We start from the raw sequence: 115,343 nt of genomic DNA, 5'->3' as shown, positions 1-115,343 counted from the left end.
CTCCCTCGACGCGGGCACCGGCTACGGCCGCGTCAGCAACACCCTCAAGAACGACGGCACGACCGAGCTGAGCATCCACGCCACCACCTCGTACGGCGACATCACCGCCCGCAGCCTGTGACCACCGCACCCGAAGGAGCACCTCTCATGCGAACGCTGGCCATCGCGGCGAACGGGCTGCGCAAGTCCTACGGCGACAAGGTCGTGCTCGACGGCATCGACCTGGCCGTGCCGGAAGGCACGATCTTCTCCCTGCTCGGCCCGAACGGCGCCGGCAAGACCACCGCCGTCAAGATCCTCTCCACCCTCATCACCGCCGACGCCGGCGACCTGCGCGTCGCCGGCCACGACCTCGCCACCGACGCCCAGGCCGTGCGCGCCGCGATCGGCGTCACCGGGCAGTTCTCCGCCGTCGACGGGCTGATCACCGGAGAGGAGAACATGCTCCTCATGGCCGACCTGCACCACCTGCCCAAGGCCGAGGGCCGGCGGGTCGCCGCCGAACTGCTGGAGCGCTTCGACCTGGTGGAGGCCGCGAAGAAGCCCGCCTCCACCTACTCCGGCGGCATGAAGCGCCGCCTGGACATCGCCATGACCCTGGTGGGCGACCCGCGGATCATCTTCCTGGACGAGCCGACCACCGGCCTCGACCCGCGCTCCCGCCACACCATGTGGGGCATCATCCGCGAGCTGGTCTCCGGCGGCACCACCGTCTTCCTCACCACCCAGTACCTGGAGGAGGCCGACCAGCTCGCCGACCGCATCGCCGTCCTGCACGACGGGAAGATCGCCGCGGAGGGCACCGCCGAGGAGCTGAAGCGGCTGGTCCCGGGCGGACACGTCCGGCTCCGCTTCACCGACCCGGCCGCCTACCGGTCCGCCGCCTCCGCCCTGCGCGAGGTCACCCGGGACGACGAGGCGCTGGCCCTGCAGATCCCCAGCGGCGGCACCCAGCGCGAGCTGCGCTCCCTCCTCGACTGGCTGGACTCGGCCGGCATCGAGGCCGACGAACTGACCGTGCACACCCCCGACCTCGACGACGTGTTCTTCGCGCTGACCGACAGCGCCGTCGTGCCCAGCCAGCCGAACCAGCCCAAGGAGACCCTGCGATGAGCGCTCCCCTGGCCCCCGCCCGCCCGGCCCGGTTCTCCCTCGCCGTGCGCGACTCCTCCACCATGCTGCGCCGCAACCTGCTGCACGCCCGGCGCTACCCCTCCCTCACGCTGAACCTGCTGCTCACGCCGGTCATGCTGCTGCTGCTGTTCGTCTACATCTTCGGCGACGCGATGAGCGGCGGCGCAGGCCGCTCGGCCTACATCGCCTACCTCGTGCCCGGCATCCTGCTGATGACCGTCGGCTCCACCACCATCGGCACCGCGGTGTCCGTCTCCACCGACATGAGCGAGGGCATCATCGCCCGCTTCCGCACCATGGCCATCCACCGCGGCTCCATCCTCATCGGACATGTCGTCGGCAGCGTCCTGCAGTCGGTGCTGAGCGTGGTCCTCGTCGGCGCCGTCGGCGTCGCCATCGGCTTCCGCTCCCACGACGCCACCGTCCTGGACTGGCTCGCGGCGCTCGGCCTGATCGTCCTGTTCGCCCTGGCGCTCACCTGGATCGCGGTCGGCATGGGCCTGGTCAGCCCCAACGCCGAGGCCGCCAGCAACAACGCCATGCCCCTGATCCTGCTCCCCCTGCTGTCCAGCGCGTTCGTCCCGCTGCACTCCATGCCCGGCTGGTTCCAGCCCATCGCCCACTACCAGCCCTTCACCCCCACCATCGAGACCCTGCGCGGGCTGCTGCTCGGCACCCACATCGGCGACAACTGGTGGATCGCCCTCGCCTGGTGCCTCGGCCTCGCGGTGCTCGGCTACCGCTGGTCGACGGCGAAGTTCCACCAGGACGCGAAGTAACGCGATGACGCGGCGGGCCACTTCCCGCACCCCGTTCCACCCAGGGCGGCGTACACCGGCACCACGCCGGAGTACGCCGCCCCTGTTGTGTACAGGATCGGCGTGCATCGGCAGAAAGGATTGGCGTGCGCGAGGAGTTGGCGGGCAACCGCGGCAGCTGCGTGACCTGACGGGACGGAGCCTGCGCGAGCTCTGCCGGCCGGGCCGAGCGACGTGGTCCGTCACAGGCTGCGGGCGGTGATGTCGCCGCGGGAGGTGGTGGCGCGGATGTCGAGTCCGGCGGTGCCGTCGTTCTTGAGGGAGTTGCTGATGCGGCCGTGGCCGGTGCCGGCGTCCAGCACGGCAGAGACGCCGACGGCGGCGACGAACCGGATGCCTCCTCTTGGCTGACAGCCCAGCGTTTCCCAAAGTCGGAAACGCTACGTTGCATTCTGGATATGGGCAAGGAATTATTTGCACTGGACTTGCATTCCTCCAGGCAAAAGCGCAGCAATCGTTGCAATGGCATCTCACTTAATGCAACAACCACGTTCCCGATCATTGCAACGTGGTGAAGATGAACGCTATGGTGGAGGCGTCAGGGAAAACCGGGCAGCACCGTGGGCGCCCGTGGCGCGTGAAGGAGTGCACCGATGCCGGGAGGCAGGCTCACCCAGGCCGAACGCCAGCAGATCGCGCTGGGGCTGGCCGACAGCCTCCCCTATGCCGAGATCGCCCGGCGTCTGGGCCGCCCGACCTCGACGATCACGCGTGAGGTGATGCGCAACGGCGGCCCCACCGCCTACCGCGCCGACCTGGCGCAACGCGCTACCCAGCAGCGCACCCGCCGGCGCAGGCAGGCCACGCCCCAGGGTAAGCAGGCGCCCGAGCAGCCCTACGGACGCGACGCCGAAGCCGTGGCGGCGTACCAGGAGACCCTCACGACCGTCTTCATGGCCTCGGGTCTGCCCAAGATGATGGCCCGGGTGCTGGGCTGTCTCTACACCACCGACTCCGGCAGCCTCACCGCTTCGGAACTCGCCCAGCGCCTCCAGGTGAGCCCGGCGTCCATCTCCAAAGCGATCACGTTCCTGGCGAGCCTGGACCTCGTCCGCCGGGAACGCGACGAACGCCGCCGCGAGCGCTACGTCGTCGACGACAACCTGTGGTACCAGTCGATGATCCAGAGCATACGGGCCAACGACCAGTTCATCGAAACCGCACGCGAAGGCGTCGCCGTCCTCGGCCGCGGCACCCCGGCCGCCACCCGCCTCGAAAACGCCGCCCGCTTCCTCGACTTCGTCGGCGAAGCACTCATCCGCGCCGCCGAACAGGCCCGCGCCGTCCTTCACACCAGCACCGAAACGACTCCGGACGACACCACCAGCCCGAAGCCGGACGACGGACACACGACCGCACCGACCGCCTCCGCGTGAGCCGGCCGCCGAAGCGGACGGAGACGGGGGAGACAGGGCCCGAGCAGTGCACAGGCAGCGCAGGTCGGCGACGCTGTCGTCGATGGCATTGGCGGTGCGTACACAGTCCGGCGTGCGGTGGGCGGCCTCGCAGCCGCCGGTGGTGAGTGCGGTGGCGAGGGCGATGGCGGCCGACGCGGCGGGGCCGCGGCACGGCCTCGGCGCAAGCGACCGCTGGGTGTGGGTGTCATGACGGCGTGTCCCTTCCCCCGGCCAAGGCCGGCGGAGCGCACGGTTCGTCGGACGGGGCGCCCGAGCCCATGGTGCCGTGGGCGGAGGCAGCGGGGTTGTCCGGTCCACACGGTCTCGACCGGGGGTCCCTGAAGGGCCGGCTGGGCCGGTGCTCCGGCGGCCGGTGGGCCCGGCTTCGGGGCCTCACACCACTCCTTGCGCCAGCATCGCCTCCGCCACCCGTTCGAAGCCCGCGATGTTCGCGCCGGCCACATAGTCACCGGGCACGCCGTAGCGCTCGGCGGTGTGCCAGCACAGGTCGTGGATCTCGCGCATGACCGTGGCCAGTTCGCTCTCCACGCGCTGCCGGGACCAGGACTCGCGGCCGCTGTTCTGCCGCATCTCCAGCGCGCTGACGGCGACACCGCCGGCGTTTGCCGCCTTGCCCGGCCCGAACGCCACCCCGGCGTCCCGCAGCACGCCGGCCGCCGCCGGAGTCACCGGCATGTTGGCGCCCTCCGACACCGCCTTCACCCCGCCCCGCACCAGCGCCAGCGCACCGTCGGCGTCCAACTCGTTCTGCGTCGCCGACGGCAGCGCCACATCGGCCGGGACCTCCCACACCGAGCCGCCCGGCACGAACACCGCCGAGCTGCCACGGCGTTCGGCGTAGTCCCGCACCCGGCCCCGCTCGACCTCCTTGACCTGCTTGAGGAGGTCGAGGTCGATGCCCTTGTCGTCCACGACGTAACCGCCGGAGTCCGACACCGTGATCGCCCGCGCACCCAGCTCGTGCAGCTTCTCGACGGTGTACAGGGCGACGTTGCCGGAACCGGACACCAGCACCTGCTGTCCCGGCAGGTCCTCGCCTCGCCGGCGCAGCATCTCGGCTGCGAACAGCACATTGCCGTATCCGGTGGCCTCCACCCGTCCCGCCGAGCCGCCCCAGCCCACGCCCTTGCCGGTCAGGACGCCCGCCTCCCACCGGTTGGTGATCCGCCGGTACTGCCCGAACAGGTAGCCGATCTCCCGGCCGCCCACGCCGATGTCCCCAGCGGGCACGTCCGTACGGTCGCCGATGTGCCGGTACAGCTCCGTCATGAAGGACTGGCAGAACCGCATCACCTCGGCGTCCGAGCGGCCGCGCGGGTCGAAGTCGCTGCCGCCCTTTCCGCCGCCGATGCCGAGGCCGGTCAGCGCGTTCTTGAAGATCTGCTCGAAGCCCAGGAACTTCACGATGCCGAGGTTCACCGAGGGGTGGAAGCGCAGGCCGCCCTTGTAGGGGCCGAGGGCGCTGTTGAACTCCACCCGGAAGCCCCGGTTCACGCGCACCCGGCCCGTGTCGTCCACCCATGGGACCCGGAACAGCACCTGCCGCTCCGGCTCACAGATCCGTTCGACGACGGCTGCCTCCGCCAGCTCGGGTCGTGCCGCCACCACTGGTGCCAGGGACTCCAGGACCTCCCGCGCGGCCTGATGGAACTCCGGCTCCGCGGGGTTGCGGCGGACGACCTCGGCGTAAACGGCGTCGAGCCTTTCGCGTGCGGATGCTGCTGTCATGGCAACCTCTTTCAGCCGGGTCGAGCGGGCGGGTGCGCGGGGCCGGGCGCAGGCGGCGGCTCGTCGGGGCCGGCCGTCGCCCTCCGGCGCACCCGGTTCGTTGGACGGTCCGTTGTACGGCTCGAGGGCGGTCCTGACTCACTTCGGGCTGCCAGCTGCCGCGTCCCGTGCCGCGCGGTTCCCCCACCCTGGCGCCGTCGGCTAAGGCGTCGCCGGAGTGGGAGACGACCGGTGTCGTGCGGGCCGTGCCGCGCTGTGAGATGGGCACGGCTGGATGATCTGGCGGCCTCGATGTGCAGCTCCGTCACGCGCCATGCGCTCCGGCGGCGCGGTCGTCGTCCGCGGGCCGCGCCGCCGCGGACCGCCGGCGTCGTCCCGCACGGGCGAGGCGATGCAGTCGCCCGGGCTCGGACCCCGGCCCTTGGCGAGGTCGGTCCACGGCCCCGTCAGAGCAGTGCGCCTCTTCAACTACAGGAATCACCGCACCTCGCGAGGCGGTCGCCCGGGACTGATCAGGGCGTCGACGCCGTCGAGGATGCGGGCGAGGCCGAATTCCAGGAGGTCTGTGCCATCGGGGTCGAAGGCGCCCTCGGCGACCGCCTTGGTCAGGGCGGGGTAGCGGTCGGCATGCCGCGCGAGCAGTTCGGCGGTGAGTTGGTTCCACTCCCGGTCGTGTTCCTCGTCGTAGTCGCCCTGCTGCTGGGCCAGGTTGCGGACGAGGCCGATCAGCAGCAGGAAGATCTGGTGGCGCTGGGCGCCTCCGAGGCCGGTGGGTTCCAGGGCGGCGAGTGCCGCGTCGAGCCAGCGCAGCTGGTGGGGGCCCATCTTCTGGCGGCGCATCGCGGTGGCGGAAAGCAGCCAGGGGTGGGCGGTGTAGACGCGGGCGCACTGCCGGGTCCACTCGCGTACGGCGGCCCGCCAGTCGGCGTCCGGCACCCCGGACAGGTCGGGGGCCTCGGCCAGCACCGACTCCACCATCAGCTCGACGAGTTCGGTCTTGCCCGGGACGTACCGGTACAGGGCCATGGCCGACAGGCCGAATCCGGCGGCGACCTTGTTCATGGAGAGCGCATCCAGCCCTTCGGCGTCCGCGAGCGCGACGGCGGCGGCGGCGATCCGCTGCGGGGTGAGGCTCGGCTTGGGGCCCCGGGTGGGTGGTTCCTTCTCCCCCCACAGCAGCGCGAGGCTCACCCGGGGGTCGCGCGATTTGTGCTGTTCCTTGGCCTTACGGCTGGCCATGGGACCTCCTCTTCGACGTCCGCTGGGGCGACGCCTGTTGACTCCACCCAACAACTGTATATACCGTAAACACATCTGCTGACGACGTAAACAGTTTTTGGGGGAACACCATGCTGCTGACCTACCGGGCGCTGAAGCGCCGCGCGCTCGCCAAGAAGCTCGCGATCACCACTGCGAACGGCATCGACGAGTCCTCCTACGTGCGCATCGGCGGCATCGACCAGTGGATCTCGATCCGGGGAGAGGACCTGTCGAACCCGGTGATCCTGGAGGTACACGGCGGCCCCGGCGCCTCCAACCTCGTCTTCGCCCCGCGCACCCGCGCCTGGGAGCGGCACTTCACGATCGTCCGATGGGACATGCGGGGAGCCGGCAAGACCTACGCGGCGGGCGGCGCCGAAGGCCAGGGCGAGATGACCCTCGACCGCGTCTACCAGGACGCTCTGGAGGTCACCCAGCACATCCGCGCCCGCCTCGGCGTGGACCGCCTCCTCCTCGTCGCCAACAGCTTCGGTACGGTCACCGGGTTGCGTCTGGCCCGCAACCACCCCGAGCTGTACTCGGCGTACGTCGGCACCGACCAGAACATCATGGAAGGCGGCCGCAACACCTCGGGGTACGAGGCGCTGCTGGCCCGGCTGGAGAAGGCGGGCAAGCGCAAGGAACTGGCGCGGATGGTGTCGATCGGCCCGGACCGCTCGGCCTGGTCGCCGCAGGAGTGGTCGGAGTACGCGAAGACCGTGGTCACCACCGACCCGCTGACCTACGAAACCATGAAGACGGTCGTCATCCGCTCCCTGTGGTTCTCCCCGTTCCACACCCTGCGCGGCCTGCGCGCCTATCTGAAGGGGATGAACTTCTCCGAGCAGCTCGGCCCGCAGGGGACGACGATCGACGAATACGCCGACGGGACCGCCTTCCGCATCCCCTTCTTCCTCTTCCAGGGCGACTGCGACGTCCTCACCCCGCCGGAGCCGGCCCGCCGCTACTGGGCGGAAGTCACCGCGCCGGTCAAGGACTTCGCCCTCATCCGGGACGCGAGCCATTTCGCGTCCTTCCGCCACCCCGACCAGTTCCTGGAGCTGATGCTGGACAAGGTGCGGCCGGTGGTGACCGGAGAGGCAGGACGGCGGTCCGCGGGGCGACCTGCGGCACGGTGATCCGGGAGGTCGCCGCGGCACTCGCGGCCGTGCGTGGGGCACGCCGCTGATCGGCCGCGGGGTCGTCAGGGCTCCTCTCCCCGAATGTGGGCGAAGCGGCGGCGGCCCAGCGGGCGCTGCCCGGAAGGCCGACAGGCCCGAAGTCGCCTGCCAGGACGAGGAGTTCGGGTCGGCGCCAGTGCCGTCGTGGTGCTGGGTACACCTCCGCAGACGGGCGCTGGGCCCCGCACGTGGCTCGCGGTGGTGGCGGTGTCCGCCGCGGTCACGCTCGGCACCAGCCTGCTCACGGCCCACCGCGTGATGCGGACACCGGCGGCGCAGGCCGTGGCGGCCGCCTGAGGAGGCGACGCCTCCGTCGTCAGCCGATGACGGTCCAGGTGTCGCCGCCGGCGAGGAGGGCGGCGAGGTCGCCCTTGCCCTTCTGCTCGATCGCGGTGTCGAGCTGGTCGGCCATGGCGGTGTCGTAGACGGGCCGGTCGACCGAGCGGAACACACCGATGGGGGTGTGGTGCAGGGTGTCGGGGTCGGCGAGCCGGGACAGGGCGAAGGCGGTGGTCGGGGACGCGGAGTGCGCGTCGTGGACGACGATGTCCGCCTCGTTGTCCGCGGTCACGGTGACGACCTCCAGGTCACCGGTCTGACGGTTGCGGACGACCCCGCGCCCTCCGTCGGTGCCGAAGCGGATCGGCTGCCCGTGCTCGAGGCGGACCACGGCCTCCTCGGCCTGCTGCTTGTCCTTGAGGACCTCGAAGGCGCCGTCGTTGAAGATGTTGCAGTTCTGGTAGATCTCCACCAGGGCGGTCCCCGGATGCGCGGCGGCGGCGCGCAGCACCTCGGTGAGGTGTTTGCGGTCGGAGTCGATGGTGCGGGCCACGAAGGAGGCACCTGCGCCGATTGCCAGGGAGACGGGGTTGAACGGGGCGTCCAGGGAGCCCATCGGCGTCGATTTGGTGATCTTGCCGAGTTCGGAGGTCGGGGAGTACTGGCCTTTGGTGAGGCCGTAGATGCGGTTGTTGAACAGCAGGATCTTGAGGTTGACGTTGCGGCGCAGGGCGTGGATGAGGTGGTTGCCGCCGATGGACAGGGCGTCGCCGTCGCCGGTGACCACCCACACGGACAGGTCGCGGCGGGATGTGGCCAGGCCGGTGGCGATGGCGGGGGCGCGGCCGTGGATGGAGTGCATCCCGTAGGTGTTCATGTAGTACGGGAAGCGGGAGGAGCAGCCGATGCCGGAGACGAAGACGATGTTCTCCTTCGCCAGCCCGAGTTCGGGCATGAAGCCCTGCACGGCGGCCAGGATGGCGTAGTCACCGCAGCCCGGGCACCAGCGCACCTCCTGGTCGGACTTGAAGTCCTTCATCGACTGCTTGGCCTCGGCCTTGGGGACCAGCTGCAGCAGTCCGTTGCCGGCGTCAGTCATCGATGGCCTCCTTCAGCGCCTTGGCGAGCTGTTCCGCCTTGAACGGCATGCCGTTGACCTGGTTGTAGGAGCGGGCGTCGATGAGGTACCTCGCCCGGATCAGGGTGGCCAGCTGCCCGAGGTTCATCTCCGGGATCACCACCGTGTCGTACCGGCCCAGGACCTCGCCCAGATTCCGCGGGAAGGGGTTGAGGTGACGCAGGTGCGCCTGCGCGATGGAGGCTCCGGCCGCGCGCAGCCTGCGTACCGCCGCCGTGATCGGCCCATACGTCGAGCCCCAGCCCAGCACCAGCGTGGCCGCGCCGTGCGGGTCGTCGACCTCCACGTCCGGGACGGCGATGCCGTCGACCTTGGCCTGCCGGGTGCGGACCATGAAGTCGTGGTTGGCCGGGTCGTAGGAGATGTTCCCGGTGCCGTCCTGCTTCTCGATCCCGCCGATACGGTGCTCCAGCCCCGGCGTGCCCGGGACCGCCCACGGCCGCGCCAGCGTCTGCGGATCACGCTTGTACGGCCAGAACACCTCGGTGCCGTCGTCCAGGGTGTGGTTGGGGCCGGAGGCGAACTGCACCCGCAGGTCGGGCAGCTCCTGAAGGTCCGGGATCCGCCACGGCTCCGACCCGTTGGCCAGATACCCGTCCGAGAGCAGCATGACCGGGGTGCGGTAGGTCAGCGCGATCCGCGCCGCCTCCAGGGCCGCATCGAAGCAGTCCGCCGGAGTCTTCGGCGCCACGATCGGCACCGGCGCCTCACCGTTGCGGCCGAACATCGCCTGCAACAGGTCCGCCTGCTCGGTCTTGGTCGGCAGCCCCGTCGACGGCCCGCCCCGCTGGATGTCCACCACCAGCAGCGGCAACTCCAAAGACACCGCCAGCCCGATCGTCTCGCTCTTGAGCGCGATGCCGGGGCCGGAGGTGGTGGTCACCGCCAGGGAGCCGCCGAAGGCCGCGCCCAGCGCCGCGCCGATCCCGGCGATCTCGTCCTCCGCCTGGAAGGTGCGCACCCCGAAGTTCTTGTGCTTGGACAGTTCGTGCAGGATGTCCGAGGCCGGGGTGATCGGATACGAGCCCAGGAACAACGGCAGATCGGCCTGCTGCGAGGCGGTGATCAGGCCGTAGGCCAGGGCCAGGTTGCCGGAGATGTTGCGGTAGGTACCGGTCGGGAACGCGGCGGCCGCCGGGGCGACCTCGTAGGAGACCGCGAAGTCCTCCGTCGTCTCCCCGAAGTTCCAGCCCGCCCGGAACGCGGCGATGTTCGCCGCCATGATCTCGGGCTTCTTCGCGAACTTGGCCTTCAGGAACTTCTCCGTGCCCTCCGTGGGCCGGTGGTACATCCACGACAGCAGACCGAGGGCGAACATGTTCTTGCTGCGCTCGGCCTCCTTGCGGGACAGGTCGAAGTCCTTCAGCGCCTGCACCGTCAGCGTGGTCAGCGGCACCGGGTGCAGGCTGTAGCCGTCGAGTGTGCCGTCCTCCAGCGGGGAGACGTCGTAGCCGACCTTCTGCAGGGCGCGCTTGGTGAACTCGTCGGTGTTGACGATGATCTCCGCACCCCGCGGGAGATCGCCGATGTTCGCCTTCAGCGCGGCCGGGTTCATCGCGACCAGCACGTTCGGCGCGTCACCCGGGGTGAGGATGTCGTGGTCGGCGAAATGCAGCTGGAACGACGACACACCGGGCAGAGTGCCGGCCGGAGCACGGATCTCGGCGGGAAAGTTCGGCAGCGTCGAAAGGTCGTTGCCGAACGACGCGGTCTCCGAGGTGAACCGGTCACCCGTGAGCTGCATACCGTCACCCGAGTCCCCCGCAAACCGGATGACGACCTGGCCCACACGGCGGGTCTCCTTGGTGGGCGGCCTCCCCGTCACGGGTGCCGCGGTGGTTTCCACAGACATACGCGTATCGGCTCCTGTCGGTACGGAGGACAGCCCTGGGCGGCGCCGGATGAGTCGTGCACCTGGCCGGACGCTAGCCAGACTCGTTAGAGGGGCGCTCGTGCCCGCGTACGGCACGCCCTTACTCGCCGTCGACCGCCGGCCGGACCTTCTCGGCAGGCCCCTCACGTCCGTCGAGGTCGGGGGTGAGCTGCGCGAACAGACGGTCCACCGCGTTCTGTTCGCCGAATCGGGCCCGCACGGGAAAGGCCCGGCCGCCCGCCTTCTCGGTCTGCTCCACGGTGTCGGCGGCGGCCTGCTCATCGCTGCCGTAGTGCACGGCGACGTGTGCGCCCTCGGCGGCCAGCCGCAGTGCGATGGCCCGGCCGATGCCGCGCGACGCGCCCGTCACCAGTGCCGTCCTGCCGGTCAGCTCACCATGGTTCCGCTCCTGCCGGCCGTGTCCGGTACCCCGGTGCATTCAGTGCGGGCCGCACCGGAGAACCCGGTGCGGCCCGCGAGTCGTACGTTGCCTGCGGTGGTCAGTTGGCGGCCGCGTCCGCCTTGAGGGGCTGGGCCACCGCCTGCTTGGCAGCGGCGACGCGCTCACGGCCGGGGATGGCGAGGACGACCAGCGCGGCCAGGACCGCCACACCGGCGCTGACCAGCAGGACGGTGCGGAAGCCGTTCTCGGACGGCAGGGCCACCGGGCCGAGCTTGGTGGTCATGTGGGCCAGGATCACGCCGACCACGGCGGACGACGTGGAGGTGCCGATGGCCCGCATCAGACTGTTGAGGCCGTTGGCGGCGGCGGTCTCGGTGAGCGGCACCGAGCTCATGATGAGGGCCGGCATGGAGGCGAAGGCGAAGCCGACGCCGACCGTGACGACGCAGCTGAAGACGAGGACACCCCAGACGTTCTCCATCAGCGGCAGCGCCAGCGCGTAGCCGCCGGCGATCACCAGGGAGCCGGCGAGCAGCGCCACCTTCGGGCCGCGGGCCGCGGAGATCTTCGCCGCGTAGGACGAGGCGACCATCATGACGATGCCGGAGGGCGCCATCCACAGGCCGGAGGCGAGCATCGACTGGCCGAGGCCGAAGCCGGTGGCCTTGGGCAGCTGCAGCAGCTGAGGAATGATCAGCTGGCTGGAGTACATGGCGAAGCCGACCACGATCGAGGCCAGGTTGGTCATCAGCACCGGCCGACGCGCGGACGTGCGCAGGTCGATGAGCGGGGAGGAGATCCGCAGCTCCCATGCCGACCAGGCCAGCAGCAGCACGGCGGAGGCGGCGAACAGGCCGAGCGTGGTGTGCGAGGCCCAGCCCCAGTCGCCGCCCTTGGAGATGGCCAGCATCAGGCAGACCAGGCCGGCGGAGAGGACGACGGCGCCGATGCCGTCGAAGGTACCGGTACCGCGGGCCTCGACGGCGGGCACGATCAGCAGGGTCAGGAGGAGAACGACGACGCCGAGCGCCGCCGAGCCCCAGAACAGCACGTGCCAGTTGGTCTTCTCGGCCACGACCGCCGCGATCGGCAGGCCCAGGGCGCCGCCGATGCCGAGCGACGAGCTCATGATGGCCATCGCGTGGCCGAGCTTCTCCTTCGGCAGGACGTCACGCATCACGCTGATGCCGAGCGGGATGACGCCCATGCTGAAGCCCTGCAGCGCTCGACCGACCACCATCGGCGTCAGGGAGTGGGACACGGCGCAGACCAGGCAGCCCACGCTCATCACGACGAGGCTGATGTTGAGGATGAGGCGCTTTCCGTAGAGGTCGCCGAGCCTGCCGGCCACCGGAGTCGCCACGGCGCCGACGAGCAGCGTCGCGGTGATGGACCACGAGGCGTTGGATGCCGTGGTGTGCAGGAGCTCGGGCAGCTTGGGGATCAGAGGAACGATCAGGGTCTGCATCAGCGAGACCATGATTCCGGCCGCAGCGAGTACGCCGACGATAGCTCCGCTGGCGGGAGCTGACCGGGTGGAAGTAGTGCTCATGGCGACTCCGCTCAGGACTCTGGCATGTCATGGGACAGCGCACGATGCGCATTCGAAGGGAGGGTTCCACCGCGCGACTGAGCGCCACTGGAGTCCTGGTGGAGCGGCGGGCCGTGCGGGGCCGCGCTGCCTGCGAGCCTCGCCGGGCGCGGTCGATCATGGCTCGGGGCCGTCCGGGTCCCCGCTCGAGGCGGCCCCTAAATCCGGCCGAAAACGCAGGGGCTGAGGCGCGTGACCCTTAAACCGAGGAGCGGGGTCCGCGCGCGTAGCCCGCCCGCCGCCGCGCTCCGCAGAATGCGAGGCAGAGCCGCCGTACGCGGCTCATCACGGACGACAAGAGATGAGGGACGCCATGTCCGCACACGGTCCGATCGACGAACTGCTCGCGGCGGAGCACAGGCTGCAGGCGGCGCACCGCGGCTGCGATGTGGTGGAGATGGACGCGATACTCGACGACCGGTCCATCCGGGTCGATCCCGAGGGCACCCTGGTCCCCAAGGCCCAGGATCTGGAGTCCTTCCGAGACGGCACGCTGGTCATCAACAAGCTGGAGGAGGTGGAACCGGCACAGGTGATCGTGGAGGGGAGCACGGGCATCACCCGGGCCCTGCTGACCGTCGCCGGTTCCTACGCCGGCTACGAGTACGTCACGCAGCTGCGCTACACCCGCACATGGGTGCACACCGAGCAGGGGTGGCGCGTCCTCGCCATTCACGCGAGCCAGATCACCGACTGACGCACGGGCGGAGTCACCGGCCGGCCTGGGGGCAGGGCCGCCGGCTGACGTGCGGGCCACGGCACCGGCGGGGACCGGGCCGGCCGGTCAGCCCGTGGCCGCCCGGCCCGTTCCCATCGGGCCGGCTGCGGCGGGAACCCCGTAGGCGTTGGTCTTCGGATCGGAGTCGCCCGCGAGGTAGATGATCAGCACGATCGCTCCAGCGACGGGAATCAGGGCGAGAAGCAGCCACCAGCCGGTGCGGCCGGTGTCGTGCAGCCGGCGCACGGCCACGGCCATGGACGGCAGGAGCACCGCCAGTGAGTAGGCGGCGGTGAGCACCGGCCTGATCCCGATGGCGGTCTCGACGCCGGCCAGGGTGAACGCGAGCATCACGCTGATCAGCGTGAACGCCCAGTACTCCTCGCGGGCCGCCCTGCCCTCGAAGAGGGTGTACTTGCGTAGCACGTCGGTGTACCAGTGCATGCGGGGCTCCTCACTGCTCGGGAGACGTCAGCGGGCTCGCGTGGAGACTGTCTCAGCCACCGCTCGTTTTCCGCTCGAGCGAAGAGGTCGCCCGTGGGACGGGAGCCGACCGCGCGTCGAGCGGGGCTCGATCCGTTGTGGAGAATCGCGGTTCACGGTGGCCGGGGTCAGGGGTGACCCCGGCCACCGTCGGCTGTCCGGGACGAGGCGGAATGGTGCTGCCTGTCTCTTGTGCGGCGGCATTCCTCCGCGCAACCCCTGTCGTGGCCCCCAGACGCTCGCCGGTTCCGGGGCGCCTTGCCCCGCGCATTGCCGAGTGTTTGCCTTCGAGGGGGCAGTCCACCCCTGGGCCGGGTCGTTGCCCCCATGGGACGAACACGAACGGAGAACCCCCCACAATGCGTGAACTGACCGGAAAAGTGGCACTGGTGACCGGCGGCAGCCGTGGGATCGGCGCCGCCGTTTCCAAACGGCTGGCGGCCGAGGGCGCATCGGTGGCTCTGACCTACCACCGGGACGCGGAAGGTGCCGAGAAGATCGCCAAGGAGATCGCGGCCGAGGGCGGGCACGCCGTCACCGTCCATGCCGACAGTGCGGATCCGGCCGCGGTGCGGGCCGCCGTGGACCACACGGCCGAGGTCTTCGGCGGCCTCGACATCCTTGTCAACAACGCGGGCGTGCTGCCCTGGGGGCCGCTGGAGGCGGTGACGACGGAGGAGCTGGACCGAGCCATGGCGGTCAACGCGCGCGGGCCCTTCCTCGCCGCGCAGGCGGCGTCGGCGTACATGGGCCCGGGCGGCCGCATCATCAGCATCGGCACATGTGTCACCGAGCGGGTGTCCTCCTCCGGCATGACGCTGTACGCCATGAGCAAGGCCGCGCTCACCGGCATGACCAAGGGCCTGGCCCGCGATCTGGGCGGGCGGGGGATCACGGCTGTGCTGGTGCAGCCCGGTCCCACGGACACGGAGATGAATCCGGCCGGGGGGCCCGGCGGGGAGTTGCAGGCCCGGATGACCGCGGTGGGCCGTTACGGCACCCCGGAGGAGATCGCCACCACCGTCGTCCATCTCGCCGGGGAGGGCGGACGGTTCATCACGGGCACGGCGATCGCCGTGGACGGCGGGTTCATGATCTGATCCGCCGGGTGCGGGCGTTCGGCCGCTCAGGTGGTGGGCCTCGGCGCCTGCCCGCCCCGGCCGGGGCGGGTCCCGGGTCAGCCCGCGGACCCCGGCGTCGCGGTGGCCGCGGGGCGCCTGGCGGGGCGGTCGAGGAGGGCTGTGGACCGCCGGGTGAGTTCCTTGCGGTCCACCTTGCGGTTGGAGTTGAGGGGGAACTCGGCCAGGTGCTCGTAGTGGCGCGGCTGCATGCCCTTGGGCAGCAGTTCGCGCAGGGCGCGGGCGAACCGGGAGGCGGGGCGGGGCTCTCCGGTGTAGTAGACGACGAGTTCGGTGCCGGAGGGGGTGGGGGCGCCGACGGCCACCACGTCCTCCACGCCTTCGCAGGAGCGCAGCACGTGCTCGATCTCGGCGAGTTCCACCCGCCAACCCTGTATCTGCACCTGGGAGTCGAGCCGTCCGAGGTAGACCAGCTCGCCGTCGGGGAGCCGGCGCACCCGGTCGCCCGTGCGGTACCAGCGGCGGCCGTCGCGTGCCACGAAGCGGCCGGCGTCGTCGGCGGGGTCGAGGTAGCCGGCCGTCAGCTGGGGGCCGGTGATCAGCAGCTCGCCCTCGACGGCGACCTCCTGGTCGGCCTCGTCGACGAGGACGTGGTCGTGCCCCTCGTGCACCGTGCCGATGGGAACCAGTCCGTTGACGCAGCGCTCGGGGGAGGTCGCCGGGTTCCAGCGGTGCCCGGTGATCGTGACGGTCAGCTCGGTCGGCCCGTAGATGTTCTCCAGGGTGGAGGCGGGCGCGGCGGCCTGCCAGTCGGTGGCGTCGTGCGCCCGCAGTGCCTCCCCGGCGAAGAAGCTCCAGCGCAGGCCGGGCAGCGAGCCGGGGGCCAGGCCGCCCAGACGCCGGACGAGGGAGATGGCGCTGGGCGTGGCGAACCACACGGTGACGCCGTGTCCGGCGAGGTACGCCGGCAGGTCGAGGTAGGCGGTCTGCGGGGTGACGTCGACGGTGGCCCCGGCGCCCCAGGCGCAGAACAGGTCGAACATCGCGCAGTCGAAGTTCAGGTCGAAGGTCTGCGAGAAGACGTCGTCAGCGGTGAAGTCGTAACGGCGGTCGAGCAGTTCGAAGTAGTGACGGGTGCTGCCGTGGCTGATCGGCACGCCCTTGGGACGGCCGGTGGAACCGGAGGTGAACAGCATGTAGGCGGTGTCGGAGGGCGCGGTGCCGGTGCGCGGCTCGGTGAGGGCGCGGGCGGGCACGGGGTCGACGACCGTCAGGGCGGGCAGGTCGTCGCCGAGGCCGTCCAGGACGGCCCGGCCGCGCTCGTCGGCGATCACGGCGCCGGCGCCGGAGAGTTCGAGCATGTGCCGGGTGCGGAGCACGGGGAAGTCGGGGTGCAGCGGGACCACGGTGGCACCCGCGTACAGGGCGCCGAGAATGCCCGCGTACGCCGTGACCGTCTTGCCCGCCAGGATGCCGACGACATCGGCGTCACCGACGGATCCCGCCCAGGTGAGGGCCTGGCGGTGGAGGTCGCGGTAGGTGATCGTCTCGGCGCCGATGCGCAGGGCCGGGCGGTCGGCGGACCGGGCCAGCCCGCGCAGGAAACGTTCGTGCAGGCCACCGTGCTGGTGCTGCTGGGTCATGGTTCCTCCGTAGGGGACGCGGCCGGGCCGGTCAGGCCGCGATCGGGCGGCGGCGCTTGGGGCGCAGGGCCAGGCGAGGGTTGGCCGAGACGACCCGGAAGTTCTTCGTGGCGGCGCCGACCCGGCCGAACAGGGCGTCCTGGCCGGCGACATAGAGGGTGCCGACGCCCCGGTCGCGCAGGGAGCCGAGGGCGGTGGGCCAGTTGACCGCACGGACGCAGCAGTCGAGCAGCATGTCCCTGATCTGCTCGCCGGTGGTCAGCAGAGTGCCGTCCTGGTCGGAGATGACGGCCAGGGTGGGATCGCGGAACTCCAGGCCGTCCATGACCTCGACGGCGGCGCGGCGGCGCAGCGCGGCGAAGGCGGCGGAGTGCATCGGCGGCCGCATGACGTACAGCGGGAGGCCGCCCGCGGCGCGCAGCCGCTGCTGGAGCCACTCCAGCCGGGAGGCACGCAGGGTGACCATGGCGAAGTCCTCGTCGACCACGCAGGTGACGTCGTGCCACTCTTCCTCGGCGGTGAGTTCGGCGAGGATCTCGTCGAGCACGGCGGGCGGGGTGCGGGCGAAGGACTGGGTGGCGACCTGCTCCGGGTACTCCTCGGCGAAGAACGCGTCGAGGCAGTGGGCGAACCGCTCGGTGAGCCGGACTCCGTCGGCGAAGGACAGGGCGCCCGAGCGGACGGCGGTGGCCTTGCCGCCGAAGCTGGGCCCGGTGACGAAGGAGGGCTCGACGCCGAATTCGTTCTCGGCCCACTCGGCGAGCGCGAGACAGTTCACGAAGAAGGCGATCTGGGCGTGGACGGAATAGTCGCCCTCCGCTTCCCGGAAACCGTCGAAGAGCGAGCGGCCGAGTGTTTCGTCGGCCGCCGCGACCAGTTTCCGGGCGAACGGATTGACAAGCATGAACTTGCCGACTTCAGCGAACGGGGAGGGCCCCATTCCCGGGAACACGAGGGCGCTTTTCGTCCGGATGTCAGTCATGCGGCCCAGTGTGCTGGGGTGACGGGCGGTCAATAACCCCTACCGGCCCCTAACTACGGCCGTCACAGCCCGGCCTTGACCAGGGCGCCCGCGTCGATCTTCAGGTGCAGGCCGGTGACGTAGCGGGACTCGTCGGACGCGAGGTAGACCACGGCGTGGGAGACGTCGGACGGGTCGACATAGGGAACGGCGATGGAGTGCATCGAGGTGAAGCCCTGTTCCGCGTCCTCGCGGGTGGGGCTCTCCAGGTCGGGGCGGATGGCCCGGTACATGACCTCGTTCTGCACCATCGCCGTGTCCACGTTGGTCGGGTGCACGGCATTGATGCGGCGGCCCGTCGGGCCGAGCTGAACGGCCAGGGTGTTGACGAAGTCGACCAGGGAACGCTTGGCGTACTTGTAGGCGGCGAAGCCGGAGCCCGCCTGGGCGACGTCGCCATGGCCCGGCATGAGGCCGGCGGCGGAGCCGGTGACGATGACGGAGCCGCCCTCGCCGAGGTGGGGCAGCGCCGCGTGCACGGTGTTGAGGACGCCGGTGAGGTTGGTGTCGACGGTCTCGGTGAAGGCGTCGATCGGACGGTGGGCGCCGATCGGCAGGATGCCCGCGTTGGCGACGACGGCGTCGAGGCGGCCGAGTTCGGCGACCGACTCGTCGATGGCCGCGCGCAGCGCCGCCCGGTCGCGGACGTCGGCCTGGCGGACGACGGCCCTGCGGCCGGCCTTCTCCACCAGGCGGGCGGTTTCGGCCAGTTCCTCGGCGGTGGCCAGCGGGTACTCGGTGACGCCGGGATCGAAGGGGATGTCGATGGCGATGATGTCGGCGCCCTCCTGCGCCAGCCGCACCGCGTGGCTGCGGCCCTGGCCGCGCGCCGCGCCGGTGATGACCACTGCCTTGCCCGAAACCCGGCCCATGCCTGGCTCCTTCGCTCGTCCGGTTCCAAGGGGTCCCGCCGACGGGAACGTGCCGTACGCGGGTCGATCCGTCGTCCTTCTTACTGCGCGCCGGAGCCCGCCGGGCCGCTTCGGGGCCCCCTAACCGGCGCGGACGGGAGGCATTTAGGGGTGTGCGGAGCTCCGGACACCGGGTGGGATGCCTGGAGCGGCGGGCGCGGCACGGGGAGCGCTCCGGTCGTGCAGGGGCGACGACCGGAGCGCTCGTCCGCCGGGGCGCCGGATCAGGCGGCAGCGGGGGTGTGTTCGGCTTCCGTGCTCGTGTCCCCGCCCGGCTCGCCGGGTGCGGTCTGGGCCGGGGCGGCGGGGACCAGGTGCCGCAGCGAGAGGAGCACGAAGACGGACATCAGCGCCAGCACGCCGATGGCCGTGAACCCGGCCGGGGTCAGTGACTTGACGAAGGCCGCCTGGGCGGTGTGGAACAGCTCGCCGGCCTGTGGCTCCTTCAGCGTCATGGAGTAGTTGTGCGCACCGCCCAGCGTCTGCCGGGAGGCTTCGAGAGCCCCCGCGGGCAGTCCGGAGGGGATGGTGCGGTCCATGGTGCTGCCGAAGACCGAGGCGCCGATGCTGCCGAGGACGGCGACCCCGAGGGCGCCGCCGAGTTCCTGGCAGGTCTGCAGCATGGCGGAGACCCGGCCGGACTGGGCCTCGGAGGTGAAGCCCATGATCTGGTCGGTGACGATGGTGTTGGAGATGACGACGCCCACGCCCATGCACACCGTGCCGCTGATGATCAGCGGGATGTCACGGGTGGTGCCGAGCCGGGTGACCAGGAAGCAGCCGGTCGCCGCGATGAGGAAGCCGGCGACGATCACATAGGCCGGACGCACCACGGTGGCGGTCTTGACCGCCAGGGGCGCGAAGAGCATGATCGCCACCGGACTGGCCAGGGTCCACAGCGCCGCTTCGAGGGGGCTCATCCGCAGCACCTCCATGAGGTACTGGGTGGTGAAGATCCCGAAGCCGACCATGGTGAAGTAGGCCACCACGTTGCAGCTCATCGACGGGCCGAAGCCGCGCTTGCGGAACAGGGTCAGGTCGATCATCGGGTGCGGGTGCGAGCGCTGCCGCAGGACGAAGACCACGCCCAGGACCGCGCCGGTCACCAGCGCGACGACCGGCTGCACCGAGTAGCCGTCGGCGGCGAACTTCTTCAGCGCCCACACGGTGGGCAGCACGGCGCCCATGGACAGCAGCGCCGAGGGCAGGTCCAGGCGGGTGGCCCGGTCACGGTACTCGGGCACGAGCAACGGCAGGGCGAGCAGCAGCAGCGCGATGAACGGCAGGTTCACCAGGAAGATCGAGCCCCACCAGAACTGGGTGAGCAGCAGGCCGGACAGGACGGGGCCGATGGCCGAGCCCATGCCCATGCCGACGGTCCACACGGCGATCGCGTTCCGGCGCTGGCCCGCGTCGTGGAACATGTTGCGGATCAGGCCGAGCGTGGAGGGCATGAGGGTGGCGCCGCCGACGCCCTGCAGCGCGCGGGCCATGATCAGCACAGCGGGCGAGCCGGCGAAGGCGGCCGTGGCGGAGGCGCCGCCGAAGACGATGCTGCCGAGGACGAGCAGGCGTCGGCGGCCGATGCGATCGCCGACGCCGCCCATGGTGATCAGCAGCCCGGACAGCACGAAGCCGTAGATGTCGATCATCCACAGCTGCTGGGTGCCCGAGGGGTGCAGGCTCGCCGAGATCGACGGGAGCGCGAAGTACAGGACGGTGATGTCCATGGAGACCAGCAGCACCGGAAGGATCAGAACGGCGAGCCCGATCCATTCGCGGCGTCCGGCCCTTGCCGTCCCGAGGGGTGTGGGGGGCGAATCTAGACGCACGTCTAAGACTCCTGTATAGTACGGTTGTATAGAAGCTCGGTGGACGAAAGAGTGATCTGCCCAGCGCCAGGTCGAGAACGGAGAGAACCGATGAACCTGCAGGGCAAGACTGTGGTCGTGACCGGTGCCAGCTCGGGCCTCGGCGAGGTGGCCGCCCGCCGCCTGCACGCCGCGGGAGCGCACGTCGTACCGGTCGGACGCTCGGCGGAGAAGACCGCGGCCATCGCCGCCGAACTGGGAACGGAACCGCTGACCGCCGACTTCTCGGAGCTGACCGAGGTGCGCCGGCTGGCCAAGGTGCTGCTGGACCGCTGCCCGCGCATCGACGTGCTCGTCAACAACGCCGGCTGCATCCTGTCCAAGCACACGGTCACCAAGGACGGCTTCGAGCAGACCTTCCAGGTCAACGCCGTGGCCCCGTACATGCTGACCAGGCTGCTGACCGAGCGGCTGCGCGACAGCCAGGGACGGGTGCTCGTCACCTCCTCACAGGTCATCGAGGGTCGCCGCCAGCTGAACCCGAAGAACATCAACGGCGCCTCCGGATACGAGCCCTACGAGGCCTACGCCGACAGCAAGCTCGCCCTCGCACTGCTGACCCGCGAATACGCCCGCCGCCACCCGGACATCGGGGTCGCCGACTTCCACCCGGGTGTCTTCCTGGGGGGACTCGCGCGGGAGCTGTGGCGGGAGCGGCTGCTGGCCTCCGGCCCGCTGCGCGGCACCGTCCAGCGGTTCGTCGGCACCCCCGAGAAGGGCGCGGAGACGCTGCTGATGCTGGCCGGCACCGACGCTCCGCTGCACGGCGAGTACTACAAGGACTGCCGCCGCACGGACCCGGGCGCCACCGCGGAGGACCCGGACGTCGCCGGCGCCCTGTGGGACGTCTGCGCCCATGGCACCGGCCTTCCGCTCTGATCTCGTCGCCGGGCGGGCCCTCCGCGGCGGGGGTCAGTCCGGCGACGCCTGCAGCTCGATGAGGTGGCCGGCCGGATCACGGACATAGGCCACGACGGTCTCCGGACCCCACTCCGGGCGGGGGGCGGCCGCGGAGACCACCGAGCCGCCGTACTCCTCGCACAGCCGCTGCGCCGCCGGTACGTCGTCGAGGCGGAAACAGAGCAGCGCGGTGTCGGCGTCGCCCTCCCGCACCTCGAGCATGGTCTTCATGGCCGCGCGGTCGATCACCGCGAGCACCGGCTCGTCGTCGGCGTTCCACCGCGCGTACGGCCCCTGGGCGTTGCCCTCGGCGACCTTCGCGCCGCACAGGCCGTCGAGGACGGCGTCGTAGAACCGGAAGCAGGCGGCGAAGTCGTCGACCAGCAGCCGTGGATGCAGGGTGCCCACGAGAATGGGCGGTCGAGGGCTCATCTTCACTCCGTTTTCTGAGTCGGTCGCATGCGGTGCGCCGGACCCGCCGACCGTAGCCAGCACCGGCCGCCCCAGTGCACCCCTACCGCGGTCGGGCCGGAAGTTCAGGGGGGTTTTCAGGGGGCGCCACCGGTGGAGTTCTCCAAGCTCACGTCGCTTGAATGTGGCGAGAAGTCCGCGCCTTCCGCCGCGGCCGATGCCCTCACCGATCGAGCCTTGGAGCCACGTCCGTGATCGAACTTCCCGAGTACGACGGCACCCTGACGGCCTATCAGCCGCGGACCGCACCCCGGCCCCTCACCCCGAGCGGCGCGCCCATCCGCAGCCGGGCGGTGTTCTCCACCGCCCATGTGGTGGCCGACCCGCTCGCCGCCAACTCGCCTCTGCTGCTGGGCTGGGAGCCCTTCTCGCCGCCGGCCCTCGACTGGGATGCCACCCTCGCCTTCCGCCGGCACCTGTGGTCGCACGGCTTCGCGCTGGCGGAGGCGCTGGACACGCAGAACCGTGCGCTGGGCCTGGACTGGGCCACCTCCGCGGAGCTGATCCGCCGCTCCGCCGCCGAGGCCAAGGCGGTCGGCGGCCGGATCGGCGGCGGGGTGTGGACCGACCAGCTCGACCCGATGCGCCCGCACACCGTCGAGGAGATCGTCGCCGCCTACGAGGAGCAGATCGAGGCCGTCGAGGACGCCGGCGCCGAGCTGATCATCATGGCCAGCCCCGCGCTGCCCGCGGTCGCGCAGGGCCCCGACGACTACGCCCGGGTCTACCAGCGGCTGCTCGGGCAGGCCCGCGAGAAGGTGATCCTGCACTGGGTGCTGCCGGAGTCCGACCCCCGGCTGACCGGCTACTGGGGCTACACCGAGTGGGACAAGGCGCTCGAGGCGTTCCTCGCCGTGGTCGACGACAACGTGGACAAGATCGACGGCGTCAAGGTCTGGCCGCTGGGCCGGGACCAGGAGATCGAGCTGCGCCGCCGGGTGCCCGCCGGCGTCCACGTCTACAACGGCGACATCACCGACTTCCCCGAGCTGATAGCCGGTGACGAGCAGGGTCACAGCGACGCCCTCGCCTCTGTCTTCGACCCGCTCGCGCCGATCGTCGCCGAGGGCTTCAGGGCCCTGGACGAGGGCGACACCGCGCGCTTCCGCGCCGAGCTGGAGTCCACGCTCCCGCTGGCCCAGCAGCTCTTCGAGGGCAATGCCCTGACGATGCGTTTCTTCAAGACCGGGTTCGTCTTCCTCGCCTGGCTCTCCGGCCACCAGGACCACTTCCGGATGGTCTGGGGCGAGCAGTCCGCCCGTTCGGTCCCGCACCTGTCCAAGGTGTACCGGCTCGCCGACCAGCTGGGTCTGTTCCCCGACCCGGAACTGGCGGAGCGCCGGATGCGGGTGGTGCTGGCCACCGCCGGCCTGGACTGAGCACGCCTGCCCCCGCCCGCCCGGAGATTGGTGATCACCGATGTCGAACGACCAGAAGCTGCTCGATTACCTGAAGGCGGTCACCGCCGACCTGGCCCAGACCCGCAAGCGGCTGCAGGAGGTGGAGGCGGCCGGCCAGGAGCCCATCGCCATCATCGGCATGAGCTGCCGTTACCCCGGAGGCGTGCGCAGCCCCGAGGAGCTGTGGCAGCTGGTGGCCGAAGGCCGCGACGCCATCGGCGAGTTCCCCTCCGACCGGGGCTGGGACCTGGACGCGCTCTTCGCCGACGACGGCGCCGGCCGCAGCGTCGTGCGGGTGGGCGGATTCGTGGACGAGGCCGCCGACTTCGACGCGGCCTTCTTCGGTATCTCGCCCCGCGAGGCGGTGGCGATGGACCCGCAGCAGCGGATGCTGCTCGAACTGGCCTGGGAGGCCTGCGAACGCGCCGGGATCGACCCGCATTCACTCGGCGGGGAACGCGTCGGCGTGTACGCGGGCACGGGCGCCCAGGACTACGAGTACGTCCACGCGCAGAACCCGGACGCCGTCGCCGACTATGGAGCCACCGCCACCGCCGCGGCGGTGCTCGCCGGACGGGTCTCCTACACCCTCGGGCTGGAGGGGCCGGCCGTCACCGTCGACACCGCCTGCTCGTCCTCTCTGGTCACCCTGCATCTCGCCGCCCAGGCGCTGCGTGCCGGAGAGTGCTCGCTGGCACTGGCCGGCGGTGCCGCGGTCATCTCCACGCCGGGGGTCTTCGTCGCGTTCAGCCGGCAGGGCGCGCTCTCCTTCGACGGCCGCTGCAAGGCCTTCTCCGACGACGCCAACGGCACCGGCTGGGGCGAGGGTGCCGGAATGCTCCTGCTGGAACGGCTGTCCGACGCCCGCCGCAACGGCCACCCCGTGCTGGCGGTGGTCCGCGGTTCGGCCGTCAACCAGGACGGTGCGAGCAACGGGCTGACCGCGCCCAACGGCCCCGCGCAGCAGCGGGTGATCCGGCAGGCACTGGCCAACGCCGGGCTGACGACGTCCGACATCGACCTCGTCGAGGCGCACGGCACCGGCACGACCCTCGGCGACCCCATCGAGGCCCAGGCCCTGCTCGCGACCTACGGGCAGAACCGCACCGCCGACCGTCCGCTGTGGCTGGGCTCGCTGAAGTCCAACATCGGGCACACCCAGGCCGCCGCGGGCGTGGCCGGGATCATCAAGACCGTCATGGCCATCCGCAACGGCGTGATGCCGAGGACGCTGCACGTCACCCGGCCCTCCACGCACGTCGACTGGGACGCCGGCGACGTCCGGCTGCTGACCGAGCCCCGTGCGTGGCAGGCCGAGGGCGACCGGCCGCGCCGGGGCGGGGTGTCCTCGTTCGGCGTGTCCGGTACCAACGCGCACGTCATCGTCGAGCAGGCTCCCGAGGAGCCCGGCGACGAGCCCGCCGGTCCGGCGGACGCGGCGCCGGCGGGTGCCGTCGTTCCGTGGGTGGTCTCCGCGCGCAGCGGCTCCGGGCTCGCCGCGCAGGCCGAGCGCCTGCACACCGCTCTCGTCGGCGGTGCGGAGGACGTACGGGACGTGGCGCACGCCCTGGCCACCGGCCGGGCCGCGCTGGAGCACCGGGCGGTCGCCCTGGGCACGGACCGCCAGGAGCTGCTGGACACCCTGGCCGCGCTCGCCGAGGGCCGCGAGGCGGCGGGGCTGGTGCAGGGCACCGTCGCCGGTGACGCCCCGCCGGTGTTCGTCTTCCCCGGGCAGGGCTCGCAGTGGGCGGGCATGGCCGTGGAACTCCTGGAGACGGCCCCGGCGTTCGCCCGGTCCATGACCGAGTGCGCCGAGGCGCTGCGGCTGTTCACCGACTGGGACCTGTTCGAGGTGCTGCGCGAGCGGCCCGGCGCGCCCACCCTGGACGAGGTGGACGTGGTGCAGCCGGTGCTGTGGGCGGTGATGGTGTCGCTGGCCCGGCTGTGGGAGTCCTTCGGCGTCCGGCCCGGGGCCGTGGTCGGCCACTCCCAGGGCGAGATCGCCGCGGCCACGGTGGCGGGCGCGCTCTCCGTCGAGGACGGCGCCCGCGTGGTGGCCCTGCGCAGCAAGGTCATCCGGGAGGAACTCGCCGGGCTGGGCGGAATGATGTCGGTCGGGCTGCCGGCGCGGGAGGCCGCCCGGCGCATCGAGGCCTGGCCGGGCAAGCTGTCCCTGGCCGCGGTCAACGGGCCGGGCTCCACGGTGGTGTGCGGGCACGTCGACGCGCTCGAGGAGCTGCGGGACACCCTGGAGGGCGAGGGCACACGGGCCCGGATGATCCCCGTCGACTACGCCTCGCACTCGGTGTTCGTCGAGAACGTCCGGGAGCGCATCCTGGAGGTGCTCGCCCCCGTGCGGCCGCGCTCCTGCGAGGTCGCGTTCTACTCCACCGTCACCGGTGACCTCATCGACACCACGGTGATGGGCGCCGAGTACTGGTACACCAACCTGCGCCAGACGGTGCTGTTCGAGGATGCCACCCGCGCCCTGCTGGCCGCCGGGTTCGGGCTGTTCGTCGAGGCCAGCCCGCACCCGGTGCTGAAGCTCGGGGTGGAGGAGACCTTCGCCGACGCGGGCACGGCTGCGGTGGCCGTCGGCTCGCTGCGGCGCAGGGAGGGCGGCCTTGACCGGTTCGCCGCCTCGCTGGCCGAAGCGTACGTGCGCGGCGCGGCCGTGGACTTCTCCCCCCTGCTGGCCGGACGTCCCGGCCGGCACGTGCCGCTGCCGACGTTCGCCTTCCAGCACCGCCGTTACTGGCTTCAGGCGGCGCCCGGCGCGGCCGGTGACGTCGTCTCGGCCGGCCTGGCGGCCGCCGGGCACTCGCTGCTGAGCGCGGTGGTGGTGGCCCCGGAGGACGGCGGTGTGACCCTCACCGGCCGGCTGTCGGCGCACACCCAGCCCTGGGTCGCCGACCACGTGGTGCGGGACGCGGTGTTCTTCCCCGGCACCGGTTTCGTCGAACTCGCCGTACGCGCCGGCGACCAGGTGGGCTGCGACCAGGTCGCCGAACTCACCCTGAACGCGCCGCTGGTCCTGGCCCCCGGCGAGGCGGTGCAGCTGCAGGTCGTGGTGGGCGGCCCGGACGAGGCCGGCCGCCGCGAGCTGCGGATCCACTCCCGCCCCGAGCAGGCCGGGCCGGACGTGCCCTGGACGCGGCATGCGACCGGCGTGCTCGCCGCGGGCACGGGTGCGGCCGCGGCGTTCGACGTGGCCGTGTGGCCGCCGCGCGACGCGGTCCCGCTGGACGTCACCACGCTCTACGACGACCTCGCGGAGACCGGCCTGCGCTACGGACCGCAGTTCCAGGGTCTGACCGCCGCCTGGCGGGTCGGCGAGGACGTCTACGCGGAGGTCGTGCTCGCCGAGGCCACCTCCACCGAGCGCTTCGGGCTGCACCCGGCGCTGCTCGACTCCGCCCTGCACGCGGTCGCCCTCACCGACGCGGTCGGCGACGAGGCGGCGCTGCCCTTCGCCTGGTCCGGGGTACGGCTGCACGCGACCGGCGCCCGCACGCTGCGGGTGCGGCTGACCCCGGTGCGCGCCGGTGAGGTCTGCCTGGTCGCCGTGGACGCCTCGGGCGCACCCGTCGTCTCGGTCGACTCCCTGGTGCTGCGCCCGGTCGCCGGTGCCGCGGTGCCCCGCCGCGTGGACTCGCTGTACCGGTTGCGCTGGCAGCCCGTCCCCGCCGCCCAGGCCGCGCCGGTCTCCTGGACCGACTGGGAGCGGCTGGACCGTGACGGCGAGCCGGATGCCGTGCCCGAGGTGGTGGTGCTCGCCACCGAGCCGGGCACCGACGCCGCCGCCGTGCACGCCCGGACCCAGCACGTCCTCGGGGTGCTCCAGCGCTGGATCACCGACGAGCGGCTCGAGGACGCGCGCCTGGTGGTGGTCACCCGCGGCGCGGTCGCCACCGAGGGGGAACCGGTCGACGACCTGGCGGGCGGTGCCGTATGGGGTCTGGTGCGTTCGGCGCAGTCGGAGCATCCGGACCGGTTCGTGCTGGCCGACCTCGAGGCGGGCACCGACCCGGCCGAGGTGCTGGACGCGATCGTGGCCTCCGGAGAGCCGCAGGTCGCGGTGCGCGGCTCAGTGGTGCGGGCCGCCCGGCTGGTGCGGGCCGTGCCCGGCGAGCCCGAGTCCCGCTTCGGGCCGGACGGCACGGTCCTGATCACCGGCGGCACCGGCATGCTGGGCCGGCTCGTCGCCCGGCACCTGGTGCGCGAGCACGGCGTACGGCACCTGCTGCTGCTCGGCCGCCGCGGCCCGGACGCCCCCGGCGCGGCGGAACTGGTCGCGGAACTGGCCGAGTCGGGGGCCGAGACCACCGTGGCCGCCTGCGACGCCGGTGACCGCGAGGCGCTGGCCGCCGTTCTGGCCGCCGTCCCGGCCGGTCGCCCGCTGACCGGCGTGGTGCACGCCGCGGGCGTCCTCGACGACGGAACGCTCTCCTCGCTCACCCCGGAGCGGGTGGACCGGGTCCTCGCCGCCAAGGCGGACGCCGCACTCCACCTGCACGAACTCACCGAGGGCCAGGACCTGTCCGCCTTCGTGCTCTTCTCCTCCGCCGCGGGTGTCATCGGCGCGCCCGGCCAGGGCAACTATGCCGCGGCCAACGCCTTCCTGGACTGCCTCGCCGCCCACCGCAGGGCGGCCGGCCTCGCCGGGCAGTCGCTCGCCTGGGGCTTCTGGGCCGAGGCGAGCGGCATGACCGGCGACCTCGACGAGACGGACCGCGGCCGCATGTCCCGCAACGGGCTGCTCGGGCTCGCCGACGACGAGGGCCTGGCGCTGTTCGACGCCGCCGTCACCAGTGACGCGGCGCTGCTGGTGCCGGCCCGGTTCGACCTGGCGGGGATCCGCGCGGACGACGCCTCCCCGCAGCCGGTCTTCACCGCGCTGGTGCCGGCCGTGCGCCGGGGCACCGCCCAGTCGGTCGCGTCCGCGGGTTCCTTCGGCGAGCGGCTGCTGCGGCTGCCCGAGGCCGAGCGGGTGGCAGCGGCCCTGGACCTGGTGCGCGAGAAGGTCGCCGCGGTCCTCGGCTACGGCTCCCCCGAGGAGGTCGAGGCCGAACGGGCCTTCCGCGAGCTGGGCTTCGACTCCCTGAGCGCGGTCGAGCTGCGCAACCGGCTCGGCGAGGCCGCGGGCGTACGGCTGCCCGTCACCGTGGTGTTCGACCATCCCAACCCGACCGCGCTGGCCCGCCATCTGGTGGCGGAGGCCTGCGGCGACCAGGCCGCCGCCGCGGCGCCGGTCACCGCGGTCCGCGCCGCCGACGACGAGCCGGTCGCGATCGTCGCCATGGCCTGCCGCTACCCCGGCGGGGTGCGCTCCCCGGAGGACCTGTGGCGGCTGGTCGCCGACGGCACGGACGCCATCGGCGCGTTCCCGGCCGACCGGGGCTGGGACCTGGAACGGCTGTACGACCCGGAGGGCGAGCGGCCGCACACGAGCTATGTCCGCGAGGGCGGGTTCGTCTATGACGCGGGCGACTTCGACGCGGACTTCTTCGGCATCAGCCCTGTCGAGGCGGAGGCCATCGACCCGCAGCAGCGACTCCTGCTGGAGGCGTCCTGGGAGGTGTTCGAGCGGGCGGGCATCGACCCGGCGACGCTGAAGGGCAGCGCCACCGGCGTCTACGCGGGCGTCATGTCGCACGACTACGCCGCCAACAGCGGAACCGGCGCGATCGCCTCCGGCCGGGTGTCGTACACGTACGGCTTCGAAGGTCCGGCGGTGACGGTGGACACCGCCTGCTCCTCCTCCCTCGTGGGGATGCACCTGGCCGCGCAGGCGCTGCGTGCCGGTGAGGTGGATCTCGCGCTGGCCGGCGGCGTCACCGTGATGGCGAGCCCCGAGCTGTTCGTGGAGTTCAGCCGACAGCGGGGCCTGTCCAAGGACGGCCGCTGCCGCTCCTTCGCCGGCGCCACCGACGGCACCGGCTGGGGTGAGGGCGTCGGTCTGCTGCTGCTGGAGCGGCTGTCCGACGCGCGCCGCAACGGCCACCCCGTGCTCGCGCTGCTGCGCTCCTCCGCCATCAACCAGGACGGCGCCAGCAACGGACTGTCGGCACCGAGCGGCCCCGCCCAGCAGCGGGTGATCCGGCAGGCGCTGACCACGGCCGGGCTCACCGCCGAGGACGTGGACGCGGTGGAGGCGCACGGCACCGGCACCACGCTGGGCGATCCGATCGAGGCGCAGGCGCTGCTGGCCACCTACGGGCAGAACCGGCCCGAGGACCGGCCGCTGTGGCTGGGCTCGCTGAAGTCCAACATCGGCCACGCCCAGGCCGCCGCCGGCGTCGGCGGTGTCATCAAGATGGTCATGGCGATCCGTGAGGGCGTCCTGCCCAGGACCCTGCACGTGGACGAGCCCACCCCGCACGTGGACTGGGAGTCGGGTGCCGTCCGGCTGCTGACCGAGGCCCGCGACTGGCCCGGGACGGACCGCCCCCGCCGGGCCGGCGTGTCCTCCTTCGGCATGAGCGGCACCAACGCCCACGTCATCATCGAGCAGGCACCCGTCCAGCCGGACGAGCCCCGCCCGGGTGACGGAGCCGACGGTACGGCCGGACCGGTCTCCCTGCTGCTGTCGGCCAAGTCGGCCGAGGCGCTGCCCGCGCAGGCCCGGCAGCTGCACGACTGGCTGACCGCCCGCCCGGACGTCTCCACCACCGACGTCGCCCACACCCTGGCCACCACGCGAGCGGCGCTGGACCACCGCGCCGCCGTCACCGGCCACGGCCTGGAGAGCCTGCTGGAGGGCCTGGAGGCGCTGGCCGAGGGCCGCACCGCTCCCGGTGTGCTGCGCGGCCGCGCCCAGGACGGCAAGCTCGCCTTCCTGTTCACCGGGCAGGGCGCGCAGCGCCTCGGCATGGGCCGGGAGCTGGCCGAGACCTACCCCGTCTTCGCCGAGGCCCTCGAGGCGGTGCTCGCCGCCGTCGACACACACCTGGACCGGCCACTGCGCGAGGTCATCTGGGGCGACGACGCCGACCTGCTCAACCAGACCCAGTACACCCAGCCCGCCCTGTTCGCCTTCGAAGTCGCCCTCTACCGGCTCATCGAGTCCTTCGGCGTCATCCCCGACCACCTCGCCGGACACTCCATCGGCGAGATCGCCGCCGCCCACGTCGCCGGCGTGTTCTCCCTCGACGACGCCGCCCGCCTGGTCACCGCCCGCGGACGCCTCATGCAGGCCCTCCCCACCGGCGGCACCATGATCGCCGTACAGGCCACCGAGGACGAAGTCCTGCCGCTGCTGACCGACCAGACCGGCATCGCCGCCCTCAACGCGCCTTCGTCCACGGTGATCTCGGGCAGCGAGGACGCGGTGGCGGCGATCGCGGAGCAGTTCGCCGCACAGGGCCGCAAGACCAAACAGCTCGCCGTCAGCCACGCCTTCCACTCCCCCCTCATGGACCCCGTCCTGGACGACTTCCGGGCCGTGGCCGAATCCCTGACCTACCAGCGGCCGCGCATCCCGTTCGTCTCCACCGTCACCGGACAGCCGGTCACCGACGAACTCACCACCCCCGACTACTGGACCGAACACATCCGCAAGCCCGTCCGCTTCACCGAAGCCCTCACCCGCATACCCGCCACCACCCACCTGGAGATCGGCCCCGACGCCGTCCTCACCGCCCTCGGACCCGCCACCACCGACGACGCCACCTTCATCCCCACCCAACGCCGCGACCGCGACGAAACCCACGAACTCGCCGCCGCACTCGGCCACCTGCACACCACCGGCACCCGCGTGGACTGGACCGCCTACTACGCCACCACCGGCGCCCGCCGCACCGACCTGCCCACCTACGCCTTCCAGCGCACCCGCTACTGGCTCGACGCCAAGGACTACCTCGCCGAGCTGTGGCACGGCGAGGCCGCGGGCGCGAACGTGGCCGGGGCCGGGCTGGAGACGGCGGAGCATCCGCTGCTGGGTGCCGCGGTGTGGTCACCGGAGTCGGACGCGGTGGTGTTCACCGGGAGGTTGTCGCTGGAGTCGCAGCCCTGGCTGGCCGGGCACGCGGTGCAGGGCACCGTCATCCTTCCGGGTACGGCGTTCGTGGAGCTGGCGCTGGCAGCCGGGGAGCAGGTCGGCTGCGAGGTGCTCGACGACCTCGCCCTCGAGGCGCCACTGATACTGCCCGAGCGCGGGGGCGTCGCCTTCCAGATCACGGTCGGCGAGGACTCCGGTGGTGGCCGTACCCTGGCTCTGCACTCGCGGGACGAGGGCCGCGGCGGTGTCTGGACGCGGCATGCCACGGGTCTGCTGACGTCCGTCGCACCGGCCGGCTCGGACACCCTCGCCGCGTGGCCGCCGCCGGACGCCGAGCCGCTTGCCGTGGACGGCCTGTACGACGCTCTCGCCGAAGCCGGGTTCGCCTACGGTCCGGACTTCCAGGGTCTGACCGCCGCCTGGCGGCACGGGGACGACCTGTACGCCGAGGTGGGGCTGCCCGCGGAGACCGCCGCCGAGGCGACGGGCTTCGGGCTGCATCCGGCCCTGTTCGACGCCTGCCTGCACGTGCTGGGGCTGGCCGGGGACGACTCCGCCGCGCGGCTGCCGTTCGCCTGGTCGGGTGTGGCCCTGCACGCCTCGGGCGCCACGCGGGTCAGGGTGCGACTGCGGCCGCGGGCCGAGGGTGCCGTGTCGGTGCTGGTCGCCGACGGACTGGGGGCGCCGGTGCTGACTGCGGAGTCGCTGACGCTGCGTGAGCTGACCGAGATGCCCAGGGCCCGGCAGGACGACCTGTACCGCGTCGAGTGGTCGGAGGCCGTGGCGCGGCCCGGTGGGGCGTCGGCGGACGGGTTCACCGTGCTGCGCACCGAGCCGGGCACGGGTCCCGAGGCGGTGCACGCGGTTGTCACCCAGGTGCTGGCCGAGGTGCGGGAGCACCTGGCCAAGGGCTCGAAGCTCGCCGTCGTCACCAGCGGCGCGGCCGCACTGCCCGGCGAGGACATCACCGACCTCGCCGGCGCCGCCGCCTGGGGCCTCATACGCTCCGCACAAGCCGAGAACCCCGGCCAGTTCCTCCTCATCGACACCGACACCCCCGACCACCCCGACCTCCCCACCGCCCTCGCCACCGGCGAACCCCAGATCCTCATCCGCGACGGACGCCCCCACAGCGCCCGGCTCACCCGCCTCACCCCCACCGGCACCGGCGCCGAGCAGCCCCCCACCGCCTTCGGCCCCGACAGCACCGTCCTGGTCACCGGAGCCACCGGCGCCCTCGGCCGCATCCTCACCCGACACCTCGTCACCCAACACGGCGTACGCCACCTCCTGCTCACCAGCCGACGCGGACCCGACGCACCCGGCGCCACCCAACAACGCGACGAACTCACCGCACTCGGCGCCGAGGTGACCCTCGCCGCATGCGACGCCTCCGACCGCCAAGCCATGGCAGCGCTGCTCACCGACCACCCCGTCACCGCCGTCATCCACACCGCCGGCGTCCTCGACGACGGACTCGTCACCTCCCTCACCCCCGACCGGGTCGCAGCCGTACTACGACCCAAAGCCGACGCCGCCTGGAACCTCCACGAACTCACCCAGAACCACCCCCTGACCGCCTTCGTCCTGTTCTCCTCCGCAGCCGGCGTCTTCGGCAACGCAGGCCAGGCCTCCTACGCCGCCGCCAACGCCTACCTCGACGCCCTCGCCACCCACCGCCGCACCCGCGGACTACCCGCCCACTCCCTGGCCTGGGGCCTGTGGGAAAGCGACACCGGCATGACCGGCGAACTGAGCGAGGCCGACCGGGAACGCCTGAACCGCTCCGGCGTGCGGGAGATGTCCGCCAAGGAGGGGCTCGCTCTCTTCGACGCCGCGTGCGCGCAGGAACTGCCCGCGGTGGTTCCCGTCCGTCTCGCCCTGGGTTCGTACGACGCCGATGTGCCGGCGCTGCTGCGCGGGTTGGTGCGCTCCGCCGCGCGGCGTACGGCGGCCGCCGCGAACGCACCGGTCACCGGGCTGCGCGAGCGGGTCCGCGCCCTGCCCGCCGCCGAACGCACCGCTGTCCTGCTGGACCTGGTCCTCGGCCAGGCCGCGGCGATCCTCGGGCACGCGTCGGCGGCCGCGATCGACCCGGACCGGTCCTTCAAGGACCTGGGATTCGATTCCCTCGGCGCGGTGGAATTCCGCAACGGCATCAACGCGCAGACGGATTTGCGCCTTCCGGCCACGCTCGTCTTCGAATTCCCGAATGCACGGGCCCTGGCCGACCACCTGTCCGCCGAATTGGCACCCGCCACGGAAACCCAGGCCGGCACCGATCCGGAGGAGGAGCGGATCCGGGAAATCCTGCGGGTGATTCCGGTGGAGCGGCTGCGGGCCAGCGGCCTGGCCGACGCCCTGCTGTCGCTGGCCGAGGACCAGGACGCCCTCACCACCGGTCCGACGGATGCTCAGGATCTGTCCGGGAAAAGCGGGTCCATCGACGATCTGGACACGGACGCCCTGATCAACCTGGCTCTCGGCGACGCCTGACCGGCTGCTCGGCGGCCGTCTCCCACGGGAGGCGGCCGCCGTCGGCCGCCCGGCTTCCCTAGGGGGCTGTTAGGGGTGGGCCTGCGTGGGGCGACTGGATAGCGTCAAAGGAAGGATCGTTTCTCTTCGGTCCGGACGACCGAATTCGCGCCCACGATCGAGAAGGTAACTGTCACATGGCAGACCTCGTCAACGACGAACGAACGGAAACCGAGACCCCCTCCTTTCCGTTGGCCGAGAAATGCCCGTTCCGCCACACTCCGGAATACGCGCGACTGCGGGCCGAAGAGCCGGTCTCCAAGGTCAAGGTGGAGGTGTCGGGCAAGGAGGCGTGGGTGGTGGCCACCCATGACCTCGTCAAGCAGGTGCTGACCTCGCCGGCGATGAGCTCCAACTGGCGCAATCCGGGGTACCCGCACCAGGTCGCGCTGTCCCAGGAGATCCTCAACACCCTCGAACTGCCGCTGCTGGCCCTGGACGCACCCGAGCACACCGTACGCCGGCGCCTGCTGATCCCCGAGTTCACCGTCAAGCGCGTCACGGCGCTGCGGCCCCGCATCCAGCGGTTCGTGGACGACTGCATCGACCGGATGCTCGCCAAGGGCGGCCCCGTCGACCTCGTGCAGGAACTCGCCGTGCCGGTGCCCACGCTGCTGTTCGCCGAGCTGATGGGCGCCCCCGCCGAGGACGCCACGTCGTTCCGGGAGCACGCCGAGGGCACCATGACCCGGGGGCTGGAGGCCGACGAACTCGACCGGCGCCAGCTGGAGATGGAGCAGCACCTGGCCGCGCTGGTCACGGAGAAGGAGAAGAACCCGACCGACGACCTGCTCAGCCGCATCATCGCCAAGAACAAGGAGGACGGGGCGCTCGAGCACCACGACCTGGTGGCCATCGCCCGCATGCTCATGTTCGGCGGTTTCGACACCGCGGCCAACATGATCTCGCTGGGGACGGTGACCCTGCTGCAGCACCCCGAGCAGCTCGAGCAGATCAAGGCCGACCCGTCGCTGACCCCGAAGGCGATCGGGGAGCTGCTGCGCTACCTGTCGATCAACGACTCGGCGAGCGCCCGTGTCGCCACGGAGGACGTGCGGCTCGGCGACGTGACGGTCCGTGAGGGCGAGGGCGTCATCCTGCTGTACGGCTCCGCCAACCGCGACGAGGCCGTCTTCGACGATCCCGACGTCTTCGACATCCACCGCGACACCCGCGGCCATGTGGCCTTCGGTGGCGGCGTCCACCAGTGCCCCGGGGCGAGCCTGGTGAAGGTCGAGCTGGAGATCGTCTTCAACACGCTGTTCCGCCGCATCCCCGAGCTGCGGCTCGCCGTGCCGTTCGAGGAGCTGTCGTTCAAGAACGACACGCTCATCTACGGCATGTACGAGTGCCCCGTCACATGGTGAGCGCCGTGCGGGTCAGCGTCGACCGGGAGCTGTGCACGGGCACCGGTTCGTGTGTGTTCGCCGCTCCCGGCGTGTTCGAGCAGGACGACACCGACGGCCGCGTCGTCCTGCTGAGGGAACACCCCGAGCCGGGCGAGTCGGACGACGTGCAGGAGGCGGCCGACGTCTGCCCCGTGGCCGCCATCAAGCTGCACCGACGATGACGTATCGGAGATCACCATGACCAAGGCAGTAGTGCTCGGCGGCGGGATGGCGGGGATGCTCGCGGCCTCTGCCCTGGCCCGTCACGCCGACGAGGTCACCATCGTGGAGGGCGACCGGCTGCCCGACGTACCCGCGCCGCGGCGCGGGCTGCCGCAGGGTTACCACAGCCACATGTTCATGGGCGGCGGGGCCCTCGCCCTGGAGGACCTGCTGCCCGGCGTACTCGACCGGCTCCACGCCGCGGGTGCTTCCCGCCGCGGCATGCCGTGGAACACGCTGACGCTGTCGGCCGGCGGCTGGTTCCCGCGTCACCACGGCGACGCCTTCATCGTCGTGTGCAGCCGGGAGCTGACCGACCACGTGGTGCGCGGGCGGGTCCTGGAGGCCGACGACATCGAGGTCGTGCAGTCGGCGAAGGTCGTCGGGCTGACCGGCGACGCGGCCCGGGTCACCGGGGTGCGGCTGCAGGACGAGGACGGCGAGCGGGTGCTCGCCGCGGACTTCGTGGTGGACGCCACCGGTCGCCGTTCCAAGGCGCCCGAGTGGCTGGTGGAGATAGGCGTCCCGGAGGTCGAGGAGGAGTTCGTCGACCCGGGTCTGGCGTACTCGACGCGGCTGTACCGGGCGCCGCAGGGCGTGCACCCGGACTTCCCCGCGGTGCTGATCCAGCCGCAGGCGGGCACCGGGCAGCCGGGCCGTGGCGCGACGCTGTTCCCGATCGAGGGCGGCCGCTGGATCGCCACGATGACCGGCACGCGCGGGGCGCAGCCGCCCTCGGACGCGGCCGGGTTCGACGCGTTCGCCCGCGGACAGCGGCACTCGGTGATCGCCGACCTGCTCGCGCAGGCGGAGCCGATCAGCGAGGTCCGCCCTTACAAGGGCACGGTCAACCGGCGCCGTTACTACGAGCGGCTGCCGCTGCCCGAGGGCTTCGCCCTGGTGGGCGATGCCGTGGCAGCTCTGAACCCGGTGTACGCGCACGGCATGTCGGCCTCCGCCTTCGGTGCGCTCGCGCTGCGTGCGGCGCTGGAGGAGGTCGGTCTCAAGCCGGGGCTCGCCGCCCGGGCGCAGGCCGGGGTGGCGGCCGCCGTCGAGACGCCGTGGTCGATGGCCGTACAGCAGGACGTCGCCTTCCCCGACGTGCGCACCAACCGGACGGCCGTGGCCGGGCCGGGCCCCGAGGAGCAGGAGTTCATGGGACGGCTCGCGGCGACGTCGCTCAGCGAACCGGTCGTCGCGAACGCCCTGTTCGGTGTCTACACGCTGATGACACCGGCGGCCGAGATGGTCACGCCGGAGGTCCAGGAGCTGGTTCGGCGCGGCCCGAGCCGGCCGCAGCTGACCGCCGAGGAGGCCATCGCGCAGTTCCCGGAGCTGGGCGGTCTGCTCACCCCCGCCGCTGTGCACTAGTCGTCTCACGGGGCGGTCACCGCGCGCCACGGGGCGCGCGGCGGCCGTCCCGCAGTCGGTTCGTCATGGGCCGTCATGGTCCGTTGTCCGCCGGGGCGGTGAGCCGCAAGGCTCCGCCGCCCGCCGGCGGTGGTCGCCCGGACCGCCGCCGAAATCGTCCGCCGCTGAATAAGAGGGATGGCGTTGGCAAGGAATCTGGTGGCTTGGCCGGTCTCGGGCAAGAGCGCCGCCGCACTGCGTGCCCAGGCCCGGCGACTGCGCGATCATCTCGTGGCGACGCCCGGCACCAGGCCGGTCGACGTGGCCCTGACCCTGACCACACGGGCCGTTCTGGAGCACCGGGCCGTCGTCCTCGGCGCGGACGAGGCGACGCTGCTGGCCGGTCTGGAGGCGGTGGCCGAGGACCGCGGCGGCGAGCAGGCGGTGGTGGGTGCCGCGCACGGTGATCCGCGCCCGGTCTTCGTCCTGCCCGGCGACGGCGTGCCCGAGGCGGCCGGACTCCTGGACGCCGCCCCGGCGTTCGCCGACCGGATGGCCGAGTGTGCGCGGGCCCTGCGTCCGCTGACGGGCTGGGAGCTGCTGGAGGTGGCCCGCGGGACGCGGACCGCACCCGACGCGGCGGCGCCGCTGCGCTGGGCGGTGTCGGTGTCCCTGTGCGCCTTGTGGGAGTCGCTCGGGGTACGGCCGGCCGCCGTGACGGGCGTCGGCGACGGCGAGACGGCGGCGGCCTGCGTCACCGGGGCACTGTCCCTGGAGGACGGGGCACGGCTGGTCGTCTCCGGTGGGCGGCCCGACGCCGGGGCGCTGCGCACCGGTGGCGCGCTGCGGCTGGGCGCCCCGCTGGAGGAGACCGTACGGGCGCTGAGGACGAAACGGCACGAGGTGTTCGTCGTACCGGACGCGGCTCTCGCCGGGCGGGTGACGGCCGCCGCCGGTGAGGGGGCGACCGTGCTGGCGCCCGGCCCCGACGGGTTCCTCGGCCAGCTGGCCCGGGCCCACGTGCGGGGCGTGACCGTGCGCTGGGCTGGGCTGCTCGAGAAGACCGGCGCGGTCGGCGTCGACCTGCCCACCTACGCCTTCCAGCGCCGCCGGTACTGGTCGGTGCCGGTGGTGGCGGCGGACGCCGGCGAGCTGGGTCTGTCGGCCGTCGCCCATCCCCTGCTGGGCGCCGCGGTGGAACTGGGCGAGCAGGGCGCCCTGGTCTTCACGGGGCGGCTGTCCGCCCGTACCCATCCCTGGATCGCCGACCACGCGGCGCTGGGCAGCACCTTGCTGCCGGGCACGGCGTTCGTCGAGCTGGCCGTCCACGCGGGCGGCACCGTGGGCCTTGACCTGCTGGAAGAACTGACCCTGCACGAGCCCTTGGTGCTGCCCGAGGACGATGCCGTGCAGCTCCGGGTGCTGCTCGGCGACGCCGACGCCACCGGCCGCCGTACCGTCACCGTGCACGGCCGGGCGGAGGGCCGGGGGACGGCGTGGGTGCGGCACGCGACCGGTGTGCTGGCCGCGGGCGCGCCCGAGGGCACCGGGCTCACCGAGTGGCCGCCGGCCGGCGCGCGGCCGGTCGCGCTGGACGGCCTGTACGAGCGGCTGCGGGCCCGCGGATACGACTACGGGCCGGTGTTCCAGGGCCTGCGCGCGGTGTGGCGCGGCGGCGACGACGTCTTCGCCGAGGTGGTGCTGCCCGGCCAGACCCGCGACGAGGCCGGGCGCTTCGGTGTGCATCCGGCCCTGCTGGACGCGGCCCTGCACGCCGCGCTCGCCGTGGAGGACGCCGACGGCGGTCAGGGCGGCGAGACGGTACTGCCGTTCGCCTGGACCGGGGTGTCGCTGCACGCGTCCGGCGCCACCGAACTGCGGGTGCGGCTCAGCCCGGCCGGCCACGACGGTACGGCGATCAGCGCCGCCGACCCCGCCGGCCGTCCCGTTCTGTCCGTGGCCTCGCTGGTGGCGCGGCCCGTCGCCGCGCAGAGCCTGGGCGAGCAGCCCTGGCGGCTGGAGTGGGCCACGCGGCCGCTGCCCGCCGGACCGGACGAGGCGGGCGCGCCGGTGGTGGCGGTGCTGGGCGAGGCCGGGGTACCGGGGCACTTCGCGTACCCGGACCTGGCGGCACTGGGCGCGGCCGTGGACGGCGGACTGACCGTGCCGGAGTGGGTGCTGTGCCCGGTGGCACGGCCGGACGGCGAGGTGCCGGCGGCCGTGCGCGCCGTCAGCCACCGCGCGCTGGACCTGGTCCAGCAGTGGCTGGGCGACGCCCGGTTCGCCTCCTCCAGGCTGGTGTTCGTCACCGAGGGCGCCGCCGGAGAGGGCGCCACGGACGTCGTCCTGGCTCCCGTGTGGGGTCTGGTGCGGGCGGCCGAGGCGGAGAACCCGGGCCGGTTCGTGCTGGCCGATGTCGACGGCAGCGCGGCCGCGTACGCCGCCCTGCCCGGCGTGCTGGAAAGCGGCGAAACGGAGGTCGCGCTGCACGGCGGCGAGCTGCGGGTGCCGCGGCTGGTACGCGGGGCCGGCCCGGAAGCCCAGGCCTCCCTCGACCCCGACGGCACGGTGCTGATCACCGGTGGCACCGGCGGCCTGGGCGCGCTGGTCGCGCGCCGGCTGGTGACCGGGCACGGGATGCGCAGGCTGCTGCTGACCAGCCGGCGCGGCCCTGCCGCTCCCGGGGCGGCGGAGCTGGTGGCCGAACTGGAGGCCCTCGGCGCCGAGGTGACCGTCGCGGCGTGCGACGTCGGAGACCGCGACTCGCTCGCCCGGGTCCTGGACTCGGTGCCCGCCGCCCACCCGCTGACGGGTGTGGTGCACGCGGCCGGCGTCCTCGACGACGGGGTGGTGGAGTCCCTGACCGCCGACCGCCTGGACACCGTCCTGGCCGCGAAGGCGGACGGTGCCTGGCATCTGCACCAGCTCACCGCCGGTCAGGAGCTCGCGTTCTTCCAGCTGTTCTCATCCGCCGCCGGCACCCTGGGCGCCGCGGGCCAGGCCAACTACGCCACGGCCAACACCTTCGTCGACGCCCTGGCCCGTCACCGGCGGGCGGCCGGGCTGCCGGCCACCTCCCTGGCCTGGGGCCTGTGGGCGACCGGGGGCATGGCCGAGCAGCTGACCGACGCCGACGTGGAGCGGCTGCGCCGCCAGGGCTTCCCGCCGCTGTCGGCGGAGGAGGGGCTGGCCCTGTTCGACGCGGCGCTGGGCAGCGCGGAACCGCTGTTGCTGCTGCTGCGCCTGGACGTCGCCGCGCTTCGCGCGCAGGCCGACGCGGGATCGGCCCAGACCGTGCTGCGCGACCTGGTGCCGCCTGCCGTACGACGGCCTGCGGGTGCAGCGGCGCGGCCGGTGGACGGCACGCTCGCGGACCGGCTGGCGGCCCTGTCCGAGGCGGACCGCGAGCGGGAGCTGCTGCACCTGGTGCGGACCCAGGTCGCCACCGTGCTCGGCCACGACTCCGCCGAGGCCGTCGAACCCGACCGGGCCTTCCAGGAGCTGGGATTCGACTCGCTCGCCGCCGTCGAACTGCGCAACACCCTGCGCACCGTGGTGGGCCACAGTCTGCCCGCCACCCTGGTCTTCGACTATCCGAGCGCCCGCGCCGTCGCCGGACACCTGGCGACGCTGCTGTCGGGCACTCGGGACCGGGCGGCCGGCGCCACCGCCGCGACGGCCGTCGCGGCGGACGACGACCCGATCGTCATCGTCTCCATGGCCTGCCGCTATCCCGGCGGGGTCGGCTCTCCGGAGGACCTGTGGCGGCTGGTCGCCGACGGGGTGGACGCCGTCACCGAGTTCCCCGCCGACCGCGGCTGGGACGTCGAGGGGACGTACGACCCCGAGCCGGGCACACCCGGCAGGACGTACACCCGCTCGGGCGCCTTCCTGCACGGCGCGGGCGACTTCGACAACCGCTTCTTCGGCATCAGCCCGAACGAATCACTCGGCATGGATCCCCAGCAGCGGCTGCTGCTGGAGGTGTCCTGGGAACTGTTCGAGCGGGCCGGGATCGACCCGGCGGCGCTCAAGGGCAGCTCCACGGGCGTGTTCACCGGCGTGATGTACCACGACTACCCGTTCGCCTCGGCCACCGGTTCGATCGTCTCCGGACGGCTGGCGTACCACTACGGCCTGGAAGGGCCGGCCGTCTCCCTGGACACGGCCTGCTCCTCCTCGCTGGTCGCCCTGCACCTGGCGGTCCGCGCGCTGCGGGCCGGCGAGTGCTCCCTGGCGCTGGCGGGCGGGGTGACGGTGATGTCGACGATGGAGACGTTCATCGAGTTCAGCAGCCAGCGCGGGCTGTCCGCCGACGGTCGCTGCCGTTCCTTCGACGCTGCCGCGGACGGCACCGGCTGGGGCGAGGGCGCGGGTCTGCTGCTGGTGGAGCGGCTGTCGGACGCGCGCCGTAACCGCCACCCCGTGCTGGCGGTGGTCCGCGGCTCGGCGGTCAACCAGGACGGTGCGAGCAACGGGCTGACCGCGCCCAACGGCCCCGCCCAGCAGCGGGTGATCCGCCAGGCGCTCGCGGACGCCGGTCTCGGCACGGACGACGTCGACGCCGTGGAGGCGCACGGCACGGCCACCGTGCTCGGCGACCCGATCGAGGCGCAGTCGCTGCTGGCGACGTACGGGCAGGACCGGCCGGCGGAGCACCCGTTGTGGCTCGGCTCCCTGAAGTCCAACATCGGCCACACCCAGGCCGCCGCCGGCGTGGGCGGCATCATCAAGATGGTGCAGGCCATGCACCACGGGCTGCTGCCGAGGACGCTGCACCTGAACGAGCCGTCGCCGAAGGTCGACTGGTCGGCGGGACAGGTACGGCTGCTGACGGAGGCGACCCCGTGGCCGCAGCGCGGGCGTCCCCGCCGGGCCGGTGTGTCCTCGTTCGGCATCAGCGGCACCAACGCGCATGTCGTGCTGGAACAGTCGCCCGACGACGGTGGCCGGGCGTTCCTGTTCACGGGGCAGGGCGCGCAGCGCCTCGGCATGGGCCGGGAGCTGGCCGAGACCTACCCCGTCTTCGCCCAGGCCCTCGAGGCGGTGCTCGCCGCCGTCGACACACACCTGGACCGGCCACTGCGCGAGGTGATGTGGGGCGACGACGCCGACCTGCTCAACCAGACCCAGTACACCCAGCCCGCCCTGTTCGCCTTCGAAGTCGCCCTCTACCGGCTCATCGAGTCCTTCGGCGTCATCCCCGACCATCTCGCCGGACACTCCATCGGCGAGATCGCCGCCGCCCACGTCGCCGGCGTGTTCTCCCTCGACGACGCCGCCCGCCTGGTCACCGCCCGCGGACGCCTCATGCAGGCCCTCCCCACCGGCGGCACCATGATCGCCGTACAGGCCACCGAGGACGAAGTCCTGCCGCTGCTGACCGACCAGACCGGCATCGCCGCCCTCAACGCCCCCGACTCCACCGTGATCTCGGGCAGCGAGGACGCCGTCCTCACGATCAAGGCCCACTTCGACAGCCTGCGCCGCAAGACCAAGCAGCTCGCCGTCAGCCACGCCTTCCACTCCCCCCTCATGGACCCCGTCCTCGACGACTTCCGCACCGTCGCCGAATCCCTGACCTACCAGCAGCCGCGCATCCCGTTCGTCTCCACCGTCACCGGCGACACCGTCACCGACGAACTCACCACCCCCGACTACTGGACCGAACACATCCGCAAGCCCGTCCGCTTCACCGAAGCCCTCACCCGCATACCCGCCACCACCCACCTGGAGATCGGCCCCGACGCCGTCCTCACCGCCCTCGGACCCGCCTCGGTCGACGACGCCACGTTCACGGCGACGCAGCGCCGGGGCCACGGAGAGCAGGCCGAGTTCACCTCCGCGATGGAGCGGCTCGGCGGCGCCGAATGCCGCACCGTCCCCCGCCTGGTGCCGCTGCTGCTGTCGGCGAAGACCGCCGAGGCCCTGCCCGCGCAGGCAGAGCGCCTGCACCGATTGCTGGCCACGGATCCCGCTCCGCGGCTGACCGATGTCGGATATTCCACCGCCGCCTCCCGGGTCCCGCTGGAACACCGTGCCGTGGTCTGGGCCACCGACCGGGACGACGCCCTGGAGGGACTGCTCGCCCTGGCAGAGGACCGTGAGCTGCCCGGGATCATCCGAGGTCGTGTGCGGAACGCCGAGGGCCTTGCCTTCCTGTTCACGGGGCAGGGCGCGCAGCGGCTCGGCATGGGCCGGGAGCTGGCCGACACCTACCCCGCCTTCGCCCAGGCCCTCGAGGCGGTGCTCGCCGCCGTCGACACACACCTGGACCGGCCACTGCGCGAGGTCATCTGGGGCGACGACGCCGACCTGCTCAACCAGACCCAGTACACCCAGCCCGCCCTCTTCGCCTTCGAAGTCGCCCTCTACCGGCTCATCGAGTCCCTCGGCATCACCCCCGACCACCTCGCCGGACACTCCATCGGCGAGATCGCCGCCGCCCACGTCGCCGGCGTGTTCACCCTCGACGACGCCGCCCGCCTGGTCACGGCCCGCGGACGGCTCATGCAGGCCCTCCCCACCGGCGGCACCATGATCGCCGTACAGGCCACCGAGGAGGAAGTCCTGCCGCTGCTGACCGACCAGACCGGCATCGCCGCCCTCAACGCCCCCGACTCCACGGTGATCTCGGGCAGCGAGGACGCGGTGGCGGCGATCGCGGAGCAGTTCGCCGCACAGGGCCGCAAGACCAAGCAGCTCGCCGTCAGCCACGCCTTCCACTCCCCCCTCATGGACCCCGTCCTCGACGACTTCCGCACCGTCGCCGAATCCCTGACCTACCAGCAGCCGCGCATCCCGTTCGTCTCCACCGTCACCGGACAGCCGGTCACCGACGAACTCACCACCCCCGACTACTGGACCGAACACATCCGCAAGCCCGTCCGCTTCACCGAAGCCCTCACCCGCATACCCGCCACCACCCACCTGGAGATCGGCCCCGACACCGTCCTCACCGCCCTCGGACCCGCCACCACCGACGACGCCACCTTCATCCCCACCCAACGCCGCGACCGCGACGAAACCCACGAACTCGCCGCCGCACTCGGCCACCTGCACACCACCGGCACCCGCGTGGACTGGACCGCCTACTACGCCACCACCGGCGCCCGCCGCACCGACCTGCCCACCTACGCCTTCCAGCGCACCCGCTACTGGTTGGCCCCGCGGTCGTCGGGCGACGCCGCAGTGGGCGTCGGGCAGGAGTCGAGCGGGCATCCGCTGCTGGGGGCCGAGGTGGCCCTGCCGGACGGCGGGCTGGTGCTGACCGGGGCCGTGGCCCCGGGCACCGCGCCCTGGCTGGCCGACCACAGCCTGCTGGGCACGCCGGTGCTGCCGGCGTCGGCCCTGGTGGAGCTGGCGTTGCACGCGGGCGACCGGCTGGGACACGGGACGCTGACCGAGTTCGGCGTCGAACGGCCGCTGGTGCTGTCGGCGGAAGCGACCGTGGCGCTGCGGGTCGTGGTCGAGGCGCCGCAGGAGCAGGGCGGCCGTACCGTGACCGTGCACTCCCGGCGGCAGGGCGCGGACTGGATCCGGCACGCGATCGGCGTGCTGCGTCCGGAGGAGCCCGGCGCACCGGCCGGCCCGGGAGCCTGGCCGCCGGCCGGTGCGACGCGTGAGGCGTTCGACGACGGCTACGACGTCCTGGCCGGGCGCGGTCACCACTACGGCCCCGCGCTGGAGTCGGTGCGTGCGGTCTGGCGGCGCGGTGAGGAGCTGTTCGCCGAGGTGGCGCTGCCGGAAGGTACGGCGGCCGACGGCTTCGGTCTGCATCCCGCGCTGCTGGAGGCCGTGTTCCATCCCGTGTGGGCCGCCGCCGGCGGCGGCCAGGAGCCCGGGCCACTGCTGCCCGCCGACTGGCGGGACGTGACGCTGCACGCCGCCGGTGCCTCGGAGCTGTGCGTGCGGATCGCTCCGGCCGATGGCGAGGGCGTGCTGCTGAGCGCCGTCGACTCCTCGGGGGCACCGGTGTTCTCGGCGCGTTCGGTGGGCTTCCGGACGGTGACGGCCGAGCAGTTGGGCGTCGAGGAAGGCGCCGTGGCGCCGGTGCGACGCCGTGCGACGACCCGCCGGGCCGTGGGCGAGGAGGGCGGCGCGCGGCTGCGCCGGCGGCTGGCCGCGCTGCCCGAGGGCGAGCGTGACCGGGAGCTGCTGGACCTGGTCCGCACGCAGGTCGCGGAGGTACTGGGGCATCCGTCCGGCTCCCTGGTGGAACCGGACGAGGCGTTCCAGGAGCTCGGTTTCGACTCGATGGCCGCGACGGAGCTGCGCCGCCGGCTGGGCGGTGCCACGGGTCTGGAACTGCCGGCGACGCTCGCCTTCGACCAGCCCAGCGCCCGTGCCGTGGCCGGTTATCTGCGGGCCGAGCTGGCGCCGCCGCCCGTGGATCCCGTGGCGTCCGTGCTGGCGGAGGTCGACCGGCTGGCGGAGGCACTGGCCATGGTGCCCGTCGGCGACGACGGCGGGCGGACCCGGGTCGGCGCCCGGCTGGAGGCGCTGGCGCGCCGCTGGCAGGACCTCGCGGGGCGCGAGGTCGAGGCCGTCGAGGAGGACCTCGGCTCGGCCACTGACGACGAACTGTTCGAGGCGCTCGACCGCGAACTCGGCTTGTCCTGACCGGAGAGTGTGGAAACCGATGGCGAACGACGACAGGCTCAGGGACTACCTCAAGCGTGCGACCACCGAGCTCCAGCAGGCCAAGCGGCGGCTGCGGGATCTGGAGGTGCAGAAGACGGAACCCGTCGCGATCGTCGCGATGGCGTGCCGCTATCCGGGGGGTGTGCACTCCCCGGAGCAGTTGTGGGACCTGGTCGCGGCCGGGGGCGACGGCATCACGTCCTTCCCGGAGAACCGGGGCTGGGACGCCGAGGCCCTGTACGACCCGGAGCCGGCGACGCCGGGACGGACGTACTCCACGCGGGGCGGCTTCCTGCACGACATGGGGGAGTTCGATGCCGACCTGTTCCGGATGAGCCCGCGTGAGGCGAAGGAGACCGACCCGCAGCAGCGGCTGCTGCTGGAGATCTCCTGGGAGGCGCTGGAGCGGGCGGGCCTGGACCCGACCGGTCTCAAGGGCAGTCGTACCGGGGTGTTCGCGGGGGTCGCCTACCACGACTACGCCGGGCGGAGCGGGCTGGGTGAGCGCGGCATCGGCACGCTCGGCAGTGTCGTGTCGGGCCGGGTCGCCTACAGTTTCGGCTTCGAGGGACCCGCCGTCACCGTGGACACGGCCTGCTCGTCGTCGCTGGTGGCGCTGCACTGGGCCGTGCGTTCGCTGCGCGCCGGGGAGTGCTCGCTCGCCCTGGCGGGCGGAGTGACGGTGATGAGCACGCCGGACGCGTTCGTCGGCTTCAGCCAGGACCGGGGGCTCGCGCCGGACGGCCGCTGCAAGTCCTTCGCGGCGTCCGCCGACGGCACCGGGTGGGGCGAGGGAGCCGGTGTGCTGCTGCTGGAGCGGCTGTCGGACGCGCGCCGCAACGGTCATCCGGTGCTCGCGGTGGTGCGTGGCAGCGCGATCAACTCCGATGGCGCGAGCAACGGTCTGACCGCGCCCAACGGACCCTCCCAGCAGCGGGTCATCCAGCAGGCCCTCGACGACGCGCTGCTGACGGCCGCCGACGTGGACGCGGTCGAGGGCCATGGCACCGGCACGGTGCTGGGCGACCCGATCGAGGCCCAGGCGCTGCTGGCCACCTACGGGCAGAACCGTCCCGAGGGACGGCCGCTGCTGCTGGGCTCGCTGAAGTCGAACATCGGCCACACCCAGGCCGCTGCCGGGGTGGGTGGCGTCATCAAGATGGTGCAGGCGATGCGGCACGGAACGCTGCCGAAGCTGCTGCACCTGGACGAGCCGACCCCGAAGGTCGACTGGTCGGGCGGATCGGTGCGGTTGCTGGCCGAGGACACGCCCTGGCCGGACGGCGGGCACCCGCGGCGCGCGGGCGTCTCCTCGTTCGGTCTCAGCGGCACCAACGCGCACGTGATCATCGAGCAGGCGCCCGAGGCGGAGGCCGAGGAGGAGCCGGCCGGGCGTACGGCGCACGACGGCGGAAGCCTGCCGCTGTTGGTCTCCGGCAAGACCGAGGAGGCGCTGCGGGCGCAGGCCGCGCGGCTCGCCGCCCATCTCGGGGAGATACCCGGGGCGGACCTGCGGGACCTCGGCTTCTCCCTGGCCACCACCCGGGCGGCGCTGGAGCACCGGGCGGTGGTGACCGGTGCCGACCGGGAGCAGGTGCTGCGCGGCCTGGCCGCGGTGGCCGCGGGAGACCCTGCCGCGAACGTCGTGCGGGGGGTGGCGCGTGGCGACGCCGTCGGCGCGTTCCTGTTCACCGGGCAGGGGGCGCAGCGCCTGGGCATGGGCCGGGAACTGCACGCCGCCCACCCGGTGTTCGCCCAGGCTCTGGACGCGGCGGTGGCCGAGCTGGACCGGCATCTCGACCGGCCGCTGCGCGAGGTGATGTGGGGCGAGGACACCGAGCCGCTGAACCGCACCGAGTACACCCAGCCCGCCTTGTTCGCCGTGGAGGTGGCGCTCTACCGGCTGCTGGAGTCCTGGGGCGTGCGGCCCGGCTATCTCGCCGGGCACTCCATCGGCGAGATAGCCGCCGCACACGTCGCCGGGGTGTTCTCGCTCGCCGACGCGGCCGCGCTGGTGGCGGCGCGCGGCCGGCTGATGCAGGCGCTGCCCGCGGGCGGTGCGATGATCGCCGTCGAGGCCTCCGAGGAGGAGGTGCTGCCGCTGCTCACCGGCGAGGTGGGCATCGCCGCGGTGAACGGGCCCGCCTCTGTGGTGGTCTCCGGCACCGAGGAGGCCGCCCTGGCGACCGCCGAACAGCTGCGCGCGCTGGGCCGCCGCACCAAGCGCCTGAGCGTCTCCCACGCCTTCCACTCCCCGCTGATGGAGCCGATGCTGGCCGGCTTCGCCGAGGTCGCCCGCGGTCTGTCGTACGCGCCGCCCACGCTCGCCGTGGTCTCGAACGTCACGGGCGAACTGGCCACCGCCGAGCAGCTGTGCTCGCCGGAGTACTGGGTGCGGCACGTGCGGGAACCGGTGCGCTTCCTGGACGGGGTGCGGTGGCTGGAGTCCCGGGGCGTGACCACCTTCCTCGAGCTGGGTCCGGACGCGGCGCTGTCGGCGACGGGACCGGAGTGCCTCCGGGACGGCCGGGAGGGGGCGTTCGTGCCGCTGCTGCGCCGCGGTCGTCCGGAGCCGCAGGAGACGGTGAGCGCGCTCGCCGCCGCGCATGTGCGCGGGATTCCGGTGGGCTGGGCGGCGTTCTTCGCCGGCGCCCGGCGGGTGGAGCTGCCGACGTACGCGTTCCAGCACCGCTGGTACCTGTGGCAGCCGACCGCCAGGGGCGGCGCCGGGGCGGATCCGCTGGACGCGGGCTTCTGGGAGGCCCTTGACCGGGACGCCGATCCGGAGGTGCTCGCCGAACGGCTGGGTGTGTCCGCCGAGTCCCTGGGCGAGGTGCTGCCCGCGCTGGGCGAGCTGCGCCGGGCCCACCGCGACCGGGTACTGACCGACTCGTGGCGTTACCGGGTCACCTGGCATCCCGTCGCCGCCCCGCAGGCTCCGGCCGGGGCCGCCGCGACCTGGCTGCTCGTCGTGCCGGCCGCGCGGTCGGGCGACGCGACGGTGAACGCGGTCGTCGAGGGCGTCCGGGAGCGTGCCGGGCACGTCACCGTGATCGAGACGGACGGCACGGAGGACCGCGCCGTCCTGGCCGAACGGCTCGGCAGGGAGGCGTCCGGCGCCACCGGGGTCCTGTCGCTGCTCGGCCTGGACCGCGCGCCGCACGCGGGGTACCCGGAGCTGTCCCGCGGCACCGCGGCGACCGTGCTGCTGGTGCAGGCGCTGGGCGACGCGGGCGTCATCGCCCCCTTGTGGTGCGCGACGGCCGGTGCCGTGGCCGTGGACGACTCCGAGACGGTGGACGAACCGCTCGCCGCCTCGCTGTGGGGGCTGGGCATCGGGCTGTCGCTCGACCACCCGGACACCTGGGGCGGCCTGGTGGACCTCCCGGACCGGGTGGACGCCACGGTCCTCGACGCGCTGTACGCGGTCGTGTCCGCCGTCGGCGGCGAGGACCAGGTCGCCCTGCGCCCGCAGGGCGCCTACGGCCGCCGTATGGAGCGGGCCCCTCTGGGCGACCGCGAACCCGCCCGGCCCTGGCGGCCGCACGGCACCACGCTGATCACGGGCGGCACCGGCGGCCTCGGCGCCCATGTGGCCCGGATGCTGGCTGCGGACGGCGCCGAGCATCTCGTGCTCACCAGCCGGCGGGGCGCCGACGCGCCCGGGGTGCCCGAGCTGACGGCCGAACTGACCGCGCTCGGCGCCCGGGTGACCGTGGCCGCCTGTGACGTCGCCGACCGAGCGGAACTGGCCGCGCTGCTGGACGGGCTGGAGGACCTGACCGCCGTCGTGCACGCGGCCGGTGCCGCGCAGCGCCCGGTGCCGCTGGCCGAGCTGTCGCTGGAGGAGTTCGCCCGGGTCGGTACCGCGAAGGTCGCGGGCGCGGCGCACCTGGACGAACTGCTCGGCGACCGGCCGCTGGAGAGGTTCCTGCTGTTCTCCTCCGGCGCTGCGGTGTGGGGCGGCGCCGGACAGACGGCGTACGCGAGCGCCAACGCCTACCTGGACGCGCTGGCCCGGCGCCGGCGTGCGCGCGGCCGCGCGGCCACCTCGATCGCCTGGGGCTCCTGGGAGGGTGGCATGGTCACCCCGGAGATCGCGGCCGCGTCGCGGCGCATCGGCGCACCGGCGATGCCGCCGCGGCCGGCGCTGGCCGCGCTGCACCGGATCCTGGAGCACGGCGAGTCCCATGTCGTGGTCGCCGACCTCGACTGGGCGAAGTTCGCGCCCACCTACACCCTGGCCCGGCCGCGGCCCCTGCTGAACGCGCTGCCGGAAGCGGCGGAGAGCGCGCCGGACGAGCCGACCGCAGGTGACGGCGGGCAGGAACTGGCCACGTGGCTGGCGGGGATGACGGCCCCCGAGCAGGCCGCGGCCGTGCTCTACGTGGTACGCACGCACGTGGCCGCGATCCTGGGCCACGAGGACGGCTCGGCGGTCGAGCCGAGCCGGTCCTTCCAGGATCTGGGCTTCGACTCGGTGTCCGCCGTGGACCTGCGTTCCCGGCTGAGCACGGCCGCCGGCCGCAAGCTGCCCACGACACTGGTCTTCGACTACACCACCCCGCGTGCCCTCGCCGACTACCTGCTCTCGCAGCTGTGCCCGCAGGACGGCGGCGGTGCTTCGGTCGACGAGGAACTGGACCGGTTCGGCGAGTACCTCGCCGGGCTGACGGCCGAGCAGATCGAGGGCTCACGTGTCGTCGCCCGGCTGCACGCCCTGGCCGGCCGGCTGACGAAGGGCGATGACGAGGGCGCCGGGTCCGCTCAGGCCACGCTCGAGTCCGCCAGTGCCGACGACGTGTTCGAATTCATCAACACCACGCTCGGACTCGATGTCGACTCGATCCGTGAATAGGACAGCAGCGATGACCAACCCTCAGACGGGCACCGACGAGAAGCTGGTGGCGGCGCTGCGCGCGTCACTCAAGGAGAACGAGCGGCTGCGCGCGCAGAACCGCAAGTTCGGCGAGGCCGCGCGGGAGCCGGTCGCGATCGTCGCGATGGCCTGCCGCTTCCCGGGCGGGGTGCGCTCCCCGGAGGACCTGTGGCGGCTGGTCGCCGACGGGCGGGACGCCGTCGCCGGCTTCCCCGCGGACCGGGGCTGGGACGTGGAGCGGCTGTACGACCCGGACGGGGAGCGGCCCGACACCAGCTACGCGTGCGAGGGCGGGTTCGTCCACGACGCGGGCGACTTCGACGCGGACTTCTTCGGCATCAGTCCGCGCGAGGCCCAGTACATCGACCCGCAGCAGCGGCTGCTGCTCGAGGTGTCCTGGGAGGTGTTCGAGCGGGCGGGCATCGACCCGGCGACGCTGAAGGGCAGCGCCACCGGCGTCTACGCCGGGATGATGTACCACGACTATCCGGCCAACTCGAACACGGGCTCCGTGCTGGCCGGCCGGGTGTCGTACACGTACGGCTTCGAAGGTCCGGCGGTGACGGTGGACACCGCCTGCTCCTCCTCCCTCGTGGGGATGCACCTGGCCGCGCAGGCGCTGCGTGCCGGTGAGGTGGATCTCGCGCTGGCCGGCGGCGTCACCGTGATGGCCTCCCCGGAGACGTTCGTGGAGTTCAGCCGGCAGCGCGGGCTGGCCTCCGACGGGCGTTGCAAGTCCTTCGCCGCCGCCGCGGACGGCACCGGCTGGGCGGAGGGTGCCGGTCTGCTGCTGCTGGAGCGGCTGTCCGACGCGCGCCGCAACGGCCACCCCGTGCTCGCGCTGCTGCGCTCCTCCGCCATCAACCAGGACGGCGCCAGCAACGGACTGACCGCACCGAGCGGCCCCGCCCAGCGCCGTGTCATCCAGCAGGCGCTGGCGTCGGCCGGGCTCACGACGGCCGACGTGGACGCGGTGGAGGCGCACGGCACCGGCACCACGCTGGGCGATCCGATCGAGGCGCAGGCGCTGCTGGCCACCTACGGGCAGAACCGGCCCGAGGACCGGCCGCTGTGGCTGGGCTCGCTGAAGTCCAACATCGGCCACGCCCAGGCCGCCGCCGGCGTCGGCGGTGTCATCAAGATGGTCATGGCGATCCGTGAGGGCGTCCTGCCCAGGACCCTGCACGTGGACGAGCCCACCCCGCACGTGGACTGGGAGTCGGGTGCCGTCCGGCTGCTGACCGAGGCCCGCGACTGGCCCGGGACGGACCGCCCCCGCCGGGCCGGCGTGTCCTCCTTCGGTCTCAGTGGCACCAACGCCCACCTCATCATCGAGCAGGCGTCCGAAGAGCCCGCACCGTCCGCCGGTGACTGCGGCAGCCCCGACGCGGTGCCGCTCCTGCTGTCGGCCAAGTCGGCCGAGGCGCTGCCCGCGCAGGCCCGGCAGCTGCACGACTGGCTGACCGCCCGCCCGGACGTCTCCACCACCGACGTCGCCCACACCCTGGCCACCGCTCGCGGAGCCCTACGGCACCGGGCGGCCGTCGTCGCCGGGAGCCACGCGGACGCGCTACGAGGCCTGGAGGCGCTGGCCGAGGGCCGCACCGCTCCCGGTGTGCTGCGCGGCCGTGCCCAGGAGGGCAAGCTCGCCTTCCTGTTCACGGGGCAGGGCGCGCAGCGGCTCGGCATGGGCCGGGAGCTGGCCGAGACCTACCCGGTCTTCGCCGAGGCCCTCGAGGCGGTGCTCGCCGCCGTCGACACACACCTGGACCGGCCACTGCGCGAGGTCATCTGGGGCGAGGACGCCGACCTGCTGAGCCAGACCCAGTACACCCAGCCCGCCCTCTTCGCCTTCGAAGTCGCCCTCTACCGGCTCATCGAGTCCCTCGGCATCACCCCCGACCACCTCGCCGGACACTCCATCGGCGAGATCGCCGCCGCCCACGTCGCCGGCGTGTTCACCCTCGACGACGCCGCCCGCCTGGTCACCGCCCGCGGACGCCTCATGCAGGCCCTCCCCACCGGCGGCACCATGATCGCCGTACAGGCCACCGAGGACGAAGTCCTGCCGCTGCTGACCGACCAGACCGGCATCGCCGCCCTCAACGCCCCCGACTCCACGGTGATCTCGGGCAGCGAGGACGCGGTGGCGGCGATCGCGGAGCAGTTCGCCGCACAAGGCCGCAAGACCAAACAGCTCGCCGTCAGCCACGCCTTCCACTCCCCCCTCATGGACCCCGTCCTCGACGACTTCCGCACCGTCGCCGAATCCCTGACCTACCAGCAGCCGCGCATCCCGTTCGTCTCCACCGTCACCGGACAGCCGGTCACCGACGAACTCACCACCCCCGACTACTGGACCGAACACATCCGCAAGCCCGTCCGCTTCACCGAAGCCCTCACCCGCATACCCGCCACCACCCACCTGGAGATCGGCCCCGACACCGTCCTCACCGCCCTCGGACCCGCCACCACCGACGACGCCACCTTCATCCCCACCCAACGCCGCGACCGCGACGAAACCCACGAACTCGCCGCCGCACTCGGCCACCTGCACACCACCGGCACCCGCGTGGACTGGACCGCCTACTACGCCACCACCGGCGCCCGCCGCACCGACCTGCCCACCTACGCCTTCCAGCGCACCCGCTACTGGCTCGACGCCAAGGACTACCTCGCCGACTCATGGCTGGGATCCGGCGGTGACGTGCTGGAGGCGGGGCTCCAGGTGCCGGAGCATCCGCTGCTGGGTGCCGCGGTGTGGTCACCGGAGTCGGACGCGGTGGTGTTCACCGGACGGCTGTCGCCGAAGTCGCAGCCCTGGCTGGCCGACCACCAGGTCGGGGGCAGCACGCTGTACCCGGGGACCGGTTTCGTCGAACTGGCGCTGGCGGCCGGCGAGCAGGTCGGCTGCGAGGTGCTGGAGGAGCTGACGCTGGAGGCGCCGCTGGTGGTGCCGGAGCGCGGCGGAGTGGCCTTCCAGGTCGTCGTGGGCGAGGGCACCGGGTCGCGTCCCGTCGCCGTCTACGCCCGGGAGGAGGACACGGGCGGCTCCTGGACGCGGCACGCCACCGGGCGGCTCGCCGCCGCGGATTCCGCCGCCGCGGCCGTACCCGGCTCCCTGGCCGCGTGGCCGCCGCCGGGCGCCGAGCCGCTTGCCGTGGAGGGCCTGTACGAGGCCCTCGCGGAGGCCGGGTTCGCCTACGGGCCCGTCTTCCAGGGCCTGACCGCCGCCTGGCGGCACGGGGACGACCTGTACGCGGAGGTCTCCGTGGCGGAGGACGCGGTGTCCGGGGCCGAGCGGTTCGGGCTGCACCCGGCCCTTTTCGACGCCTGTCTGCACGTGTTCGGCCTGGTGTCGGACGGGGATTCCGCGCGGGTGCCGTTCGCCTGGTCGAAGGTGGCGCTGCATGCCTGGGGCGCTTCGTCGCTGCGAGTGCGGCTGACGCCGTCGGCGGCTGCGGACGGCATGTCGCTGGAGGTCGCGGACGCCCAGGGTGCCCCCGTGCTGTCGGTGGGCTCGCTGGTGCTGCGTGAGATCGCCGCGGCCCGGCCGGCAGGTGCCGACAGCCTGTTCCGTGTCGAATGGACTCCGGCGGCGGACTCCGGCGGCTCGGTGGACGTGTCCGACGTGACCGTCGTACGGGTGCAGCCGGGTCTGAGCGCGGCCGGGGCGCGTGAGGAAGTGCTGCGGGTGCTGGCCGAGGTGCGGGAGCACCTGGCCAAGGGCTCGAAGCTCGCCGTCGTCACCAGCGGCGCGGCCGCACTGCCCGGCGAGGACATCACCGACCTCGCCGGCGCCGCCGCCTGGGGCCTCATACGCTCCGCACAAGCCGAGAACCCCGGCCAGTTCCTCCTCATCGACACCGACACCCCCGACCACCCCGACCTCCCCACCGCCCTCGCCACCGGCGAACCCCAGATCCTCATCCGCGACGGACGCCCCCACAGCGCCCGGCTCACCCGCCTCACCCCCACCCCCACCAGCACCAGCACCAGCACCGGCACCGAGCAGCCCCCCACCGCCTTCGGCCCCGACAGCACCGTCCTGGTCACCGGAGCCACCGGCGCCCTCGGCCGCATCCTCACCCGACACCTCGTCACCCAACACGGCGTACGCCACCTCCTGCTCACCAGCCGCCGCGGACCCGACGCACCCGGCGCCACCGAACAACGCGACGAACTCACCGCACTCGGCGCCGAGGTGACCCTCGCCGCATGCGACGCCTCCGACCGCCAAGCCATGGCAGCGCTGCTCGCCGACCACCCCGTCACCGCCGTCATCCACACCGCCGGCGTCCTCGACGACGGACTCGTCACCTCCCTCACCCCCGACCGGGTCGCAGCCGTACTACGACCCAAAGCCGACGCCGCCTGGAACCTCCACGAACTCACCCAGAACCACCCCCTGACCGCCTTCGTCCTGTTCTCCTCCGCAGCCGGCGTCTTCGGCAACGCAGGCCAGGCCTCCTACGCCGCCGCCAACGCCTACCTCGACGCCCTCGCCACCCACCGCCGCACCCGCGGACTACCCGCCCACTCCCTGGCCTGGGGCCTGTGGGAAAGCGACACCGGCATGACCGGCGAACTGAGCGAGGCCGACCGGGAACGCCTGAACCGCTCCGGCGTGCGGGAGATGTCCGCCGAGGAGGGGCTCGCGTTGTTCGACGCCGCGTGCGCCCTCGACGTACCGGCCCTGGTGCCGATCCGGTTCGACTTCAAGGCACTCGCTGCCGCCGGCGAACCGCCCGCGCTGTTCCGCGCGCTCGTCAGGCCTGCCGCCGCGCGGCGGCGGGCCGCGGGCGCCGACCCGGCCGCGCTGCGGGCCCGGCTCGCCCGGCTGGACGCCGACGAGCGCGAGCGCGAGGTGCTGGCACTCGTGCTGCGGCACTCGGCGACCGTGCTCGGGCACGGCGGCCCCGAGGCGGTGGACCCGGAACTCGGCTTCCTGGAGGCGGGGTTCGACTCGCTGAGCGTGATGGAACTGCGTTCCGCGCTCCACGACGACCTGGGGGTGACGCTGCCGTCGACGGCCGTCTTCGACAGCCGCACCCCGGCAGGGCTGGCGCGCAGGCTGCGGGACGAGGTCACCGCCGAGCCCGACGGGCAGCGGCCCACGGGCGGCCAGGAGACGGTCGCCGAGCTGTTCCGGGCCGCCGTGCGCGCCGGCGACTCCGACGCGGGGTTCGCGCTGCTGCGGTCGGTGGCCGACCTGCGGCCGCATTTCTCCTCGTCGCGGGACTTCCCCGGGGAGCTGGCACCGGTCCGGCTGGCCGACGGCCCGGGCCGGCCGCGCCTGGTCTGCCTGAGCACTCCGATGGCGACCGGTGGTACCCACCAGCACGCCCGGCTGGCCTCCTACTTCCGGGGTGTCCGGCCGGTGAGCACACTGCCGACGCCGGGGTTCACGCCCGGCGACAGTCTGCCCGGCTCGCTCCAGGCGCTCACCGGGCTCCTCGGGGACGCCGTGGTGGCCGCCGCCGAGGGCGAGCCGTACGTGCTGTTCGGCTATTCCTCCGGCGGTCTGATCGCCTATGCCACCGCGGCCCGCCTGGAACAGCAGGGTGCCGGTCCGGCGGGGGTGGTCCTGGTGGACTCCTACCAGGTGTCCGGGGGTGGGGTCAGTGCCCAGGTCTCCCACGGGCTGGCCGCGACCCTCGTCGAACAGGACGCCGAGTTCGGGCTGTTCGACAGCACGGGGCTGTCCGCCATGACCCGCTACTTCGACCTGCTGCCGCAGTGCCCCCTGGACGCCATCTCCGCGCCCGTGCTGTTCCTCGGCGCCGACCGGTCGTTCCTGACCGGGTCGTCGCCGGCCGCTGAGGAGGAGTGGCGGACCCGGCCCTGGCGTGCCGAGCACGTCTACCGGCCGGTGCCGGCCTCGCACTTCACCATCATCGAGAGCGACGCCGAACCGACCGCGCGCATGGTGGAGGAGTTCCTCGGCACCCTCGCTCCCACTCCGGCCCGCATCTGACGAGGTGTCCGACATGTCTGTGGCTTCCATTGTCAAGGGAACCGTTCCCTTCGGCGACTTCAAGACCTGGTACCGCATCAGCGGGGATCCCGGTTCGCCGCTGCCCGCGCTCGTGGTGGTGCACGGGGGGCCGGGCAGCACTCACGACTACCTGCGCGGGATGGAGGTCTTCGCGGCAGTGGGCTGGCCGGTGGTGCTCTACGACCAGCTGGGCAACGGCGGCTCCACCCACCTGCCGGACAAGGGCGAGGACTTCTGGACCCCGCAGCTGTTCCTGGACGAGCTGGACAACCTGCTGCACCGGCTCGGCGTCGCCGACAACTACGTGCTGTTCGGGCAGTCCTGGGGCGGGCTGCTCGTCGCCCGGCACGCCGCCGCACGGCCGGCGGGGCTGCGGGGACTGGTGATCGCCAACGCCCCCGCCTCGTATCCGCTGTGGCTGCGGGAGATGGCCGTGCTGCGGGCCCAGCTGCCCCCCGGTGTCAACGAGGTCCTGCTGCGTCACGAGGCCGCGGGGACGACGGACAGCGAGGAGTACCACGAGGCGATGCGCGTCTTCTACGAGAAGCACGTGTGCCGTCTCAAGCCCTGGCCGCGCGACTACCAGGCGTCGTTCTACGAGATCACCAACGATCCGACCGTGTACCGGACGATGAACGGGCCCAGCGAGTTCCATGTGATCGGCACGCTCAGGGACTGGGGGGTGGAGGACTGTCTGCCGGACATCGAGGTGCCCACGCTGGTCCTGTCCGGCCGGTACGACGAGGCGACCCCGGAGACGGTGCGGCCGTACGCGGAACTGATCCCGGACGCGCGGTGGGAGATCTTCGAGGAGTCGAGTCACCTGCCGCACCTGGAGGAACCGGAGCGGTTCATCGCGACGATGATCGAGTACCTGAGGGGCCTGCCCCGCTGATCCGATTTGTACAGGCGTCTAATACGCTTGAATTATACAATCGTATGAGAAATGTGGTAAGGTCTTGGAATGGGACATCGCGACGCTCTACTCGAAGGTGCGAAGCAGTGCCTGACCGAGAAAGGCTATGCCCGCACGACAGCCCGTGACATCGTCGCCGCGTCAGGCGCGAACCTCGCCTCCATCGGCTACCACTACGGCTCGAAGGAAGCACTTCTCAACGAGGCCCTGATCCGCGCCAACGCCGAATGGGGCGAGGCGCTGGAAAAGTCCATGGCCTACGACGACGAGTCACCGGCATCCCCGCGCGAGCAGTTCGAGGCGGTCTGGACCAAGGTGATCGAGCTGTTCTCCGGACACCGCCGGCTCTGGTCCGTCAATTTCGAGGCACTCACCCAGATCGAGCATTCCCCCGAAATCCGGGAGGCGCTCGCCGATGGTCTCCAGGAGGCCCGGGTCGGCATGGGCGAGGCTCTCCTGGCGCAGCTGGAGGAAGAGAGCGACGAGCGGACCGTGCGCGCGGTCGGCTCCTTTTTCCAGGCGCTGCTCACCGGAGTCATGGCCCAGTGGCTGATCGACCCGGAATCCGCTCCCACCGGCCCGGACCTTTCCTATGCGCTGCTCGCGATCATGACGGGAACGCGGGACAGGGAACTTTCCGACTGAGAAAAGGCAGAACCCTCCGCGATGGGCTCACCGGACCACCCCTAATTTGTTAGGGGTGGTCCTTTTCGTCGGTGTCCGAGAGCATCTTCCAGGACGGATGCGCACGGCATCGTTCGAAGGAGGGACCGCCATGGACGCCGAGGAGACGCCCCGGACCGAGGAGGCACCCGGGATCGCGGCGGACGCCGAGTACGCCGAGGAACTGCTCGTCGAAGAGGTCTCCATCGACGGCATGTGCGGCGTCTACTGACCGGAGGCCGCCCCCGTGTTCACCCCCGAGCGCCCCTACCGGTGCTCACCGAGCGTGGCGCTGCGCCCCGAGCCCTTCGGGGCGCTCGCCTACCACTTCGGCACCCGCCGGCTGTGCTTCCTGAAGACACCCCGGCTGGTGGCGGTCGTACGGTCGCTGGCCGGCCACCCGGACGTCCACACGGCGCTCGACGCGGCCGGGGTGCCCGCCGCCGAACGCGCCGCCCACCTCGGCGCTCTCGCCTCCCTCGCCGCGGGCGGCGTGATCGAGCCCCGGCCCGAGGAGCCGGCCTGCGACCTGCTGGAGGAAGCAGCATGAAGCTCGTCGACCACTTCGAGAGCGGCCTGGACGCCCCCATCTGCCTGACCTGGGAGCTGACCTACGCCTGCAACCTGGCGTGTGTGCACTGCCTGTCCTCCTCGGGCCGGCGCGACCCCGGGGAGCTGACCACGGCCGAGTGCAAGGCCGTGATCGACGAGCTGGAGCGCATGCAGGTCTTCTACGTCAACATCGGCGGCGGCGAGCCGACCGTGCGCCCCGACTTCTGGGAGCTGGTCGAGTACGCCACCGACCACCACGTCGGGGTGAAGTTCTCCACCAACGGCGTGCGCATCACGCCCGAGCGGGCCCGCCGGCTTGCCGCCAGCGACTACGTCGACGTGCAGATCTCCCTGGACGGGGCGACGGCCGAGGTCAACGACGCGGTGCGCGGGCCGGGTTCGTACGACACCGCGATGGCCGCGATGCGCCACCTCGCCGACGCCGGCATGCGCGACTTCAAGCTGAGCGTGGTGGTGACCCGGCACAACGCCGGCCAGCTCGACGACTTCAAGGCCATCGCCGACGCCCACGGCGCCCAGCTGCGCATCACCCGGCTGCGGCCCTCCGGGCGCGGCGCCGACGTGTGGGACGAGCTGCACCCGACGGCCGGCCAGCAGCGCGCGCTGTACGAGTGGCTGCTGGCGCACGGGGAGGACGTGCTCACCGGCGACTCCTTCTTCCACCTCAACGCCCTCGGCGCACAGCCGCTGCCGGGTCTGAACCTGTGCGGGGCGGGCCGGGTGGTCTGCCTGATCGACCCCGTCGGCGACGTGTACGCCTGCCCGTTCGCCATCCACGACACCTTCCTCGCCGGCAACGTCCGCTCCCCGGGCGGCTTTTCCGCCGTGTGGCGCGAGTCGGAGCTGTTCGCCGAGCTGCGCTCCCCGCAGACCGGCGGCGCGTGCACGGCCTGCCCGGCGTACGACGCCTGCCGCGGCGGCTGCATGGCCGCGAAGTTCTTCACCGGGCTGCCGCTGGACGGCCCGGACCCGGAGTGCGTGAAGGGCAACGGGGAGCGGGCGCTGGCCGTGGTCGGCGCGGGGACGGCACCGCGCCCGAGCGGCGACCACTCGCACCGCTCCCGTCCGCGGTCCGGCCCGGTCCCGGTGACCATCGGGCGCCGCCCGGCCGCCGCCGGGGTGCCGGACCGGGCCTGTGACACCAGCCCGCTGGCCGGGTTCGCGCCCGGGAGCCCGGGGGCCGCGTGACCATGCGTCTGACCGAGCCCGTCACCCTGGGCCCGTACACCGCCCCGAGCCGGGTGGTGTTCGGGCCGCACGAGACCAATCTGGCCCGCCGCCGGGCGTTGTCGGACCGGCACGCCGCCTACTACGCGCGGCGCGCGGCCGGCGGTGCAGGTGTCGTCGTCACCGAGACGGCGAGCGTGCACGTCTCCGACTGGCCGTACGAGCGGGCCCCGCTGGCCGCGGACTGCGGCCCCGGCTGGGCGGCCACCGCGGCCGCGTGCGCACCGTACGGAACGCTGGTGGTGGCCTCCCTCGGCCACGCCGGCTCCCAGGGCTCCTCCGCCTACCACCAGTCGGCGCTGTGGGCGCCGTCCCGGGTCGCCGACGTGGTGAGCCGGGAACTGCCGATGGAGGTGGAGGAGGCCGAACTGGACGGGCTGCGCGCCGGGTTCGCGTCGGCGGCACGGCTGGCGGTGGAATCGGGGCTGCACGGGGTGGAGGTCGACGCCGGCCAGTACAGCCTGCTGCGCCAGTTCCTGTCCGGCCTGACCAACCAGCGCCAGGACGCCTACGGCACCGACCGGCTGCTGCTGGTCCGCCAGGTGCTCGGGGCCGTGCGCGAGGCGGTGGGCGCAGGACGGCTGGTGGGGCTGCGGCTGTCCTGCGACGAGCTGGCACCGTGGGCCGGTATCACGCCCGAGCACGCCGAGGGCTTCGCCCGTGAGCTGGCGCCGCTGCTCGACTACCTGGTGGTGGTGCGGGGTTCGGCGATGTCCACCGCCGCCACCCGCCCCGACTTCCACACCCCGCCGGGTTTCAACAGCGCGCTGTGCGCCGGCGTGCGCTCGACGGTCGCCGGGGCGGTCCCCGTGGTGCTGCAGGGTTCGGTCACCGGCCCGGACCTGGCCCAGCGCGCGCTGGACGACGGGATCGCCGACCTGGTGGAGATGACCCGCGCCCAGATCGCCGATCCGCAGCTGGTCGCGCTGGTGCGCGCGGGACGCCCCGAGCGGGTGCGGCCGTGTGTGCTGTGCAACCAGAAGTGCCGCGTACGGGACAACCGCAACCCGGTGGTCTCGTGCGCCGTGGACCCCCGCAGCGGCCATGAGACCGAGGACCCGCCGGACACCCCCCTGAGGCGGGAGCCGGGGTCCGTGGCCGCCGCGGCGCGGGAGACGGACGCCCCCGGGAGGCCCGACGGTGCGCCTCCCGGGGCGTCCGGCCATGCCGTCCTCGTGGTCGGCGGCGGCCCCGCCGGCCTGGAGGCCGCGCGGGTGCTGGCCGCCCACGGGCACCCCGTGGAACTGGTGGAGCGCACCGAGCGGCTCGGCGGGATGCTGCGGGTGGCGGGCGGGCGCTGGGCGCCGCTGCTGGACTGGCTGGAGTCGGAGGTACGGCGGCTCGGCGTCGTCGTGCGGACCGGCACCGAGGCGGCGGCACGGGACCTGACCGGGCGCCGGGTGGTGCTGGCCACCGGCTCGCGTCCCGGTCCGCGCCGCTACGACGTCGACGGCGGCACCGTGCTGGAGGCGGCCGACCTCCTCGCGGGCCGTGCGGCGCTGCCCGACGGACCGGTGCTCGTCCACGATCCCGTGGGCGACGCGACCGGCGTCGCCCTCGCCGACCGGCTGGCCGCCGAGGGCCGTGAGACCGCGCTGGTCACCCCGGACCAGGTGGCCGGGACACAGCTCGCCCTGACCGGTGACCTCGCCGACGCGCACGCGCGGCTGGCACGCGCCGGGGTGAGCCTGCTGCGGCGGGCCGTGCTGCGGGCGGTGCTCGCGGACGCCGCGCTGGTGGAGGACTCCGTCACCGGCGAGCAGCACAAGGTGGCGTGCGCGGCCGTGGTGCACTGCGGCCACCGGCTGCCCGACACCTCGCTCACCGCCCCGGCCGGCGCCGTGCCGGCGGGCGACCGGGTGGCACCGCGCACGGTGCACGAGGCCCTGCTGGAGGGCCGCCGCGCGGCGCTGGCGCTGCACGGCGGCGAAGGAGGTGCGTCGCGGTGAGCGCCGTGAAGCTGCTGTTCTCCCCGCTCCGGCTGGGCCCTCTGACGCTCGCCAACCGGATCGTGTTCTCCGCGCATCTGACGAACTACGCCGAGGACGGCCTGCCCAGTGAGCAGCACGCGGCGTACTACGCGGCGCGGGCGGCCGGCGGGGCCGGGCTGATCATCACCGAGGAGCACTCCACCCACGCCACCGACTGGCCGTACGAGAAGCTCATCCACGGCTTCCGGCCGGAGGCGGTGGCCGGGTACCGGCGCATCACCGAGGCCGTCCACGCGCACGGCACCCCGATCCTCGCCCAGCTGAACCACAACGGCGGCCAGGCGTCCTCGATGTACTCGCGGCTGCCGGTGTGGGCACCGTCGCCGGTGCCCGACCCGCTGTTCCGGGAGGTGCCCAAGGAGGTCACCACCGCGGAGATCGCCGAGATCGTCGCCGGGTACGGCACGGTCGCCGGGCACTGCGCGGAGGGCGGCTTCGACGGCGTCGAACTGCAGTGCTCGCACTCCTCGATCGTGCGCGGCTTCCTCTCCCCCGCCACCAACCTGCGCACCGACGCCTACGGCGGCCCGCTGGAGCACCGGGTGCGGATCCTGACGGAGATCGTCGACGCGGTGCGCGAGGCCATCGGGCCCGACCGGGTGCTGGGGGTGCGGCTGTGCGGCGACGAGCTGCTGGACGGCGGCACCACCATCGAGGAGGCCGTCGCCACGGCCCGGCTGGTGGAGGCCACCGGCAAGGTCGACTACATCAACACCTCGATCGGCGTGGCCACCTCGACCCTGTACATGATCGAGGCGTCGATGTCGGTGCCGCCCGGCTACGCCCTGTTCGTCTCCAACGCCATCCGCTCGGCCGTGCGACTGCCGGTGATCGGCGTGGGCCGGATCAAGGACCCGGTGCAGGCCGAACGGGCCCTCGCCGAGGGCCACTGCGACCTGGTCGGCGTGGTGCGCGGCCAGATCGCCGACCCGGACTTCGCCGCCAAGGCCCGCGCCGGGCACACCCCGCACATCCGCACCTGTCTGTCCTGCAACCAGGAGTGCGTGGGCCGCATGGGCCTGAACCGCTGGCTGGGCTGCATCGAGAACCCCCGGGCGGGCCGCGAGGCGGTGCCGCTGCCCGCGCCGGGCCCGAGGCCGCGCCGGGTGCTGGTGGTCGGCGGCGGCCCGGCCGGGCTGCAGGCGGCGGCGACCGCCGCGCAGCGCGGGCACCGGGTGACGCTGTACGAGCGGGCGCCGGCCACCGGCGGCCAGGTCGCCACGGCGGCGACCGCGCCGAGCCGGGCGGAGTTCCTGGACGTGGTGCGCAACCTGCTCGCCGAGTGCCTGCGCCATGGCGTGGACATCCGCACGGGGGTGGAGGCCACGGCCGAATCACTGCGCGCCGAGGCGCCGGACGCGGTCGTCCTCGCCACCGGTGCGCGGCCCCAACCCCCCTACTGGGCGGGCGGCCTGGAGCGGATCGTGGATGTGCGGGACGTGCTGGAGGGCCGGGCGGCGCCGCAGGCCGGACAGCGGGTCCTGGTCGTCGACGAACTCGGCTTCCACCAGGCCACCTCCACGGCCGAGCTGCTGGCCGACCGGGGTTGCAGGGTGCGGATCAGCACGCCCGGGATGGTCGTGGGGCAGGACCTGGGCGTCACGCTCGACCTGGAGACGTACGGCGTGCGCGCCCACGCCAAGGGCATCGCACACGCCACCGACCAGGTGGTGACGGGAGCCCGGCCGGGCGGGCAGGGGGACGGGGAAGTGGAGCTGGACATCCTCACGCACACCACGAACACCACGGCGCGGGAACGCTACGACTGGGTGGTGTGCGCCGTGCACCAGGCGCCGGAGGACGCCCTGTGGCACGCGCTGACGGACGCGCCGTTCCCGGTCCACCGGGCCGGTGACTGCCTGACCCCGCGCCGCGCACACGCCGCGGTCGTCGAGGGGCACCGGGTGGGGGCGGCCCTGTGAGCGCCCGCCTGCCCGAGCGGGTCGCCGTGCTCGTCGTACGGGACGGGGTGCTTCCGCTGGGCGCGGACGAGGCCGTGGCCGAGGCGGACGGACACGCGCTGGTGGCCGGTTCGCGGGCCGCCGCCGGGGCCCGGGAGCTGGTCGCGGCCCGGCGGGTGTGGACGGCCGACAGCGGGACCTCGCCCGCCGCCCTGTCCGTCGCACTCGCGCCGCTGCTCGCCGCCGTGCGCATCGTGATCCTGCCTGCCTCCCCGGACGGCCGGGACCTCGCGCCGCGCCTCGCCGCCGAGCTGGGGCGGCCGCTCCTCGCCAGCGCCCTCGAGGTGCTTCCGCACGGCGCCGACGTGCTGCGCCTGGGCGGCAGCGCACTGGTCGAACTGACCGTGGACGGCCCCTTCGTGGCCACCCTGGAGCCCGGGGTGCGCGGCGCGGTGCCCGTGCCGGGCCCTGTGGAGACCGGCGAACTCACCCTGTCCGCCCCCGCGCCCGCCGTCCCCGACGCGGTGCACGTGGCCGACCTCGACACCTCGGCCGACGCCGGTGATCTGGCCGCCGCCCGCCGGGTGCTCGGTGCGGGCGGCGGGCTGGGCGGTCCCGAGGCCGTGGCGCTGCTCGCCGAGGCCGGTGCCGCCCTGGACATGGCGGTGGGCGGCACCCGCGTGGTCACCGACGCGGGCTGGCTGGAGTACGCCCGGCAGATCGGCACCACCGGCGTCACCGTCGACCCCGACCTGTACGTCGCGTTCGGTGTCTCCGGCGCCCCGCACCACACCGGCGGGCTCGGCGCGCCGCGCCATGTGGTGAGCGTGAACACCGACCCGTACTGCCCGATGACCGCCATGGCCGACCTGGGCATCGTGGCCGACGCGCCCGCCGTGCTCGCCGCGCTGACCCGCAGGCTGAGGGAGGTGGGCGATGCCGCCTGAGACGAATCCGGCGCCCGCCTTCGACGTCGTCGTGGTCGGCGCGGGCCCCGCCGGGTCGGCGGCCGCGCTGGAGGCGGCGCGCGCCGGGCTGTCGGTGGCGCTGCTGGAGCGCGGTCCCTACCCGGGCGCCAAGAACGTGTACGGCGGCGTGGTCTACGGCCGGATCCTGGACGAGCTGGTGCCGGGCTGGTGGGAGCACATGCCGGTGCAGCGCTGGGTCACCCGGCGCTCCACCATGCTGCTCACCGGCAGCCAGGCGCTCACCGTCGACTTCCGCGCCGAGGACTGGGGCCGCCCCCCGTACAACGGGGCCACCGCCTTCCGTGCCGAGCTGGACGGCTGGCTCGCCCGGCTCGCCGAGGAGGCGGGCGCCGTGCTGGTGCCGTCCACCACGGCCACCGGGCTGCTGCGCGACACCGCGGGGAAGGTCACCGGAGTGCGCACCGACCGGCCGGGCGGCGACCTGACCGGCCGGGTCGTCATCGCCTGCGACGGCGTCAACTCCTTCCTCGCCAAGGAGGCGGGGCTTTTCGCGAAGGTGTCCGGCAAGCAGGCCGAGCACACCTCGCTGGGCGTGAAGGAGACCCTCGCCCTGCCGCGCGAGGTCGTCGAGGAACGGTTCGGGCTGAGCGGGCGGCACGGCCAGGACATCGAGATCCTCGGCGGCACCGGCGGCATCCCCGGCGGTGGCTTCCTCTACACGAACCTGGAGTCGGTCAGCGTCGGCGTGGTGCTGTCGCTCACCGGGCTCACCGCGTCCGGCGTACGGCCGGAGGCGGTGCTGGCCGGGCTGAAGGAGCACCCGGCGATCGCCCCGCTGCTGCGCGGCGCCGAGCTGAAGGAGTACTCCGCGCACCTGATCCCGGAGGGCGGCTACGACACCATGCCCGAACTCGTCACCGACGGCATGCTCGTGGCCGGGGACGCGGGGGCCATGTGCCTGGCCGCGGGTGTCTGGCTGGAGGGCGTCAACTACGCGCTCGGCGCGGGCATGTACGCCGGCCGGGCCGCCGCCGAGGCGATCGCGGCGGGCGACACCTCCCGTACCGGGCTGGCCGGTTACCGCCGTCTGCTGGAGGAGTCCTTCGTGCTGGCCGACCACCGCAGGCTGCGCCGGGTGCCGGGACTGGTCTTCTCCGACCGGGTGCAGCGGTCGTACCCGGGGCTGCTGTGCGACGTGGCCCAGGGGTTCTTCACCGTGGACAACCCGCGCCCCAAACCGGGTCTGCGCCGGCTGGTGTCGGACGCGGCCCGCCGGCGCGGTGTGCGCCTGCGGCATCTGCTGTCCGACGCGTTCACCTCAGCGAGGTCCTTCCGATGACCCAGACCAGCCCCCAAGGCCAGCGGCCCGCAGTGTCCTTCGAGGACCGCATGGCCACGGTGGACTTCCGTGTCGCCGAGCGGGCGCACATCACGGTGGACACCGACGTGTGCCGCTCCTGCGAGGTCCGCGCCTGTGTGCACGCCTGCCCCGCCGCGCTGTTCGTGCCGACGGACGACGGCGGCATCCTCTTCAACTACGAGCAGTGCTTCGAGTGCGGCACCTGCTACCAGGTGTGCGACGCGCCCGGCGCGCTCACCTGGTCCTATCCCGAGGGCGGCCACGGGGTCGCCTTCCGGCAGGGGTGAGCGACGTGCTGGTGGCCGCGGCCCTGCGCTGGACGGATTCGCGCGCCTTCGCGCATCCACTGACCGGCACCGCGCCGAGCGCCCCGTACGCGGCCGGGGCCTCCCCCGCCGACCGGTGTGCGCTGGAACACGCGCTGCGGCTCGCCGAGCGGCTCGGCGGCCGCTGCCTGGCCGTGACCGTGGGACCCGTGGGCGCCGAGGAGATGCTGCGGGAGGCCCTGGCCGCCGGTGCCGACGAGGCGCTGCGCGTCGACGGCCCGGACGGCGACGAGGCGGCGACCGCGCACAGCCTGCTGGCCGGGCTCACCGCGCGGGGCCCGCTGCCGCAGGTGGTGGTGTGCGGGGACCGCTCACTGGACCGCGGCACCGGCGCCACCCCGGCACTGCTGGCCCACCTGTCGGGTGCCGCTCAGGCATTGGGGCTCACGGAGCTGACGGTCGGTGAGCAGGGTGCCGCCGGGGCGTCGCTGCGCGCGGTGCGCCGCCTGGACGGGGGCCGCGCCGAGGAGTTGCGGGTTCCGCTGCCGGCGGTGTGCTCGGTGGAGCCCGGGACCGTACGGCCGCGTCGCGCGCCCCTCGCCACGGCCCTCGCCGCACGCCGGGCGGAGATCGCCGTGGTGCGGGCGGGCGCGCGGGAGGGCGCCGCGGTGCGGGCGGGCCGGCCTCGCCCCTACCGTCCCCGTCCCAGGGCGCTGTCCGCCCCCGAGGGCGGCACCCGGCAACGGCTCCTGGCGCTCACCGGTGCCCTGGCCCCGCCCCGGACCCCGCCCCGCGTGGTGATCCCAGGCTCTCCCGAGGAGGCCGCCGAGCTGCTGCTCGCCGAGCTGCGGGAGCACGGCGTGCACGCCCCGGTGCGAGAGGCCTGAAGCCCACGAAGGGAGGACCGCGATGGAGGGCACACCCGGGTCCGCCGGGCGGCGCACGGCCGTCGTGACCGGCGCCGCCCGCGGGATCGGCGCGGCCGTGGTGGAACGGCTGGCCGCGGACGGCTGGCTGGTCGTGGCCGTGGACGTGTGCCGCGACCTGCCCGGCGTCGGCTATCGGCTGGGCACCGAGACGGAGTTGTCGGCGCTGGCGGACCGGTGGCCGGACGCGGTGCTGCCGGTGGTCGCCGACGTACGCGACCAGGCGGCCCTCGACGCGGCGGTCGAGCTGGCGTACCGGCACTCCGGGCAGCTGCACGCGGCCGTGGCCGCGGCGGCGGTGATGGCCGGGGGCCGGCCGCTGTGGGAGACCACCGACGCCGAGTGGGACGCCCTGTTCGACATCGGGGTGCGCGGGGTGGCCAACCTGGCCCGCGCCGCCGTACCCCGGCTGCTGGCCGCGCCCGGGCCGCGCTCGGGCCGGTTCGTGGCGCTCGCCTCGGCGGCCGCCCACCACGGGCTGTGGCATCTGGCCGGGTACAACGCGGCCAAGCACGCGGTGGTGGGCCTGATCCGGGGTCTGGCCGCCGACCTGCGCGGCACCGGCGTGACCGCCACCGCCGTCTCCCCCGGCTCCACCCGCACCCCCATGCTCCAGGCCAGCGCCGACCTGTACGGGCTGCCGGACACCGCCGAGTTCGCCGGGCACCAGCTGCTTCAGCGGCTGCTGGAGCCGGCGGAGGTCGCGGCGGCGGTCTGCTGGCTGTGCGGCGCGCAGGCGTCCGCCATCACGGGCACGGTCGTCCACGCCGACGGAGGTTTCCTGCCATGAGCACACCGAGCGCGGCTGCGACGACGCCGGAGACGGCCCTGCTGCGTCTGGACCCGGATGTCTCCCTCAGCCGGCTGGACGGCGGCCGTACGCTGCTCGGCGGTTCGCCCTACCGGGTACTGCGGCTGAGCGCGGCCGGCGCCCGGCTGGTCGACGGCTGGCTCGACGGTCAGGCGGTGTCCGGTGCGCCCGGACTCCGGCGGCTGGCTCAGCAGCTGGTGTCCGCCGGACTGGTCCATCCCCGTTACACCGCGGGCCCGTTCACCGAGGCCGACGTCACCGCCGTGATCCCGGTCCGCGACCGGCCCGGGGTGACGGCGACACTGGCACGGCTGACGGAACTCGCCGCCACCGTGGTGGTGGACGACGGCAGCGCGGTGCCGCTGCCCGGCGCCACCGTGCGGCATCCGGCCGCGCGCGGTCCGGCCGCCGCGCGCAACAGCGGCTGGCGGCTGGCGGACACGGAGCTGGTCGCCTTCCTGGATGCGGACGTGGTGCCCGAACCGGGCTGGCTGGCGGCCCTGTTGCCGCACTTCGCCGATCCGCGGGTGGCCGCGGTGGCACCGCGCGTGCGCAGCCGGCCGGGTGACAGCGCGCTGGACCGGTACGAGCAGGACCGCTCCCCCATCGACCTCGGGCCGCTGCCGTCCCTCGTGCGGCCCGGCAGCCGGGTGAGTTACGTGCCGACCGCCGCCCTCGTCGTCCGGGTCGCGGCGCTGCGCGCGCTCGGCGGGTTCGACGAGACCCTGCGCTTCGGCGAGGACGTCGACCTGGTGTGGCGGCTGGCCGGCCAGGGGCAGCTCGTGCGCTACGAGCCGGCCGCCCAGGTGTGGCACGCGCCGCGGTCCCGGTGGTCGGCGTGGGCGCGGCAGCGCTTCGACTACGGGACGTCGGCCGCGCCGCTCGCGCTGCGGCACGGTGCCGCGGCGGCGCCGGTGCGGGTGTCGCCCTGGACGCTGGCGTGCTGGGGCGCCGTGGCCGCGGGCCGGCCGGCCGCCGCCTCCGCCACGGCCTTGATCACCGCGTCGCTGCTGCCGCGCAGACTGCGCGGGGTGGGCGTACCGGCCGAGGAGTCGGTGGCGCTGGCGCTGCGCGGCCACTGGGGTGCGGGCCGGATGTTCGCGGACGCGGTCACCCGCTCGTGGTGGCCGGTGGCGGTGCCGGCCCTGGCCGCCTCCCGGCACGGGCGGCTGCTGCTGGCCGCCGCCTGGGGCCGCCATGTGGCCGACTGGCGCGCAGGGCGCCCCGCGCTGCCGCTGCACCAGTGGCTCCCGGCCCGTATCGCCGACGACCTCGCCTACGGCGCCGGTGTCTGGTGGGGCGCCCTGCGGCACCGCACCCTGGCCCCACTGCTTCCGGACGCACAGGAGTGGCCGGGGCGGGACGGGGTGCGACGGGCCTGATCCGGGTGGGCCGGATGCCCGCGGCCCGGCACCTCGCACGGGTCACGCGGCTGGCGACGGGGCCGGGCACGGGCCATGCCGGCACGGCGTCAAACGGAACGCCGGAGCCGGACCCGCGGAGGGGGCAGGCCGATGCCAGGCCCACGCGAACAGGACGACGTGCAGGCCGTGCCAAGCCCCGCGCGACACAACGACATACGGACTTCGCAAACGGAAGGTGGGGGGCGGATGCCGAAGCCGCGCAGGCTGGCGGAGGCGACGTGGCCGGAGATCGCCGCCACGGCGGACCGGAGCGTCCTGGTCGTGCCGGTGGGGTCCACCGAGCAGCACGGGCCGCACCTGCCCTTCACGGTGGACACGGACATCGCGCTCGCGCTGGCGGAGCGGCTGGCGGCGGCCCGGCCCTGGGTGGTGCTGGCACCGCCGGTGTCCTACGGCTCCAGCGGGGAACACGCCGGGTTCCCCGGCACCTTGTCGATCGGGCGGCAGGCCACCGAACTGCTGCTGACCGAACTGGGCCGCTCCGCCGACGCGTTCGCGGCCGTCGCGTTCGTCTCGGCGCACGGAGGCAATGCCGTACCTGTGCGCCGGGCGGTGGCGCGGCTGCGCGCGGAGGGACGCCGGGCGTACTTCTGGGAACCGGAAGGGGATCCGGCCGACAGTCACGCCGGGCGGGCCGAGACCTCGGCCATGCTGGTCCTTCGGCCCGGCACGGTACGCCGCGAACGGGCCGAAGAAGGCGACAGGCGGCCGCTGCCGGCCCTGCTGCCCGCGCTGCTGCGCGTGGGGTTGCGCGGGGTCACCCCGAACGGGGTGCTCGGCGACCCCAGGGGGGCACGGGCGGATCTCGGGCGCCGCCGCCTGGACGGCTGGGCCGCCGATCTCCTGACGGCCAGCACCCGCTGGCATCCCGTCTGCTCCTCCGCGTCCCGCACCGCCCGGCAGGACGGCGGCGAGTCCGGAGACAGAATTCGGCCGGACCGGTGAACCGGGCGTTCCACGGGTCTCACACGGGCGTCCTCCCCGCAGTCCCGTTCCCGCAACACGGGCGGGGCGCCGGGAGCGGGGGAGCCGCCGGGACCGAGGAGCCGTATCCGGCCGTCCCCGGCGCAGCGTGACGGTTGCCCCGCCGGTACTGGGACACAATCGGCAGGAGGTGTTCCGGGCCGCACCCGTTCACGGAGGAAGCAGCATGCGCGAAGAAGCCGCCACCGACGCCCTGCGCGGCCGGAGTGTCCTGATCTCCGGTACCAGCGTCGCCGGTCCGGCCCTCGCGTACTGGCTGACCGCGTACGGCTGTTCCGTGACGCTCGTGGAGAAGGCCCCGGCGTTGCGCCGGGGCGGTTTCGCCGTCGACCTGCGGGGCTCCGCGCACCGCACGGTGCTGCGGCGGATGGGCCTGTGGGAGGAGGTGCGGGCCCGGCAGACGCACATGGGCGCCCAGTGCTTCCTCGGCCCCGACGGGCGGGAACAGGCCAGGCTGTCGTCGGAGTTCATGAGCGGCGACGTGGAGATCTTCCGCGGCGACCTCTCCGAGATCCTCTACGAGCACACCCGGGACCGTGCCGAGTACGTCTTCGGGGACTCCATCGCCGTCCTGGAACAGACCCCGGACGCGGTGCACGTCACCTTCGAACACGGCGCGCCCCGCACCTTCGACCTGGTGGTGGGCGCGGACGGGCTGCACTCGAACGTGCGCCGCCTGGTGTTCGGCGACGAGCCGCACCACCTGCGTTTCCTCGGCCACTACGTCGCTGTCTACGACGCCCCGAACCACCTCGGTCTGGACCGCTGCGCGCAGTGGTTCAACGCCCCCGGCCGCGCCCTGTGCCTGGGTCACTACGGCGGGGACCCGGCCACGTGCCTGGTCACCATGGTGTTCGCCGAGCCGGACCCCGGGCACGCGCGGCTCGGCGGCGACCGGCAGCGCGCGCTCCTCGCCGAGCGCTACGCCGGGCTGGGCTGGGAGGTGCCGCGGGCCCTGAAGGCGCTTCAGGAGGCCGACGACGTGTACTTCGACGCCATGGCCCAGGTCCGCGTCGACCGGTTCTCCGAGGGCCGGGTCGTGCTGCTCGGCGACGCGGGCTACGGGGCGACCATGGGTGGTCTGGGCACCGGCCTCGCCCTCGTGTGCGCGTACGTGCTCGCCGGGGAACTGGCGATGCGTGCCGGCCACCACCGCGGTGCCCTTGCCGCGTACGAGGAGCGGATCCGCGCCTACGCCCTGGGCTGCCAGAAGAACGCCGACAGCGCGGGCCGCATGCTCGCCCCCGCCACCGCGCGCGGGATCCGCGGCCGGAACCTGGCCTACCGGGTCCTGCAACTGCCCGTGCTGGCCGGATACTTCTCGCGGCTGTCCGTGCGGGCCGCGGAGAACATCGATCTCGAGGATTATTCGGCGGCTTTGCACGACGCCCGTTCGAGCCGCTCTCGAGAATGATTCGAGGCGCGCCACGAGGCGTTCCTGAAACAGTGCGGCAGGTCTGCCGGAATTCCCCTCGAATTCTGTTCCGTCCGGGGCCGGGCGGACCGGATAGGGGGAGCTAGGGGTTTGACCGCCGACGCACCCCCCATACCGTGGCCAACGAGGTTCTCGACGAAAGCGGATTTCGGCGAACCGAGCCACAACTCAAAGCGGGGTGCGACGTTGGTCAGCCACTCGTATTCGTCACTGGAAGAATCCGGAACGCATTCCGGGCCGGCGGCCCGGAGCACACTCGTGCACGGCCTCCTCGACGAGGCCGCCGCCGAGGCACCGCACGCCCCCGCGATCCGGGACGCCACCGGAAGCTGGACCTACCGTGAACTGGCCGAGTACGGCGTGGCGTTCGCGGCCTGGCTGCGTGAGCGGGGAGTCGGCCGCGGCGACCGGGTCGTGCTGCAGCTGCCCACCACCCGCGAACTGGCGGCCATGTTCTACGGCGCCTCCCGGGCGGGCGCGGTCTTCGTGCCGCTGAACCCGGCGATGAAGAGCTACCACCTGCGCCATGTCGTCGCCAACGCCGAGCCGGAGCTGGTCATCGGCGACGCCGCGAGCGGTGACAACCTCGCGGAGATCACCGGCTCCGTTCATCTCCTGGCCGACCTGTGGCCGCAGGTGGAGGAGCTGCGGGCCCGGGGCGCCGGCGCGGACGCCGAGGAGGTGGGCCCCGAGGACGTGGCCACGCTGATCTACACCTCCGGCTCCACGGCCGCGCCCAAGGCGGTCGTCTGCCCGCACGCCCAGGTGACCTTCGCCTCCCGGGCGCTGGTCGAGGCCCTCGGCTACCGCCCCGACGACGTGGTCTTCTGCCGCTTCCCGATGTCCTGGGACTACGGCCTGTACAAGGTCCTGATGACCTGCATCGCGCGCTGCGAGATCGTCCTCGCCGACCGCGACTCCGACCTGGTGCTGCTGCGCCGGATGCGGGAGACCGGTGCCACCGTCGTCCCGCTGGTGCCCTCGCTGGCCTCGATGATCGTCACCCTGGCCGGACGCAGCGACGAACCGCAGGCGCCGGTGCGGCTGTTCACCAACACCGGGGCCGCGCTGCCGCAGGCCACCATCGACGCGCTGCGCCGGCACTTCCCCGGGGTCCGGGTGGTGCGCCAGTACGGCCAGACGGAGGCCAAGCGCATCACCGTGATGCCGCCGGAGGAGGACACCGAACGCCCCGGCGCGGTCGGCCTCCCGCTGCCCGGCACCCGGGTGCTGATCCTGGACGCGGACGGCCGGCCTGTGCCCACCGGTGAGACGGGCGAGATCGTCGCCGTGGGCCCGCACGTCATGCCGGGCTACTGGAAGAGCCCCGAACTCACCGCCAAGGCGTTCCGCAGGGACCCGGGGACCGGTGAGCTGCGGCTGCACACCGGCGACTACGGCAGCCTCGACGCCGACGGCTACCTGTACTTCGAGGGGCGCCGCGACGACATGTTCAAGCGCAAGGGCTTCCGCATGAGCACCCTCGAGATCGAGGGCGCCGCCATGGACATCCCCGGGGTGCGGGCGGCCGCCGCGCTTCCGCCGAACGACAAGCACGACCTGGCGCTGTTCGTGGAGAGCGACCTGCCGCCGCGCACCGTCCTGAAGGAACTGACCCGTCGCCTGGAACCCGCCAAGGTGCCGGCGATCTGCCGCGTCCTCAGCGACTTCCCGCTCACCCAGCACGGCAAGAACGCGCGCAAGGAGCTGGCCCTGATGCTCGACGGGAGCGGAGAATGACCGACCAGTCCACAGACCCCACCAAGCTGGCCCGCCGGTTCGGCACCCCGCTGTACGTGTACGACCTGGACCGGGCCCGGGCTGCCCGCCGCGACCTGTTCGCCTGGCTGCCCGAGGGCTTCGAGGTGTTCTACGCCTTCAAGGCCAACCCGCACGTCGACCTGGTCCGCGCCCTGCGCACCGGCGAGGGGCCGACGTGCAGGGCCGAGATCAGCTCGACCGGTGAGCTGGCGGCGGCCCTGGAGGCCGGATACCGCGGCCACGACATCCTCTACACAGGCCCCGGGAAGACCCCCGGCGAGCTGTCCGAGGCCGTCGGCCAGGGCGTCGGCACCTTCTCCGCGGAGTCCCTGAGCGACCTGCAGCACATCGGGGAGGCGGCCCTCGCGCACCGCACGGTCGTCGACTGCCTGCTGCGCATCAACAGCGCCACGGCGAGTGCCACCACCAGCATCCGGATGACCGGGGCGCCCACCCAGTTCGGCATCGACAGTGAGACCGTCGCCGGACTGGCGCCGCAGCTGCGCTCGGTCCCGGGCACCCGGCTGGCCGGACTGCACCTGTTCTCGCAGTCCAACGCCCGCGACGAGGACGCCCTGATCGGTGAGCTGACGCACACCATCGCAGTGGCCGCGGCGATCCAGGAGGACCTGGGAGTGGAGCTGCGGCTGCTGGACATCGGCGGCGGCTTCTCCGTGCCGTACGCCCAGCAGGGCGGCCGGGACGCCTATCCCAAGCTGCGGGACGAGCTGGCGGCGGCGCTGGACGTGCACTTCCCGCGCTGGAGGGAGGGCACCCCTCGTCTGGCGGTGGAGTCCGGCCGCTACCTGGCCGGCGACAGCGGCACCCTGGTCACCCGGGTCACCAACGTCAAGGTCAGCCGCGGCAAGAAGTTCGTGATCGCCGACGCGGGCATCAACACCTTCGGCGGCATGTCCGGGCTCGGCCGGCTCATGCCGGTCACCGTGCACGTCCCGACGGACGCCGAGACGGAGAAGGCGAGCCTGGTCGGGCCGCTGTGCACACCGGGCGACGTGCTGGGCCGGCAGATCGAGCTGCCCGCGAACCTGCGCCCCGGCGACCTGCTGGCCATCCCCAACACCGGCGCCTACGGCCCCACGTCGAGCCTGCTGATGTTCCTGGGCCGCCCGGCGCCCGTGGAGGTCGCGGTGTCCGGCGGCCGGGTCGTCTCGGCCACCCGGATCGAGCACGCGCGCACTCCGGTGGAGAGGGGCCCGCGGTGAGCGCGGTGCGCCTGCCCGAGGAGGGCCGGGAGGCCGGTCCCGCCGAGCCGAAGGGCACCGTCATCGTCACGTCGGTCTCCTCCGACTCGCACACCTGGAACCTGGTGTTCCTGCAACTGCTCATCGAGGAGTGCGGATACACCGTGGTCAACCTCGGCCCGTGCGTGCCCGACGAGCTCCTGGTCAGCGAGTGCCACGCGCTCGAACCGGACATGGTCGTCATCAGCAGTGTCAACGGGCACGGCTACCAGGACGGCCTCAGGGTGATCGGCCGGCTCCGGGCGCTCACGCCCCTGGCCGCCACCCCGATCGTGATCGGCGGCAAACTCGGCACCGACGACGCCGAGGCGTCCGCCCGGGCGGACGAGCTGGTGGCGGCCGGCTTCGACGCCGTCTTCGAGGACGGCCAGGACCCGGTCGGCGCGTTCCGCGGCTTCCTCGCCGCCCTGCCGCCGCACGACCGCAGCCTCGACGACGCCGGCCGGGTGGCCCTGTGAGCGGCCTGCATCCGTTCCCCCGCCGCCGGGCGGCCGAGCAGCGGCCCGTGGACTTCGGCGCGTTCGTGCGCGCGGCGGGCGCCGAGGGGCGCCTGGTGGTGCAGCCCCGCATGGGGTTCGGCGATCCCGCGCTGATGCGCGAGGGGCTGCTGGCCACCAAGGCGGCGGACGCCACCACGGTGGGCACCCTGACGCTGGACAGTTACACCCGGGTCGGCGAGCTGAACGCGGTCGAGGAGGCGCTGCGCGAGGGCATCAAGCTCAACGGCTACCCGGTAGTGAACCATCCGCCGGCCACCACCGAGGCGGTGCTCGCGGGCGTGCGGGACGCGGGTTTCCCGGTGCAGGTCCGGCACGGCTCCGCGACGCCGATCGACATCTTCTGGGCGCTGCTGCGGCTCCGGCTCAATGCGACGGAGGGCGGCCCCGTCTCCTACTGCCTGCCCTACGGCCGTACCCCTCTCACCGACGGCGTGCGCAACTGGGAGGCCTGCTGCGAGCTGTACACGCGGCTGCGCGAGTCGGGCATCGAGCCGCACCTGGAGACGTTCGGCGGCTGCATGATGGGACAGCTGTGCCCGCCTTCCCAACTGGTGGCCATCAGCTTCCTGGAGGCGATGTTCTTCGCCCAGCACGGCATCCGCTCGCTGTCGCTGAGCTACGCCCAGCAGACCGACATGGGCCAGGACCGGGAGGCCGTGGGAGCGCTGCGCCGGCTGTGCCGCGAGCTGCTGCCCACGGACAACTGGCACATCGTCATCTACGCCTACATGGGCGTGTATCCGGAGACCTACCGCGGTGCGCACCACCTGCTGGGCCAGGCCGCGCGGCTGGCCGTGACCACCGGAGCGCACCGGCTGATCGTGAAGACGGTCGCCGAGGCGCGCCGCATCCCGACCGTCGCCGAGAACGTGCTGGCGCTGGAGTACGCCGAGGCGGTGGCCCGCCGGGCCCAGCCCCTGCCGTACGGCGCCGCCGGCGCGGAGGGCGACTCGCCGACGTACGCCGAGGCCCGCGCGCTGGTCGACGCGGTGCTGGACCTGGACGACGACATCGGGCGGGCGCTGCTCACCGCGTTCCGGCGCGGCTACCTCGACGTGCCGTACTGCGTGCATCCCGACAACGCGGGCCGGGCGCGCAGCTATATCGGCTCCGACGGCCGATTGCGGTGGGCCGACATCGGCCGGCTCCCGCTGCACGGAATAGCGGAACAAGGAACGGCGAAGAAGATCGGTTCGGCCGATCTGCTCAAGGATCTCTTCCATGTCCGGCGGATCTACGACGAGGCGGCACTGGAAATCGGCGACAAGGCCGGGCCGCAGCTCCTGCCGGGTTAGTGGGTCCGGTAGGGGTGGATAGGGGTGTGGCCGTCCCGCGCCCCGACCTAGAGTCACAAATCCGGGACCTTTCCCGGGTTATTCCCAATTTCTGGCTGTGGCAACAGTGATCAGGTGGAGTGTGCAGATGAGCGGGTCCGGAACCCATGTTTCTGATGCCCAGCACGGACCGGACGACGCACTGGCAACCCGGTCCGCCCTGGTGAGCCGGCTGGAGCAGCTACCGGCCGCCGAACAGAGGCGCGTGCTGCAGGACCTGGTGAGTGCTCAGGCCCTTCAGGTGCTGCGCGCGGTCCACCCCGAGCCGCCCGCCGCGGTGCGTCCGGACGTGCCGTTCAAGGAGCAGGGCCTGGACTCGCTGGGGCTGTCCACACTGCAACTGCGGGTGAACACCGTCACCGGGCTGAGCCTGCCGCCCACTGTCGCCTTCGACCACCCCACCCCGGCCGCGCTCGCCGCGTTCCTGCGCGGCGAGCTGCTCGGCGTCGAGCCGGACGTGTTCGTGCCCGAGCCGGTCGCCGCGGCCGTCGACGACAGCGACCCGATCGTGATCGTCGGAATGGCCTGCCGCTTCCCGGGCGGTGTGGAGAGCCCCGAGGACCTGTGGCGGCTGGTCGACGAGGGCCGCGACGTGCTCGGCGACTTCCCCACCGACCGCGGCTGGGACGTGGAGAACCTCTACGACCCCGATCCGTCGGCGCCCCGCAAGAGCTATGTGAACAAGGGCGGGTTCCTTCAGGACGCCACCCGGTTCGACGCGGACTTCTTCGGCATCAGCCCGCGCGAGGCGCTGGCGATGGACCCGCAGCAGCGGCTGATGCTGGAGACCGCCTGGCAGGCGCTGGAGCACACCGGCATCGCCCCGGACTCCCTGCGCGGCAGCCGCACCGGCGTGTTCATCGGCGCCGAGGTGCACGAGTACGGCGTCAAGGCGCACGAGGCGCCCGAGGGCCTCGACGGGTACCTGATGATCGGCAACGCGCCCAGCGTCGCCTCCGGCCGGGTGTCCTACACCCTCGGTCTCGAGGGCCCCGCGATGACCCTGGACACCGCGTGCTCGGGCGCCGTGGTCTCGCTGCACCTGGCGGCGCAGGCGCTGCGCAGCGGTGAGTGCTCGCTGGCCCTCATCGGCGGTGTCACCGTGATGGGCTCCCCGGGCATCTTCACCTCTTTCAGCCGCCAGCAGGGCCTGGCCGCCGACGGACGGGTCAAGGCGTTCGCCGCGGCCGCCGACGGCACCGGCTTCTCCGAGGGCATCGGTCTGCTGGTGGTGGAGCGGCTGTCCGACGCCCGGCGGCTCGGGCACACGGTGTACGCCGTGGTCCGGGGCACCTCGGTCAACCAGGACGGTGCGAGCAACGGCCTGACCGCCCCGAGCGGCATCTCCCAGCAGCGGCTGATCCGCCAGGCCCTGGCGAACGCGGGGCTCGCCGCCGCCGACGTGGACGCGGTCGACGCGCACGGAACCGGCACCCGGCTGGGCGACCCGATCGAGGCGCAGGCGATCATCGCCACGTACGGTCAGGACCGGCCGGACGACCAGCCGCTGTGGCTGGGCTCGGTGAAGTCCAACCTGGGCCACACCCAGGCGGCGGGCGGCGCGGCCAGCATGATCAAGATGATCATGGCGATGCGGTACGGCGTGCTGCCCCGCACCCTGAACGTGGACGCCCCGTCCCCGCACATCCGCTGGTCGGCCGGGAACGTCAAGCTGCTGACCGAGGCCCGCCCCTGGGCGGCCGGCCACGACCGGCCGCGCCGCGCGGGCGTCTCCGCGTTCGGCATCAGCGGTACCAACGCCCACGTCATCCTGGAGGAGCCGCCCGCCGAGGACGCCGCTCGGGACGCCGCGGAGAACTCCACGGAGCCCGCCGCCGAGCGCACCAGCGGGACCGTCGAGGCACTGCCCCTGGTCGTCTCCGCCCGCGGTGGCGGGGCGCTGCGGGCACAGGCGGAGCGGCTGCTGGGCTTCCTCGCCGAGCGCCCCGAGGTGTCCCTGACGGACATCGGGTACTCGCTGGCGACCACGCGGGCCTCGCTGTCGCACCGGGCCGTGGTGCTGGCCGACGACCGGGCCGGTTTCGAACGCGGTCTGCGCGCCCTGGTCGAGGAGCACTCGGCACCCGGGCTGTTCGCCGACCCGCAGGGCGTGAGCGGCACCGCCGGCCGGCTGGCGTTCCTGTTCACCGGGCAGGGCAGCCAGCGGCTGGGCATGGGACGCGAGCTGTACCGCGCGTACCCGATCTTCGCCAAGACCCTCGAGGACGCCATCGGCCACCTCGACCTGCAACTGGACGTCTCGTTGTGGGACGTGCTGTTCGCCGCGGAGGGCACGCCCGAGGCGGAACTGCTGCACCGGACCCGGTACGCGCAGTGCGCGCTGTTCGCCGTGGAGGTCGCCCTGTACCGGCTGGTGGAGTCGTGGGGCATCACCCCCGACTATCTCGCCGGGCACTCCATCGGCGAGATCGCCGCCGCGCACGCGGCCGGGGTGCTGAGCCTGGAGGACGCCGCGACCCTGGTGGCCGCGCGCGGCCGGCTGATGCAGGAGCTGCCCGCGGGCGGCGCCATGATCGCCGTCCAGGCCACCGAGGAGGAGGTGCTGCCGCTGCTGGCCGAGCACGCCGGTCTGCTCGGCATCGCCGCCCTGAACGGGCCGAACTCCGTGGTGATCTCCGGTGACGAGGAGCGGGCCCTGGCCGTCGCCGCCCGGCTGGCGGAGCAGGGGCGCAAGACCAAGCGGCTGCGGGTGAGCCACGCCTTCCACTCGCCGCTGATGGAACCGATGCTGACGGAGTTCCGCCGGGTCGCCCAGGTGATGACCTACCGGGCCCCGCGGATCCCGGTCGTCTCCAACGTCACCGGCCGGCTCGCCACCGCCGAGCAGCTGTGCTCGCCGGAGTACTGGGTGGAGCACGTGCGCGAGGCGGTCCGCTTCGCCGACGGCGTCCGCTTCCTGGAGGAGGCGGGCGTCACCGGGTTCTTCGAGCTCGGCCCGGACGCCGTGCTGTCCGCCATGGGCCAGGAGTGCGTCTCGGGGCGGGGTGCGACGTTCGTGCCGGCGCTGCGCCGGGACCGCGACGAGCGGCGTGAACTGCTCTCCGCGGTCGCCCTGCTGCACACCTCTGGCGTGGCCGTGGACTTCGGCGCCTGCTACGAGGGGCTCGGTGCCCGCCGCGTCCAGCTGCCCACGTACGCCTTCCAGCGCCGCCACTTCTGGCTGAACGCCCCGGAGGGCAACGGCGATCCGGCCGGCATCGGCCAGCTGGCCGCCGGGCACCCGCTGCTCGGCTCGGTGGTGCGGCTGGCCGGCGAGAACGGCGGGGTCCTGCTGACCGGCCGGCTGTCGCTGCGCACCCATCCCTGGCTCGCCGACCACCTGATCGCCGGGGTGGCGCTGTTGCCCGGCACCGCGTTCGTGGAGCTGTCCGTGCGGGCGGGCGACGAGGTCGGCTGCGATCTGCTGGAGGAGCTGACCCTGCAGGCGCCGCTGGTGCTGCCGCCCTCCGGCGGGGTGGCGCTCCAGGTCGTCGTGGGCGCCGCCGACGCGCAGGGCCGCCGTACGGTCGACTTCTTCTCGCGTGCCGAGGACGCGCCGGAGGACACGGAGTGGACGCGGCACGCCACCGGTGTGCTCGCGGTGTCCGCCGCGCCGGCGGCCGACGCCGCCGCGTTCGGCATGGCCCAGTGGCCGCCGGCCGGTGCCGAGCCGGTCGACATCTCCGGCCTGTACCCGCAGATGGAGGAGCAGGGCTACGGCTACGGCCCCGTCTTCCACGGTCTGCGGGCGGTGTGGCGCGCGGGCGGCGAGGTGTTCGCCGAGGTGGCGCTGCCGGGCGAGGCCGCCTCGCAGGCGGGCGCGTTCGGCCTGCACCCGGCGCTGCTGGACGCCGCGCTGCACGCCACGGACTTCGCCTCGCCCGAGCCGGCCGAGGACGTGACGCGGCTGCCGTTCGCGTGGACCGGCGTCGCACTGTACTCCGCCGGTGCCTCCTCGATCCGGGTCAGGATCGCCGCGAACGGCACGGACTCGGTGTCGCTGGCGGTGGCCGACCCGACGGGCGCGCCGGTGGCCCGGATCGAGTCCTTCGTGCTGCGCCCCGTCGACACCGAGCAGCTGCGGGCCGCGCAGGGCGGCGCGAGCGCGCCGCTGCGCGTGGAGTGGACGGCGCTGTCGGCGCCCCGGACGGACGACGCCGGCACGGCGACCGTCGTACGGGTGGAGGCGCCCGCGGGCGTGGAACCGCCCGCCGCGGTCCGCGCCGTCACCGGCGCCGCGCTGGAGCGGCTGCGGGCCTGGCTCACCGATGCCGACGCCGACGGCCGGCTGGTCTTCGTCACCCGTGGCGCGGTGTCCGCCGCCGACGGGGAGACCGCCGACCTGGTGCAGGCGCCGGTGTGGGGTCTGGTGCGGGCGGCCCAGGCGGAGAACCCGGGCCGGATCGTCCTCGTCGACGTCGACGGCGACGCCGCCGAGGAGCTGCTGACCGCCGCTGTGGCCACCGGGGAGCCCGAGGTCGCCGTCCGCGCCGGGGAGCTCCGTGTCCCCCGCCTCGCGCCGGCCTCCGGCCTCGGCGAGCTGGATACGCCGTGGGACGGTGAGGGCACCGTCCTGATCACCGGCGGCACCGGCGGCCTGGGCGCCCTCGTCGCCCGCCACCTCGTCACCGAACACGGCGTACGCCACCTGCTGCTCACCAGCCGACGCGGACCCGACGCCCCCGGCGCACAGCAGCTCAAGACCGAACTCACCGCACACGGCGCCACCGTCACCCTCGCCGCCTGCGACGTCGCCGACCGCCAGGCACTGACCCGCCTGCTCACCACCATCGACCCCACCCACCCCCTCACCGGCATCGTCCACGCGGCCGGCGTCGTCGACGACGGACTGATCCCCTCCCTCACCGCCGAGCGCCTCGACGCGGTACTCGCCCCGAAGGCGGACGCGGCCTGGCACCTGCACGAGCTGACCGCCGAACTCGCCCCCCAGCTCAAGGCGTTCGTGCTCTTCTCCTCGACCGCCGGGTTCCTCGACGGTGCCGGCCAGGGCAACTACGCGGCGGCCAACGTCTTCCTGGACGCCCTCGCCCACCACCGCCGGGCCTCCTCGCTGCCCGCGCACGCCCTCGCCTGGGGCCTGTGGACCGGCGACGTGGGCATGGGCGCCGGGCTCGACGCGGCGGCCCTGCAGCGCATCGCCAAGCTGGGCCTGGAGCCGCTGTCGGCGGCGGAGAACCTCACCTTCCTCGACTCCTCGGTGCGCCTCGACGCCGCGAACCTGGTTCCGGTGCGGGTGGACGCCCGTGCTCTGCAGGACCGCTCCGACGGCGTACCGGCGGTACTGCGCTCCCTGGCGCCGGCCCGGCCGGCGCGCCGCACCGCCGCCACGGCCGCGGGCGCGGGCGCGGGTACGGTCTCGGTCGCCGACTCGCTCGCCGGCCGGCTGGCGGGCCTGTCCGCGGACGACCGCACCGCGGCGCTGCTGGAGCTGGTCCGCTCGCACGTCGCCGCGGTGCTCGGGCACGACAGCGCCGACGCGGTCGAGCCGGGCCGGGCCTTCAGCGAGAGCGGCTTCGACTCGCTTGCCGCCGTGGAGCTGCGCAACAGCCTCAACGCGGCCACCGGTCTGCGGCTGACGGCGACCCTCGTCTTCGACTACCCGACGCCTCGGGCGCTCGCCGAGCACATCGGCGCCAAGCTGGTCCCCGGCGCCGAACAGACCGGCACCCGGCCGTCGGCCCCGGCGCCCTCGGCCGCCGACACCGACGGCGACCCGATCGTCATCGTCGGCATGAGCTGCCGCTACCCGGGCGGGGTCACCTCCCCGGAGGAGCTGTGGGAGCTGGTCGCCGAGGGCCGGGACGGGGTCTCCCTGTTCCCGTCCGACCGCGGCTGGAACGTCGACGCCCTCTACGACCCCGAGCCCGGCGTCTCCGGCAGGAGTTCCACCCGTGAGGGCGGGTTCCTGTACGACGCGGCCGACTTCGACCCGGAGTTCTTCGGGATCAGCCCGCGCGAGGCCGTGGCCATGGACCCGCAGCAGCGGCTGCTGCTGGAGACGTCCTGGGAGGCCCTGGAGCGGGCCGGGATCGACCCGCTGTCGGCCCGGGGGACCGACACCGGCGTCTTCGCCGGCGTGATGTACCACGACTGGGGCACGCGCCTCGGCGACCGGGTGCCGGAGGAGGCCGCGGGCTATCTCGGCAACGGCAGCCTGGCGAGCGTGGTCTCCGGGCGCGTCTCCTACACGCTGGGCCTGGAGGGCCCGGCGGTGACGGTCGACACGGCCTGCTCCTCCTCGCTGGTCGCGCTGCACTGGGCCATACAGGCGCTGCGCGCGGGCGAGTGCTCTCTCGCGCTGGCCGGTGGTGTGACCGTCATGTCCACTCCGGACACCTTCATCGACATGAACCGGCAGCGGGGCCTGGCCTCGGACGGGCGCTGCAAGTCCTTCGCCGCCGCCGCGGACGGCACCGGCTGGGGCGAGGGCGCGGGCATGCTGGTCCTGGAACGGCTGTCGGACGCCCGGGCCAACAACCACCGGGTCCTCGCGGTGGTCCGCGGCTCGGCGGTCAACCAGGACGGTGCGAGCAACGGTCTGACCGCGCCCAACGGCCCTTCCCAGCAGCGGGTGATCGAGCAGGCCCTCGCGACGGCCGGCCTGACCCCGGCCGACGTGGACGCCGTCGAGGCGCACGGCACGGGCACCACGCTGGGCGACCCGATCGAGGCGCAGGCACTGCTGGCCACCTACGGACAGCACCGGTCGGGCGACGAGCCGCTGTGGCTCGGCTCGATCAAGTCCAACCTCGGGCACACCCAGGCCGCCGCCGGTGTCGCCGGCATCATCAAGGTCGTCATGGCCATCCGGGAGGGCCTGCTGCCCAGCACCCTGCACGTCGACGCGCCGTCGCCGCAGGTGGACTGGGAGTCGGGTGCCGTCCGGCTGCTGACCGAGGCCCGCGACTGGCCCGAGACGGGGCGCCCGCGCCGGGCCGGCGTGTCCTCCTTCGGCATCAGCGGCACCAACGCCCACGTCATCATCGAGCAGCCGGCCGCCGAGGACGCGGCCGGGCCGGAGCCGGTGGACGAGGAGGCGCCGGTCGTCGCCTGGCCGGTCTCCGGCAGGACGCCCCAGGCCGTGCGGGCCCAGGCCGGCCGGCTGCGGGAATTCCTCGACACGCTGGACGACGGCCTGCTGACGACAGCGGCGAGCGCGCTCGCCACCTCGCGCGCCGCCCTCGACCACCGCGCGGTGGCCGCGGGCACCGGCCGCGAGGAACTGGCCGAGGCCCTGGACCGGATCGCGGCCGGCAAGGACATCGAGGAGGCCGTCGGCGGCAAGCTCGCCTTCCTGTTCACGGGACAGGGCGCGCAGCGCCTCGGCATGGGCCGGGAGCTGGCCGAGACCTACCCCGCCTTCGCCCAGGCCCTCGAGGCGGTGCTCGCCGCCGTCGACACACACCTGGACCGGCCACTGCGCGAGGTCATCTGGGGCGACGACGCCGACCTGCTCAACCAGACCCAGTACACCCAACCCGCCCTCTTCGCCTTCGAAGTCGCCCTCTACCGGCTCATCGAGTCCCTCGGCATCACCCCCGACCACCTCGCCGGACACTCCATCGGCGAGATCGCCGCCGCACACGTCGCCGGCGTGTTCACCCTCGACGACGCCGCCCGCCTGGTCACCGCCCGCGGACGCCTCATGCAGGCCCTCCCCACCGGCGGCACCATGATCGCCGTACAGGCCACCGAGGACGAAGTCCTGCCGCTGCTGACCGACCAGACCGGCATCGCCGCCCTCAACGCGCCTTCGTCCACGGTGATCTCGGGCAGCGAGGACGCCGTGGCGGCGATCGCGGAGCAGTTCGCCGCACAGGGCCGCAAGACCAAACAGCTCGCCGTCAGCCACGCCTTCCACTCCCCCCTCATGGACCCCGTCCTCGACGACTTCCGCACCGTCGCCGAATCCCTGACCTACCAGCAGCCGCACATCCCGTTCGTCTCCACCGTCACCGGACAGCCGGTCACCGACGAACTCACCACCCCCGACTACTGGACCGAACACATCCGCAAGCCCGTCCGGCTCACCGAGGCGCTGGCACACCTGGCGCAGACAGGTACCGGCACCTATCTGGAGATCGGCCCCGACGCCGTCCTCACCGCCCTCGGACCCGCCACCACCGACGACGCCACCTTCATCCCCACCCAACGCCGCGACCGCAGCGAGCCGCTGGAGCTGGTGCGAGGTGCCGGACGGGTGTACTCCCGAGGCATCGGCGTGGACCGGAGCGCCTTCTTCGGCGACCGTGACGGTTCGCGGCTGGACCTGCCGACGTACGCCTTCCAGCGGGAGCGCTACTGGCTGGACCCGACCGCCCCCGTCGGCGACGTCGGTTCGGCCGGCCTCACACCGGTGGACCACCCGATCCTGAGCGCCGCGGTGCCGTCACCGGACTCCGAGGGGCTGGTGCTGACGGGCCGGCTGTCGACCGAGACCCACCCCTGGCTCGCCGACCACGACGTGCTGGGCACCGTCCTGCTGCCCGGCACCGGACTCGTCGAACTCGCCATCCGCGCCGGCGACGAGGCGGGCACCCCGCACCTGGAGGAACTCACCCTCCAGGCGCCGCTGACCCTCCCCGACCGAGGCGCGCTCGCCCTCCAGGTCGTACTCGGTGATCCCGACCCGTCCGGCTGCCGTACCGTCGCCGTGCACACCCGGCCGGAGGACGGCGGGGCCGCCTGGACGCTGCACGCCTCGGGCACCCTCGCCCCGGCGGCCGACATCCCGGCCTTCGAGCGCACCGCCTGGCCCCCGGCCGACGCCACGCCCCTGCCCATCGACGACATCTACGAGCGCCTCATCGGCCGGGGCTACCACTACGGCCCCGTCTTCCAGGGCCTGAAGGCCGTCTGGCGGCATGGTGAGGACATCTACGCCGAGGTCGCCCTCCCCGAGACCGCCCACGCCGACGCCCTGCGCTTCGGGCTGCACCCTGCTCTCCTCGACGCGGCCATGCACGGCGACCTGGTCGACGAGCACGGCGAGGCCTCCGGTGAGACGCTGCTGCCGTTCTCCTGGAACGGCGTCACGCTGCACGCCTCCGGAGCGACCGAACTGCGGGTGCTGCTGCGCCGGGTGCGCGGTGACGAGGTGTCGGCGATGTGGGTCGCCGACGGCACGGGCCGCCCGGTGGCCACCGTGAGCGAGCTGATCTCCCGGCCGGTGGCCGGTGAGCAGCTGGAGGCGTCCCGTCCCGGTCGTGCGGACGCGCTGTTCCACGTCGGCTGGACCGGCCTGCCGATGCCGCAGGCACCGGCGGCCGGTGTGGCAGGGCTCGCCGGGTCCGGACTTCCAGCCGGGGAGACGGAGTTCGCGGACCTGTCCGCGCTGGGCGCCGCCGTGGCGGCCGGGCAGCCGGTGCCGGACCTGGTGCTGGCCCCGGTCACCGTCCCAGCCACGGGCGACGTGCCGGCGGCGGCACGTGCGGTGACCCTGTCCGTCCTGGAGACCGTCCGGGCCTGGCTGGCGGACGACCGGTTCAGCGGTTCGCGCCTGGTCGTGGTGACTCGGAACGCGGTCGCCACTGGTCCGCAGGACGCCGTGGACGTGGCACAGGCCCCGGTGTGGGGTCTGGTCCGCGCCGCAGAGGCGGAGAACCCCGGGCGGTTCGCCCTGCTCGACACCGACGGCACCGAGGCGTCGGCGGCGGCTCTGGCCGCGGCGGCCGCCTCCGGGGAACCGGAGGCCGCGCTGCGCGACGGGGTGCTGTCGGTGCCCCGGCTGGTCCCGGCGCCCGCGGGCGAGGCGTCGTCGCCGTGGGACGGTGAGGGCACCGTCCTGATCACCGGCGGCACCGGCGGCCTGGGCGCCCTCGTCGCCCGCCACCTCGTCACCGAACACGGCGTACGCCACCTGCTGCTCACCAGCCGACGCGGACCCGACGCCCCCGGCGCACAGCAACTCAAGACCGAACTCACCGCACACGGCGCCACCGTCACCCTCGCCGCCTGCGACGTCGCCGACCGCCAGGCACTGATCCGCCTGCTCACCACCATCGACCCCACCCACCCCCTCACCGGCATCGTCCACGCGGCGGCGGCCGTGGACAGCGGCCTGGTGGCGACGCTCAGCGCGGAGCAGGTGGGGACGGTGTTCGGCGCGAAGGCGGACGCGGCCTGGCACCTGCACGAGCTGACCGCCGAACTCGCCCCGCAGCTCAAGGCGTTCGTGCTCTTCTCGTCGGCCGGTGGCCTGGTGCTGGCGGCAGGCCAGGGCAACTACGCGGCGGCCAACGTCTTCCTGGACGCCCTCGCCCACCACCGCCGCGGCGCCGGGCTCCCGGCCACCGCGGTCGCCTTCGGCATGTGGGCGGTGAACACCGGTCTCGGCGGACCGCTGGCCGACTCCGACCTGGACCGGATGCGACGGCTGGGCATGCCCGCGCTGGAGGCCGCGGATGGCCTGGCCCTGTTCGACGCGGCCCTGGCCACCGGCGAGCCGCTGGTCGTACCGGTCCGGGTGGACCGTGCGGCCCTGCGGTCCCGTACCGACGAGCCGCCGGCGCTGCTGCGCGGCATGTTCCGCGGCGCCGGTCGCCGCGCCGCCCAGGCCGCCACGGCCGCCGAGACCGGGGTGCTGGCCCAGCGGTTCGCCGGCCTCAGCGAGGGCGAACGCGATCGGGCCCTGCTGGAGCTGGTCCGCCGCGAGGTGGCGTCGGTGCTCGGCCACAGCGGCATCGAGTCGGTGGGACCGGAGCGGGCGTTCAAGGAGCTGGGCTTCGACTCGCTGGCCGCGGTGGAACTGCGCAACAACCTCACCGCCGCGACCGGGCTGCGGCTGCCCGCGACCCTGGTCTTCGACCACCCGAGCGCCCGTGCGGTGGCCGCGCTGATCAAGGACAAGATGTCCGGTACGGCCGCCCCCGCAGCGGTGCGGGCCACACCGCGCACCACTGCCTCGGCCGACGAGCCCATCGCCGTCGTCGGCATCGCCTGCCGCTTCCCGGGCGGTGTGCGTTCCGCCGAGGACCTGTGGCGCCTGGTCGCCGAAGGGCGCGACGCGGTCACCGGCTTCCCGGCCGACCGCGGCTGGGACTCCGAGGGCATCTACGACCCGGAGCCCGGCACCCCGGGCAAGACCTACGCGGTGCAGGGCGGTTTCCTGCACGACGCCGCCGAGTTCGACCCGGAGTTCTTCGGCATCATGCCGCGCGAGGCCGTCGCCATGGACCCGCAGCAGCGGCTGCTGCTGGAGACGTCCTGGGAGGCGATCGAACGGGCCGGCATCGACCCGGCGTCGCTGCGCGGCAGCCAGACGGGTGTGTACGTGGGCGTCATGTACCACGACTACGCCACGCTGCACGGCTCCGCCCCGGACGAGCTGTCCCCGTACCTGGGCAACGGCAGCGCCGGCAGCATCGCCTCGGGCCGCGTCGCCTACACGCTGGGCCTGGAGGGCCCGGCGGTGACCGTCGACACCGCCTGCTCGTCCTCGCTGGTCTCGCTGCACATGGCCTGTCAGGCGCTGCGTCAGGGTGAGGTCACCATGGCGCTGGCGGGCGGTGTCACGGTGATGCCGACGCCGGAGATCTTCGTGGACTTCAGCCAGCAGCGCGGTCTGGCGGCCGACGGACGCTGCAAGGCGTTCGCGGCGGCGGCGGACGGCACCGGCTGGTCGGAGGGAGTGGGCCTGCTGCTGGTGGAGCGGCTGTCGGACGCCGAGCGCCACGGCCACCCCGTCCTGGCCGTCATCCGATCCAGCGCCACCAACCAGGACGGCGCGAGCAACGGTCTGACCGCGCCCAACGGTCCCTCCCAGCAACGCGTGATCCAGCGCGCGCTGGCGGCCGCCGGGCTGACCGCCGATGACGTGGACCTGATCGAGGGCCACGGCACGGGTACCACACTCGGTGACCCGATCGAGGCGCAGGCGCTGCTGGCCACCTACGGGCAGAACCGGCCCGAGGACCGGCCGGTGTGGCTGGGCTCGATCAAGTCCAACATCGGGCACGCCCAGGCGGCTTCGGGCATCAGCGGCGTCATCAAGGCCGTGATGGCGGTGCGTGAGGGCGTCATGCCCAAGACGCTGCACGTGGACGAGCCGTCCCCCAAGGTGGACTGGTCGGCCGGCGGTGTCCGGCTGCTGACCGAGGCCCGCGAGTGGCCCGAGACGGGCCGTCCGCGCCGCGCGGCGGTGTCGTCCTTCGGTCTCAGCGGCACCAACGCGCACGTCATCGTCGAGCAGGCCCCGCACGTTCCCGGGGCGGCCGAGGCGCCCACGCCTCCGGCGGACAACGGCCGTACGGCGGCGCTGCTGCTGTCGGCCAAGGACGCCCGGAGCCTGCCCGCCCAGGCCGAGCGGCTCAGGGCGCTCCTCGAGGCGGAGCAGCGGCCCTCACTGTTCGACGTGGCCTACTCGCTGGCGACCACGCGCGCCGCGCTCGACCACCGGGTCGCGGTGCTCGCATCGGACGCCGACGACGCGGTGCGCGCTCTGACCGCGCTGGTGGAGGGCACGGCGTCGCCGTCGGTTGTGACGGGCCTCGACCGGGCCGACACGCCCGCGGCGTTCCTGTTCACGGGGCAGGGCGCGCAGCGGCTCGGCATGGGCCGGGAGCTGGCCGACACCTACCCGGTCTTCGCCGAGGCCCTCGAGGCGGTGCTCGCCGCCGTCGACACACACCTGGACCGGCCACTGCGCGAGGTGATGTGGGGCGAGGACGCCGACCTGCTCAGCCAGACCCAGTACACCCAGCCCGCCCTGTTCGCCTTCGAAGTCGCCCTCTACCGGCTGGTTGAGTCCTTCGGCGTCATCCCGGACTACCTCGCCGGACACTCCATCGGCGAGATCGCCGCCGCACACGTCGCCGGCGTGTTCTCCCTCGACGACGCCGCCCGCCTGGTCACCGCCCGCGGACGCCTCATGCAGGCCCTCCCCACCGGCGGCACCATGATCGCCGTACAGGCCACCGAGGACGAAGTCCTGCCGCTGCTGACCGACCAGACCGGCATCGCCGCCCTCAACGCCCCCGACTCCACCGTGATCTCGGGCAGCGAGGACGCCGTCCTCACGATCAAGGCCCACTTCGACAGCCTGCGCCGCAAGACCAAACAGCTCGCCGTCAGCCATGCCTTCCACTCCCCCCTCATGGACCCCGTCCTCGACGACTTCCGCACCGTCGCCGAATCCCTGACCTACCAGCGGCCGCGCATCCCGTTCGTCTCCACCGTCACCGGACAGCCGGTCACCGACGAACTCACCACCCCCGACTACTGGACCGAACACATCCGCAAGCCCGTCCGGCTCACCGAGGCGCTGGCACACCTGGCGCAGACAGGTACCGGCACCTATCTGGAGATCGGCCCCGACGCCGTCCTCACCGCCCTCGGACCCGCCACCACCGACGACGCCACGTTCGTCCCGGCGCAGCGCCGGGGCCGTGGTGAGGACCGCGAACTCGTCGGCGCTCTGGGCCTCTTGCACGCCGTGGGCACCCGGGTGGACTGGGCCTCGTACTACGCGGGCACCGGTGCCCGCCGCGTCGACCTGCCGACGTACGCCTTCGAGAAGCGCCACTTCTGGCTGGAGACGCCGAAGGTCCAGGCGGCCGCCACGGACGCGGCCGGGCACGGTCAGGTCGCGACGGGTCACCCGCTGCTGAGCGCGGCGATCGACCTGCCGGACGGTGGAGCGGTCCTGACGGGCCGGCTGTCGACCGAGACCCACCCCTGGCTCGCCGACCACGACGTCCTGGGCACCGTCCTGCTGCCCGGCACCGGACTCGTCGAACTCGCCATCCGCGCCGGCGACGAAGCGGGCACCCCGCACCTGGAGGAACTCACCCTCCAGGCGCCGCTGACCCTCCCCGACCGAGGCGCGCTCGCCCTCCAGGTCGTACTCGGCAGCCCGGACGCCACGGGCCGGCGCAACCTCACCGTCCACACGCGGCCCGAGGACGGTCACGGGATCTGGACGCAGCACGCGGCCGGCACCCTGACTCCGGGTTCCGACAGCCCGGCCTTCGACCTCGGCGTCTGGCCGCCGGCCGGCGCCGCACCGATCCGCCTGGAGAACGTCTATGAGCGCCTGACGTCCCGCGGGTACCACTACGGCCCCGTCTTCCAGGGCCTCAAGGCCGCCTGGCGGCACGGCGACGACGTCTACGCCGAGGTCGCCCTCCCCGAGACCGCCCACGGCGAGGCCCTGCGCTACGGGCTGCACCCCGCGCTCCTCGACGCGGCGAGCCATGTCGACCTGCTGGACGAGTCCGGCACGACGCTGCTGCCGTTCGTGTGGAGCGGGGTGAGCCTGCACGCCTCCGGCGCCACCGAGCTGCGGGTGCTGCTGCGCCGGGTCGGCGGGGCCGAGGTGACCGAGCTGAGGATCGCCGACGCGAGCGGACGTCCGGTCGCGACGGTCGAACGGCTGATGTCCCGGCCCGTCGACCGCGAGCAGCTCGCGGCCCCGGCCGACGACCTGTACCGCTTCGGCTGGCTGCCGGGTCCGGCACCGGCCGGCGACGGAGTGGACCTGCCCGCACTGGCCGGCCTGCCGACCACCGACGACGTACCCGCGTACGCCCTGCTGCGGGTGACGGCGGACGGCGCCGGGACGGTGGACGGCGCACACGCGGCGGTGCACGAGGTGCTCGCGGCGGTGCAGGACTGGCTGGCCGACCCCCGGTTCGCGCGGTCGACCCTGGTGGTGGCCACGCGCGGGGCCGTGCGGACGGCGGACGGCGACCGTGCCGACGTGGCGCAGGCTCCGGTGTGGGGTCTGGTCCGGGCGGCACAGGCCGAACACCCCGGACGGCTGGTCCTGGTGGACCTCGACGGCACGCCGGAGTCCGAGCGGGCGCTGCCGGCGGCGGTCTCGTCCGGGCAGCCGGAACTGGCGCTACGGTCCGGAGCGGTCCTGGTCCCGAAGCTGCTGCCGGCCGCCGTCGGTACCGGGGCAGCGCCGTGGGACGGTGAGGGCACCGTCCTGATCACCGGCGGCACCGGCGGCCTGGGCGCCCTCGTCGCCCGCCACCTCGTCACCGAACACGGCGTACGCCACCTGCTGCTCACCAGCCGCCGCGGACCCGACGCCCCCGGCGCACAGCAGCTCAAGACCGAACTCACCGCACACGGCGCCACCGTCACCCTCGCCGCCTGCGACGTCGCCGACCGCCAGGCACTGACCCGCCTGCTCACCACCATCGACCCCACCCACCCCCTCACCGGAGTCGTCCACGCGGCCGGCGTCGTCGACGACGGGCTGATCGCCTCGCTCACCCCGGAGCGGTTCAACGGGGTGCTCGGCCCGAAGGCGGACGCGGCCTGGCACCTGCACGAGCTGACCGCCGAACTCGCCCCCCAGCTCAAGGCGTTCGTGCTCTTCTCCTCCACGACCGGGTTCCTCGACAACGCCGGTCAGGCCAACTACGCGGCGGCCAACGTCTTCCTGGACGCCCTCGCCCACCACCGTCACGGCAGCGGACTCCCGGCCGTCTCACTCGCCTGGCACCTGTGGGAGGGCGACGGCATGGGGTCCCGGCTGGACCCGGCGGTGTTCGAGCGGCAGCGCCGCCTGGGCACCCCGGCCATCTCCCCGCAGGACGGGCTCGCGCTGTTCGACGCGGCGCTCGCCACCGGGCAGACGGCCCTCGTCCCGCTCCGCCTGGACGCCGCGGCTCTGGCCGCCACGGGCACGGTGCCCGCGGCGCTGAGCGAGGTGGCGGCCGCCGGACGGCCGCGCAGCACGCGGTCCCTGGCCGCCGCCCCGGGCACCAGGGCCGATGCGGCCGCCACCGAGTCCGAGTCGCTGGAGCAGCGGCTGGCCGGCCTCCCGCGGGAGGAACAGCTGGAGAGCCTGCTGGACGTCGTACGGGCCACGGTGGCGGCGGTGCGGCACGACGACCCGGACGCCGTCGACGTGCGGCGCGGCTTCACCGAGCTGGGTCTGGACTCGCTGGCGGCGATCGAGCTGCGCAACCAGCTGAGCGGCCAGACCGGTCTGCGGCTGCCCGCGACGATGATGTTCGACTACCCGAACCCGGAGAGCCTCGCGGCCTTCCTGCTGGAGGAGCTGGCACCGCCGGCCGCCGAGGACGAGCAGGCAGCGGCGGGGAACGAGCAGTCCGCCCCGGCAGGCGCCATCGCGGACATGGGCATCGACGACCTGGTGCGGGCCGCGCTCGCCGCCCGGACGTCCGACTGAGGGGGAAGGCACCGAGCCACGTGGACACCAACGAGATCGTGGAGGCGCTGCGCGCCTCCCTCATGGAGAACGAACGGCTGCGCAAGGAGAACGACCGGCTCTCCCGCCTCCAGGCCGAGCCGATCGCGATCGTGGGCATGGCCTGCCGGTTCGCCGGCGAGGTGGAGTGCCCCGACGACCTGTGGCGGATGCTCGTCGAGGAACGTGACGGCGTCACCGCCTTCCCCACCGACCGGGGCTGGGACGTCGAGGGCCTCTACGACCCCGAGCACGGCGCACCCGGCAAGAGCATCACCCGCCACGGGGCGTTCCTGGCCGACGCGGCCGGCTTCGACGCGGAACTGTTCGGCATCTCGCCCCGCGAGGCGCTCGAGATGGACCCGCAGCAGCGGCTGCTGCTGGAGACCGCCTGGGAGACCATCGAGAACGCCCGGATCGACCCGCTCTCCCTCAAGGGCAGCAGGACGGGGGTGTTCACGGGGCTGATGTACCACGAGTACGAGGGCGCCAGCACCGGTGGCAGCCTGATCAGCGGCCGGATCGCGTTCACCCTCGGCCTGGAGGGGCCGGCGGTGACCGTCGACACGGCGTGCTCCTCCTCCCTGGTCGCGCTGCACCTGGCGAGCCAGGCGCTGCGGTCCGGCGAGTGCTCCCTCGCGCTGGCGGGCGGGGTGACGGTGATGGTCACGCCGGAGACCTTCCAGTACTTCACCAAGCAGCGCGGACTGTCCCGCGACGGCCGCTGCCGTTCGTTCGCGGCCGCGGCGGACGGCACCGGCTGGGGTGAGGGAAGCGGCATGATCCTGCTGGAGCGGCTGTCGGACGCCGAGCGCAACGGGCGGCGCATCCTGGCCGTGATCCGTTCCTCCGCCCTCAACCAGGACGGTGCCTCGAGCGGCCTGACCGCGCCCAACGGACCCGCACAGCAGCGGGTGATCCGGCAGGCGCTGGACAGCGCCGGCCTGACGCCCGCCGAGGTTGACGCGGTCGACGCGCACGGTACGGCGACCAGGCTCGGCGACCCGATCGAGGCACAGGCACTGCTCGCCACCTACGGGCGCGGCAGGCCCGCCGGCCGGCCACTGTGGCTCGGTTCGGTGAAGTCCAACCTGGGCCACACCCAGGCCGCCGCCGGGGTGGCGTCCGTCATCAAGATGGTCCTCGCGCTGCGGCACGAGCTGCTGCCCCGGACACTCGGGGTCGACGAGCCGACGCCGCAGGTCGACTGGGAGGCCGGGCACGTACGGCTGCTCACCGAGGCGCAGCCGTGGCCGAAGTCCGGCACACCGCGCCGGGGCGCGGTCTCCTCCTTCGGGATCAGCGGGACCAATGCCCACGTGATCCTCGAGGAAGCGCCCGCCTGACACGCCGTAGGACCGCCGGCCGCGCAGCCCGCCGGCTGGGAGCCATCGCAGCACAGGAGTACAGGAGTACCTCTCATGGACCGAACCGCCGCACCGCCGCAGATGGGGGCCTGACGTGACCACGGAGACGACTGTCGAGACCGGCGCGTGGATACGGCGCTTCCATCCCGCCCCGAAGGCCGGGCACCGCCTGGTGTGCTTCCCGCACGCGGGCGGCTCGGCCTCCTTCTACTTCCCGGTCTCCCGCACCCTCTCGCCGCACGTCGACGTGCTGGCGATCCAGTACCCGGGCCGGCAGGACCGGCGCCACGAACCGTGCGTCGACAGCATTGCCGGGCTCGCCGACGCGCTGGTGGACGAGATCCGCCCGTGGTGCGACCGGCCCGTGACGTTCTTCGGGCACAGCATGGGAGCGTCGCTGGCGTTCGAGGTGGCCTCCCGTCTGGAGGAGCGCGGCACCGTGCTGCACGGGCTGTTCGCCTCGGGCCGGCGCGCGCCGTCCACCACACGGGACGAGCGGGTGCACCTGAAGGACGACGACGGGCTGATCGCGGACATCACCCGGCTCAGCGGCACCGACACCCAGGTCCTCGGCGACCCCGAGATCCTGCGCATGATCCTGCCGGCCGTGCGCGCCGACTACCGGGCCGCGGAGACCTACCGCTGGACGGAGGGGCCGAGGCTGTCCTGCCCGGTCCTCGCCCTCACCGGGGACGACGACCCGCAGGTCACCCTCGACGAGGCGCGCGCGTGGGGCCACCACACCTCGGGCCCCTTCGACCTCCGGGTGTTCCCCGGCGGCCACTTCTACCTCAACAACCAGGCCGCCGAGGTGATCGCCGCCCTGCGGGACCACATGAGGTGAGACCACCGGGGGAGGAGCGGTCAGCCCCTCCCCCGGCCCCCCGAACCGCGAACCCAGGTCACGCCATCCCCCGTCCGTGACCTGGGTTTCGCATGTCCTGGTGCGGCCTGCGCTCAGGACACCGGGACCAGCGTCAGGTGCCGGGCGGCGCGACGCGGGCGGGGTGCCCCGGTGCGCGCCGGGAAGGTGTCCCGGCCCGGCCGGTCCGGTACGGCCGCCAGCGGACGCGGCGGACGAGGACGGGCCGGCCCATGGCTCCGCTCCCGCTCGACGACCTCCCGCAGGGCCACGGCGAACCGGTCCACGTCCTGCACGCTGTTGTCGCCGTGCACCGAGGCGCGCAGGGCCGTGGTGACCCCGCGTGCGGGCAGGAACAGCGGCGTCTGCTGTCCCACGGTCTTCCAGACCACGACGCCGCGCTCGGCGAGGCGCCGGCGCAGGAGTGCGGCGGGCACTTCGGCGTGCCGGAAGGCGAGCATGGCGGACTGGGCCCGCCCGGGGGCGATCAGTTCGGTGCCGGGTGCCTGCTCCACGGCGGCGCGCAGGGCGGGGCCGAGGTCCTGGTACGGGGCCGCCGCGGCGTGCTCGGCCAGGGCCGTGTTCAGCGCGGCGACGCGCGCGCCGTCCGGGGGAAGCAGGGGTACGACGCCGTACGGCGCCAGGGCCTGCCGCAGCTGTGGTGCCGCATAGGCGAATCCGACGGACTGCGGGCCCCGCAGGAACCTCCAGCCGTCCCCGGTGAGCAGCTGGCAGCCGATGCGGGTGACGTCCACGGGGAGCTGGCCGACGGCGTACGAGGCGTCGACGGCGTACAGGCCCCGGTACGGGGCGAGGATCCGCCCCACCTCCTCGACGGGGTTGATGATGCCGCAGCCCGAGGGCACGTACGGAACGCACACCAGGGCGACGTCGTCGCCGATGTGCTGTGCCATCCACTCCAGGTCCAGGTCGCCGTCGCCGCGCAGCGGTACGACGTCCAGCCGGCAGCGGGTGCGGTCGCGCAGGGCGAAGAGGGCGGTGAGGTTGGCGGCCGACTCGTAGGGAGTCGTCCAGACGCGGTCGCGGTGGCCGAGCGGCAGCCGCGACACAAGCGCGGCGAAGGCGTCGGCGGCGCCGGTGCACAGGACGGTGTCGCCGGGCGGTGCGCCCAGCAGCACGGCCAGTCGCTCGTGGATCTCCCGGTGGAGGACGTCTTCCAGGCGCTCCTCCAGCTCGTACGGCCCGTACCGGTCCTCGTGGCGCGTCCATTCGGTGAGGACCGCGCGTACGGCGGCGGACATGCGGCCCACACCGGCCGTGTTCAGGTGGACCCTTCGGTCACCGTGAGACGTCGCGTTCACTTCCGGGGCCTCCCCCCGTGACTGAGGCAATTTATTGCCGAATGGTTGGCAACACCTTGCCTGCACGCGGAGGGAGTTGGCAACATCGGGGGGCATCGGCTCAGGCGCGACTCAAGTCGGGGGCCGGCAGGCAAGGAAACCGGGGCCGTTTCCGGCTTGCTTCACGAGGAATTGCCAAGCGTTGCCAGAGCGTCTCCAGTTCTGCCAAGACGCGACGAATCGGCAGCTCAGAGCACATTTTTGGTGGCAACTAACCTGTCGAGGCGGGCCTCTTGGGGCGTTTCTGGCGGCCATCTTGAGCAGAAATCGACCAATTCCCGAGCAATTCCCGAGATCCTCTTGCCAATCTTCTTGGCAAGAGGTTGCCAAGCAACGAACACGGAATTGACACCGAGGAGCCCGCCATGAACCGCATCGCCCGGATCGCCACCGTCGCCGCCGCCGTCGCCGCCGCCGCCTTCTCCACCGCGGGTGTCGCCACGGCCGCCACCGGCATCGACTGGCCGGCCGCCCCGGCCACGACCGCCGCCGCCCGCCCGAGCATCGACTGGCCCGTCGCCCCCGCTACCACCGCCGCCGCCGCCAACACGGGCATCGACTGGCCGAAGACCGCCTCCGCCACGACCGCCGCCGCCCGCCCGAGCATCGACTGGCCCGTCGCCCCCACCGCCGCCGCCACCGCCAAGCCCGCCATCGACTGGCCGAAGACCGCCTCCGTCTGACAGGCCAGGGCCTTGGCGCCCGTCCCGTGACGCCCCCGCCGGCCGCCGTGCCGCCGCGGGGGCTTCGGCGTTCCGCGAGCCGGTGTCACCTCCGTCCCCGCTCCACCTCTCTTAGAGGTGCGGCTTCGATCCTGACCCGGACCAGCGCGGCCGCGGTGAAGGGGCGGATTCATGACGGAGGCGGAAAGAACATCGGTGGCCGGTGCTCTGCAGACGGTCCTCACCACCTGCGCGGTGGGGCGTTCCCGGGCGGTACTGATCGAGGGCCCGGCCGGCTGCGGCAAGAGCCACCTCCTGGACGCCGTGTCCGAACGGGCCGCAGCGGCCGGCGCGCTGGTCCTCACCGCCGCCGCCACCGAGCAGGAGCGCCGGGTACCCCTCGGCGTGCTGCGCCAACTGGTCTGCAGCGGCCCGGCGTTCGCCCTCGCCCGCACCGGAGCCGACGACGCCGTGCCGTCGGAGGAGGCGATGCGGGCGTTCCGCACGGAGTTGTGCGGCCTCGCCCTCGACGGGCCGGTGGTGCTGTGCCTGGACGACGTCCAGCACACCGACCCGCAGTCCCTGCACTGTCTGCGCCACCTGGTACGGCACCTCCGCCCGGCCCCGGTGCTGGTGGTCGCCACCGTCGCCGCCTACGCCGACCCCGCTCAGGAGCCGCTTTTCACACCGGAGTTGCTCCGGCTGCCGTACGTCCGCCGCATCCGGCTCGGCCTGCTCACCCCGCAGGAGACGGCACAGGCCGCCGCGACCCCGCCCCTGCGGTGGCCGGCCCCGGGCCGCCCCGGCCGTACTCCCGGCGAACTGCACTCCGTCACCGGAGGAAACCCGCTCCTGCTGCGTGCCCTGCTCCAGGAGGACGGCGTCAGCGCCGCCGTACCGCCCGGGGGGCCGACACCCGACGGCCCGTTCGCCGACGCCGTCCTCGCCTGCGTGCACCGCAGCGGACCGGGCGGCCGGGCGGTCGCCCGCGCGGTGGCGACGCTGGCCGGCCACGCCACCGAGCCGCTGGTCGACCGCATGCTGGACCTCCTCGGCACCGATCGCCCACCGCGGTCCCGGGGCACCGGCGGCGCGCCGGACGCGCTGCGTGCCTGCGGGGTGCTCGACGGCCTCCGGTTCCGGCACCCGTCCGTCGCCGCCGCCGTGCTCGCCGAGACCTCCCCGCGCGTCCGCGTGGACCTGCACCGGATGGCCGCCCGGGCACTGAGCGCGGCGGGTGCGCCGGCCGGGGTGGTGGCCGACCACCTGCTCGCCCCGCAGTCGGACGGCGTACGCGTCCCCGTGGGTCCCGAGGACTTCACCCTGCTCGTCCGGACGGCGGAGGCCCTGCTGGCGCCGCGCCCGTCCCTCGCGCACCCGACCCGGGCCACCCACCCGGCCGAGGCCCTCCCCGCGCCCCGGAGCACCCGCCGGCCCACCGGCCTCCCCCAGATCGCCATCCTCGCGATCCCTCGCACCACCCTGCGGAACGAAGCCCTGCCGGACGCCCCCCGCACCCCGCAGACCACCGCCCACATCCCCTGCCCGGCCGATTTCCCTCCTGCGGACGCCCCCTTCGTCCGTGCCGTCGCCGGCCGTCCCCGGACCGCGGAAGTCCCCGACGTGTCCCATGCCGCCGAAGACGCCGAGCGTCTCCTCGTCCTCGCGCACCACGTCTGCCCCGACGAGGCCGAGCGTGCCGGTGTCGCGCTGCGGTTCGCGCAGCTGGCCGCGCGCCGGCATCCGGAGGCGGCGGAGCAGCGGCTGACCGCGCTGGTCACGGGGCCCCGTTCGGCGCGCCCGGCCGGCTGGGACCCCTCGGCACCCGCCGCGATGCTGCTCGCCCAGGGCCGGGTCCCGGAGGCCGCCGCCCTGCTGCACCGGACGGGCGGCCCGGGTGCCGAGGGCCGTGCCCCCGGTTCGCCCCTCGAAGCGCTGCTCGACATCCGGTCCGCCGACTGCGAGACGCTGCTGCGGACGGTGCCGCTGACGGACGCCGCCTTCGCCCCGCTCGTCAACGCCGTGCGCGCGCTGTTGTGTTCGGACCGGCCCGAGCGGGCGGTCGTCGCGAGCGGACGGCTGCTCGCCCAGGCGGAACGGAGCGGAGCACCCGGCTGGCGCGCCGTCTGCGCGGACCTGCACGCGGAGGCTCTGCTGCGGGTGGGGGACGCCTCCGGAGCCCGTGAGCACGCGACGGCGGCGTTCGACGCGCTGCCGACGACCGGTGGCGGGACGTTCCACTACGGCCCGGCCGCCGTGCTCGTCCAGGCCTGCGTCGCGCTCGGCCGCCACGACGAGGCGGCCCGGCACGTCCGGTACCCGGTGACCCGTCAGGCGCTGACGAGCCTGTACGGCCTGCGCTATCTGCGGGCCCGCGGGCTGCACCAGTTGTCCCTGGGGCAGCCGCACCTCGCGCTCGCCGACTTCCGCAAGGCGGGCCGGGTGCTGCAGTCGTGGCGCGCGGACCGGCCGGCCCTGCTGGCGTGGCGCACGGACGCGGCGCAGGCGCTGCTGCGGACGGGCCGGCTCGGGCGGGCCCGGGCGCTGGCCGAGGAGCAGCTCGCCCTGCCGGACGCGACACACCCGTGGGTGCGGGGGATCTCGCTGCGTCTGCTGGCCGCGACGGGTGCCCCCGGTCGGCGCACCGCCCTGCTGCGCGAGTCCGTCGAACTGCTGCGGCGCTCGGGCGACCGGCTGGAGACCGCCCGCTCCCTGGCCGACCTAGGACACGCCCTGCACGCCGACGACCGCCCCTCGCAGGGGGCAGCCACCGTGCGGGCCGCGTGGAACCTGGCCCAGCAGATGGGTGCGGTGGGTCTGCGGGAGGAGCTGGTGCCCGGCTCCGGCCGTCCGGCCGCCGTGCTCACCACCGGCGACGTGCCGCTGACCGACGCCGAGCGGCGGGTGGCGGCGCTGGCGGCGGAGGGGCTGACCAACCGTGGTGTCGCGGCCCGGCTCGGGGTGACGGTCAGCACGGTCGAGCAGCATCTGACGCGCGTCTACCGCAAGCTGGGTGTCTCGGGCCGGGCGGAGCTGCCCGCGCGGCCGGCCTCCGCCGCGCCCGTGCACGGCTGACCACCGGGCGGCCCCGGCCGCCTGCCTTTCGCCCGAGCGGCTGTGGCGCGGAGGACCTCTCCTCCGCGCCACAGCCGCTTTTCGCATGCCGGGCACCCGGACCCCGTTGGCAACTCCTCGCCCCTCGTCCTGGCAACAATTCACCTCCGCCACCTGCGACTCCAGCACAGCTCGACCGTTCCGAGACACCCCTTCAAGACGGCATTGCCAGCATTCAGGCAACGTTTTGCCAAGCCGGAAGGCGCTGTCGTAAGGAGCGAGTGCTGATGTCCATCTCCGGCCTCATCGAGCAGCAGGTCCACGAGCGGCCCGACGCGATCGCGGTCGACTACCCCGAGCACACCGACGGCCGCGGCGGCCGCCTCACCTACCGGGAGCTGAGCCGCGCGGCCAACCGCCTCGCCGCTCACCTGCGCGCCCGCGGCATCGGCCACGGCGACCGCGTGCTGACCTCGCTGCGGCCGGGCCCGGAGATGGTCACCGCGTTCCTCGGCATCGTGCGGGCCGGCGCCGCCTACGTCCCGGTCGACCCGGCCAACCCGGCCGAACGGCGCCGGCTGATCGCGCGCGACAGCGCGGCCGCCGCGGTGCTGACCGAGGGCGCGGACGCCGCGGACTACGCCGGCCTGGACGCCGTGGTCGTCGCCCTGGACGCCGAGGCCCCCGAGATCGCCCGGCGCTCCGGCGCGCTGCCCGAGGAGACGGCCGGAGCGGACGACGCCGTCTACGTCTGCTACACCTCCGGCACCACCGGCACCCCCAAGGGCGTCGTCGTACCGCACCGGGCCGTGCTCGACTTCGTACAGTCCACCGACTACCTGCGGCTGACCCCCGCCGACGTGGTGGCCCAGGCCGCCAACCCGGCCTTCGACGCGGTCACCTTCGAGGTGTGGACGACACTCACCGCGGGCGCCCGGCTGGTCGGCCTCGCCAAGGACACCGTCACCGACCCGGGCCGCTTCCAGGACGCGGTCCGCGCCCACGGCATCTCCGTGATCTTCCTGACGACCGCCCTGTTCAACCTGCTCGCACGGGAGCGGCCGGCCGCCTTCGCGCCGCTTCGCACCGTCCTGTTCGGCGGCGAGGCCTGCGACCCGCGCCGGGTGCGCGAGGTGTTCGCGGCCGGCGCGCCCGAGCGGCTGCTGCACGTGTACGGGCCGACCGAGACCACCACCTTCGCCACCTGGCACCAGGTCGCCGAACCCGCCGAGGGCGACCGTACGATCCCGATCGGCCGCCCGATCGGCGCCACCACGGCCGTCGTCGTCGACGCCGACGACACCCCGGTCGCCCCGGGCGGCACCGGTGAACTCCTGCTCGGCGGGCCGGGCGTGGCCACCGGCTATCTGCACCGGCCCGAACTGACCGCGCAGCGTTTCGTCGCGGACCGCTTCACCGGCACCGGCGGCGCGCTGTACCGCACCGGCGACCTGGTGCGGCTGGGCGAGGACGGCGCGCTGGAGTTCGTCGGCCGGGCGGACGACCAGATCAAGCTGCGCGGCTTCCGTATCGAACTCGGCGAGATCGAGTCGGTACTGACCGCCCACCCGGCCGTGTCCGCCGCCGCGGTGTCCCTGCACGAGGGCGAGGACGGGGACAAGCGCCTGGTCGCACACGTCGTCCCGGCCGCCGAGGCCGCGGCGGCCGCCGAGGAGAACGCGCAGATCACCGAGTGGAAGGAGATCTACGAGGCGCTCTACGACGACGCCGCTGCCGCCGGACTGGGCGACAACTTCACCGGCTGGAACAGCAGTTACGACGCCCTGCCGATCCCGCTGGAGCACATGCGGGAGTGGCAGGACGCCACCCTCGACCGGATCCGCGAGCTGCCGCGCCGCCGGGTGCTGGAGATCGGGGTGGGCACCGGACTGCTGATGGCCCACCTCGCCCGCGACGAGGAGGTCCACGAGTACTGGGCCACCGACTTCTCCCCCGCTGTCATCGATGCGCTCACCGCGCAGGTGGAGGCCGACCCGGTCCTGAAGGAGAAGGTCCGGCTCGACTGCCGGGGCGCCGAGGACACCGGCGGCCTGTCCGCCGGCCGCTTCGACGCGATCGTCGTCAACTCGGTGATCCAGTACTTCCCCGGACCCGCCTACCTGCGCACCGTCATCGAGCGGGCCCTGCCGCTGCTCGCCCCGGGCGGCTCGATGCTCCTCGGCGACCTGCGCAACCTCGACCTCGCCCGCTGCTTCCAGACCGGCATCGCGCTGGCCCGGCCCGGCGCCGCCCAGGGCGACCGCGAGGCGCTGCGCCGCACCATCGACCAGCAGGTCGACCGGGAGACCGAACTGCTGCTCTCCCCCGCCCTGTTCGACACCCTCGCCCGGGAGCTGCCCGCCGTGCGGGCGGTCGACGTGCGTGCCAAGCGCGGCATCCACCACAACGAGCTGACCCGCTACCGCTACGAGGCGGTGCTCTCCACGGCCGAACCCGTCGCCGACCTCACCGCCGCGCCCGCCGTCCGCTGGGGGGAGCAGGTCTCCAGCGCCGCCGAGGTCGAGGACCGGCTGAGCGCGCGGCGGCCCGCGGTGCTGCGCCTGGCCGCGCTGCCCAACCGCCGGGTGCACGACGAGTACGCCGCCATGCAGTCCCTCTACGACCCCCGCGAGAGCCTCGACCTCGCGCCGCAGGACGCGCCCGCCCCCGACCCGGAGGCGCTGTGCGAGGCCGCCGAACGCCTCGGCTACCGGGCCCTGCCCACCTGGGGCGAGAGCCCCGAACTCCTCGACATCGTCTTCCTCGACCCCGAGCAGATCCCCGCCGGCCCGCTCACCGGCGTGTACGCGGCACCCGTCGTCGACGCGGCGGGCTGTGCCAACACCCCGACCGCCTTCGAGCGCACCGTCGACCTGGAAGTCGCCCTGCGCACCCACCTCCAGGAGCGCCTGCCGGACTACATGATCCCGTCCGCGCTGATGACCCTGGACGCCCTGCCGCTGAACGCCAACGGCAAGGTGGACCGCAAGGCCCTGCCTGCCCCGGCCTTCACCGCCGAGGGTCCCGGCACCGAGCCCGGCACGCCGATCCAGGAGATCGTCCGTGACCTGTTCGCCGAGGTGGTGGGCCTGCCCCGGCACAAGGTGCACGCCGACTCCGACTTCTTCCGCATCGGCGGCCACTCCCTGGCGGCGGCCCGGCTGCTGTCCAGGGCCCGCGAGACGCTGGGCGCCGACCCGGGCAGCCGGGCACTGTACGAGGCGCCGACCCCGGCCGCGTTCGCCGCGCTCGTCGGCGACGCCCCCGCCGTGGCGACCGGGCCGGGCGCCACGGCCGGCGACAGCGCGCAGTTCTCGCTGCGGCTGCGCGGTGCGCTGGACACCCGCGCCCTGCAGGCGGCCCTTGAGGACCTCGGCCGGCGCCACGAGGCGCTGCGCAACTCCCGGCTCGGCTCGGCCGGCACCCGGCTGCGCGCCCTCGCCGCCGACGACCACCTGCTGGAACTGGCCCTGCCCGCCGCCTCCGTCGACCAGTGGTCCCACCTGCCGCTGGCCGCCGAACTCGCCCGGGCCTACGGGGCGCGGGCCACCGGTGACACCCCGCACCGTTCCCCCGCCGGGCTGGACGCGGCCCCCCGCACCGTCTTCGGGGACGTCCCGGCCACCCCGCTGCCGGGCAGCACGCCGCAGGCCGGCCACGCCTGCCACGGCGCCCTGGAGACCCAGCTGGACGAGGAACTGCACGCCCGGCTCACCCGGTTCGCCGCCGAGCACGGCACCACCCTGTTCATGGTGGTGCACGCCGCGCTCGCCGCCCTGCTGACCCGGCTCGGCGCATCCGGCGAGGTCACCGTGGCCGCCCCGGTCCCCGCCCGGGACACCGCCGGGCTGCGCGAGGCCGTCGGCCCCTACGGCCGGATCCTGGCCCTCACGGTGGACACCTCCGGCGACCCTGCCTTCACCGAGCTGCTGCGCCGGGTCCGCGAACGGGACCTGGCCGCCTACCGGGACGGCGAGGCGGCCCTGGCGGCGCTGCCCGGCGGGGTCGCGCTGACCGTGCTCCAGAGTTGCGCGGGCCGGTTCGAGGCGGCCGGGCTGTCCGTGCAGGCCGAGCACTGCACGCCGCCGGCCCCGGCCGCCGACCTGGGGCTGACGCTGACGGAGCGGCAGAGCCCCGCGGGCGCCCCGGCAGGCATCACCGTCTCCGCCGTCTTCCGGCACGAGACGGTCGGCGAGACGGCCGCCGCCTCCCTCACCGGCCAGCTCACCGCCGTACTGCGGTCGGCCCTCGAGGCGCCCGCGACCCGGCTCAGCCGGCTGCGGCTGCTGCCCGGCGGCCCGGCCGCCGGCAGCGGGGTGTGGGCGGGTGCGCAGGTGCGGCTCGCGGAGCAGGACGTGGCCGCGCTGTTCGCGGCCCAGGTGGCGCGGGCCCCCGAGGCGCTCGCGCTGACCGGCCTCACCTACGCCGAACTCGACGCCCGTTCCGACCTCTTGGCGCACGCCCTCATCGAGCACAAGGCGGGCCCCGGCGGTTGCGTGCTCACCGCCCTGTCCTCGCCGGCCGGTTTCGCGGTGGCCGCGCTCGCCGTGGCGAAGACGGGTGCCGCGCTGCTGCCGGCCGACCCGTCGCTGGACCTCGCCGAGTCACTGCGCCCGGCGGTGCTGCTGCTCGACGAGACCGCCGACCTGCTGCTGCCCGCCGTGCCGGGCGCGGCCCGGCTGGTCCAGGACGGCGCCGCCGACCGGCTGCCGCCGGCCGGGCACTGGCCGGTGACCGACGCCGACCGGTCCCGGCCGCTGCGCGCCGGTGACCCGCTGCTGCTGGTGCCCGGCGAGGACGGCACGGTCGCGGTGGGCAGCGAGGCGGTCACCGCGGCGACGCTGGCCGCACCCGCCGACGCGGCTTGGCTGGTGCGCGGCTACCCGGACGGGGACGCGGCGATCGGGCTGCTGAGCGCCCTGGCCTGCGGCGCCCGCGTGCACGTGCCGGACGGCTCGCTCAGCCAGGACGTGCCGCACGAGGTGCTGGGCTGGCTGCGCCAGCAGGCGGCCCGGGTGGTGCTGGGCGGTTCCGACGACGTGCTGTGCGCGCTGGTGTCGCTCGCCCGGACCGAGGGCGCCGAACTGACCGTCAGCGGCGGCTGGGCCGAGGGCAGGCTCGTCGTGCAGCAGGCGCCCGGCACCCCGGCCCGGCCCGCCCCCGGCTACCGCGCCTACCTCCTCGACCCGCTGCTGCGGCCGGTGGCCCCGGGCGAGACCGGGTCCCTGTACATCGCGGGCGCGGGCGTCGCGCAGGGCTACGCCGGGGCGCCCGGGGCCAGCGGTGAACGGTTCCTGCCCGACCCCTTCGGCGGCCCCGACGGCACCACCGCCCGCATGTGGCGCACCGGCCGCGCCGCCCGCCTGGACGAGGACGGCAACCTGCGGGTGCTGGACGGCCCGGCCCACGACGACCCCTTCGCCGACGAGTTCGCCACCTTCGTCGTCGTCGCCGACGCCACCGGCCACCGTGCCCTGTGGCCCGCGACGGCCGTCGTCCCCGAGGGCTGGTACGAGACCCACGCCGAGGACATCTACGAGCTGTGCCTCGACCACATCAACGACCACCTCGGCGACCCCTTCTAGGCCGGCGGCCGTTCCCGCGAGCACCCCCACAAGCCACCGACGACGCGTTCTCCCGGAGGATCCCATGACCGCCACCGACGACCGCCACCACGTCCTGGACCTCACCCCCCGCGAGGCCCGCGCGGCGCACGCGCTGGCCGCGGCCTGCCTGAAGGAGTACAAGGCCGCGGACGACGCCCGGTTCCTGGACGAGGCGCCGGTCCTCGCGCACGAACTGCCGCCGGCCGTGCGCCGCCACCTGAACTCCGCACGCCGCGACGAGACCACCCATGTCACGCTGGTCCGCGGCAACCTCGTCGACCAGGCGGCGCTCGGCGCCACCCCCGGCCACTGGCGGGAGGCGAACACCGAGGCGAGCCAGGTCCACGGCGTGCTGCTCGTGCTGTACGCGGCGCTGCTGGGCGACGTCACCGGCTGGGCCACGCAGCAGGACGGGCGGCTGGTGACCGACATCCTGCCGAGCAAGGGTTTCGAGAAGAGCCTGATCTCCGCCTCCAGCGAGCTGGAGCTGGCCTGGCACACCGAGGACGCCTTCTCGCCGTACCGGGCGGACTGGGTGGGTCTGTTCGCGCTGCGCAACGAACGCCGGGTGCCGACGACCGTCGCCCACGTCGATGTGCACCGGCTGCCCGCCCGGATCCGCGCGGTGCTGTCGCAGCCGCGTTTCGTGGCCCTGCCCGACTCCGCGCACGAGTTCGCCGAGGGCGCCTTCGTCCCCGAACCGGTGCCCGTCCTGGAGGGCCATCCGGACCAGCCGGTACTCCGCATCGACCGGGACTTCTTCCGCGCCCGGGACGGCGATGCGGAGGCCGCCGAGGCCCTCGCCCACGTCATCGCCCACCTCGACGCCAACCTCACCGACGTGGTCGTCCCCACCGGCGGGATCTGCTTCGTCGACAACCGCAACGTGGTGCACGGCCGGCGCTCCTTCCGCGCCGGGTTCGACGGCGGCGACCGCTGGCTGAAGCGGGTCAACCTCGTCCGCGACCTGCGCCGCACCCGCCCCGGCCGGCTCGACGGATCCACCCGGGTCATCGGCTGAATCCCGCTGTCAACAGCAGACTTGGAGACGACCATGCACGCCACCGGCACCCCCGCCGCCCGCCCCGCCGTCCTGCTCGTCGAGAGCCGCCGGGCCACCTTCACCGACCACGTCCTCGCCCGCGACGACGTCGACGTCGTCCTGCTGCGCTTCGACACCGTGCAGCTGACCGAGGAGTACATCGCCCGCACCGCGCACGTGCCGACGTTCACCCTGAACACCTCCGCGCCCCTGGAGGACGAGGCGGCCCGCTACCTGCGCTGGATGAAGGGCACCAGGGGCCTGCCCCGGCCGACCCACTTCTGCAACCCCAACGAGGCGCTGCAGGCCGCCGCCCAGCGCTTCGCCGCCCTGGTGGACCTGCCGCACCTGAGCGAGGAACAGGTCGGCTGGGTGCGCAACAAGATGACGATGAAGGACCGGTACGCCGAACTCGGCATCCCGCACGCCGCCTACCGCCCCGTGCGCGCCCTTCAGGACGTCGTCGCGTTCGGTGACGAGCACGGCTGGCCGGTGATCCTCAAGCCCGTCGACTCCGATTCCTGCATCGGCACCTACCGCCTCGACTCCGCGGAGGACCTGGCAGGCGTACCGCCGCTCGACCCGGACCTCGACTGGATGGCCGAGGAGTACATCAAGGGCCGGGAGTTCCAGCTGTGCGCGGTGATCGCCCGCGGCGTCGTGCTGGACGCCTACCTGTCGAAGAACCCGGTGCCGATCCTTGAGGTCCTCGACGGCAAGATCAACGCCAACATCACCTACGCGCCCGGCGAGGAGATCCCGGTCGACGCCCGCGCGCTGGCGCAGCGGCTCACCGACGGCCTCGGCATCCCCTACGGCTATCTGCACGGCGAGTTCTTCCTCACCGACGACGGCGAGTTCGTGATGAGCGAGGTCGCGGCCCGGCTCAGCGGCTGCGAGGTGCCGATGAACCACGGCCTCGCCTACGGGTTCGACTTCCTGCACGTCATCCTCGACACCTACCTCGACCGGGTGCCGGTGCCCGAGTACACCCTCGACCGTGCCGTCGGCGACCTGCTGCTGCCCACCGCGCCCGGCCGCGTCGTCCACATCAGCTCCGAGGAGGAACTGCTCCGGCTGCCCGGTGTGATCGGTGCCCGCCTGACCGCCGCGCCGGGCGACGTCCTCGACCCGCCGCGCGCCTCGCACGCCTCGACCGGCTATGTGCACGTCGAGGGCGCCACCGCCGACGAGGTGGAGGAGCGGATGCACACCGTGCTGCGCCACTTCGAGCTGAAGGTGGACGAGTCGTGAACGCCTCCGTGGCGCCGGGGCCGCTCTTCGCCCCGCACAGCGCGCTCGACGACTACACGGCGGCCGTGGCGGCGGACGCGGCAGGCGACGGTCCGCTGCCGGTGTGGACCGGTGGCCGTGGCGACCTGCTGGACGGCATCGCGCTCGCCGAGCAGGTCTACGCCGGCCGGCGCAGCCCGGAACCCGCGGACACCGGCGTCCTGTTCGGCGCCGACGAGTTGCCGGAGGCGCTGCGCGCCCTGCTCACCCCGCTGGCCCGCCACTGGGTGACCGACCCGGCGGCGCTGCCCGGGGACGGCTCCGTGCTGCTCGCCGGCACCTACGGCCGCCTGCGCGGCGACGAGGTGCAACCGGTCGTCGAGGCCGCCCACTCCTCGTCCCGGCCGCTGTTCCTGCTGACCGGCCGGGACGTGCACAGCCTGAGCTGGGTGGTGGCCAAGCAGTACGCCCGGGTCACGGCGGGCGCCGCGGTGGGCGTTGTCTCCGAGCTCGACGCGGCAGCGCCGGCGCCGGGCGCGGACGTGTGGTGCGGCGTGGAGGACGTACGCCGCGTCGACGTGGCGGAACTGGCGCTGGGCCGGGTGTGGGGCCGGGTGCTGTTCCACGGCAACGGCAAGGACGACCAGCTCAACCTGGGCCTGTTCACGCTGTGCGGGGCGAGCCCCGTGCCGGCCCTCCCCGGTGCCCCCGGCCCGAAATGCGCCTATGGTCTCGGCTGCACCAAGCCCATGGACAAGCTCATCCCGGCCCGCGCGATCCGGGCGGCCGAACTGGTGCTGGCGAACTGCTTCAGCGGCGCGCTCGCCGGACACGCCATGTACGACCCGAAGTACCTGATCCTGCTGAACGCCCTGGACGGACCGGCGCAGACGGTGGTGGCCACCCTCACCGCCTGCGACGGCCAGCGCCCGGAGAACCTGGCCTGGCTCGCGGCCGGCACGGTGGAGGCGGTCAACGAGCGGCTGCGGGACATCAATCCGTATCCGGCGTTCGTACAGGCCGGCCTGCGCTCCTCGGCCCTGGACCGGGACCTCACCGGCAGCAGGTCTCCGCAGCATGAGCCGCTGCCCCTGCACACCCTCGGCGCGCGGCTGTCCGGCCTGCTGGACAGCGGCCTGCTCGGCCCGGACCACCCGTTGCGGCCCCGGCTGCGGGCGCTGTCGGACACCCTGCTGCACGACGTGGTGCGTACGGTGGTGAACACCCCGGAGGCCGAGGAGGCGCTCGCCGCCGTCGCCAAGGAGGCCACGTCCCTCGACCTGGCCCTCGCCCACCGCTTCGCCAAGCACCACGACGACCCCGTCCTGCAGTTCCCGACCTACTTCGGCGAGCGCAGCGTGGCCGACGCGCCCGTGGCCCTGGACACCCCGTGCGCCTGCGGCCGCCCGCTGCGTGCCTACCGGCGCCGCGGCCGGGTGCCGGTGGTCACCGACACCGTGCAGGTGGTCTGCCCGCGCTGTGGCGATGTCGCCAACTCCCTCATCGCGTCGGCCGAGTTGACGATTAAGGCGGCGGATCAGGTGGCGGCCGGCGGTACCCTCCACGTGGTGGTCGAGGCCGTGGCGCGCCGCGCCGGGACGGTGAACCTGGGCATCGTGCTGCCGGTGTACCTCGACGCGAAGGTCGGCCCGGTGCTGCGCCGGGTGCGGGCGGAGCGTGCCGGCGAGCGGGTGCACGCCGAGTTCACGATCACACCGTCCCGCGATGCCATCCCGCAGGCCTACTACTTCTGCCCGTACGCCGTACAGGACCTCGGCATCTCGGTGTCCCGGGTGCACTTCACACTGCTTCCGGCGGACCGGGCCCGCTGACCGTACGGGGGCGGCGAAGAAAGGACGACGACGATGACGCGGACGCCGGCCGGGGACCCGGCTCGGGGCAGCTCGTGGGCGCCGCTCGCGCACCGCCCCTTCCGGCGGCTGGCGGCCGGCCGGCTGCTGGTGTACTTCGCCAACGCCATGGCTCCGGTGGCCCTAGCCTTCGCCGTCCTGGACGCGACCGGATCCACCACCGACCTGGGCCTGGTGGTCGGCGCGCGCTCGCTCGCCAACGTGGCGCTGCTGCTGGTCGGCGGGGTGGTCGCCGACCGGGTGCGGCGCACGCTGGTGCTCCAGGGGTCGGCGCTGGCAGCCGCCGGTGTCCAGGCCGCGATCGCCGTGAGCGTACTGCTGCACGCCGCGTCGATCCCGCTGCTGGTGCTGCTCAGCGCCTTCAACGGGGCGCTCGCCGCGCTGTCCCTGCCGGCGTCCGCCGCGCTCACTCCGCAGACGGTGCCCGCCGAGCTGATCCGGCCCGCCAACGCCGTCATGCGGATGGGCACCAACCTCGGCGCGATCGCCGGTTCCTCGCTGGCCGGCGTGGTGGCCGCCGTACTCGGACCCGGCTGGGGGCTCGCGGGCAACGCGGTGGCGTTCTGCGGCGCGGCCCTGTGCTTCCTCGGCGTGCGCACCGCCCCCGCGAACGCGGAGGGCGCCGCCGGGCCGGCCCGGCCCTTCCACGAACTGCGCGAGGGCTGGCGGGAGTTCACCTCACGTTCCTGGGTCTGGCTGGTGGTCCTGCAGTTCATGGTGGTCAATGCGGTGGTCGCGGGCGGCGTGCAGGTGCTCGGGCCGGTCGTCGCCGACGGCACCTTCGGGCGGGGGGCGTGGGGCACCGTCCTGGCAGCGCAGATGGCGGGAGCCGTGGCCGGCGGAATCCTGGCGGCCCGCTCCCGCGTCCGGCGCGCGCTGCTGCTCGGCGTGGCCCTGGTGACCCTGGAGGCCGTCCCGCTGGTCGTGCTGGCCGAGGCACCGGGCGCCCTGCTGCTGACGGTCGCGATGTTCGCCAACGGCGTGGCCCTGGAACAGTTCGGGGTCGCCTGGGACGTCTCCCTCCAGGAGAACATCCCCGCCGACCGGCTGGCCCGCGTCTACGCCTACGACGCGCTCGGCTCCTTCGTGGCCCTGCCCCTGGGCGAGATGGCCGCGGGTCCCCTGGCGGGCCGCCTCGGCGTCCGCACCGCCCTGCTGGCCGGTGCGACGCTGGTGGTGCTGGTGACGGCGGGGGCTCTGTGCAGCCGCCAGGTGCGGTCCCTGACGACGAACCCGGCGCCGGCCCCACCGCCGGCTCCGGCGCTGGAGCCGGCGCCCCGCTGACCGTCGCGCCTGCCGCCGGCCGCCCCGGGAAGGAAGGGGCCGCCGCTCCCGGCAACCGGCAACCGGCAACCGGCAGCCGAGGAAGGGCGATCACACCGCCGTGGAGCCCCGTTCCGTGGCGGACTGGGCCAGCGACTCCGCGAGGATGCGCCAGATCTGCGCGGCCAGGTCGATGTTCGCGTCGGCCTGGGCCTGTTCGGCGAGGGTCCGCAGGCCCTGGATGCCGCGCTCGTCGCCGGAGCGGATGAGAAGCTGGTGGCGCAGGATGTCCATCTGCACCCTCTCCCGGTAGGTCATCCGGGGCTCCGCCTGGGCGAGTTCGCCGAGCAGGGCGCGGGCGTCGTCGTACCGGGCGGTGGCGAAGGCGAGGTCGGCCTTGAGCGCGACCAGCTGCTGACGCAGTCCGGGGGTGCCGACGAAGGCCAGTGCCGACTCGGCCGCCGTCAGGCACCGTTCGGCCGCCTCGGGGTCCGGCGGCGTCTTCTCCAGGTGCAGCCGGCCGGTCGTGAGCCTGAGCCGGAGCCACAGCACCAGGTCCTCGCCGCTGCCGAACTTCTCCACCGCCTCCTCCAGGTAGGCCTGCGCGGCGGTGTGGTCGCCCTGCCGCAGGCGCACCGCCGCCGCGGTCCACATCGCCTCCGCCCACAACGCGTCCGTCCGGCCGGCGACCAGTTCGACCAGCTCGTCGGCGTGGGCCCGCGCGTCCGGCATCCGGCCCGCCTCGCCCTCCACCGAGACCAGGGCCAGCAGCACCGCGGCACGGTCCTCCACGTCCAGGTCGTCCTCGCGGGCGAGATGGTGGGCGGTCATCGCCGCGTCGAGGGCGTCCTTGATGTCGCCGAGCGAGCGCAGACAGCGGGCGAGCCGGGTCAGCCCGCGCACCCGCAGCGCGGTCAGCCCGACCGTGTCGCCGAGCTGTACCAGCTCCTCCAGGTACTCGCGTTCGCCGGCGTGGTCGCCCTGGACCCGGCGCTGCCGGGCCAGTTGCCACAGCGCCTGCCAGCGCAGAGCCGGCGTCTCGTGCCCCTCGGCCGCCAGGGCCTCGCGGAGCGTCTCCAGCGCCGCGTCGGAGCCGGTGGAGGCGACCAGCGACAGCGCGTTGGCGAGCGAGCCGCCCGCGGGTTCCTCGAAGTCCGCGACCTCCAGGCCGAGCCGTTCGGCGAGGTAGGCGACGGCCCGCTCGGTCGGTTGGCGGGCGCCGGACTCCAGCCGGGAGAGGTACCCCGTGGACATGCCGTCACCGGCCAGCGCGGTCTGGGACAGCCCGCGGGCCTGGCGCAGTTTCCTCAGACGGCTGCCGAACGCGGGCTGTTGCAGCATGTGACCATTCCCTGGGGACGGACGAGTGGGGGCGGCCGCGGGGCGGAACCGGCGAGCCACCGAAAGTCGCCACGAGCGTAGGGCGGCGGGCAACAGCCGGGCAATGTTTTGCCAGGCGCCGTGCCCTGGGTCTCGTGCGGATCTCACGGGGCTCTCGTGCGTTCCTCGAGCGGTCCTCCACCGGATACGGGCACGATCTCGAGCGTCAGCGGCGGTGCCTGCGCACCAGGCCGCCCCCATGCCACGGGAGCTGTTCCCGTCCGTGTCCACGGGAGTCGTCCATGAAGCAGTCGGTTCCTGCCCGCCGCGCTGCCCGCCAGGGCCGCTCCGGCCGACCGGGACCGATCCGCGCCACACCCTCCGACGACGACATCGACTGGCCGTAGAGGTGATCATGACGCACACCCCGATCCAGCACCGCACCCGCCCGCCCGCCCCGATGGCGGCCTCCGCCCCCACCCGGTCGCCCTCACCCGACCTCGACGGCTCGGACACCCTCCTGACGGCCTCGCTCGCCTCGGCGGTCTCGCTGGCCGGGGCCGCCTCGGCGGCCTGGGCCGCCGTTCGAGCCCTCACCCGGCACCGCGCGGCGGGCAAGTCCCGGGCTTCGCACGGCGCCTGAAACTCCGCCGGCACGGCACACGGCCGCCTTCGCCCGCCCGGCGGCTCCGGGCACCGCACCTTGGAGCTCGCGCACGCCGCACCGCTCCGCCGCGCCCCGGTCCCCGGGCGATGCCCGACGCGCAGAGGCGTCACCACCGGCCCCGGCCGGCCCGCGGCCCCCCTCTCCCCTGCGCCTCAGTACCGCGCGGCTGACGCGCTCGCTTCCTGCAGGGCCCCCGCCAAGACCCTGGGCCCGTCCGGGTCGTCGCAGGTGCCGCCGACCACGACCAGGGGCGGGCGGGCCCCGAACCCTGTGATCCGCCGGGCCAGTTCGCAGGCGAGGGCGCCGGCACCGGCGTAGCCACCGAGGACCAGCCGGCCGCGCGAGCGGGCCAGCCGGCCCAGGGCCACGGCCGAAGCGGCGGCCTCGGCACCGGCGGTCGGCCGGAGCGCGGTCAGCGCCTCCGGCCCGCGGTAGTGCCGCACCAGTTCCCAGTGGCCCGTGCGCGGCGCGCCCGGCACGTCGACCAGGCACACGGTCGCCGCCGCGGGCTCCGCGGCGGCGCGCAGCGACACCAGCGGCGACGCCTCACGGGCGACGGGACCGTCCGGTACCCGGGGCGTGACGGCATCCGGCAGCCAGGCCAGTACGTCTGCGACGGTGGTTGCCCCGGTCGCGGCGCAGGGCAGCAGGCGCAGCAGCCGTACGGCGTGCACCAGCAGCGTGCGGGCGGTCCCGCCGTCGACGAGGTCACGGTCGTACACACAGGTCAGCACGAGAGCTCGGCGGGCGTCGTGGCCGGCGCGCAGCCGGAGGGCGTACCCGGCGGGCGATCCGGTCGCCTCGCGCTCCTCCAGGCGGATTCCCTGCGCGGCGAGCGCGTCGCCGTACGACTCCTCGGGACGCGGACCGCAGTCGAAGGCGAGCAGGCCGCCGGCCCGCGACCCGCCGCCGCGGCCGGGGTCCAGCTCCCCGGCGGCGACCCATTCGTACGCGGCCATGTCCAGGACGTGGTCGCGCAGTTCGCGCAGCAGTCCGGGCAGGCCCAGCGTGGCGTCGACGGCGACCGTGACGGGCAGCGCGTTCTCGAACGGACCGGGAACACCCTCGATGCCCTCCAGGAGCAGTCCGCGCCCCGGGAAGTCCAGGCCGAAGCCGACGACGGCGGGCCGGGGCGCGGCGCCGGACGCGCGGTACAGGAGCATCGCCCACACCGCTTGCAGCACGCTGCTCTCGGCGACGCCCCAGTGGGCCGCCCAGCGCGCCAGGCCGTCGCTCTCGACCGGGGACAGGGTGGTGCGGTGCACGCCGGTGCCACCGCTGCCGGGGGGAGGGGCCGCCGGGGCGGGCGGGGGCGGCACCGGTGCGGACCGGCGGGCGGGCCTGCGCCAGAAGTCGCCGGCCGGGCCGAGGTCCTGGGCGCCGAGCCAGCGGGCGCAGTCGCCGAGGTCGGGACGGCGTTCGCCGCCGGGCAGCACCCCGTCGGCGAGGTAGGCGCGGCAGCACTCGCGCATCAGCAGCCGGACGCTCCAGCTGTCGAGCAGGGCACGGTGATAGGTGAGGAGCACGTCGGTGAAGGGCGCCGCCGCGTCCGCGGGGCCGCTGTCCAGCAGCGCCACCCGCAGGGGTCCGGGGCGGCGCAGGTCGAAGGCGCGGGCACGTTCGCGGGCGAGCAGCGCGGCGCGCCGGATCACCGTGACGTGCCGGTGGCGGACGACGTCCGGGGCGGCGCGCTCGAAGACGACGGAACGCGGCCGCGGATCCCACAGGAAGCCGGTGCGCAGCACGCTCTCGCGCTCCCCGACGGCCTGCCAGGCCGCCTCGAAACGGGCGGTGTCCAGGGGGCCGTACCAGCGCCAGACGATCTGCTCGACCTGGTGGTCGGGCCGGGCCAGGGCGTCGGCGAGCCGCTGTTGCTGCAGGGCGGTGACCGGCTCGGTGCGCGGCAGCGTCCCGCAGGGCCGGTCGCCCGCCGCCGCGGAGGGTACGGCGCCGGGCCGTGCGCCGGGGAGAGGGCCGGGGACGGCGGTGAGCAGGTCGGCGAGCAGACCGACGGGATAGGGCGCCGGCTCGCCGTCGTCGCCTGGGAGTACGACGGTGTGCAGCTCGGGGCCGTGTCGCAGCAGCCGGGGCCCCGTCTGCCGGGTGTCCGGGCGGCTCTCGGCGATGCGGTGCAGGGCCTGGTGGAAGCAGGCGGCGTCCAGTGGCCCGCGCAGTTCGAGGGCGCCGTGAGCGCCGCGCTCGGGGTCGATCACCGCGCACACGCCGGTAGGCCGGCCGTCGTTCATCGCCAC

58 protein-coding genes and 2 pseudogenes (1 of these 60 cut by a window edge) are annotated in these 115,343 nt (G+C 73.7%); 45 read left to right on the top strand and 15 right to left on the bottom strand.

From position 1 onward, the window contains the following. The 4 genes from OG956_RS39400 to OG956_RS39385 form a co-directional block, all read left to right on the top strand. On the top strand, positions 1 to 121 hold the 3' portion of the coding sequence (locus OG956_RS39400; RefSeq protein WP_330343165.1) for a DUF4097 family beta strand repeat-containing protein. 545 nt of this gene lie to the left of the window's left edge; only the last 121 of its 666 coding nucleotides appear in the window; the start codon falls outside the window, past its left edge; it ends in the stop codon at positions 119 to 121. A gap of 26 nt (positions 122 to 147) precedes the next feature. After that, a complete protein-coding gene (locus tag OG956_RS39395) occupies positions 148 to 1,113 on the top strand; it encodes an ATP-binding cassette domain-containing protein (RefSeq protein ID WP_330343164.1) in 966 nt (321 codons plus the stop codon). Then, positions 1,110 to 1,913: an ABC transporter permease gene (locus OG956_RS39390; RefSeq protein WP_330343163.1), complete on the top strand. Its 804-nt coding sequence runs from the start codon at positions 1,110 to 1,112 to the stop codon at positions 1,911 to 1,913. The genes OG956_RS39395 and OG956_RS39390 overlap by 4 nt, the downstream gene beginning before the upstream one ends. Positions 1,914 to 2,545: 632 nt before the next feature. After that, complete coding sequence (locus tag OG956_RS39385; protein ID WP_330343162.1) at positions 2,546 to 3,328, top strand: GbsR/MarR family transcriptional regulator; 783 nt, start codon at positions 2,546 to 2,548, stop codon at positions 3,326 to 3,328. Positions 3,329 to 3,742: 414 nt separating this feature from the next. Here OG956_RS39385 and gdhA read toward each other — a convergent pair whose 3' ends face one another. Further along, positions 3,743 to 5,098 (bottom strand): NADP-specific glutamate dehydrogenase, encoded by a 1,356-nt coding sequence (gdhA, locus tag OG956_RS39380; RefSeq protein ID WP_330343161.1) that lies wholly within the window; start codon positions 5,096 to 5,098, stop codon positions 3,743 to 3,745. Positions 5,099 to 5,575: 477 nt separating this feature from the next. Further along, positions 5,576 to 6,337: a TetR/AcrR family transcriptional regulator C-terminal domain-containing protein gene (locus OG956_RS39375; protein WP_330343160.1), complete on the bottom strand. Its 762-nt coding sequence runs from the start codon at positions 6,335 to 6,337 to the stop codon at positions 5,576 to 5,578. A gap of 110 nt (positions 6,338 to 6,447) precedes the next feature. On the opposite strand from OG956_RS39375, the gene OG956_RS39370 reads away from it, so the two are divergent. Then, entirely contained in the window at positions 6,448 to 7,497 is a 1,050-nt protein-coding gene (locus tag OG956_RS39370; protein WP_330343159.1) for an alpha/beta fold hydrolase, read from the top strand. Positions 7,498 to 7,855: 358 nt separating this feature from the next. Here the strand turns inward: OG956_RS39370 and OG956_RS39365 are convergent, their stop codons facing one another. The 4 genes and pseudogenes from OG956_RS39365 to OG956_RS39350 form a co-directional block, all read right to left on the bottom strand. Continuing rightward, positions 7,856 to 8,917, bottom strand: a complete 1,062-nt coding sequence (locus OG956_RS39365) for a 2-oxoacid:ferredoxin oxidoreductase subunit beta (protein ID WP_330343158.1) — start codon at positions 8,915 to 8,917, stop codon at positions 7,856 to 7,858. After that, complete coding sequence (locus OG956_RS39360) at positions 8,910 to 10,808, bottom strand: 2-oxoacid:acceptor oxidoreductase subunit alpha (protein ID WP_330343157.1); 1,899 nt, start codon at positions 10,806 to 10,808, stop codon at positions 8,910 to 8,912. Before OG956_RS39360 ends, OG956_RS39365 begins: the two co-directional genes overlap by 8 nt. Positions 10,809 to 10,977: 169 nt before the next feature. After that, positions 10,978 to 11,268: pseudogene (locus OG956_RS39355) on the bottom strand (SDR family NAD(P)-dependent oxidoreductase); the annotation flags it as partial. Between the two features lie 61 nt (positions 11,269 to 11,329). Next, a complete protein-coding gene (locus OG956_RS39350; protein ID WP_330343156.1) occupies positions 11,330 to 12,784 on the bottom strand; it encodes an MFS transporter in 1,455 nt (484 codons plus the stop codon). A 352-nt stretch (positions 12,785 to 13,136) separates the two neighbouring features. On the opposite strand from OG956_RS39350, the gene OG956_RS39345 reads away from it, so the two are divergent. Beyond that, positions 13,137 to 13,520, top strand: a complete 384-nt coding sequence (locus OG956_RS39345; RefSeq protein WP_330343155.1) for a nuclear transport factor 2 family protein — start codon at positions 13,137 to 13,139, stop codon at positions 13,518 to 13,520. Positions 13,521 to 13,607: 87 nt separating this feature from the next. On the opposite strand, the gene OG956_RS39340 is transcribed toward OG956_RS39345, so the two are convergent. Continuing rightward, entirely contained in the window at positions 13,608 to 13,985 is a 378-nt protein-coding gene (locus OG956_RS39340) for a DUF805 domain-containing protein (protein WP_330343154.1), read from the bottom strand. 398 nt (positions 13,986 to 14,383) lie between these two features. Between OG956_RS39340 and OG956_RS39335 the strand changes: the two genes are divergently transcribed. Continuing rightward, a complete protein-coding gene (locus OG956_RS39335) occupies positions 14,384 to 15,124 on the top strand; it encodes an SDR family NAD(P)-dependent oxidoreductase (protein ID WP_330343153.1) in 741 nt (246 codons plus the stop codon). Between the two features lie 77 nt (positions 15,125 to 15,201). On the opposite strand, the gene OG956_RS39330 is transcribed toward OG956_RS39335, so the two are convergent. From OG956_RS39330 to OG956_RS39315, 4 genes are all read right to left on the bottom strand, one after another. Beyond that, complete coding sequence (locus OG956_RS39330) at positions 15,202 to 16,746, bottom strand: AMP-binding protein (protein ID WP_330343152.1); 1,545 nt, start codon at positions 16,744 to 16,746, stop codon at positions 15,202 to 15,204. A 31-nt stretch (positions 16,747 to 16,777) separates the two neighbouring features. Then, positions 16,778 to 17,728 carry an ACP S-malonyltransferase gene (locus OG956_RS39325; protein ID WP_330343151.1) on the bottom strand — a complete coding sequence of 317 codons (951 nt, stop codon included), beginning with the start codon at positions 17,726 to 17,728 and terminating at the stop codon, positions 16,778 to 16,780. 62 nt (positions 17,729 to 17,790) lie between these two features. Further along, a complete protein-coding gene (locus OG956_RS39320) occupies positions 17,791 to 18,639 on the bottom strand; it encodes a mycofactocin-coupled SDR family oxidoreductase (protein WP_330343150.1) in 849 nt (282 codons plus the stop codon). Positions 18,640 to 18,902: 263 nt separating this feature from the next. Further along, a complete protein-coding gene (locus tag OG956_RS39315) occupies positions 18,903 to 20,510 on the bottom strand; it encodes an MFS transporter (protein WP_330343149.1) in 1,608 nt (535 codons plus the stop codon). A 90-nt stretch (positions 20,511 to 20,600) separates the two neighbouring features. Between OG956_RS39315 and OG956_RS39310 the strand changes: the two genes are divergently transcribed. After that, positions 20,601 to 21,428 (top strand): SDR family NAD(P)-dependent oxidoreductase, encoded by an 828-nt coding sequence (locus OG956_RS39310; protein ID WP_330343148.1) that lies wholly within the window; start codon positions 20,601 to 20,603, stop codon positions 21,426 to 21,428. A 33-nt stretch (positions 21,429 to 21,461) separates the two neighbouring features. Here OG956_RS39310 and OG956_RS39305 read toward each other — a convergent pair whose 3' ends face one another. Further along, positions 21,462 to 21,881: a VOC family protein gene (locus OG956_RS39305; RefSeq protein ID WP_330343147.1), complete on the bottom strand. Its 420-nt coding sequence runs from the start codon at positions 21,879 to 21,881 to the stop codon at positions 21,462 to 21,464. A 230-nt stretch (positions 21,882 to 22,111) separates the two neighbouring features. Here OG956_RS39305 and OG956_RS39300 point away from each other — a divergent pair, with 230 nt between their 5' ends. The 29 genes and pseudogenes from OG956_RS39300 (at position 22,112) to OG956_RS39155 (ending at position 94,994) form a co-directional block, all read left to right on the top strand. After that, positions 22,112 to 23,299 carry a DUF993 family protein gene (locus OG956_RS39300; RefSeq protein WP_330343146.1) on the top strand — a complete coding sequence of 396 codons (1,188 nt, stop codon included), beginning with the start codon at positions 22,112 to 22,114 and terminating at the stop codon, positions 23,297 to 23,299. 40 nt (positions 23,300 to 23,339) lie between these two features. Beyond that, the gene (locus OG956_RS39295; protein ID WP_330343145.1) at positions 23,340 to 33,815 is read left to right on the top strand and encodes a type I polyketide synthase; all 10,476 of its coding nucleotides are present in this window, start codon (positions 23,340 to 23,342) and stop codon (positions 33,813 to 33,815) included. 176 nt (positions 33,816 to 33,991) lie between these two features. Beyond that, the gene (locus tag OG956_RS39290) at positions 33,992 to 35,221 is read left to right on the top strand and encodes a cytochrome P450 (protein ID WP_330343144.1); all 1,230 of its coding nucleotides are present in this window, start codon (positions 33,992 to 33,994) and stop codon (positions 35,219 to 35,221) included. Between the two features lie 5 nt (positions 35,222 to 35,226). Beyond that, a complete protein-coding gene (locus OG956_RS39285) occupies positions 35,227 to 35,424 on the top strand; it encodes a ferredoxin (RefSeq protein ID WP_330343143.1) in 198 nt (65 codons plus the stop codon). A 16-nt stretch (positions 35,425 to 35,440) separates the two neighbouring features. Then, on the top strand, positions 35,441 to 36,835 hold the full coding sequence (locus tag OG956_RS39280) for an FAD-dependent oxidoreductase (RefSeq protein ID WP_330343142.1): 1,395 nt from the start codon (positions 35,441 to 35,443) through the stop codon (positions 36,833 to 36,835). Positions 36,836 to 37,033: 198 nt separating this feature from the next. Continuing rightward, positions 37,034 to 45,436 (top strand): SDR family NAD(P)-dependent oxidoreductase, encoded by an 8,403-nt coding sequence (locus tag OG956_RS39275; protein ID WP_330343141.1) that lies wholly within the window; start codon positions 37,034 to 37,036, stop codon positions 45,434 to 45,436. Between the two features lie 7 nt (positions 45,437 to 45,443). Next, positions 45,444 to 50,315: a type I polyketide synthase gene (locus tag OG956_RS39270; RefSeq protein ID WP_443065715.1), complete on the top strand. Its 4,872-nt coding sequence runs from the start codon at positions 45,444 to 45,446 to the stop codon at positions 50,313 to 50,315. Beyond that, positions 50,293 to 56,313, top strand: coding sequence for an SDR family NAD(P)-dependent oxidoreductase (locus tag OG956_RS39265; RefSeq protein WP_443065714.1), 6,021 nt, complete (start codon positions 50,293 to 50,295; stop codon positions 56,311 to 56,313). The genes OG956_RS39270 and OG956_RS39265 overlap by 23 nt, the downstream gene beginning before the upstream one ends. Before the next feature lie 13 nt (positions 56,314 to 56,326). Beyond that, on the top strand, positions 56,327 to 57,229 hold the full coding sequence (locus OG956_RS39260; RefSeq protein ID WP_330343138.1) for a proline iminopeptidase-family hydrolase: 903 nt from the start codon (positions 56,327 to 56,329) through the stop codon (positions 57,227 to 57,229). Between the two features lie 69 nt (positions 57,230 to 57,298). Beyond that, complete coding sequence (locus OG956_RS39255) at positions 57,299 to 57,895, top strand: TetR/AcrR family transcriptional regulator (RefSeq protein ID WP_330343137.1); 597 nt, start codon at positions 57,299 to 57,301, stop codon at positions 57,893 to 57,895. A 130-nt stretch (positions 57,896 to 58,025) separates the two neighbouring features. After that, a complete protein-coding gene (gene mftA, locus OG956_RS39250) occupies positions 58,026 to 58,145 on the top strand; it encodes a mycofactocin precursor MftA (RefSeq protein ID WP_330343136.1) in 120 nt (39 codons plus the stop codon). Between the two features lie 15 nt (positions 58,146 to 58,160). Next, positions 58,161 to 58,463: a mycofactocin biosynthesis chaperone MftB gene (gene mftB / locus OG956_RS39245; RefSeq protein ID WP_330343135.1), complete on the top strand. Its 303-nt coding sequence runs from the start codon at positions 58,161 to 58,163 to the stop codon at positions 58,461 to 58,463. Next, positions 58,460 to 59,674 (top strand): mycofactocin radical SAM maturase, encoded by a 1,215-nt coding sequence (gene mftC, locus OG956_RS39240; protein WP_330343134.1) that lies wholly within the window; start codon positions 58,460 to 58,462, stop codon positions 59,672 to 59,674. Before mftB ends, mftC begins: the two co-directional genes overlap by 4 nt. Before the next feature lie 2 nt (positions 59,675 to 59,676). Continuing rightward, entirely contained in the window at positions 59,677 to 61,662 is a 1,986-nt protein-coding gene (locus OG956_RS39235; protein WP_330343296.1) for an oxidoreductase, read from the top strand. A gap of 5 nt (positions 61,663 to 61,667) precedes the next feature. Then, the gene (locus OG956_RS39230) at positions 61,668 to 63,626 is read left to right on the top strand and encodes a mycofactocin system FadH/OYE family oxidoreductase 2 (protein WP_330343295.1); all 1,959 of its coding nucleotides are present in this window, start codon (positions 61,668 to 61,670) and stop codon (positions 63,624 to 63,626) included. After that, positions 63,623 to 64,552, top strand: coding sequence for a mycofactocin-associated electron transfer flavoprotein alpha subunit (locus OG956_RS39225; RefSeq protein ID WP_330343133.1), 930 nt, complete (start codon positions 63,623 to 63,625; stop codon positions 64,550 to 64,552). The genes OG956_RS39230 and OG956_RS39225 overlap by 4 nt, the downstream gene beginning before the upstream one ends. Then, positions 64,542 to 65,873, top strand: coding sequence for an FAD-dependent oxidoreductase (locus OG956_RS39220; protein ID WP_330343132.1), 1,332 nt, complete (start codon positions 64,542 to 64,544; stop codon positions 65,871 to 65,873). Before OG956_RS39225 ends, OG956_RS39220 begins: the two co-directional genes overlap by 11 nt. Further along, complete coding sequence (locus OG956_RS39215; RefSeq protein ID WP_330343131.1) at positions 65,870 to 66,181, top strand: ferredoxin family protein; 312 nt, start codon at positions 65,870 to 65,872, stop codon at positions 66,179 to 66,181. Before OG956_RS39220 ends, OG956_RS39215 begins: the two co-directional genes overlap by 4 nt. Then, positions 66,178 to 67,047 carry a mycofactocin-associated electron transfer flavoprotein beta subunit gene (locus OG956_RS39210; protein ID WP_330343130.1) on the top strand — a complete coding sequence of 290 codons (870 nt, stop codon included), beginning with the start codon at positions 66,178 to 66,180 and terminating at the stop codon, positions 67,045 to 67,047. The genes OG956_RS39215 and OG956_RS39210 overlap by 4 nt, the downstream gene beginning before the upstream one ends. A gap of 22 nt (positions 67,048 to 67,069) precedes the next feature. After that, a complete protein-coding gene (locus OG956_RS39205; protein WP_330343129.1) occupies positions 67,070 to 67,876 on the top strand; it encodes a mycofactocin-coupled SDR family oxidoreductase in 807 nt (268 codons plus the stop codon). After that, positions 67,873 to 69,279, top strand: a complete 1,407-nt coding sequence (gene mftF / locus OG956_RS39200; protein WP_330343128.1) for a mycofactocin biosynthesis glycosyltransferase MftF — start codon at positions 67,873 to 67,875, stop codon at positions 69,277 to 69,279. The genes OG956_RS39205 and mftF overlap by 4 nt, the downstream gene beginning before the upstream one ends. Positions 69,280 to 69,507: 228 nt before the next feature. Next, positions 69,508 to 70,266 carry a mycofactocin biosynthesis peptidyl-dipeptidase MftE gene (gene mftE / locus OG956_RS39195; protein ID WP_330343127.1) on the top strand — a complete coding sequence of 253 codons (759 nt, stop codon included), beginning with the start codon at positions 69,508 to 69,510 and terminating at the stop codon, positions 70,264 to 70,266. 205 nt (positions 70,267 to 70,471) lie between these two features. Beyond that, on the top strand, positions 70,472 to 71,719 hold the full coding sequence (locus tag OG956_RS39190; protein WP_330343126.1) for an FAD-dependent monooxygenase: 1,248 nt from the start codon (positions 70,472 to 70,474) through the stop codon (positions 71,717 to 71,719). A gap of 279 nt (positions 71,720 to 71,998) precedes the next feature. Continuing rightward, a complete protein-coding gene (locus tag OG956_RS39185) occupies positions 71,999 to 73,480 on the top strand; it encodes an AMP-binding protein (RefSeq protein ID WP_330343125.1) in 1,482 nt (493 codons plus the stop codon). Then, positions 73,477 to 74,724, top strand: a complete 1,248-nt coding sequence (locus OG956_RS39180) for a type III PLP-dependent enzyme (RefSeq protein ID WP_330343124.1) — start codon at positions 73,477 to 73,479, stop codon at positions 74,722 to 74,724. Before OG956_RS39185 ends, OG956_RS39180 begins: the two co-directional genes overlap by 4 nt. Next, entirely contained in the window at positions 74,721 to 75,221 is a 501-nt protein-coding gene (locus tag OG956_RS39175; RefSeq protein WP_330343123.1) for a cobalamin B12-binding domain-containing protein, read from the top strand. The genes OG956_RS39180 and OG956_RS39175 overlap by 4 nt, the downstream gene beginning before the upstream one ends. After that, positions 75,218 to 76,558: a methylaspartate mutase gene (locus tag OG956_RS39170; RefSeq protein WP_330343122.1), complete on the top strand. Its 1,341-nt coding sequence runs from the start codon at positions 75,218 to 75,220 to the stop codon at positions 76,556 to 76,558. The genes OG956_RS39175 and OG956_RS39170 overlap by 4 nt, the downstream gene beginning before the upstream one ends. Positions 76,559 to 76,685: 127 nt before the next feature. Then, positions 76,686 to 94,123 (top strand): annotated as a pseudogene (locus OG956_RS39165) (SDR family NAD(P)-dependent oxidoreductase); the annotation flags it as partial. A 121-nt stretch (positions 94,124 to 94,244) separates the two neighbouring features. Continuing rightward, entirely contained in the window at positions 94,245 to 94,994 is a 750-nt protein-coding gene (locus OG956_RS39155) for a thioesterase II family protein (RefSeq protein ID WP_330343120.1), read from the top strand. A gap of 113 nt (positions 94,995 to 95,107) precedes the next feature. Here OG956_RS39155 and OG956_RS39150 read toward each other — a convergent pair whose 3' ends face one another. Then, positions 95,108 to 96,334: an aminotransferase class V-fold PLP-dependent enzyme gene (locus OG956_RS39150; protein WP_330343119.1), complete on the bottom strand. Its 1,227-nt coding sequence runs from the start codon at positions 96,332 to 96,334 to the stop codon at positions 95,108 to 95,110. Between the two features lie 404 nt (positions 96,335 to 96,738). On the opposite strand from OG956_RS39150, the gene OG956_RS39145 reads away from it, so the two are divergent. The 7 genes from OG956_RS39145 to OG956_RS39115 all read left to right on the top strand — a co-directional run bounded on the left by OG956_RS39145 (position 96,739) and on the right by OG956_RS39115 (position 111,125). Beyond that, entirely contained in the window at positions 96,739 to 97,056 is a 318-nt protein-coding gene (locus OG956_RS39145; RefSeq protein ID WP_330343118.1) for a hypothetical protein, read from the top strand. A 171-nt stretch (positions 97,057 to 97,227) separates the two neighbouring features. Then, positions 97,228 to 100,110, top strand: a complete 2,883-nt coding sequence (locus OG956_RS39140) for a helix-turn-helix transcriptional regulator (RefSeq protein WP_330343117.1) — start codon at positions 97,228 to 97,230, stop codon at positions 100,108 to 100,110. 266 nt (positions 100,111 to 100,376) lie between these two features. Next, entirely contained in the window at positions 100,377 to 105,674 is a 5,298-nt protein-coding gene (locus OG956_RS39135; protein WP_330343116.1) for an amino acid adenylation domain-containing protein, read from the top strand. 64 nt (positions 105,675 to 105,738) lie between these two features. After that, positions 105,739 to 106,716: a TauD/TfdA family dioxygenase gene (locus tag OG956_RS39130; protein ID WP_330343115.1), complete on the top strand. Its 978-nt coding sequence runs from the start codon at positions 105,739 to 105,741 to the stop codon at positions 106,714 to 106,716. A 33-nt stretch (positions 106,717 to 106,749) separates the two neighbouring features. Then, complete coding sequence (locus OG956_RS39125; protein ID WP_330343114.1) at positions 106,750 to 107,991, top strand: ATP-grasp domain-containing protein; 1,242 nt, start codon at positions 106,750 to 106,752, stop codon at positions 107,989 to 107,991. Then, entirely contained in the window at positions 107,988 to 109,802 is a 1,815-nt protein-coding gene (locus OG956_RS39120) for a hypothetical protein (RefSeq protein WP_330343113.1), read from the top strand. Before OG956_RS39125 ends, OG956_RS39120 begins: the two co-directional genes overlap by 4 nt. A gap of 33 nt (positions 109,803 to 109,835) precedes the next feature. After that, positions 109,836 to 111,125, top strand: a complete 1,290-nt coding sequence (locus OG956_RS39115; protein WP_330343112.1) for an MFS transporter — start codon at positions 109,836 to 109,838, stop codon at positions 111,123 to 111,125. 90 nt (positions 111,126 to 111,215) lie between these two features. Here OG956_RS39115 and OG956_RS39110 read toward each other — a convergent pair whose 3' ends face one another. After that, complete coding sequence (locus OG956_RS39110) at positions 111,216 to 112,445, bottom strand: helix-turn-helix domain-containing protein (protein ID WP_330343111.1); 1,230 nt, start codon at positions 112,443 to 112,445, stop codon at positions 111,216 to 111,218. A 394-nt stretch (positions 112,446 to 112,839) separates the two neighbouring features. Between OG956_RS39110 and OG956_RS39105 the strand changes: the two genes are divergently transcribed. After that, a complete protein-coding gene (locus OG956_RS39105; protein ID WP_330343110.1) occupies positions 112,840 to 113,067 on the top strand; it encodes a hypothetical protein in 228 nt (75 codons plus the stop codon). A 176-nt stretch (positions 113,068 to 113,243) separates the two neighbouring features. Here OG956_RS39105 and OG956_RS39100 read toward each other — a convergent pair whose 3' ends face one another. Next, the gene (locus OG956_RS39100) at positions 113,244 to 115,337 is read right to left on the bottom strand and encodes a condensation domain-containing protein (RefSeq protein WP_330343109.1); all 2,094 of its coding nucleotides are present in this window, start codon (positions 115,335 to 115,337) and stop codon (positions 113,244 to 113,246) included. Positions 115,338 to 115,343 lie beyond the last annotated feature (6 nt).

Origin of the sequence: Streptomyces sp. NBC_00557, from assembly GCF_036345995.1 — a bacterium.
GTDB lineage: Bacteria > Actinomycetota > Actinomycetes > Streptomycetales > Streptomycetaceae > Streptomyces.
This window is presented reverse-complemented; position numbering and strand designations above follow the sequence as displayed.

Bases quoted from the DNA above. Each gene is read 5' to 3' on its own strand.
- OG956_RS39395 (WP_330343164.1), top strand. From the start codon at position 148: ATGCGAACGCTGGCCATCGCGGCGAACGGGCTGCGCAAGTCCTACGGC.
- OG956_RS39390 (WP_330343163.1), top strand. From the start codon at position 1,110: ATGAGCGCTCCCCTGGCCCCCGCCCGCCCGGCCCGGTTCTCCCTCGCC.
- OG956_RS39385 (WP_330343162.1), top strand. From the start codon at position 2,546: ATGCCGGGAGGCAGGCTCACCCAGGCCGAACGCCAGCAGATCGCGCTG.
- gdhA (WP_330343161.1), bottom strand. From the start codon at position 5,098: ATGACAGCAGCATCCGCACGCGAAAGGCTCGACGCCGTTTACGCCGAG.
- OG956_RS39375 (WP_330343160.1), bottom strand. From the start codon at position 6,337: ATGGCCAGCCGTAAGGCCAAGGAACAGCACAAATCGCGCGACCCCCGG.
- OG956_RS39370 (WP_330343159.1), top strand. From the start codon at position 6,448: ATGCTGCTGACCTACCGGGCGCTGAAGCGCCGCGCGCTCGCCAAGAAG.
- OG956_RS39365 (WP_330343158.1), bottom strand. From the start codon at position 8,917: ATGACTGACGCCGGCAACGGACTGCTGCAGCTGGTCCCCAAGGCCGAG.
- OG956_RS39360 (WP_330343157.1), bottom strand. From the start codon at position 10,808: ATGTCTGTGGAAACCACCGCGGCACCCGTGACGGGGAGGCCGCCCACC.
- OG956_RS39350 (WP_330343156.1), bottom strand. From the start codon at position 12,784: ATGAGCACTACTTCCACCCGGTCAGCTCCCGCCAGCGGAGCTATCGTC.
- OG956_RS39345 (WP_330343155.1), top strand. From the start codon at position 13,137: ATGTCCGCACACGGTCCGATCGACGAACTGCTCGCGGCGGAGCACAGG.
- OG956_RS39340 (WP_330343154.1), bottom strand. From the start codon at position 13,985: ATGCACTGGTACACCGACGTGCTACGCAAGTACACCCTCTTCGAGGGC.
- OG956_RS39335 (WP_330343153.1), top strand. From the start codon at position 14,384: ATGCGTGAACTGACCGGAAAAGTGGCACTGGTGACCGGCGGCAGCCGT.
- OG956_RS39330 (WP_330343152.1), bottom strand. From the start codon at position 16,746: ATGACCCAGCAGCACCAGCACGGTGGCCTGCACGAACGTTTCCTGCGC.
- OG956_RS39325 (WP_330343151.1), bottom strand. From the start codon at position 17,728: ATGACTGACATCCGGACGAAAAGCGCCCTCGTGTTCCCGGGAATGGGG.
- OG956_RS39320 (WP_330343150.1), bottom strand. From the start codon at position 18,639: ATGGGCCGGGTTTCGGGCAAGGCAGTGGTCATCACCGGCGCGGCGCGC.
- OG956_RS39310 (WP_330343148.1), top strand. From the start codon at position 20,601: ATGAACCTGCAGGGCAAGACTGTGGTCGTGACCGGTGCCAGCTCGGGC.
- OG956_RS39305 (WP_330343147.1), bottom strand. From the start codon at position 21,881: ATGAGCCCTCGACCGCCCATTCTCGTGGGCACCCTGCATCCACGGCTG.
- OG956_RS39295 (WP_330343145.1), top strand. From the start codon at position 23,340: ATGTCGAACGACCAGAAGCTGCTCGATTACCTGAAGGCGGTCACCGCC.
- OG956_RS39290 (WP_330343144.1), top strand. From the start codon at position 33,992: ATGGCAGACCTCGTCAACGACGAACGAACGGAAACCGAGACCCCCTCC.
- OG956_RS39280 (WP_330343142.1), top strand. From the start codon at position 35,441: ATGACCAAGGCAGTAGTGCTCGGCGGCGGGATGGCGGGGATGCTCGCG.
- OG956_RS39265 (WP_443065714.1), top strand. From the start codon at position 50,293: ATGTCGACTCGATCCGTGAATAGGACAGCAGCGATGACCAACCCTCAG.
- OG956_RS39260 (WP_330343138.1), top strand. From the start codon at position 56,327: ATGTCTGTGGCTTCCATTGTCAAGGGAACCGTTCCCTTCGGCGACTTC.
- OG956_RS39255 (WP_330343137.1), top strand. From the start codon at position 57,299: ATGGGACATCGCGACGCTCTACTCGAAGGTGCGAAGCAGTGCCTGACC.
- mftA (WP_330343136.1), top strand. From the start codon at position 58,026: ATGGACGCCGAGGAGACGCCCCGGACCGAGGAGGCACCCGGGATCGCG.
- mftC (WP_330343134.1), top strand. From the start codon at position 58,460: ATGAAGCTCGTCGACCACTTCGAGAGCGGCCTGGACGCCCCCATCTGC.
- OG956_RS39235 (WP_330343296.1), top strand. From the start codon at position 59,677: ATGCGTCTGACCGAGCCCGTCACCCTGGGCCCGTACACCGCCCCGAGC.
- OG956_RS39220 (WP_330343132.1), top strand. From the start codon at position 64,542: ATGCCGCCTGAGACGAATCCGGCGCCCGCCTTCGACGTCGTCGTGGTC.
- OG956_RS39215 (WP_330343131.1), top strand. From the start codon at position 65,870: ATGACCCAGACCAGCCCCCAAGGCCAGCGGCCCGCAGTGTCCTTCGAG.
- OG956_RS39205 (WP_330343129.1), top strand. From the start codon at position 67,070: ATGGAGGGCACACCCGGGTCCGCCGGGCGGCGCACGGCCGTCGTGACC.
- mftF (WP_330343128.1), top strand. From the start codon at position 67,873: ATGAGCACACCGAGCGCGGCTGCGACGACGCCGGAGACGGCCCTGCTG.
- mftE (WP_330343127.1), top strand. From the start codon at position 69,508: ATGCCGAAGCCGCGCAGGCTGGCGGAGGCGACGTGGCCGGAGATCGCC.
- OG956_RS39190 (WP_330343126.1), top strand. From the start codon at position 70,472: ATGCGCGAAGAAGCCGCCACCGACGCCCTGCGCGGCCGGAGTGTCCTG.
- OG956_RS39180 (WP_330343124.1), top strand. From the start codon at position 73,477: ATGACCGACCAGTCCACAGACCCCACCAAGCTGGCCCGCCGGTTCGGC.
- OG956_RS39145 (WP_330343118.1), top strand. From the start codon at position 96,739: ATGAACCGCATCGCCCGGATCGCCACCGTCGCCGCCGCCGTCGCCGCC.
- OG956_RS39140 (WP_330343117.1), top strand. From the start codon at position 97,228: ATGACGGAGGCGGAAAGAACATCGGTGGCCGGTGCTCTGCAGACGGTC.
- OG956_RS39135 (WP_330343116.1), top strand. From the start codon at position 100,377: ATGTCCATCTCCGGCCTCATCGAGCAGCAGGTCCACGAGCGGCCCGAC.
- OG956_RS39130 (WP_330343115.1), top strand. From the start codon at position 105,739: ATGACCGCCACCGACGACCGCCACCACGTCCTGGACCTCACCCCCCGC.
- OG956_RS39125 (WP_330343114.1), top strand. From the start codon at position 106,750: ATGCACGCCACCGGCACCCCCGCCGCCCGCCCCGCCGTCCTGCTCGTC.
- OG956_RS39115 (WP_330343112.1), top strand. From the start codon at position 109,836: ATGACGCGGACGCCGGCCGGGGACCCGGCTCGGGGCAGCTCGTGGGCG.
- OG956_RS39110 (WP_330343111.1), bottom strand. From the start codon at position 112,445: ATGCTGCAACAGCCCGCGTTCGGCAGCCGTCTGAGGAAACTGCGCCAG.
- OG956_RS39105 (WP_330343110.1), top strand. From the start codon at position 112,840: ATGACGCACACCCCGATCCAGCACCGCACCCGCCCGCCCGCCCCGATG.
- OG956_RS39100 (WP_330343109.1), bottom strand. From the start codon at position 115,337: ATGAACGACGGCCGGCCTACCGGCGTGTGCGCGGTGATCGACCCCGAG.